Origin of the sequence: Streptomyces sp. NPDC048565 (assembly GCF_040650935.1) — a bacterium.
Lineage (GTDB): Bacteria > Actinomycetota > Actinomycetes > Streptomycetales > Streptomycetaceae > Streptomyces.
On sequence record NZ_JBEZIH010000006.1, the window covers coordinates 113962 to 229304 of the forward strand.

General features: G+C 70.3%; 92 protein-coding genes, 8 pseudogenes and 1 riboswitch (2 of these 101 only partly in view). Of the genes and pseudogenes, 65 read left to right on the forward strand and 35 right to left on the reverse strand.

Annotation, left to right across the window (positions count from 1 at the left end; all coding sequences use genetic code 11):
* The 7 genes from kdpB to AB0C75_RS09940 all read left to right on the forward strand — a co-directional run.
* A protein-coding gene (gene kdpB, locus AB0C75_RS09910; RefSeq protein ID WP_362889169.1) for a potassium-transporting ATPase subunit KdpB crosses the window boundary here: on the forward strand, positions 1-1142 show its 3' portion. The gene continues 1000 nt to the left of window position 1, outside the view; the window shows 1142 of its 2142 coding nt (coding positions 1001-2142); its start codon lies beyond the left edge, outside the window; its stop codon occupies positions 1140-1142.
* Between the two features lie 21 nt (positions 1143-1163).
* Positions 1164-1841: a potassium-transporting ATPase subunit C gene (locus tag AB0C75_RS09915; RefSeq protein ID WP_362888851.1), complete on the forward strand. Its 678-nt coding sequence runs from the start codon at positions 1164-1166 to the stop codon at positions 1839-1841.
* 175 nt (positions 1842-2016) lie between these two features.
* Entirely contained in the window at positions 2017-2751 is a 735-nt protein-coding gene (locus AB0C75_RS09920) for an ABC transporter ATP-binding protein (protein WP_362888853.1), read from the forward strand.
* 197 nt (positions 2752-2948) lie between these two features.
* Entirely contained in the window at positions 2949-5492 is a 2544-nt protein-coding gene (locus AB0C75_RS09925; protein ID WP_362888855.1) for a DUF4118 domain-containing protein, read from the forward strand.
* Positions 5493-5547: 55 nt separating this feature from the next.
* Positions 5548-6255 carry a response regulator gene (locus AB0C75_RS09930; RefSeq protein WP_362888857.1) on the forward strand — a complete coding sequence of 236 codons (708 nt, stop codon included), beginning with the start codon at positions 5548-5550 and terminating at the stop codon, positions 6253-6255.
* Positions 6256-6336: 81 nt separating this feature from the next.
* The gene (locus AB0C75_RS09935; protein WP_362888858.1) at positions 6337-6753 is read left to right on the forward strand and encodes an OB-fold nucleic acid binding domain-containing protein; all 417 of its coding nucleotides are present in this window, start codon (positions 6337-6339) and stop codon (positions 6751-6753) included.
* Positions 6754-6756: 3 nt separating this feature from the next.
* Positions 6757-7608 (forward strand): DUF3159 domain-containing protein, encoded by an 852-nt coding sequence (locus AB0C75_RS09940; RefSeq protein WP_362888861.1) that lies wholly within the window; start codon positions 6757-6759, stop codon positions 7606-7608.
* Positions 7609-7694: 86 nt separating this feature from the next.
* On the opposite strand, the gene AB0C75_RS09945 is transcribed toward AB0C75_RS09940, so the two are convergent.
* Positions 7695-8372, reverse strand: a complete 678-nt coding sequence (locus tag AB0C75_RS09945; protein WP_362888863.1) for a TrkA family potassium uptake protein — start codon at positions 8370-8372, stop codon at positions 7695-7697.
* On the reverse strand, positions 8372-9040 hold the full coding sequence (locus AB0C75_RS09950; RefSeq protein ID WP_362888865.1) for a TrkA family potassium uptake protein: 669 nt from the start codon (positions 9038-9040) through the stop codon (positions 8372-8374). The genes AB0C75_RS09945 and AB0C75_RS09950 overlap by 1 nt, the downstream gene beginning before the upstream one ends.
* A gap of 390 nt (positions 9041-9430) precedes the next feature.
* On the opposite strand from AB0C75_RS09950, the gene AB0C75_RS09955 reads away from it, so the two are divergent.
* Entirely contained in the window at positions 9431-11512 is a 2082-nt protein-coding gene (locus tag AB0C75_RS09955) for an APC family permease (RefSeq protein WP_362888867.1), read from the forward strand.
* A gap of 129 nt (positions 11513-11641) precedes the next feature.
* The gene (locus tag AB0C75_RS09960; protein ID WP_362888869.1) at positions 11642-12985 is read left to right on the forward strand and encodes a class I SAM-dependent RNA methyltransferase; all 1344 of its coding nucleotides are present in this window, start codon (positions 11642-11644) and stop codon (positions 12983-12985) included.
* A gap of 720 nt (positions 12986-13705) precedes the next feature.
* Here AB0C75_RS09960 and AB0C75_RS09965 read toward each other — a convergent pair.
* From AB0C75_RS09965 to AB0C75_RS09990, 6 genes are all read right to left on the reverse strand, one after another.
* Positions 13706-14785 (reverse strand): Rieske 2Fe-2S domain-containing protein, encoded by a 1080-nt coding sequence (locus tag AB0C75_RS09965; RefSeq protein WP_362888871.1) that lies wholly within the window; start codon positions 14783-14785, stop codon positions 13706-13708.
* The gene (locus tag AB0C75_RS09970; protein WP_362888873.1) at positions 14782-15837 is read right to left on the reverse strand and encodes an NADP-dependent oxidoreductase; all 1056 of its coding nucleotides are present in this window, start codon (positions 15835-15837) and stop codon (positions 14782-14784) included. The genes AB0C75_RS09965 and AB0C75_RS09970 overlap by 4 nt, the downstream gene beginning before the upstream one ends.
* Positions 15834-17477, reverse strand: a complete 1644-nt coding sequence (locus tag AB0C75_RS09975; RefSeq protein WP_362889171.1) for an NAD(P)/FAD-dependent oxidoreductase — start codon at positions 17475-17477, stop codon at positions 15834-15836. Before AB0C75_RS09975 ends, AB0C75_RS09970 begins: the two co-directional genes overlap by 4 nt.
* An 11-nt stretch (positions 17478-17488) precedes the next feature.
* Positions 17489-19174, reverse strand: a complete 1686-nt coding sequence (locus AB0C75_RS09980) for an NAD(P)/FAD-dependent oxidoreductase (protein ID WP_362888876.1) — start codon at positions 19172-19174, stop codon at positions 17489-17491.
* Positions 19161-28484: an amino acid adenylation domain-containing protein gene (locus tag AB0C75_RS09985; RefSeq protein ID WP_362888878.1), complete on the reverse strand. Its 9324-nt coding sequence runs from the start codon at positions 28482-28484 to the stop codon at positions 19161-19163. Before AB0C75_RS09985 ends, AB0C75_RS09980 begins: the two co-directional genes overlap by 14 nt.
* Positions 28485-28621: 137 nt before the next feature.
* The gene (locus tag AB0C75_RS09990) at positions 28622-29527 is read right to left on the reverse strand and encodes a sterol desaturase family protein (protein ID WP_362888880.1); all 906 of its coding nucleotides are present in this window, start codon (positions 29525-29527) and stop codon (positions 28622-28624) included.
* A 577-nt stretch (positions 29528-30104) separates the two neighbouring features.
* On the opposite strand from AB0C75_RS09990, the gene AB0C75_RS09995 reads away from it, so the two are divergent.
* From AB0C75_RS09995 to AB0C75_RS10005, 3 genes are all read left to right on the forward strand, one after another.
* Positions 30105-30311, forward strand: coding sequence for a hypothetical protein (locus AB0C75_RS09995; RefSeq protein WP_249626581.1), 207 nt, complete (start codon positions 30105-30107; stop codon positions 30309-30311).
* Positions 30298-31689, forward strand: coding sequence for an amidase (locus tag AB0C75_RS10000; protein WP_362888882.1), 1392 nt, complete (start codon positions 30298-30300; stop codon positions 31687-31689). The genes AB0C75_RS09995 and AB0C75_RS10000 overlap by 14 nt, the downstream gene beginning before the upstream one ends.
* A 142-nt stretch (positions 31690-31831) precedes the next feature.
* Positions 31832-32389 (forward strand): TetR/AcrR family transcriptional regulator, encoded by a 558-nt coding sequence (locus AB0C75_RS10005; protein ID WP_362888884.1) that lies wholly within the window; start codon positions 31832-31834, stop codon positions 32387-32389.
* A gap of 162 nt (positions 32390-32551) precedes the next feature.
* On the opposite strand, the pseudogene AB0C75_RS10010 reads toward AB0C75_RS10005, so the two are convergent.
* A pseudogene (locus AB0C75_RS10010) lies at positions 32552-33380 on the reverse strand (NAD(P)/FAD-dependent oxidoreductase); the annotation flags it as partial.
* 36 nt (positions 33381-33416) lie between these two features.
* On the opposite strand from AB0C75_RS10010, the gene AB0C75_RS10015 reads away from it, so the two are divergent.
* From AB0C75_RS10015 to AB0C75_RS10065, 11 genes and pseudogenes are all read left to right on the forward strand, one after another.
* A complete protein-coding gene (locus AB0C75_RS10015; protein ID WP_362888886.1) occupies positions 33417-33866 on the forward strand; it encodes a hypothetical protein in 450 nt (149 codons plus the stop codon).
* Between the two features lie 185 nt (positions 33867-34051).
* Positions 34052-34564, forward strand: a complete 513-nt coding sequence (locus AB0C75_RS10020; protein WP_362888888.1) for an SRPBCC family protein — start codon at positions 34052-34054, stop codon at positions 34562-34564.
* A 142-nt stretch (positions 34565-34706) separates the two neighbouring features.
* Entirely contained in the window at positions 34707-37055 is a 2349-nt protein-coding gene (locus tag AB0C75_RS10025; protein ID WP_362888891.1) for an FdhF/YdeP family oxidoreductase, read from the forward strand.
* A gap of 125 nt (positions 37056-37180) precedes the next feature.
* Entirely contained in the window at positions 37181-38362 is a 1182-nt protein-coding gene (locus tag AB0C75_RS10030) for a histidine kinase (protein ID WP_362889173.1), read from the forward strand.
* Positions 38363-38381: 19 nt separating this feature from the next.
* The gene (locus AB0C75_RS10035) at positions 38382-39050 is read left to right on the forward strand and encodes a response regulator transcription factor (protein WP_362889175.1); all 669 of its coding nucleotides are present in this window, start codon (positions 38382-38384) and stop codon (positions 39048-39050) included.
* Positions 39051-39319: 269 nt separating this feature from the next.
* Positions 39320-40564, forward strand: coding sequence for a serine hydrolase domain-containing protein (locus AB0C75_RS10040; protein ID WP_362888893.1), 1245 nt, complete (start codon positions 39320-39322; stop codon positions 40562-40564).
* A gap of 92 nt (positions 40565-40656) precedes the next feature.
* The gene (locus tag AB0C75_RS10045) at positions 40657-41172 is read left to right on the forward strand and encodes an MMPL family transporter (RefSeq protein WP_362888894.1); all 516 of its coding nucleotides are present in this window, start codon (positions 40657-40659) and stop codon (positions 41170-41172) included.
* Positions 41115-41438, forward strand: coding sequence for an MMPL family transporter (locus tag AB0C75_RS10050; RefSeq protein ID WP_362889178.1), 324 nt, complete (start codon positions 41115-41117; stop codon positions 41436-41438). The genes AB0C75_RS10045 and AB0C75_RS10050 overlap by 58 nt, the downstream gene beginning before the upstream one ends.
* Positions 41439-41820: 382 nt before the next feature.
* Positions 41821-42369, forward strand: coding sequence for a hypothetical protein (locus tag AB0C75_RS10055; protein ID WP_362888896.1), 549 nt, complete (start codon positions 41821-41823; stop codon positions 42367-42369).
* A gap of 1107 nt (positions 42370-43476) precedes the next feature.
* A pseudogene (locus AB0C75_RS10060) lies at positions 43477-44118 on the forward strand (DUF262 domain-containing protein); the annotation flags it as partial.
* Positions 44119-44239: 121 nt separating this feature from the next.
* A pseudogene (locus AB0C75_RS10065) lies at positions 44240-45045 on the forward strand (3'-5' exonuclease); the annotation flags it as partial.
* A 310-nt stretch (positions 45046-45355) separates the two neighbouring features.
* Here the strand turns inward: AB0C75_RS10065 and AB0C75_RS10070 are convergent.
* Positions 45356-46156 carry a GNAT family N-acetyltransferase gene (locus AB0C75_RS10070; protein ID WP_362888898.1) on the reverse strand — a complete coding sequence of 267 codons (801 nt, stop codon included), beginning with the start codon at positions 46154-46156 and terminating at the stop codon, positions 45356-45358.
* A gap of 358 nt (positions 46157-46514) precedes the next feature.
* On the opposite strand from AB0C75_RS10070, the gene AB0C75_RS10075 reads away from it, so the two are divergent.
* The gene (locus tag AB0C75_RS10075) at positions 46515-46949 is read left to right on the forward strand and encodes a peptidoglycan-binding domain-containing protein (RefSeq protein ID WP_362888900.1); all 435 of its coding nucleotides are present in this window, start codon (positions 46515-46517) and stop codon (positions 46947-46949) included.
* Positions 46950-47021: 72 nt separating this feature from the next.
* On the opposite strand, the gene pabB is transcribed toward AB0C75_RS10075, so the two are convergent.
* From pabB to AB0C75_RS10100, 5 genes are all read right to left on the reverse strand, one after another.
* Entirely contained in the window at positions 47022-49166 is a 2145-nt protein-coding gene (gene pabB, locus AB0C75_RS10080; RefSeq protein ID WP_362888901.1) for an aminodeoxychorismate synthase component I, read from the reverse strand.
* Between the two features lie 27 nt (positions 49167-49193).
* Entirely contained in the window at positions 49194-50216 is a 1023-nt protein-coding gene (locus AB0C75_RS10085) for a diiron oxygenase (protein ID WP_362888903.1), read from the reverse strand.
* A gap of 93 nt (positions 50217-50309) precedes the next feature.
* The gene (locus AB0C75_RS10090; RefSeq protein WP_362888905.1) at positions 50310-51146 is read right to left on the reverse strand and encodes an arylamine N-acetyltransferase; all 837 of its coding nucleotides are present in this window, start codon (positions 51144-51146) and stop codon (positions 50310-50312) included.
* 14 nt (positions 51147-51160) lie between these two features.
* The gene (locus tag AB0C75_RS10095) at positions 51161-51988 is read right to left on the reverse strand and encodes a UbiA family prenyltransferase (protein ID WP_362888907.1); all 828 of its coding nucleotides are present in this window, start codon (positions 51986-51988) and stop codon (positions 51161-51163) included.
* 79 nt (positions 51989-52067) lie between these two features.
* Positions 52068-53240 carry a cytochrome P450 gene (locus tag AB0C75_RS10100; RefSeq protein ID WP_362888909.1) on the reverse strand — a complete coding sequence of 391 codons (1173 nt, stop codon included), beginning with the start codon at positions 53238-53240 and terminating at the stop codon, positions 52068-52070.
* A gap of 512 nt (positions 53241-53752) precedes the next feature.
* On the opposite strand from AB0C75_RS10100, the gene AB0C75_RS10105 reads away from it, so the two are divergent.
* Complete coding sequence (locus AB0C75_RS10105; protein WP_362888911.1) at positions 53753-54997, forward strand: cytochrome P450; 1245 nt, start codon at positions 53753-53755, stop codon at positions 54995-54997.
* Between the two features lie 209 nt (positions 54998-55206).
* On the opposite strand, the gene AB0C75_RS10110 is transcribed toward AB0C75_RS10105, so the two are convergent.
* The 6 genes from AB0C75_RS10110 to AB0C75_RS10135 all read right to left on the reverse strand — a co-directional run bounded on the left by AB0C75_RS10110 (position 55207) and on the right by AB0C75_RS10135 (position 62501).
* Positions 55207-56037 carry a methyltransferase domain-containing protein gene (locus AB0C75_RS10110; RefSeq protein ID WP_362888913.1) on the reverse strand — a complete coding sequence of 277 codons (831 nt, stop codon included), beginning with the start codon at positions 56035-56037 and terminating at the stop codon, positions 55207-55209.
* Positions 56038-56238: 201 nt separating this feature from the next.
* Positions 56239-57150, reverse strand: coding sequence for a methyltransferase domain-containing protein (locus AB0C75_RS10115; RefSeq protein WP_362888915.1), 912 nt, complete (start codon positions 57148-57150; stop codon positions 56239-56241).
* A gap of 344 nt (positions 57151-57494) precedes the next feature.
* The gene (locus AB0C75_RS10120; RefSeq protein ID WP_362888917.1) at positions 57495-57779 is read right to left on the reverse strand and encodes a LuxR C-terminal-related transcriptional regulator; all 285 of its coding nucleotides are present in this window, start codon (positions 57777-57779) and stop codon (positions 57495-57497) included.
* Positions 57780-59486: 1707 nt separating this feature from the next.
* Entirely contained in the window at positions 59487-60632 is a 1146-nt protein-coding gene (locus tag AB0C75_RS10125) for a glycoside hydrolase family 3 N-terminal domain-containing protein (RefSeq protein ID WP_362888919.1), read from the reverse strand.
* 136 nt (positions 60633-60768) lie between these two features.
* Entirely contained in the window at positions 60769-61572 is an 804-nt protein-coding gene (locus AB0C75_RS10130; RefSeq protein ID WP_362889180.1) for a GH25 family lysozyme, read from the reverse strand.
* A gap of 518 nt (positions 61573-62090) precedes the next feature.
* Positions 62091-62501, reverse strand: a complete 411-nt coding sequence (locus tag AB0C75_RS10135) for an aldo/keto reductase (RefSeq protein ID WP_362888921.1) — start codon at positions 62499-62501, stop codon at positions 62091-62093.
* 152 nt (positions 62502-62653) lie between these two features.
* On the opposite strand from AB0C75_RS10135, the gene AB0C75_RS10140 reads away from it, so the two are divergent.
* Together AB0C75_RS10140 and AB0C75_RS10145 are read left to right on the forward strand one after the other, a co-directional pair.
* A complete protein-coding gene (locus AB0C75_RS10140; RefSeq protein WP_362888922.1) occupies positions 62654-62794 on the forward strand; it encodes a hypothetical protein in 141 nt (46 codons plus the stop codon).
* Positions 62775-63254 (forward strand): rhodanese-like domain-containing protein, encoded by a 480-nt coding sequence (locus AB0C75_RS10145; protein ID WP_362888923.1) that lies wholly within the window; start codon positions 62775-62777, stop codon positions 63252-63254. The genes AB0C75_RS10140 and AB0C75_RS10145 overlap by 20 nt, the downstream gene beginning before the upstream one ends.
* A 43-nt stretch (positions 63255-63297) precedes the next feature.
* On the opposite strand, the gene AB0C75_RS10150 is transcribed toward AB0C75_RS10145, so the two are convergent.
* Entirely contained in the window at positions 63298-65298 is a 2001-nt protein-coding gene (locus AB0C75_RS10150; RefSeq protein WP_362888924.1) for a beta-N-acetylglucosaminidase domain-containing protein, read from the reverse strand.
* An 82-nt stretch (positions 65299-65380) separates the two neighbouring features.
* Positions 65381-65998: a TetR/AcrR family transcriptional regulator gene (locus AB0C75_RS10155; RefSeq protein ID WP_362888925.1), complete on the reverse strand. Its 618-nt coding sequence runs from the start codon at positions 65996-65998 to the stop codon at positions 65381-65383.
* A gap of 144 nt (positions 65999-66142) precedes the next feature.
* Here AB0C75_RS10155 and AB0C75_RS10160 point away from each other — a divergent pair, with 144 nt between their 5' ends.
* Positions 66143-67189, forward strand: coding sequence for an aldo/keto reductase (locus AB0C75_RS10160; protein WP_362888926.1), 1047 nt, complete (start codon positions 66143-66145; stop codon positions 67187-67189).
* Positions 67190-67267: 78 nt separating this feature from the next.
* Here AB0C75_RS10160 and AB0C75_RS10165 read toward each other — a convergent pair whose 3' ends face one another.
* Positions 67268-68170 (reverse strand): NADP-dependent oxidoreductase, encoded by a 903-nt coding sequence (locus AB0C75_RS10165; RefSeq protein WP_362888928.1) that lies wholly within the window; start codon positions 68168-68170, stop codon positions 67268-67270.
* A gap of 188 nt (positions 68171-68358) precedes the next feature.
* On the opposite strand from AB0C75_RS10165, the gene AB0C75_RS10170 reads away from it, so the two are divergent.
* The 4 genes from AB0C75_RS10170 (at position 68359) to AB0C75_RS10185 (ending at position 72651) form a co-directional block, all read left to right on the forward strand.
* Positions 68359-69018 (forward strand): TetR family transcriptional regulator, encoded by a 660-nt coding sequence (locus AB0C75_RS10170; protein WP_362888930.1) that lies wholly within the window; start codon positions 68359-68361, stop codon positions 69016-69018.
* A gap of 226 nt (positions 69019-69244) precedes the next feature.
* Positions 69245-71152, forward strand: a complete 1908-nt coding sequence (locus AB0C75_RS10175) for a S9 family peptidase (RefSeq protein ID WP_362888932.1) — start codon at positions 69245-69247, stop codon at positions 71150-71152.
* Between the two features lie 117 nt (positions 71153-71269).
* A complete protein-coding gene (locus AB0C75_RS10180) occupies positions 71270-72007 on the forward strand; it encodes a DUF3159 domain-containing protein (protein ID WP_362888934.1) in 738 nt (245 codons plus the stop codon).
* Positions 71998-72651 (forward strand): GPP34 family phosphoprotein, encoded by a 654-nt coding sequence (locus AB0C75_RS10185; RefSeq protein ID WP_362888936.1) that lies wholly within the window; start codon positions 71998-72000, stop codon positions 72649-72651. Before AB0C75_RS10180 ends, AB0C75_RS10185 begins: the two co-directional genes overlap by 10 nt.
* Before the next feature lie 45 nt (positions 72652-72696).
* On the opposite strand, the gene AB0C75_RS10190 is transcribed toward AB0C75_RS10185, so the two are convergent.
* On the reverse strand, positions 72697-73590 hold the full coding sequence (locus AB0C75_RS10190; RefSeq protein WP_362888938.1) for an alpha/beta hydrolase: 894 nt from the start codon (positions 73588-73590) through the stop codon (positions 72697-72699).
* 91 nt (positions 73591-73681) lie between these two features.
* On the reverse strand, positions 73682-74344 hold the full coding sequence (locus AB0C75_RS10195; protein WP_362888940.1) for a TetR/AcrR family transcriptional regulator: 663 nt from the start codon (positions 74342-74344) through the stop codon (positions 73682-73684).
* A gap of 124 nt (positions 74345-74468) precedes the next feature.
* Between AB0C75_RS10195 and AB0C75_RS10200 the strand changes: the two genes are divergently transcribed.
* A complete protein-coding gene (locus AB0C75_RS10200) occupies positions 74469-75158 on the forward strand; it encodes a TetR/AcrR family transcriptional regulator (protein ID WP_362888941.1) in 690 nt (229 codons plus the stop codon).
* Between the two features lie 73 nt (positions 75159-75231).
* Entirely contained in the window at positions 75232-76173 is a 942-nt protein-coding gene (locus AB0C75_RS10205; protein WP_362888943.1) for an SDR family oxidoreductase, read from the forward strand.
* A 63-nt stretch (positions 76174-76236) separates the two neighbouring features.
* On the opposite strand, the pseudogene AB0C75_RS10210 reads toward AB0C75_RS10205, so the two are convergent.
* Positions 76237-76724, reverse strand: a pseudogene (locus AB0C75_RS10210) (DinB family protein); the annotation flags it as partial.
* Between the two features lie 85 nt (positions 76725-76809).
* On the opposite strand from AB0C75_RS10210, the pseudogene AB0C75_RS10215 reads away from it, so the two are divergent.
* The 5 genes and pseudogenes from AB0C75_RS10215 to AB0C75_RS10235 all read left to right on the forward strand — a co-directional run.
* Positions 76810-76997, forward strand: a pseudogene (locus AB0C75_RS10215) (transposase domain-containing protein); the annotation flags it as partial.
* A 110-nt stretch (positions 76998-77107) separates the two neighbouring features.
* Positions 77108-77385, forward strand: a pseudogene (locus tag AB0C75_RS10220) (transposase); the annotation flags it as partial.
* A gap of 465 nt (positions 77386-77850) precedes the next feature.
* Positions 77851-78783 (forward strand): oxidoreductase, encoded by a 933-nt coding sequence (locus AB0C75_RS10225; RefSeq protein WP_362888945.1) that lies wholly within the window; start codon positions 77851-77853, stop codon positions 78781-78783.
* Positions 78780-79370, forward strand: a complete 591-nt coding sequence (locus tag AB0C75_RS10230; RefSeq protein WP_362888947.1) for a TetR/AcrR family transcriptional regulator — start codon at positions 78780-78782, stop codon at positions 79368-79370. The genes AB0C75_RS10225 and AB0C75_RS10230 overlap by 4 nt, the downstream gene beginning before the upstream one ends.
* Positions 79367-79567, forward strand: a complete 201-nt coding sequence (locus tag AB0C75_RS10235) for a hypothetical protein (RefSeq protein WP_362888949.1) — start codon at positions 79367-79369, stop codon at positions 79565-79567. The genes AB0C75_RS10230 and AB0C75_RS10235 overlap by 4 nt, the downstream gene beginning before the upstream one ends.
* Positions 79568-79582: 15 nt before the next feature.
* Here AB0C75_RS10235 and AB0C75_RS10240 read toward each other — a convergent pair whose 3' ends face one another.
* The 3 genes from AB0C75_RS10240 to AB0C75_RS10250 all read right to left on the reverse strand — a co-directional run bounded on the left by AB0C75_RS10240 (position 79583) and on the right by AB0C75_RS10250 (position 83661).
* On the reverse strand, positions 79583-80860 hold the full coding sequence (locus AB0C75_RS10240) for a VWA-like domain-containing protein (protein WP_362888951.1): 1278 nt from the start codon (positions 80858-80860) through the stop codon (positions 79583-79585).
* Complete coding sequence (locus AB0C75_RS10245; RefSeq protein ID WP_362888953.1) at positions 80857-82149, reverse strand: MoxR family ATPase; 1293 nt, start codon at positions 82147-82149, stop codon at positions 80857-80859. Before AB0C75_RS10245 ends, AB0C75_RS10240 begins: the two co-directional genes overlap by 4 nt.
* An 87-nt stretch (positions 82150-82236) precedes the next feature.
* Entirely contained in the window at positions 82237-83661 is a 1425-nt protein-coding gene (locus tag AB0C75_RS10250; RefSeq protein ID WP_362888955.1) for a hypothetical protein, read from the reverse strand.
* Between the two features lie 457 nt (positions 83662-84118).
* Here AB0C75_RS10250 and AB0C75_RS10255 point away from each other — a divergent pair.
* The 4 genes and pseudogenes from AB0C75_RS10255 to AB0C75_RS10270 form a co-directional block, all read left to right on the forward strand.
* Positions 84119-85219 (forward strand): annotated as a pseudogene (locus AB0C75_RS10255) (pectate lyase); the annotation flags it as partial.
* A gap of 190 nt (positions 85220-85409) precedes the next feature.
* Positions 85410-85540 (forward strand): annotated as a pseudogene (locus tag AB0C75_RS10260) (aldehyde dehydrogenase family protein); the annotation flags it as partial.
* Positions 85541-85618: 78 nt separating this feature from the next.
* Positions 85619-86419 carry an aldehyde dehydrogenase family protein gene (locus AB0C75_RS10265; RefSeq protein ID WP_362888957.1) on the forward strand — a complete coding sequence of 267 codons (801 nt, stop codon included), beginning with the start codon at positions 85619-85621 and terminating at the stop codon, positions 86417-86419.
* Positions 86420-86464: 45 nt separating this feature from the next.
* A complete protein-coding gene (locus AB0C75_RS10270; RefSeq protein ID WP_362888959.1) occupies positions 86465-87793 on the forward strand; it encodes an enolase C-terminal domain-like protein in 1329 nt (442 codons plus the stop codon).
* A gap of 7 nt (positions 87794-87800) precedes the next feature.
* Here the strand turns inward: AB0C75_RS10270 and AB0C75_RS10275 are convergent, their stop codons facing one another.
* Together AB0C75_RS10275 and leuA are read right to left on the reverse strand one after the other, a co-directional pair.
* Positions 87801-88601, reverse strand: coding sequence for an ATP-binding cassette domain-containing protein (locus AB0C75_RS10275; RefSeq protein ID WP_362888961.1), 801 nt, complete (start codon positions 88599-88601; stop codon positions 87801-87803).
* Complete coding sequence (gene leuA / locus AB0C75_RS10280; RefSeq protein WP_362888963.1) at positions 88601-90418, reverse strand: 2-isopropylmalate synthase; 1818 nt, start codon at positions 90416-90418, stop codon at positions 88601-88603. The genes AB0C75_RS10275 and leuA overlap by 1 nt, the downstream gene beginning before the upstream one ends.
* Positions 90419-90606: 188 nt before the next feature.
* Here leuA and AB0C75_RS10285 point away from each other — a divergent pair, with 188 nt between their 5' ends.
* From AB0C75_RS10285 to AB0C75_RS10295, 3 genes are all read left to right on the forward strand, one after another.
* Positions 90607-91296, forward strand: coding sequence for an FCD domain-containing protein (locus AB0C75_RS10285; RefSeq protein WP_362888965.1), 690 nt, complete (start codon positions 90607-90609; stop codon positions 91294-91296).
* 589 nt (positions 91297-91885) lie between these two features.
* Complete coding sequence (locus AB0C75_RS10290; protein ID WP_362888966.1) at positions 91886-94159, forward strand: heavy metal translocating P-type ATPase; 2274 nt, start codon at positions 91886-91888, stop codon at positions 94157-94159.
* A 32-nt stretch (positions 94160-94191) separates the two neighbouring features.
* On the forward strand, positions 94192-94644 hold the full coding sequence (locus AB0C75_RS10295) for an NAD(P)H-dependent oxidoreductase (protein ID WP_362888968.1): 453 nt from the start codon (positions 94192-94194) through the stop codon (positions 94642-94644).
* Between the two features lie 43 nt (positions 94645-94687).
* On the opposite strand, the gene AB0C75_RS10300 is transcribed toward AB0C75_RS10295, so the two are convergent.
* Positions 94688-95083 (reverse strand): helix-turn-helix transcriptional regulator, encoded by a 396-nt coding sequence (locus AB0C75_RS10300; protein ID WP_362888970.1) that lies wholly within the window; start codon positions 95081-95083, stop codon positions 94688-94690.
* Positions 95084-95424: 341 nt separating this feature from the next.
* Between AB0C75_RS10300 and AB0C75_RS10305 the strand changes: the two genes are divergently transcribed.
* The 3 genes from AB0C75_RS10305 to AB0C75_RS10315 all read left to right on the forward strand — a co-directional run bounded on the left by AB0C75_RS10305 (position 95425) and on the right by AB0C75_RS10315 (position 97611).
* Positions 95425-96072, forward strand: coding sequence for a TetR family transcriptional regulator (locus AB0C75_RS10305; RefSeq protein ID WP_362888972.1), 648 nt, complete (start codon positions 95425-95427; stop codon positions 96070-96072).
* A 56-nt stretch (positions 96073-96128) separates the two neighbouring features.
* Positions 96129-97358 (forward strand): cytochrome P450, encoded by a 1230-nt coding sequence (locus AB0C75_RS10310; RefSeq protein ID WP_362888974.1) that lies wholly within the window; start codon positions 96129-96131, stop codon positions 97356-97358.
* 61 nt (positions 97359-97419) lie between these two features.
* Positions 97420-97611 carry a ferredoxin gene (locus AB0C75_RS10315; RefSeq protein ID WP_362888978.1) on the forward strand — a complete coding sequence of 64 codons (192 nt, stop codon included), beginning with the start codon at positions 97420-97422 and terminating at the stop codon, positions 97609-97611.
* Between the two features lie 149 nt (positions 97612-97760).
* Here AB0C75_RS10315 and AB0C75_RS10320 read toward each other — a convergent pair whose 3' ends face one another.
* Positions 97761-97991: a hypothetical protein gene (locus AB0C75_RS10320; RefSeq protein ID WP_362888980.1), complete on the reverse strand. Its 231-nt coding sequence runs from the start codon at positions 97989-97991 to the stop codon at positions 97761-97763.
* 356 nt (positions 97992-98347) lie between these two features.
* Positions 98348-98533, forward strand: a riboswitch (cyclic di-AMP (ydaO/yuaA leader).
* 4 nt (positions 98534-98537) lie between these two features.
* Between AB0C75_RS10320 and AB0C75_RS10325 the strand changes: the two genes are divergently transcribed.
* Positions 98538-99395 carry a LysM peptidoglycan-binding domain-containing protein gene (locus AB0C75_RS10325; RefSeq protein WP_362888982.1) on the forward strand — a complete coding sequence of 286 codons (858 nt, stop codon included), beginning with the start codon at positions 98538-98540 and terminating at the stop codon, positions 99393-99395.
* A 227-nt stretch (positions 99396-99622) separates the two neighbouring features.
* Complete coding sequence (locus AB0C75_RS10330; protein ID WP_362888984.1) at positions 99623-100327, forward strand: hypothetical protein; 705 nt, start codon at positions 99623-99625, stop codon at positions 100325-100327.
* A 68-nt stretch (positions 100328-100395) separates the two neighbouring features.
* On the opposite strand, the gene AB0C75_RS10335 is transcribed toward AB0C75_RS10330, so the two are convergent.
* The gene (locus tag AB0C75_RS10335; protein ID WP_362888986.1) at positions 100396-101289 is read right to left on the reverse strand and encodes a sugar isomerase; all 894 of its coding nucleotides are present in this window, start codon (positions 101287-101289) and stop codon (positions 100396-100398) included.
* 406 nt (positions 101290-101695) lie between these two features.
* On the opposite strand from AB0C75_RS10335, the gene AB0C75_RS10340 reads away from it, so the two are divergent.
* The 14 genes from AB0C75_RS10340 to AB0C75_RS10405 form a co-directional block, all read left to right on the forward strand.
* Positions 101696-102676: an MBL fold metallo-hydrolase gene (locus tag AB0C75_RS10340; protein ID WP_362888988.1), complete on the forward strand. Its 981-nt coding sequence runs from the start codon at positions 101696-101698 to the stop codon at positions 102674-102676.
* Between the two features lie 81 nt (positions 102677-102757).
* Positions 102758-104224, forward strand: coding sequence for an ATP-binding protein (locus tag AB0C75_RS10345; protein WP_362888990.1), 1467 nt, complete (start codon positions 102758-102760; stop codon positions 104222-104224).
* Positions 104221-104643 (forward strand): roadblock/LC7 domain-containing protein, encoded by a 423-nt coding sequence (locus AB0C75_RS10350; protein WP_362888992.1) that lies wholly within the window; start codon positions 104221-104223, stop codon positions 104641-104643. The genes AB0C75_RS10345 and AB0C75_RS10350 overlap by 4 nt, the downstream gene beginning before the upstream one ends.
* Complete coding sequence (locus tag AB0C75_RS10355; RefSeq protein ID WP_362888993.1) at positions 104640-104993, forward strand: DUF742 domain-containing protein; 354 nt, start codon at positions 104640-104642, stop codon at positions 104991-104993. The genes AB0C75_RS10350 and AB0C75_RS10355 overlap by 4 nt, the downstream gene beginning before the upstream one ends.
* On the forward strand, positions 104971-105585 hold the full coding sequence (locus AB0C75_RS10360; protein ID WP_362888995.1) for an ATP/GTP-binding protein: 615 nt from the start codon (positions 104971-104973) through the stop codon (positions 105583-105585). Before AB0C75_RS10355 ends, AB0C75_RS10360 begins: the two co-directional genes overlap by 23 nt.
* Complete coding sequence (locus tag AB0C75_RS10365) at positions 105582-106889, forward strand: cytochrome P450 (RefSeq protein WP_362888996.1); 1308 nt, start codon at positions 105582-105584, stop codon at positions 106887-106889. The genes AB0C75_RS10360 and AB0C75_RS10365 overlap by 4 nt, the downstream gene beginning before the upstream one ends.
* Positions 106890-106964: 75 nt before the next feature.
* Positions 106965-107372, forward strand: a complete 408-nt coding sequence (locus AB0C75_RS10370; RefSeq protein WP_362888998.1) for a cell division protein SepF — start codon at positions 106965-106967, stop codon at positions 107370-107372.
* 55 nt (positions 107373-107427) lie between these two features.
* Entirely contained in the window at positions 107428-108627 is a 1200-nt protein-coding gene (locus AB0C75_RS10375) for an ATP-binding protein (RefSeq protein WP_362889000.1), read from the forward strand.
* Entirely contained in the window at positions 108624-108983 is a 360-nt protein-coding gene (locus tag AB0C75_RS10380) for a nucleotide pyrophosphohydrolase (protein ID WP_362889002.1), read from the forward strand. Before AB0C75_RS10375 ends, AB0C75_RS10380 begins: the two co-directional genes overlap by 4 nt.
* Positions 108984-109120: 137 nt before the next feature.
* Positions 109121-109651 carry a DUF6099 family protein gene (locus tag AB0C75_RS10385; RefSeq protein ID WP_362889004.1) on the forward strand — a complete coding sequence of 177 codons (531 nt, stop codon included), beginning with the start codon at positions 109121-109123 and terminating at the stop codon, positions 109649-109651.
* Positions 109652-109788: 137 nt separating this feature from the next.
* Positions 109789-110712, forward strand: coding sequence for an LLM class F420-dependent oxidoreductase (locus AB0C75_RS10390; RefSeq protein ID WP_362889006.1), 924 nt, complete (start codon positions 109789-109791; stop codon positions 110710-110712).
* 58 nt (positions 110713-110770) lie between these two features.
* Positions 110771-111712, forward strand: a complete 942-nt coding sequence (gene mmuM / locus AB0C75_RS10395; protein WP_362889008.1) for a homocysteine S-methyltransferase — start codon at positions 110771-110773, stop codon at positions 111710-111712.
* Positions 111713-111756: 44 nt separating this feature from the next.
* Positions 111757-113232 (forward strand): 3' terminal RNA ribose 2'-O-methyltransferase Hen1, encoded by a 1476-nt coding sequence (locus AB0C75_RS10400; protein WP_362889010.1) that lies wholly within the window; start codon positions 111757-111759, stop codon positions 113230-113232.
* Positions 113229-115343: the 5' portion of a polynucleotide kinase-phosphatase gene (locus tag AB0C75_RS10405; RefSeq protein ID WP_362889012.1), read on the forward strand. The gene runs 444 nt beyond the window's last position; 2115 of the gene's 2559 nt are visible here — the first part of the coding sequence; it begins with the start codon at positions 113229-113231; the stop codon falls past the right edge of the window. The genes AB0C75_RS10400 and AB0C75_RS10405 overlap by 4 nt, the downstream gene beginning before the upstream one ends.

The window sequence follows — 115343 nt, forward strand, 5'->3', positions numbered from 1 at the left end:
CCGAGGCCGAGCTCGCCGATGCCGCCCGGCTCTCGTCACTGGCTGACGAGACACCCGAGGGCCGCTCGGTCGTTGCGCTGGCCGACGGCATCCACGGTCCGCGCGCCCGCGACGAAGGGACATCTACGCTCCTGGCGCACGGGTCCCCGTCCCACGGTCCGCGAGCACGCGACGAAGGAGCGCTGTCCGGCGCCACATGGGTGGAGTTCACCGCGCAGACCCGGATGTCCGGCGTGGACCTCTCCGGCCGCCGGGTGCGCAAGGGAGCGGCCGGTTCCGTCCTCGCCTGGGTCACCGGGCAGGGCGGCGCCGTGCCCGGTGACGCCGGGGTGCTGACCGGCCTGATCGCCGAGGAGGGCGGCACACCCCTGCTGGTGGCCGTCCAGGAGGGCACGGGCGCCCGGGTCCTGGGGGCGATCCACCTCAAGGACGTCGTCAAACCCGGGATGCGCGAACGGTTCGCGGAGCTGCGGCGCATGGGCATCCGTACGGTCATGATCACCGGGGACAACCCGCTGACCGCGAAAGCGATCGCCGACGAGGCCGGGGTCGACGACTTCCTCGCCGAGGCGACGCCCGAGGACAAGATGGCCCTCATCAGGCGGGAGCAGGCCGGCGGCAGGCTCGTCGCCATGACCGGGGACGGCACCAACGACGCCCCCGCCCTCGCCCAGGCGGACGTCGGGGTCGCCATGAACACCGGCACCTCGGCCGCCAAGGAGGCCGGGAACATGGTGGACCTGGACTCCGACCCCACCAAGCTCATCGAGATCGTCGCCATCGGCAAGCAGCTGCTGATCACCCGGGGCGCCCTCACCACGTTCTCGGTCGCCAACGACGTCGCGAAGTACTTCGCGATCATCCCCGCGATGTTCGCCGCCGTGTATCCGGGCCTGGACAAGCTCAACATCATGGACCTGTCCTCGCCCCGGACCGCGATCCTCTCGGCGGTGATCTTCAACGCGCTGATCATCGTCGCGCTGGTCCCGCTCGCGCTGCGAGGGGTGCGCTACCGGCCGGCCGGCGCCGACCGGATGCTCCGGCGCAACCTCACCGTCTACGGGCTCGGCGGACTCGTCGCCCCGTTCGTCGGGATCAAGCTCATCGACCTTGCCCTCTCCCTCGTCCCCGGACTGCGCTGAAACCGGAGCGTGCACACAGCCATGAACACTTCCGCGGGCACCACCGCCCGACTCCTCGGAGCGGGGCTCCGCGCCCTGCTCGTCCTCACCGCCCTGTGCGGCGTGCTCTACCCGCTCACCGTCACAGGCGTCGCCCAGGCGGTCCTCCCCGGCAAGGCCAACGGCTCCGAGGTCACCGTCGACGGCGAGGTCGTCGGCTCACGTCTCATCGGCCAGCGCTACGACCTGCCGGAGAAGAAGGGCCAGGAGTCCCCGGAGCCGGACCTCACCTGGTTCCAGCCACGACCCTCGAACGGCCTCGGCACCAACAGCGTCAACACCCGGTACGCCTTGATCCTCTCCGGAGCGACCAACCGGTCCGGGGACAACGAGGAGCTGATCCGCCGGGTCACCGACGCCAAGGCGGCCGTCGTCGCGGACAACTCCGTACCCGGCCACCCGGTGGACCCCGCCGACGTGCCGCCCGACGCCGTCACCTCCTCCGGTTCCGGCCTCGACCCCCACATCTCACCGGCGTACGCCGCACTCCAGGTCCGCCGCGTCGCCGAGCGCGACGGACTGCCGGTCCAGCGGGTCGCGGAGCTGGTCCGGGACCACACGGAAGGCCGGATCCTCGGCTTCGTGGGGGAGCCCCGGGTCAACGTCCTCGCCCTCAACACCGCGCTGAGGGAGCTGATGGGGGAGGACGCGGCACCCTGATCCCGCCCGGACCGGGGCCCGTCGGAACAGGCGGGCCCCCGCCCGGATCCTCCGCCCCTGGGGGCATTGCCCCTCCGGCCCCGGCATGCACATACTGGCCGCGGCCGAGGAGCGGTACGTGCGCCGGCGCACGTAGGGACCAGTACGCGCGACGCGTACGCACGGGGGAGAGCGGATGACACAGCACACCGGTGGGCAGAGCGGCACGGCCCTGGCCGAGGGCCCTCTCGACGGGCCCATGATCCTGGTCGAGGACCTGCACCGGTCGTACGGCACCGGGGCGGCGGCCGTGCACGCCCTGCGCGGGGTGTCCTTCGAGGTCCCGCGCGGCGAGCTCGTCGCGCTCAAGGGCCGCTCCGGCTCAGGCAAGACCACGCTGCTCAATCTCGTAGGCGGGCTCGACACACAGGACAGCGGCCGGATCACCGTCGGCGGCACCGACCTCTCCGGGCTCGGTGAGGAGGGGCTGCTGGAGCTGCGCAGGGACCGGATCGGCTTCATCTTCCAGTCGTTCGGCCTGATCCCGATCCTGACCGCGGCGGAGAACGTCGGCGTACCCATGCGGCTGTCCAGGACCGACCCGCACGAGCGCGAGGAGCGGGTGGCACTGCTGCTCTCCCTGGTGGGCCTCGGTGACCACGCCCAGCAGCGCCCCGGGGAGCTCTCGGGCGGCCAGCAGCAGCGCGTCGCCATCGCCCGCGCCCTCGCCAACCGGCCCGCCCTCCTGATCGCCGACGAGCCCACCGGGCAGCTCGACGCGGAGACGGGGCTCGCGGTCATGCAGCTGTTGCGCGCCGTCGTACGCAGCGAGGGCGTCACCGTGCTGGTCGCCACCCACGACCCCCAGCTGCTCGGCTTCGCCGACCGGGTGCTGGAACTCAGCGACGGGCACATCGTCGAACACGGGTGAGCGGGCGCGGCTGACCCGGGCCGAGCGTGCCCGGCATCCGGGCGCAGTCGTCCGTGCCCGGCCGCCCGCCCGCGTCAGAATCCCGTCAATACGGACCCCGCGGACACCACCCAGGGCCGTGCCCCGCACCTCGCCGGGGTAGCTTCGACCAGGACCGCCGCATCGGCGACGGCCGCCCGGAAGAAGACAATGGGGCCATGGCACGCGGCAAGCTACGGATCTACCTGGGTGCGGCACCCGGCGTCGGCAAGACCTACGCGATGCTGTCCGAGGCCCACCGCCGGGTGGAGCGGGGCACGGACTGCGTCGTCGCGTTCGTCGAGCACCACGACCGGCCGCGCACCGAGGCGTTCCTGCACGGCCTGGAGCAGATAAGCCGACGCGACATCGAGTACCGCTCACGGGTCTTCGCCGAGATGGACGTCGACGCGGTCCTGGAGAGGGCGCCGGCCGTCGCACTCGTCGACGAGCTCGCCCACACCAATGTGCCCGGCTCACGCAACGCCAAGCGCTGGCAGGACGTCGAGGAGCTCCTCAAGGCCGGTATCGACGTGGTCTCCACGGTCAACATCCAGCACCTGGAGTCCCTCGGCGACGTCGTGGAGTCGATCACCGGGGTGCGGCAGCAGGAGACCCTCCCCGACGAGGTCGCCCGGCGGGCCGACCAGATCGAGCTTGTCGACATGTCGCCCCAGGCGCTGCGTCGGCGTATGGCCCACGGCAACATCTACCAGTCCGACAAGGTCGACGCGGCCCTGTCCAACTACTTCCGCCCCGGTAACCTCACCGCCCTGCGCGAGCTGGCACTCCTCTGGGTCGCCGACCGGGTCGACGAGTACCTCCAGCAGTACCGCGGCGAACACGACATCAGCGCCCCCTGGCAGGCCCGCGAACGCATCGTCGTCGGGCTGACCGGCGGGCCCGAGGGCCGTACGCTCATCCGCCGGGCGTCCCGGATGGCCGCCAAGGGATCAGGCAGCGAGATCCTCGCCGTGTACATCGCCCGCAGCGACGGGCTGACCTCTGCCTCGCCCAAGGAGCTCGCCGTCCAGCGCACCCTCGTGGAGGACCTCGGGGGCACCTTCCACCACGTCATCGGCGACGACATACCCTCCGCGCTCCTGGCGTTCGCCCGAGGTGTCAACGCCACCCAGATCGTGCTCGGCTCCAGCCGCCGGAAGACCTGGCAGTACATCTACGGCCCCGGGGTGGGCGCCACCGTCGCCCGGGAGTCCGGCCCCGACCTGGACGTGCACATCGTCACGCACGAGGAGATCGCCAAGGGCCGCGGGCTGCCCATCGCGCGTGGTGCGAGGCTCAGCACCACGCGGATCATCTCGGGGTGGCTCGCCGGCGTCGGCGGACCGGCCCTTCTGACCCTGCTCCTGCACGGCCTGGAGAACGGGCCCGGGCTCGCCAACGACGTCCTGCTCTTCCTCTTCCTGACCGTCACCGCCGCGCTCCTCGGAGGGCTGGCCCCGGCGCTGGCGTCCGCGGCTGCGGGCTCGTTCTTCCTGAACTACTGGTTCACGCCGCCCACCCACACGCTGACCGTCCAGGACCCCGAGAACTTCGTCGCCATCGTGATCTTCTTCGCGGTCGCGGTGGCGGTCGCCTCCGTGGTCGATCTGGCCGCCCGGCGCACCCATCAGGCGGCGCGGCTGCGCGCGGAGTCGGAGATCCTCTCCACCCTCGCCGGCAGCGTCCTGCGGGGCGAGACGGCCCTGGACGCCCTGCTGGGCAGGGTCCGCGAGACCTTCGGCATGGAGTCCGTCGCCCTCCTGGAGCGCCAGAGCGATGTCGAGCCCTGGACCTGCGCCGGATCCGTCGGCCCCGCCCCGGTGGCCCGGCCCGACGACGCGGACGTGGACATGCCCGTCGGCGACCACATGGCGCTGGCCCTCTCCGGCCGTGTGCTCCCCGCGGAGGACCGCCGGGTCCTCGGTGCCTTTGCCGCACAGGCTGCCGTGGTGCTCGACCGGCAGCGCCTGGTGGGGGAGGCGGAGGAGGCCCGGCGGCTGGCCGAGGGCAACCGGATCAGGACCGCGCTGCTCGCCGCCGTCAGCCACGACCTGCGTACCCCTCTGGCCGCCATCAAGGCCGCGGCGAGCTCCCTGCGCTCCGACGACGTGTCCTGGTCCGACGCCGACGAGGCGGAGCTCCTCGCGGCCATCGAGGACGGCGCCGACCGCCTGGACCACCTGGTCGGCAATCTGCTCGACATGTCACGCCTGCAGACCGGCACCGTCACCCCGCTGATCCGTGAGCTGGACCTCGACGAGGTCGTCCCGATGGCACTCGGCGGCGTACCGGAGGGCAGCGTCGACCTGGACATCCCCGAGACGCTGCCCATGGTCGCCGTCGACCCCGGGCTGCTGGAGCGTGCCGTCGCCAACATCGTCGAGAACGCCGTCAAGTACAGCCCCGGGCGTGAACGCGTCACCGTCGCCGCCAGTGCCCTGGGCGCACGCGTCGAGCTACGGGTGGCCGACCGAGGCCGGGGCGTGCCCGACGAGGGCAAGGAGACGATATTCGAGCCGTTCCAGCGGTACGGTGACGCGCCGCGCGGCGCCGGGGTCGGGCTCGGACTCGCCGTCGCCCGTGGCTTCGTCGAGTCCATGGGCGGCACGCTGGACGCCGAGGACACCCCCGGCGGCGGCCTCACCATGGTCCTCCGGCTCACCGCCGCCCCGGGACAGGTGCGAGCCGGCCCCCTGCCGCCCGCACAGGTCACCCCATGAGATCCCCGGGGCGCACAGCCGCCCCCTACACGTACTCCGGAAAGGCAGGCCCGCGATGACCCGGGTGCTCGTGGTCGACGACGAGCCGCAGATCGTGCGCGCCCTCGTGATCAACCTGAAGGCGCGCAGATACGAGGTGGACGCGGCACCCGACGGGGCGACCGCCCTGCGGCTCGCGGCGGCCCGCCAACCGGATGTCGTCGTCCTCGACCTCGGGCTGCCGGACATGGACGGCGTCGAGGTGATCAGAGGACTCCGCGGCTGGACCCGGGTGCCGATCCTGGTGCTCTCCGCCCGCCACACCTCCGACGAGAAGGTCGAGGCCCTGGACGCGGGGGCCGACGACTACGTCACCAAGCCGTTCGGCATGGACGAGCTCCTGGCCCGGCTGCGCGCCGCCGTACGCCGGGCGGAACCGGTCGGCCAGGACGCGGGCGACGACCTGGTGACCGTCGAGACCGAGGGGTTCACCGTCGACCTGGCGGCGAAGAAGGTCCACCGTGAGGGCCGTGACGTACGGCTCACCCCCACCGAGTGGCACCTCCTGGAGGTTCTCGTGCGCAACGCCGGGCGGCTCGTCAGCCAGAAGCAGCTGCTGCAGGAGGTCTGGGGTCCCTCGTACGGCACCGAGACGAACTATCTGCGGGTCTACATGGCGCAGCTGCGCCGCAAGCTGGAGGCGGATCCCTCGCACCCCAGGCACTTCGTGACCGAGCCCGGCATGGGCTACCGCTTCGAGCGGGGACGGCCCCTTCCCGAGTGATCCCGGGCCCCCGTGGATCACTCGTCCGGGTGGCACCCGTCCGGGACCGCCTCCAGTACCGGAGACCGGTACCCTTCGGGTATGAGCGCTGTTCCCCGACCCGAGAAGTCAGGCAGGACTTCGAGGCCGTCCGGCCGCTTCCGCCGCATACTCGACCGGCTGTCCAGCTCCCAGGAGGACCTCGAGTCCGAGGAGCTGCGGGAGGACGCCCAGGCATCGGGCTGTACGCGCATCTCCGAGTGCTCGGACCGCCAGATCGTCAAGGTCACTGGTACCTTGCGGACGGTCACCCTGCGTCCGCGCGCCGGAGTGCCCGCCCTGGAGGCGGAGCTCTTCGACGGCACCGCGCCGCTCGACGTGGTCTGGCTGGGCCGGCGTTCCATCGTCGGTATCGAGCCGGGCCGCAAGCTCATCGCGTCGGGCCGTGTAGCCATGAGTCACGGGCGCCGGGTGCTGTTCAACCCCAAATACGAACTCCGACCGCTCGGCAAGGAGTAGCCGGTGACGTCTCTCGACAAGCCGACGTCCGAAACGGACCAGCCCCACCGCACCGACCAGCAGGACGCCGACGCGAAGGCGGTCACGGAAGCCGCGCTCTTCGAGGCCTTCGGCGGCGTGCGCGGCATGGTGGAGACAGTCCTGCCCGGGCTGCTCTTCGTCACGATCTTCACCATCAACAAGGACCTGAAGGCCTCGGCCATCGCCGCCCTGGCGATCTCGCTGGTCCTCGTCGTCGTACGACTGATCCGCAGGGACACCGTCAAGCACGCCTTCAGCGGCGTCTTCGGGGTGGGCTTCGGTGTGGTCTTCGCGATGATGACGGGCAACGCCAAGGACTTCTATCTGCCGGGCATGCTCTACACGCTCGGACTCGCCCTCGCGTACCTCGTCACGACGCTGGCCGGGGTGCCGCTGATCGGGCTGATCCTCGGCCCGGTCTTCAAGGAGAACCTCTCCTGGCGCACCAGGAACCCCGGGCGCAAGAAGGCGTACGCCAAGGCCAGTTACGCCTGGGGACTGATCCTGCTCGCCAAGTGCGCGGTCCTCTTCCCGCTGTACTGGTGGGCCGACACCGCCCAGCTCGGCTGGGTCCTGGTCTCGCTCAAGATCCCGCCGTTCCTGCTCGCGGTGTATCTGACCTGGGTCTTCCTCGCCAAGGCGCCGCCGCCCATCGATGTCTTCGCCGAGATGGAGGCGGAGGAGGAGGCCGAGAAGGCCCGCAAGGCTGCCGAGAGCACCCTGGCCCCCGGGCTCGCTCAGGCCGAACAGGACCTCCAGGCACCGGGTCCCGCCGACACCGAGCGCGACACCGGCGGCGGGGGACGCGGAGGACAACACCGCCGACTGTCCTGACCTCGGCCTCTTCGCCCGTGCCGTACATGTGAAGGGCGCGGACCGTACGAACGGTCCGCGCCCTTCACCATGTCGCTCGGCCGGTCTCAGTCCCCGGCCGCCTCCCGGCGCACCGACAACAGGTCCTCCAACTGCTCCTCGCGCGCCTGGGCTGCCACGAACAGCAACTCGTCACCGGCCTCCAGGGCCTCGTCGGGGCTCGGCGTCAGCACACGTGTGCCGCGGATGATCGTGACGAGTGAGGTGTCGTCGGGCCAGGCCACCTCGCTCACCCTCGTGCCGGCCAGCGCCGACTCCGGGGGCAGCGTCAGCTCGACCAGGTTGGCGTCGCCATGGCTGAAGCGCAGCAGCCGGACGAGATCACCGACGCTCACCGCCTCCTCGACCAGGGCGGACATCAGACGCGGGGTGGAGACGGCGACATCGACGCCCCAGGACTCGTTGAACAGCCACTCGTTCTTCGGGTTGTTCACCCGGGCCACCACCCTCGGCACCCCGTACTCGGTCTTCGCGAGCAGCGAGACGACCAGGTTGACCTTGTCGTCACCCGTCGCGGCGATCACGACGTTGCACCGCTGGAGCGCCGCCTCGTCGAGCGAGGTGATCTCGCAGGCGTCCGCGAGGAGCCACTCGGCCATCGGGACGCGCTCCACCGAGATGGCGGTCGGCGCCTTGTCGATCAGCAGCACCTCGTGCCCGTTCTCCAGGAGCTCGGCCGCGATGGAACGGCCCACCGCACCGGCCCCGGCAATCGCGACGCGCATCAGTGACCGCCCTCCTCGGGACCTTCGGCAAAGGCCTCCTCGACCTTTGCGATCTCGTCCGTACGCATCATCACGTGGACCAGGTCGCCCTCCTGCAGAACCGTCTGCGACGTGGGCAGTATGGCCTCACCCAGCCGGGTGAGGAAGGCGACACGGACGCCCGTCTCCTCCTGCAGAGTGCTGATCTTGTGCCCGATCCAGGACGGTGTGGTGTGCACCTCGGCGAGCTGCACACCGCCGCTCGGGTCGCGCCACAACGGCTCCGCACCGGCCGGCAGCAGCCGCCGCAGCATCTGGTCCGCCGTCCAGCGGACCGTGGCGACCGTGGGGATGCCCAGGCGCTGGTAGACCTCGGCACGCCGCGGGTCGTAGATGCGCGCGGCGACGTTCTCGATGCCGAACATCTCGCGGGCCACCCGGGCGGCGATGATGTTGGAGTTGTCGCCGCTGCTGACGGCCGCGAACGCTCCGGCCTCCTCGATCCCCGCCTCACGCAGCGTGTCCTGGTCGAAGCCGACCCCGCTGACCCGCCTGCCGCCGAATCCGGAACCGAGGCGACGGAACGCCGTGGGGTCCTGATCGATCACGGCGACCGTGTGCCCCTGCTGCTCAAGGGTCTGCGCGAGAGCGGCTCCGACACGCCCGCAGCCCATGATGACGATGTGCACCTCGCGCCTACCTCGCCGTCCTGGTCGTCCGGATGACCTGCGAAAACACCCTGCTCACACTTCTCTCTCAGCTTGCGGGGCAAAACGATGGGGCAACCACCTTCGGCGTTGCCCGTGGATGAGCTTATGCGGCGACGCCCGCACTGCCTCATCCGAGTGTGCGTATCCCACGGGCCGGAGAGCAAAAGGGAGCGTCCGAGCCGCCGTGGCGAGCCGGCGTCCGAGCCGTCGAAGGAGGAGGACGGAGGGTCGCGGCCCGTCCGCGCCGCAAGGATTTCGTCAAGGATTCCATGGACTTTTCCGGTGAGGGCGGGTAATTATGAAGGTTTTCGGCCCGCCGAGGGGGTGGTGCTTCGGCGGCGTGTCCCGGCAGCGCTTACGATCCTCACCGTGTCCAAACTGACCGACGTGCCCAAACGGATCCTGATCGGCCGGGCGCTGCGCAGCGACAAGCTCGGGGAGACGCTTCTCCCCAAGCGCATCGCGCTTCCCGTCTTCGCGTCCGACCCGCTGTCCTCCGTCGCGTACGCACCCGGCGAAGTGCTCCTCGTGCTGTCCATCGCGGGCGTGTCGGCGTACCACTTCAGCCCGTGGATCGCGGTCGCGGTCGTGGTCCTCATGTTCACCGTCGTCGCCTCGTACCGGCAGAACGTGCGTGCCTACCCGAGCGGGGGCGGCGACTACGAGGTCGCCACCACCAACCTCGGCCCGAAGGCCGGTCTGACCGTCGCCAGTGCCCTCCTCGTCGACTACGTCCTCACCGTGGCCGTGTCGATCTCCTCGGGCGTGGAGAACCTCGGCTCCGCCATCCCCTTCGTCATCGAGCACAAGACGGCCTGCGCCATCGGGGCCATCGTGCTGCTGACCCTGATGAACCTGCGCGGCGTCAAGGAGTCCGGGAAACTCTTCGCCATCCCGACCTATCTGTTCGTGGCCGGGGTCTTCCTGATGATCCTCTGGGGTGCGTTCCGGGGGCTGGCACTCGGCGACACCATGCACGCGCCCACCTCCGACTACGAGATCAGGCCCGAGCACCAGGGGCTCGCCGGCTTCGCCCTCGTCTTCCTGCTGCTGCGCGCCTTCTCCTCCGGCTGCGCTGCCCTCACCGGCGTCGAGGCGATCAGCAACGGCGTCCCGGCCTTCCGCAAGCCGAAGAGCAAGAACGCCGCGAACACCCTCGCGGCGATGGGGCTGCTGGCCGTCACCATGTTCTGCGGCATCGTCGGACTGGCCATGGCCACCGAGGTGAAGATGGCCGAGAACCCCGCGCAGGACCTGATCCACAACGGCGCCGCGGTCGGTGCGGGCTTCACTCAGGACCCGGTCATCTCCCAGGTCGCAGCCGCGGTCTTCGGAGAGGGGACGTTCCTCTTCGTCTTCCTGGCGGCAGCCACCGCCCTCGTCCTCTTCCTCGCCGCGAACACCGCGTACAACGGCTTCCCGCTGCTCGGCTCGATCCTCGCCCAGGACCGCTATCTGCCCCGCCAGCTGCACACCCGCGGCGACCGGCTCGCGTTCTCCAACGGCATCGTGCTGCTCGCGGGGGCCGCGATCCTGCTCGTCTGGATCTACGGGGCCGACACGACCCGGCTCATCCAGCTCTACATCGTCGGCGTCTTCGTCTCCTTCACGCTCAGCCAGACCGGCATGGTGCGGCACTGGAACCGCCATCTGCGTGCCGAGAGGGACCCGGGCGTACGCCGGCACATGATCCGCTCCCGGGCGATCAACACCTTCGGCGCCTTCTTCACCGGCCTGGTCCTGGTCGTCGTCCTGGCCACCAAATTCACCCACGGCGCCTGGGTCGCGCTGCTCGGCATGGTGATCTTCTTCGGCACGATGACCGCGATCCGCAAGCACTACGACCGGATCACCGAGGAGATCGCCGCCCCCGACGTCCTCCCGTCCGACGAGCTCCTGCGGCCCTCACGGGTCCACTCGATCGTCCTGGTCTCCAAGCTCCACCGGCCCACGCTGCGCGCACTGGCGTACGCCAAGCTGGTGCGCTCGGACCAGCTGGAGGCGCTGTCCATCAGCGTCGACGCGGAGGAGACCAAGGCGCTCAGGGAGGACTGGGAGCGGCGGGGCATCGACATCCCGCTGAAGATCCTCGACTCGCCCTACCGCGAGGTGACCCGGCCGGTCATCGAGTACGTCAAGGGCCTGCGCAAGGACCGCCCGCGCGATGTGATCAGCGTGTATATCCCCGAGTACGTGGTCGGCCACTGGTACGAGCACGTACTGCACAACCAGAGCGCGCTGCGGCTCAAGGGCCGGCTCCTGTTCACCCCGGGCGTGATGGTGACCTCGGTGCCGTACCAGCTGGAATCCTCCGAGGCCGCGAAGGTGCGGGCCAGGAGGCGCGCGAACTGGCACGCGCCAGGAACGGTACGCCGCGGGCCCGTGGAGCGGCGGCACAAGGACGCCGGCCACAAGGACGCCGGCCACAAGGACGCCGGCCACAAGGGCTGACTGGGGGCTCCGCCTGTGGTAAGCGTCCGGCTTTCGCCCACGTAGACTGGTGGGCTGGCAGCGGCCCGGCCGCAGACCTTCCCTCTTTCTCTCTTTCCCTCTTTTCCTGATCTCTGGAGCCACCCCCTCATGCAGAACGAATCCACGTCGTCGCAGACCGGGGAGTCCCTGATCGGTCAGGAGTACGAGGTCGAGGTCGGCCCCGTCGCCCACGGCGGCCACTGCATCGCCCGCACGTCCGAGGGCCAGGTGCTCTTCGTGCGCCACACCCTCCCCGGCGAGAAGGTCGTCGCCCGGGTCACCGAGGGCGAGAGCGACTCGCGCTTCCTGCGGGCCGACGCGGTCACGATCGTCGAGGCCTCCAAGGACCGGGTCCAGGCCCCGTGTCCGTACGCCGGCCCCGGCAAGTGCGGCGGCTGCGACTGGCAGCACGCCAAGCCCGGCGCCCAGCGCCGCCTCAAGGGCGAAGTGATCACCGAGCAGCTCCAGCGTCTCGCGGGCCTCACGCCCGAGGAGGCCGGCTGGGACGGCACGGTCATGCCCGCCGAGGGCGACAAGCTCCCGCCGGGCGAGGTCCCGGCCTGGCGCACCCGCGTCCAGTACGCGATCGACGCCGACGGCCTGCCCGGACTGCGCAAGCACCGCTCGCACGAGGTCCAGCCGATCGACCACTGCCTCATCGCGGCCCCCGGTGTCTCCGAGCTCGGCATCGAGAAGCAGGACTGGCCGCAGATGGCCACGGTCGAGGCGATCTCCGCCACCGGCTCCCACGACCGCCAGGTCATCCTGACCCCGCGCGAGGGCGGCCGCCTCCCGCTCGTCGAGCTGGACAAGCCGGTCTCGGTGCTCCGCGTCGACGAGAAGGACGGTGGGGTCCACCGCGTCCACGGCCGCGCCTTCGTCCGCGAGCGCGCCGACGACCGCACATACCGCGTGGGCTCGGGCGGCTTCTGGCAGGTCCACCCGCAGGCGGCCGACACTCTGGTCCGCGCGGTCATGCAGGGCCTGCTGCCCCGCAAGAACGACATGGCGCTCGACCTCTACTGCGGCGTCGGCCTCTTCGCCGGCGCCATCGGCCAGCGCATCGGCGAGAAGGGCGCGGTCCTCGGCATCGAGTCCGGCAAGCGCGCGGTCGAGGACGCCCGGCACAACCTGAAGGACCTGGACCGGGTCCGCATCGAACACGGCAAGGTCGACCAGGTCCTGCCGCGCACGGGCATCACGGAGTGCGACCTGATCGTCCTGGACCCGCCCCGCGCGGGCGCCGGCAAGGCAACGGTCAAGCACCTCGCCTCGCTGGGGGCCCGCAAGATCGCGTACGTTGCCTGCGACCCGGCGGCGCTGGCGCGGGACATCGCGTACTTCGCGGACGGCGGCTACAAGGTGCGGACGCTGCGGGCGTTCGACCTGTTCCCGATGACCCACCATGTGGAGTGCGTCGCGATCCTTGAGCCTGCGACAAAGGGCGTCTGACCTGCGGTTTCTCTGGTGTGCATGATGTGTGGTGTGGGAGTTACCGGCGATATCCTGACGCTGAAATGACGCTCGTGACGCTCGTCCTGATGGCGTGTCAGGCGACTTGCCGGGCAGGTCGGGGCCCGTCGAGGTGGCGAGTATCAGTAGGGCGCCCAGGTCGGGTGACGCTGAACGCAGCGCTCCTGGCTGCTGGTGGTCATGTGTCGCGGAAGAGACCAGTCGCTCAGCTGACCTGCAGGAACGATCGATATCAGCCTCTGACCTGGGGAAATGGCCTTTCGGTTGTTTCACACTTGTGCCCCTTGATGCGGCCGAAAGTCCCAGGAAAGTCCCAGGGGGCTCCCGAGAAGACCAGGCGTTCTTTCCAGGTCATGCGGGCTGTGCCGCGCGGCGTCTGTCGGCGTGGCGGCCGCGGGGTACTTCCTGGGGCGGCCATGGCTGATGTTCCTCTCATGAGAACCATCTGACCTCTGGTCGTCGGCCCATTCCAGGGCTCAGGTGCGAAGCGCGGTGATGGTGGAGTCATCGAGCCCGTAGGCGGCGAAGGCTTCGTCGTCGGTCCACTCCGCGCCGGTGAGATGTGCCTGCAGGTCCTCGCGCTCGAAGAGCACCAGGCGCGGCGGAGCGCCTGACGCCCCGCCGTCATCCGAACCGCCCCGTCCTCCCGTCCGGCGAAGCCCCCGCCCCCCCCGGGCTTCTCGGAGCGGCCAGGCTGCGTCACCCTGCTCTCCGCTTCCCCCGCATCACCGACGACGGCACCCGCGCCCGCAGCCGGTCCGGCGGGTAGAACTGCCGGGCCCAGTGGCGGAACGGGCCGATCGGGCCGTCGCCGCGGGCCAGCCGGGGCGGAGACACGTACCGCTTCGTCGCCCAGACCGGGAAGTCCTGGGACACGAAAGCGCAGTTGCCCCGGAACATCACACCCGCCAGCAGCCGGTGTACCGAGCCGCTCACCCAGCGGGCCAGCGGGGCCGGGAGGGCGGCCGGCTCGGCCACCTCGAAGCGGCTCGTCTGGCGCAGCTGGAAAGCCGCGGGCGCGATCATCGTGGTCGTGTACACGGCACAGGTGCGCACCCCGAACCGAGGGAGGGCCGTGCACACGTGCACCCGGCTGATCCCGTTGCCCTCCAGCGTCACCTCCAGCGGACTCGCGCCCAGCAGCGGCACCCGCTCCTCGGAGCGCACCGAGATCCGGAAGGACCGCCCCTCGAAGACCGCCGGCTCGGCTACCTCCGACGCGCCCCAGCCGTGCAGCGGCGTGAAGTGCCCGATGTCCACCGTGTTCTCGACCACGTCCTGGCTGTGCCCCGCCATCTCCCACGCGGCAAACCGCGGCGCCCGCGTCCCGAGCGTGTGCCAGGGCGTGAGCTCCCAGTCCGGCGCCCGCCCGTCGTGGTGCCGCCACACGAAGACGGCGCCGTCGACCTCGCGCACCGGCAGCAGGGTCAGGTCCGAGGACGGCGGCGGGGGCGTGCCGTACCCCGTCCGCGTGCAGGCGCCGTCCGGGCCGAAGGCGAAGCGGTGGAAGGGGCACAGCAGTTCGTCGCCCTCCAGCGCGCCGAGCCCGAGGTGCGCCCCCAGGTGCGGGCAGTACGGGCGGACCGCCCGCACCTCGCCGTCGCGGAGCCGGTAGAGCACCACGTCCTCGCCCTGGAGCGGCCGGGTCAGCAGCGCCCCCCGCACCACCTCCGAGGAGAACGCCACCGAGAACCAGCCGTCGGGGTACGGCAGGACCGGCTCGTGCGCGTCGGCCGGGCTCGGGCCCTCCGTGAGCGCCCGGGTGTGGCCGCGCCTCACAGCTCGACCAGCACCTTGCCGAAGGACGCCGCGCGGGCGGTGTACAGGCTGCGGTAGGCGGCGGGAATGGAGTCGAAGCCGCGGTGCACGGTCTGCTGGTAGCGGATCTCGCCGGCGCGCACCAGCGGCCCCAGCTCGGCGTGCAGCGCCGCCCAGTTGTCCTCGGTGAACCACTCCAGCGCGAAGATCCCGCGGATCGTCGTGCGCGGGAACATGATGTACGGCAGCAGCCGGGGCCCGGTCCACTCGCCGCCGACCTGGCTCGCCCACTGCCAGCACACCGCGACCCGGCTGTCCACGGTGAGCATCGTGAAGACGGTGTCGGTCATGACCCCGCCGAGGTTGTCGAAGTACCGGTCGACGCCGCCAGGAGCCGCCTTCGCCAGGTCCTCCCGGAGCTGCGCCGGGTCCCCGCCGTGCCGGAAGACGACGACGGCGTCGAAGCCGAGCGCCGTCAGCCGCGCCGCCTTCTCCGGCGAACCGGTCGTGCCCACCACCCGCGCGCCCGCCCGCTTCGCCAGCTGCCCGGCCAGCGTGCCGATCGCGCCGGACGCGCCGCTGATCAGGACCGTGTCGCCGGGCCGTACGGCCAGGAAGGTGGTGAGGGCGCCCCACGCGGTCATCCCGGCGCCGCCGAGGACGCCGAGCGCGGTGCTCAGCGGCAGCGCCTCGTCGTAGTGGGCCGGGTCCAGCTTCCGGTACGCGGGGAAGACCATCGGGAACGTGCCGGTCTGCCACAGCGCCCCCGCGCCGTTACTGACCAGGTGGGTGCGCCAGCCGCCGAAGCCCTGCACGAGGTCCCCGACGCCGAACATCGCCCGCGGTCCGGCCGCCAGCACCTCCATGATCGAGTCGGCGCCCATGTGGTCGCCCACCGGGGTGTCCAGGGCGATCCCGTGGAGGTACGGGTCGACGGAGACGTACCGCGTGTGCAGCAGCATCTCGTCCTCGGCCAGGTCGGTGTCGAGCTCCTCCACCACCTTCACGTACATCCGGTCCACGTCCGGCACGCCGTCGTTGTGCTCGCTGACGATCCACTTCTCGGTCTTCACGGGGTCGCTCCTGCGGGTTCGATGAGTTGTACGGGGAGAGGGGCGCTGTCGTCGACGGAGGCGGTGAACGGCCGCCCGTCGTCGCGGCAGACGAAGTGCATGACGTGCCGTCCCGAGGCCGCGGCCCGGATCAGGCCGCCGGTGGTGGCCCAGACGCCGGACAGATAGAAGTCCGCGAGCCCCGGCAGTCCCGGACCGTGTCGCTTGACCTCCTGCTCCACGGTCTCGCCGCTGTCCACGAACGGCTGCCAGCCGAGCACCGTGCCGTCGTAGTTGCCGGTGTAGCGGACCTGGGTGAGCGGGGTGGACACGTCCCGCACCACGATCGCGTCCCGCAGCCCGGGGTGCCGCTCGTCGAGGAAGTCCACGATCGTGTCCCGCACCTGCCGCTTGGCCCGCTGGTAGTCGCGCCCGCGTCCGACCGGCAGCGTGTGCAGGTCCGCGCCGCGGCGGATCCGGGTGAACCGCTCGGGACCGGTGCTCAGCTCCCGCCACGGCGCGATGTCGCAGAAGTACGTGGCGTACACCACGGAGGTGCCAGGCGGCGACAGCTCCGGGTAGTGGCGGCTGCGGAACTGCACGTTGACGCTGGGGTGCCGGATGCCTGTGAGCCGTTCCGCGACCGCGTCCTCCAGGAGGTACGTGGTGCAGGGCTCGCCGTCCGGGAAGGGCCGGCGCAGCCCCAGGAAGACCGTGAGGTAGCCGGGGAAGACCATGTCGGGTTCCGTGATGGTCCGGGTGTACAGCTCCCGATACGTGTCGGTGAGGTAGCGGCCCTTCAGCAGGTCCAGGAGCGTGGTGCGCCCGTCGCAGGCGGAGACCACGATGTCCGCCCGCAGCTCCGTGCCGTCGCTCAGCCGGACCCCGGCCGCCCGGTCGTTCTCCACCAGGATCTCCACGACCCTGGCGTTGTACATGACCTCGCCGCCGAGCCCCCGGTAGCGCTCCTCGACCGAGCGGGCCAGGCCCAGCGAGCCGCCCTCGGGGACACCGGCCGAGGCGTCGGCGTGCGCCGCGAGCTGGAAGTAGAAAGGCAGCACGGGGAAGTTGGGATGCTTCTCGTACAGGATGAAGTTGAACGCCTCGCGCAGCAGCGGGTCCCGGAAGCGCTGCGAGTAGTCCCGCATCAGCGTGCCGATGGAGCGCCGGATCACGTTGAAGTAGGGGACCAAGGACGCCAGCATCCGCCAGCGCTCCAGGCGGCCCATGAGCCCGACCGGGGTGAGGAACGGGTAGCGGGCCAGTGCCTTGCGGAAGGTCCGCAGCCCGGCGCAGAAGTCGCGGATCACCCGGGCGTCGCCGGGGGAGAGGGCGAGCAGGTGTGCTTCGAGGCGGTCCGGATCGGAGTAGAAGTGGACCGCCCGCCCGTCCCGGCCGCGCACCGTGTTGAACACGTCGAAGTTGCGCATCCGCTTGCCCTGGAGCGCGCCGAGCTCCAGCCAGATCTGATGCATCTCGTTGCCAGGTCCGCTGCCGAGCAGCCAGCTCACACAGCAGTCGAGGGTGAAGTCGCCCCGGTCCCAGGCCGTGCAGGAGCCGCCCGGGATCTCGTGCATCTCCAGCACCCTGCTGCGATAGCCGTTCATCTGGGCGTAGCAGCCGGTGGAGAGCCCGCCGAGCCCTCCGCCGACGATCAGCATGGTCCTTCTGGTCATTCGGCCACCGCCGCCTTCCCGGCGTCGCCCTGCTGTTCGAGTCGTGGCAGCCGGCCCAGCTTCCCGGGATGCCACGGCCCGGCACCCTCGCTCGGCCAGGCCCGGAACTCCCGGCCCAGCTCGTCGCAGAGGAACTGGACCGCGTACCGGCCGCTGGTCGCGGCCCGGATCAGGCCGCCCATCCCGGTCCACTGCCCGGCCATCGAGAAGCCGCTCAGCCCCGGCAGCCGCATCCGGTCCCGGTCCACCAGCGCGGTCGACACGTCGTCGGCCTCGGAGAACGCCTTCCAGGCCAGGATGCTGCCGTGGGTGTTGCCGGTGTACCGCTCCGTCGTCGCCGGCGTCGCCACGTCCACCAGCTCGATCCGCTCCTCGAGGCCCGGATGACGCTCGGCCAGGAAGCCCCGCAGGAAGTCGACGACCTCCTGCTTGCGCTCCCGGTACGCCCGCCGGTCCGCCTTCCGCAGATCCTGCCAGGACCGGTGGTCGGTGAAGTACGTGCAGTGCAGCACCGACTTCCCGGCCGGCGCGAAGCCGTCGGCGTAGTCGGACCGCCGCTGCACCACCAGACTGTGCTGGAGGCTCCCCGGCAGCGCCGCGCCCCGCTCCGGACCGAGGAGGTACGTGGTGCTGTGCGGCTCACCGGCGGGCAGCGGGCCGTCGATCCCGACGAACGCGGAGACCACCGCCGGGTACAGGTTGTCCGGCCGGTCCAGCAGCTCCGTGTACAGCCGCTCGGTGCGCGGGCTGCTCCACCGCCCCTCCAGCAGCCGGTCCAGCACCGTCGGCCCGTCGCAGGCGGCGATCACATGGTCGGCGAAGTGCTCCTGCCCGTCCCGCAGCCGTACGCCGACCGCCCGCCCGTCCTCGACGAGGATCCGCTCCACCCGGGCGCGGTAGCCGATGTGCCCGCCGAGCCCCGTGTACCGCTCCTCCACCGACCGGGCCAGACCCAGCGAACCACCCTCCGGGAAGCCCGCGTTGCCGTTGAAGGCGCAGGACATCGTGAAGAGGAAGGGGAGCAGCGGGAAGCCGGTCAGCTCCTGGAGGAACATGTTCGGGAACGCCTGGCGCAGCAGCGGGTCCTCGAAGCGGTCCGCGAACCGGCGCATCGGCGTGGCCGCGGTGCGCCAGTACAGCCGGAACGCCGGCAGGATCGCGAGCAGCGTTCGCGCCTTCTCCGTCAGGGACTTCAGCGGCGGCGGCTTCAGCTCCCAGTGCGGGGCGAGCCCCGCGAAGCGCCTGAGGTCCCGGCAGAACGCCCGGATCAGGCGCGCGTCGCCGGGCGAGAGCTCCAGCAGGTGCTTCTGGAGCCGGTCCGGGTCGTTGTAGAACGTGACGGACCGGCCGTCCTCCGTCACCACCCGGTTGAACTGGTCGAAATGGGTGATCCGCTTCCCGTCCAGCGCCCCGAGCTCGCGCCACACGTCGTTCGCCCCGGTCCCGGGTGCCGTGCCGATCAGCCAGTCGATGCAGTAGTCGAAGAGGTAGCCCTGCCGAGCCCAGGCGGTGCAGCAGCCCCCTGGCAGCACGTGCTTCTCGAAGATCCGGCTCTCCAGCCCACTCATCTGCGCGTAGCAGCCGGCGGCCAGACCCGACATGCCCGCGCCGATGATGATCACCCGGGGCCGTCCGCCGGGAGGCCGGGCCTCCCAACGGGGCCCGCCGTCACGCACGCCCATCCGCGGCACCTCCCGCCAGCAGCGCCCGGACCAGCTCCGCGTTCCCGTCGAGGAACGAGCCGTCGAGCATCTCGGCGTGCCGTCCGTGCCCCTCGCGTACGGTGCACCCGGCGGCGGTGACCCCGTGCCAGCCGCCGGGCTCGTCCGCCGCGAAGCGGAGCAGCTTGTCCTGGTCGGAGATCACCGCGATCGGCGCGCCGAGCACACCGAGCGACGGGTGAGCACCGCAGTGCGCCAGGTACTCGCGGGCCTGCTCCACGGTCTCCCGGGCGACGATCTCGGAACCGGTGTGCCGCCGCAGGTGCTCCGCGAGCTCCGCCTCGAACTCGGCCAGGTGCTCCTCGCCGAGGGCGACGGCCTCGGCGATCCGGTACGAGTCCATGATCAGCACGAGGTCCACCGCGCGGCCCCGCCGCTCCAGCTCTCCGGCGATCTCGAACGCGAGGTTGCCGCCGAGGGAGTAACCGAACAGCGTGTACGGCCCACCCGGGTGCAGCTCCTCGGCCAGATCCGCGTACCGGGCCGCCATGTCCGGACCCGACAGGTAGTTGAACGCGGCGAAGCGGTGCTCGGGCAGCCGCGCCGCGAGCTGCCGGTACACCAGCCCGTGCCCGCCCGCGGGCGGCAGGCAGAACACCGTCGCCGCAGGGTCCGCGCCCGGGTTGAACCACAGGTACGGCTCGGCGCCCGGCAGCCGCCCGGTGACGACGTCCTCCAGGGTGCGGGCCATGCCGTGCAGGGTGCTGGTCCGGAACAGCCGCCCGACCGGCACGGACGCGTTGAACTCGGTCCGCAGGTGGTGGATCAGCTCGATCAGCTTGATCGAACTGCCGCCCGCCTCGAAGAAGTCGTCCCGCAGCCCCGGCCGCTCCAGCCCGAGCAGCGACCGCCAGTGCGCCACCATCCGCGTCTCGTACAGCGTCACCGGCGGTTCGTACCTCTCCGGTCCCGCCTCCGCGCGCGGCTCCGGCAGCGCGCCGGGATCGACCTTGCCGTTCGCGGTCAGCGGCAGCGCGGACAGCTCCGTGAAGTGCGCCGGGATCAGATACGTCGGCAGCTGCTCCGCGAGGTGGCGGCGCAGCTCCCGGGCGTCGGCCACCGCGCCCGGCGCTGGCACGCAGTAGGCGCACAGCACGTTCTCGCCCGTCTCGTCCCGCCGTACCGTCACGCACACCTGCGCCAGCTCGGGCCGGGCGGCCAGCCGCGCCTCGATCTCCCCGGTCTCCACCCGGTGGCCGCGCACCTTCACCTGCCCGTCGGCCCGCCCGAGGAGGTGCAGCACCCCCTCCGCGTCCCAGTGCCCGAGGTCCCCCGTCCGGTACAGCGGTACGGGTTCGCCGCCCGGTTCGAGGGTCACGAACCGCTCGGCCGTCCGCTCCGGATCGCCCAGGTAGCGGTCGGCGACGCCGGCGCCGCCGATCCACAGCTCACCGGCCACCCCCGGCGGCACCGGCTCGCCGTGCCGGTCGAGGACGTACAGCTCGCTGTTGGGCAGCGGCCGGCCGACCGGCACCATCCGGCCCGGCTCCAGCCCCTCCGCCGGCCCCTCGTAGTAGGCGCTGTCGATGGTGGCCTCGGTCAGCCCGTACGAGTTGACCACCCGGGTCCCCGGCCCGCACAGCGCGACGAGCCTCCGGTGCTCGCCCGCCCGCCAGGCGTCCGAGCCGACGATCACCAGGCGCATGAACTCCAGGCCCAGCCCCTCCCGCTCGCAGTGCGCCAGCAGCCCGCGCGCCACCGACGGCACGAACTCGCCACAGTCCACGCCCTCCGCGCGCATGGTCCGGTAGAGCCGCGCGGTGTCGAAGAGGAGGTCCCGGTCGACGACGACCAGCGTCCCGCCCGAACACAGCGCCCGGACCAGGTCCCCGGTGAACACGTCGAAGGAGACGCCCGCCATCTGCAGGTGCACCCGGACGTCGGTGTCCAGCCGGTACTCCTGCTGCCAGGCGACGAACACCGAGGCCAGGTTGCGGTGGCTGACCCGCACCGCCTTGGGGCGGCCGGTGGAACCCGAGGTGTGGATCACGTATGCCGTCTGGTCGAGGCCCACGGCCGGCTCCGGCCGCTCCTCGGTCCCCGGCCGGTCCAGCTCGTCGAGGATGACCGGCCGTCCCGGCAGCCGGGCCGCCTGGCCCCGCCGCCCGTCGGTCAGAACCAGCGTGGCCCCGGCGTTCTCCATCAGCTCGGCCAGCCGCTCCGCCGGGTGGTCCGGGTCCAGCGGCAGATACGCGCCCCCGGCCCGCCACACCGCGAGCAGCGCGATCACCAGCTCCGGCGACTTCGCAAGACGCACCGCCACCACTGTCCCGGCGCCGACGCCGCGTTCGCGCAGCGAGGCCGCCACGCGCCGCGAGCGCTGGTCCAGCTCCCGGTAGCCGAGCCGCCGCCCGCCCGGCACGGACACCGCGACCGCCTCCGGGAACTGCGCGGCGATCTTCCCGATCAGCTCGTGCACCGGCACGTCGTGGTCGATCCGTCGGCCGACGCCGCCGAACCCGGTGACGATCCGCTCCCGTTCCCCGGCCCCCAGCATCGGCAGCCGTCCCGCCGGGCGCTCGCCCTCCGCGCGGGTCAGGCCGTCGAGGAGGTTCCGGTAGTGCGCGGCCATCCGACGCACCGTCGCCGCGTCGAACAGGTCGGTGTTGTACTTCAGCACGCAGTGGAAGCGCCCGTCGGACCGGTCCTCGTACGCGGACAGCGTGACATCGAACTGCCCCTCTTCCTCGGGAAGTTCGATGTACTCCAGCGTGTACCCGAAGCGCTCCACGGCCACCTTGTGGGTGAGCAGGATGAACATCGCCTGGAAGACCGCCGAGCGGCTCGGGTCGTGCTGGAGGCCCAACTGCTCCACGAGCAGCACGAACGGGTACTCCTGATTGTCGAGGCCCCCGAGGACCGTGTCCCGCACCCGGCCCAGCAGCTCGGCCACCGACGGCTCCCCGGCCAGGCTCACGTGCAGCGGCAGCGGATTGACGAAGTAGCCGTAGACGGAGGCGAACTCCTCCTCGGTGCGCCCGGTGACGGGGCTGCCGACCACGATCTCGTCCTGCCCCGACCAGCGGTGCAGCAGCAGGTAGTACGCGGTGAGCAGCACCGTGAACACGGTGACGTTGTGCTCCCGGGCCAGCGTCCGCACCCGGGCGCTGAGCTCGTCGTCGAGCTGGAAGAACTCGGAGGCGCCGTTGTCGCTCTGCACCGGCGGACGCGGCCGGTCGGTGGGCAGTTCGAGCGCCGGGACCTCCCGCGGCAGGTGCTCCCGCCAGTACTCCAGCATCCGCCGCGCCTCGGGCCCGGCCAGGAAGCGGTTCCGCCGGTTGAGGAAGTCCAGGTAGCGGGCCCGGACCGGGGCCAGCTCCGCCGGCCGGCCGGTGCGCAGCCCGCGGTAGACCTCGAACAGCTCCTCGATGAAGGTGAAGGTGGAGATCGCGTCCGAGACGATGTGGTGGACCGCCTTCATCAGCACCCAGCGGTCCGGGGCCCGCCGGAACAGCCGCAGCCGCACCAGAGGATCCCGCTCCAGGTCGTACGGCCTGCGGTACTCCGCTACCAGCCGGGCGCGGACCTCTTCCCAGGGCAGCCCGGACACATCGAGAAGACCGGTGTCGGCGATGGCCTCGGGCCGCACCCGCTGCACCGGACGCCCGTCCTCGGTGGTGATGTTGACGCGCAGGCTCGGATGCCGGGCGATCAGCGTCCGGAAGGCATCGAACAGCAGCTCCGGGTCGAGCTCCGCGCGCACCTCCACCGCGCCGCCGATGTTGTACGCGAAGCCGTCCGGGTTGAGCTGCCGGAGGAACCACAGGGCCTGCTGGTTGTGGGTGAGTGGGTAGCACGCCTCGTCGGTGAACAACTCCACCGCCGTCTCCGCCACCGGACCCCCGGCCGCCGCGAGCTCGGTCAGCCCCGCGTGCAGCCGCTCGGTCAGCTCGCTCACCGGCCCATTGCTGAGCAGCGCCACCACCGGCAGCGAGACCCCCAGCTCGGTGTGGGTCCGGGCCCGCAGCTCCATGGCGAGCAGCGAGTCCAGACCGAGCGAGCCGAGCCGGGCGTCCGCGTCGACCAGCTTCGGCCGCACCCGCAGCACACCCGCCGCGAGGGCCGCGAACCGCTCGGCCACCAACGCCGTACGCGCCGCCTCGTCGGCGGTGCGGAACGCGTCGAGCAGACTGCCGCCCTGCCCCGCCGGGACCTCCCGCGCCGCCGCGGCGGCGAGCGCCGACACCAGCGGCGGCGGGGTGGGATACCAGGACAGGAACACCGGCCAGTCCACCACCGCGGCCACCAGCAACTGGGCCCGGTCCTGCCCGATCACCCGCTCCAGGACCGCCATGCCCGCCTCCGGCGCCAGCGAGCTCATCCCGCGCGCGTCCCGGTAGTGGGCGACCAGCCCGAGCTCCTCGATCATGCCGGTGGCCCACGGCCCCCAGTCCAGGCTGAGCGCGGGCAGACCGAGCGCCCGGCGGTGATGGGCGAGCGCGTCCAGGAACGCGTTCCCGGCCGCGTAGTTGACCTGACCGGCCGTGGTCAGCAGCGAGGCGACCGACGCGAACAGGACGAAGTGCTCGACCGGCTCGTCGCGCAGCAGCCGGTGCAGCAGGTACCCGCCGTGCACCTTCGGCCCGTAGCCCGCGTCGAACGCTTCGCGGTCCAACGACGGCAGCAGGACGTCCCGCACCTGTCCCGCGAGGTGGAACACGCCCCGCACCGGCGGCAGACCGGCGGCCCGACGCCCGGCCAGCCAGCCCTCCATGGCCACCGCGTCGGTCACGTCCACCGCGGCGACCAGCACCTCTGCGCCGAGCGCTTCGAGCTCGCGCAGGAACGCGACCCGCCGCCCCTCGGGGCCGCCCGGATCGAGCCCCCGCCACGCGCCGCGCTCCGGCACGCCGGTGCGGCCGAGCAGGACCAGGCGCCGGGCCCCGCGCCGTACCAGGGTGCGGCAGAGCAGCCGTCCCAGCGCCCCGAACGCGCCCGTGACCAGATAGGCGCCGTCCGCGCGCAGCCGTAGCGGCAGCGGACGGGTCAGCCCCGCGGGCGGACGCAGCCGGCTGAGGTGCCGCCGCCCGGACCGCAGCGCGATCTCGCCCTCGCCGTCGTCCGCCGTGAGCGCGCGCAGCAGCACCTCGGCCTCGCCGGGACCCCCGGCCGGGTCGAGATCGATCAGTTTGCCGCTGTGACCGGTGAGCTCCTGCTGCCACAGCACCCGGCCGATGCCCCAGGCGGGCGCGCCGAACGGCTCCACCGGCTCGCCCGGCACCACCGCTTGGGCGCCCCGGGTGACGATGTGCAGGCGCCCCTCCGGGCACGCCTCGGGCAGCACCTGGGCGAGCAGGACGAGCGAGTAGCCGCCGACTGTGCCGATCCCGCCGAGGTCCGCCGCGCCGACCGTGTCCAGCGGGGGCAGATCGAGGTTCCACAGATGTACCACGGCTCCGAACCCCGGCCCGAGTTCGTCGAACAGCCTGCGCAGATCGGCCGCCGAATCGGGTCGCACGGTCATGTGCCGGGCCCCGCTTCGGTATCGGCTGCCCGGGCGGACCAGCCGGCACCGCCCGCCGCGCGCCACGACCGCCTCGGCCATCCGCGCGCCGAGCCCGCCCTCGTCGGCGAAGACCACCAGGTCGGGCGCGGGGGAGCCGTCGGGACCGTCCCCGGTCCCCTCGGCGGTCCCGCCGTCCTCCGGCGCCTCGGTGGGCGTCTCCTCCCAGACCACCTCGGCCAGCCAGCCGTCGATGGTGCCGAGCTTCACCGAGGAGGCCACCCGGTCCACCGCCGTCGCGCGGAAGCCGCTGATCCGGCCGAGCGGCGTCCCGTCCTCGGCGTACAGGGCGAGGTCGCCGACCAGTTCCTCGTCGCTCTCCGCGGTCACCGTCGCGTGCGCCCACAGGGCCCGGTCGCCGACCGCGTCCAGCCGCAGCTCCGCGATGCCGACGGGCAGCCGGATCCCGGCGGACCGGCCGTCGTCGGGCGTCATCGCGGTGAGCATGGTCTGGAAGCAGGCGTCCAGGAGCACGGGGTGCACATGGCAGTCCGCGGCCCCGTCGCCCATGCCCGGGGTGGGCCGGATCAGCGACAGCGCCTCGCCGGGCGCCGTCCACACCTCGTCGATCGCCCGGAACGCCGGGCCGTAGTGGTAGCCGAGCGCCGCCAGCTCGCCGTAGCACGCCTCCCGGTCGAGCCGACGCCCCGCCCGCGCCCGTACCGCAGTGTCCAGCGGTTCCGCGAGCCGGCGTGGCTGCCCGGTGCGGACGACCCCGCTCGCGTGGACCGTACGGTCCGGAGCCCCGGTCCCGGAACCGGCGAGGGAGGCGATGGTGAACCCGGCCTCCTCCGGCGCGAAGGCCAGCTGGACGGTCGTCGCCTCGCCGTCGGGCAGGAACAGGGCCCGGGAGAACTCGACGTCGGCCATGGTCGCCGTGTCGCCGCCGGTCAGCGCCCGGACCGCCTGCGCGGCCATCTCCAGGTACCCGGCGGCCGGGAAGACCGTGCTGTCCTCGATCCGGTGGTCGGCCAGATACGGCAGCCGCTCGGTGTCCAGGCGGCTCTCCCAGGTCGGCTGCAGCGCGGAGGTCCGCCGGCCGAGCAGCGGGTGGTCCAGCCGGCCGAGCCGGATCTGCTCCACCGGCGCGGGCTCCACCCAGTACCGCTCCCGCTGCCACGGATAGCCCGGCAGCGGCACCGGGCGCCCCACGGGCTGGAGCACCGACCAGTCCACGTCGACGCCCAGCGTGTACAGCTCCGCGAGGGAGCGGGCGAACCGCTCGGGCTCGTCCTCCCGGCGCCGGATCGACGGCAGCGTCACCCCCTCGACGGCCCGGCCCTCCAGGCACTCCCGGATCGAGTGGCCGAGCACCGGGTGCGGACCGATCTCCAGGAACAGCGTGTACCCGTCGTCGACCAGCCGGTCGACCGCGGCACGGAACCGGACGGGCCGCCGGACGTTCTCCCACCAGTACGCGGCGTCCAGCTCCGGCCCCCGCGCACGTCCCTGGCGGGCGGTCAGATACAGCGGGAGACCGGCGGCGCGCGGCGCGATCCCGGCCAGCGCCTCGTGCAGCTCGGCCTCGATCGGGTCCATCCGCACGCTGTGGTACGGCACTTCGACGTCGAGGAACCGGGCGAAGACCTGCTCCCGCTCCAGCCGCCCGGCGAGCTCCCCGAGGGTGTCCCGGTCCCCGGACAGCGTCACCGACGCCGGGCTGTTCACGGCGGCGACCGACACGTGGTCCCGGTACGGGCGGACCAGCCGCTCGGCCTCCTCCTCGGACAGGTTCGCCGCCAGCATCACGCCGGTGCCCGCGAGCCGGTGCTGGAGGGTGCTGCGCGCCAGCGCGATCCGGACGGCGTCCTCCAGGCCGTACACCCCGGCCTGGTGGAAGGCCGCGATCTCGCCGGTGCTGTGCCCGACGACGGCGTCCGGCCGCACCCCGTGGTGTTCCCACAGCGCCGCGAGCCCCGCCTGGACGGCGAAGTTGGCGGGCTGGGCGAGCCAGGTCTCGGCCATCCGGGACTCCGCCTCGGGCCGGGACAGCTCGTCGAGCAGCGACCAGCCCGCCTGGCGCCGGACCTCCCGGTCGCAGCGCTCGACCGCCTCCCGGAACACGGGCTCGGCGTCCAGGAGCTCGCGCCCCATGCCCCACCACTGCGGGCCCATGCCGGTGAACACCCACACCAGCCGCTGCGCCCCGGGCTCCCGGAGGCGGCCCCGCACGGCCCGGGGGTGCTGCTCCCCGCGCTCGCAGGCGGCCAGTACCTCGTCGAGGGAGCCGGGCGGGCCGAGGGGGGAGTGGACGACGGCGAGGCGCTCCTCGAAGTGCTGGCGGCGGTGGGCCAGGGTGTGCCCGAGATCCGCGAGGGGCACTCCGGCGGCAAGTTCGCGGCGGACGCCCGCGGCCAGTTCGGCCGGGCCCGACGCGTGCCGGGCGCTCAGCGGGAGGACCGAGCGGGCGGGCGTCCGGGCCGTCGCGCGCGGCTCTTCCGGCGGGCGGGGCGGTGCCTCCTCCAGCAGGACGTGGGCGTTGGTGCCGCCGAAGCCGAAGGAGTTGACGCCTGCCCGCGCGGGTCCCTCGTGCTCCGGCCAGTCGACCGGTGTGGTCGGGATCTCGAAGGGCAGCGCGGCGAAGTCGATGGCGGGGTTGGGCTGTTCGAGGTTCAGGTGCGGTGGGATGCGGCGGTGCCGGAGGGCCAGCGCCGTCTTGATCAGGCCCGCGACGCCGGCGGCGGCCTCCGTGTGCCCGATGTTGGTCTTGACCGAGCCGACGTAGCACCGCGCCCCGGGCGCCCGGCCCTGCGCCAGCACCCGGCCCAGCGCCCGCGCTTCGATCGGGTCGCCGACGGGGGTGGAGGTGCCGTGCGCCTCGACGTACTGGAGGCTGCCCGGTGTCACTCCCGCCTCGGCGCAGACCCGCTCGATCAGCGTGGCCTGGGCGTCGGCGCTGGGCACGGTGATGCCGTTGGTGCGTCCGTCCTGGTTCACCCCGCTGCCGATCACCACGGCGTGCACCGGGTCGCCGTCGCGCAGCGCGTCCGAGAGGCGCTTGAGCGCCACGACGCCGACGCCCTCGGCCCGTACGTAGCCGTCGGCGGAGGCGTCGAAGGCGCGGGAGCGTCCGTCGGGGGAGAGGAAGCCGCCCTTGGTCTCGGAGATGGTGTACTGCGGCGCGAGGTGCAGCAGGGTACCTCCGGCCAGGGCGAGTTCGCTCTCGCCGCGCTGCAGGCTCTGGCAGGCCAGGTGGACCGCGACCAGGGAGGAGCTGCACGCCGTGTCGATCGAGATGCTGGGGCCGCGGAAGTCGAGGCAGTGCGAGATGCGGTTCGAGACCATCGTCATCATCGTGCCGGTCGCGGTGTGCGCGGCCAGCGTCTCGAAGCCGAGGTCGGCGAACTGCAGGATCTTGTAGTCCAGGGTGAAGGCGCCGATGAAGACGCCGACGTCCCGCCCGGCCAGTTCGGCGGGCCGCTGCCCGCCGTCCTCCAGCGCCTCCCAGGACACCTCCAGGAGCTTGCGCTGCTGCGGGTCCATGTGCTCGGCCTCGCGCGGGCTGATCCCGAAGAAGTGGGGGTCGAACTCGTCGAAGCCGTCGATGTAGCCGCCCCGGCCGCCGGTCAGCCGGCCCGGCTTGGCCCGGTCGCGGCTGCCGAGGGTCGTGGTGTCGTACCGGTCCGCCGGGGTGGGGACGAGACAGTCCCGGCCTTCGATCAGATTGCGCCAGAAGGACCGGTGGTCACCCGCGTGTCCGGGGAGCCGGCAGCCGATGCCGATGATGGCGACCTTGTCGCGGTGGGCGGCGCTGGGTGAGTCCGTCATGGTCCAATCCGGTGGAGACGACGCCTCGGTACGGGCCGGGCGGGGGCGTATGGGGGCACGACGCCGGTACGGTGCGGGGCTGCGCGGTACGGGGCGGGGAGGTCGCGGTACGGAGCGGGTGTGCGTGGTACGGGGGACTACGCGGTGTGGGGCGGGCGGCGCACGGGGTGGAGCAGGCTGGCGACGATCGAGCCGGTCTCCGGGAACGTGGCGGGGTCCTTGACACCGACGTTCGCCGGGCGGCGGTCCGGTCGCCAGGTGAAACTGCCGAAGAGGCGGTCCCAGACCGAGAGGTCCACGCCGAAGTGACCGGCCTCGGCCAGGTCGGCGCTGTGGTGCAGCCGGTGTTGCTCGGGGCTGGCCAGGACGTGGTGGAGCGGACCGAGTCGGACGTCCACGTTCGCGTGCACGAAATAGCCTTGGACAAGGGTGAAGAGCGCTACCGCGAAAAGGCAGTCGGCGGAGAATCCGAGAAATCCCAGTGTCAATTGGACCGCGCCCTGTTTGAAGGCGACATCCAGGAGGTGGTTGACGCCGTTATTGGCGACGTTCACTTTTCCCGGGACGTGATGAATTCCGTGTACCTTCCACAGCCACCGATTGGAATGCGCCCAGCGGTGGGCGAGGTAGCCGGTCAGTGAGGAGGCCAGTAGCGCGAGGGGCACCTCGGCCCCGAGCGCGAGCCCCGGTCCCGTGACGGGGGTCGCGGCCAGAACGGCCGCGATGACCGACTGGCCGAGCACGGCGCCGACCATGGTGAACCCGAAATAGGCTGCGTACCAGCACAGTTCCCGGCCGCTCGGGTGCCAGTCGGTCCGGTGCGGGATCAGCCGCTCCAGTGCCGCGAGATAGACGATGGTGCCGACCAGGAAGAGCTGGACGGCCCGGCCCCGGTCCCAGTCGAAGCGCATAACCGAGGTGAAGAGCCAGACTGCCGACAGGAGCAGAATCGGGTACGCGGCATAGCGGAGACACTCGCGGGCGGACGCGCCGGTGGTCCACGCATTCGCCGGCAGCGACCCCGTATCGGGTCGATCTTCCATGCGGAGAATCTCCATCATATCCGAATAGGGAGTCCGCAGAGTAGCAGCGGACGTGAGGGGTCGTGAATGAGTGAACGGCGTTTTTTGGCCAGCGGGGTAAGGGGGCGCGCGAGGGTAATTTATAAGAAGAAATTCTTTTCATTGTTCGGTGTCCGTGGGGCGGGGTGGAGGGCGCGGGGTGCCGGTGACCGGAAGTAACGATTCCGCACTCGCGTGGGCGGCGCCGGTCATGCCGGTCGCCCCTCGCGTAGAGAGCGGATACCGCGGGGCCCGGGCCCGGCGGATATGCCCGAAACCATCGCCCCGTGGGGGCGCGTGTGGGGCCACGGGCGGAACACGAGCCGTACAACTCGGGCGGCCGGACCGACCTGGGCCGCGAGCGCGCCCAGGAGTACGGGGCGGCGCGAGGCCCGCGGGGGCGCTCTGCACGAGGGTCCCTCTCGCGCTAAAAGCGATTGGTTTGCTTTAAGTCGTCGTAGGCCCTACGGTCATCTAAAGCAAACGATTCGCTTTTGCGGTGGTCGGAGGTCCTGCACCAGCCCCGGCCCGTCGCGCCGTACAGATCCGGAAGGAAGCCATGACCAGCGAACTCACCCCACAAGAGGCAGCCCGAGGGGCGCTGCGGGCGGGGCTTCCCCTCGGGGACGGCCGACACGAAGGAGTGGCCATGACGGCCAACTACATCCACTCCGTGATCAGCACGTTGCGCGAGCTCGATTTCGGCGAGACCCCTCCCGCGTCCTCCTACCGAGCCGGACAGGGGAACGCCGATGCAACCGTTTGAGCTGTCGCTGACCGAAGCCTCCCGTGCGGTTCGCGCACGGGAGCTGTCCCCCGTCGAACTCACCGAATCGGTGCTCGCCCGTATTGCCGTCGTCGAAGGACGGCTGGGCGCCTACGTCACCGTCGCCGCCGACGCGGCCCAGGCCGCAGCGGTCCGCGCCGAACGGGAGATCTCCGGAAGCGGACCGCGCGGGCCGCTGCACGGGATCCCCATGGCGCTCAAGGACCTGATCGACGCGGAGGGGATACCCACCACCGCGAGCTCGAACGTCCGGGCAGGGCACGTGGCGGAACGCGACAGTCGGGTGGCCGAACGGCTCGGCGCCGCCGGGACCGTCCTCCTGGGCAAGACGCACACGCACGAGTTCGCCTACGGCCTGACCACTCCGCAGACGAACAACGCGTGGGACCACAGCCGGGTCGCGGGCGGGTCGAGCGGCGGCTCGGCGGTAGCTGTCGCCGCCGGCGGGGCGACGTTCGCCATGGGCACGGACACGGGCGGTTCCATCCGGGTCCCCGCTGCCCTGAACGGCGTGGTGGGCCTCAAGCCGACCTACGGCCTGGTCCCACGCACAGGCGTGACCTCGCTGTCCTGGTCCCTGGACCACGTGGGCCCTCTCACCCGCACCGTCCAGGACGCCGCGCTGGTGCTGTCGGCGACCGCCGGCCACGACCCGCGCGACCCGGCGAGCGTGTCCGGCCCGATGCTGGACCGCTTCCCGGGAGGCGACCTTCGAGGACTGAAGATCGGCATACCGCGGAACCACTACTTCGACCGGGTCACGCCCGAGGTCGAGGAGTCCGTACGCGGCGCGATCGAGCGGCTGGCCGAGCTGGGGGCGGAGCTCGTCGACGTCGAGATCCCGATGGCGCGTCACATCCAGGCCGTTCAGTGGGGGCTGATGGTTCCCGAGGCCACCGCCTACCACGAGCGGTCGCTGCGGACCACCCCCGACCTGTACGCGGCGGACGTTCGTATCCTGCTGGAGGCCGGCGAACTCACCTCCGCGGGCGACTACCTTCGCGCCCAGCGGGCGCGCACCATGATGCGAGACGCCTGGGCTCGCATGTTCGACGGAATCGACGTCCTCGCCGCGCCGACGGTGCCGATGACCGCCGCCGAGGCGGGGCAGGAAGCCGTCGAGTGGGCCGATGGCACGACCGAGGCCGTGTCGGACAGCTACGTCCGCCTCTGTGCCCCCGCCAACATCACCGGCGTCCCGGCCCTCAGTCTGCCGGTCGGTCACGACCGCGCCGGACTGCCGGTCGGTATGCAGCTGATGGCGCGCCCCTTCCATGACGCGACGGTGCTCCGCGTGGGCCGGGTCTACGAGGAGTCGGTGGCCGGCGCGGGGCGGCTTGCTCCCCTCGCTGTCTGAGAGAAGGCGGACGTTCCAGCCGGCATGCGGTTGCATCGCCGCTGGGACGTCCGCCGTGCTCGGGCACCCGGATACGCGGCCCTGCGGGTCGCCGACGCCGGCCGCCGCCTAGAAGCAACGGATTCGCATTAAGGTGGATCGTATGAGTCCTAAGCCCATGGCCCGTCCCGGCGGGCGCAGCGCACGCGTGCAGGAGTCCGTCCACGCGGCGGCACGTGAACTCGTGGGGGAGGTGGGCCGAGACGCGCTCACGGTCCCGATGGTGGCCACTCGGGCGGGCGTGACCCCCTCCACGATCTACCGTCGTTGGGGCGACCTGCAAGAACTCCTGTCCGACGTGGCCGTCGAACGGCTGCGCCCGGAAACGGATCCGGCAGATCTCGGAAGCCTGCGGGCCGATCTCGACGCGTGGGCGGAACAGTTCGTCGACGAGATGGCCTCGCCGCCCGGGCGCGCCTATATTCGGGACGCCCTGCTCGGCGACCCCGACGGAACGAATGCCGGTCAGTGTTCGGCGTATGCCGCAGAGCAGATCGACGTCGTGTTGGCCCGTGCGGCGCAGCGGGGGGAGACGGTGCCCGAGACGGAACTGCTGATCGACCGTGTCGTGGCGCCGATCATGTACCGCATCCTCTTCCGCCCTGGCCGACTGGATGCCGCATACGCGCGCGAGCTCGTGACGAACGCCGCGTACGCCTAGCAGATCGAGGCCGGCGCTCGCCCCATCCAGACAGCCGCCCCTGACGCTCGAAGAAGAAGCCCGACAACTGACCACTTCGCTCGTCGGGCGGTCCGGCCGCTTGGCAGTGGAGGCCAAGCGGCCGGCTGTACTGGCAGGGGTCCCTGAAATCCCCAGTGGGCGCTAGGTTTTCCTGCCCTTGCGGTCGCGTTGATTCAATCGCTGCTGGAAGTGAGGCAGGAGATCGGTGTGCTGTCGGCGTAGAGCGGCTCGCGCTGCGTTGGCTCCGGGGGCGCCGTGGACACCGCCTCCGGGGTGCGCGGAGGCAGAGGCGAGATAGAGGCCCGGAAGGGGTGTCTCCGGGCGCCCTGTGCCGGGGGAGGGGCGGAAGATCAGCTGCTGGTGCATGGCGGTGGTTCCGCCGTTGACGGCGCCGCCGTGGAGGTTGGCGTCCATGCTCTCCAGAGTGGGCGGGGCGAGGATGCGCCGGGCCCTGATGAGGCCGCGGAAACCCGGGGCATAGGCGCTCGACCTGCGCTTCGACCCGGTCCGCCATGATCTCCTGATCGCGGATGTTCCAGGACCCGGTCAGCCCGGCCTCCCCGGCATCTCCTCGTACCCGGTGCGGCACATGCGTGTATGCCCACGCGGATTCGGTGCCGAGGGGCGAGCGGCTGGGGTCGGCGGTGGTCATCTGGCCGAAGAGGGCGAAGGGCTCGTCGGGGATGCGGCCCATGGCGATGTGCGAAGCGAAGCGGGTGAGACTGTCCATGCCATCCGCGAGGTGGACGGTCCCTGCCTGAGCGGCCTCCGGGCAGGTCCAGGGCACCGGGCCATTCAGCGCCCAGTCGACCTTGAAGGTGGCGAAGTCCCACTGGAAACGCTTCAGATCGGCGAGCAAATGTCCGGGAAGGTGCTCCTCGGCCACCAGGGAGCCGTAGAGCGCGGGCGCGGATACATCGGCCAGGACCGCCCTACGGGCCGGGACTGCCTCGCCGCTGGCCGTGCGTACGAGGTCGAGTTCAACGGATACGACGCCGCCGACTGGATGCGCCGACACCGCCACATCAACCTCCACACCTCCGACCACCGGCGCATCAACGCCCAGCTCACCCACGCCGACGACGAAACGACGACCGCACCACTCCTCGATGGCCTACGCGACCTTGTCGCCCACGCCGACGAGCTGCCACGTGCCCCGTACATCCGCATCCCGGACCCCGGCGACCTCCGCCTTCAGCAGGTGGCCCTACCGCGCGACGCCTTCTTCGGCCAGGTCGAACAGATCCCCGCCGATCAGGCAGCCGGCAGGACCTGCGCCGAGATGCTCACGCCCTACCCCCCAGGCATCCCGGCGGCCCTCCCCGGCGAACGACTCGACCAGGCCGTGGTGGACTACCTGCGGACCGGCGTCGAGGCGGGCATGCTCATCCCCGACGCCGCCGACAGCACGCTCGCCACCATCCGTGTGTCCGTGCATGACGCGGACGCCGACTGACCGGCATCGACGGTGATCACAGGCCTCCACGCTGATCAGGGCGGTCATCCACCGAGCCCACGTGGGCGACGGAGGCCGACGACGACCCATCTCCGCGTGAGCGGCGAACCGTCCGAAGGTTGGCTAGCGTTGGAGAGGGTACGCGGCACGCGTCCACCCGACTGGTGCGGAGAGGCGGAGCGCCCATGAGCGTGATCGAAGGCTCGGTCGACGTGGACGTGCAGGTCAGGGCGGCATACAACCAGTGGACCCAGTTCGACAGTTTCCCCCAGTTCATGGGTGGGGTGGAGCGGGTCGACAAGCCCCAGGCCACCCTGTCGCACTGGGTGACCCGCTTCGGTGGTGTGACCCGGGAGTTCGACGCGAAGGTTGTCGAGCAGCGCCCCGACGAGCAGGTGAGCTGGCGCAGCCTGGAGGAGCCCTACCACATGGGGTTCGTGCTGTTCGAGCCGTTGGGCGACACTGCTTGCCGAGTGACGTATCGCGTCGAGTTCACTCCGCAGGGCCTGGTCGAGCGGGCCGGTGATGCGTTTGGCGTGGTCCGTCGGCAGGTCCACAGCAGTCTGCGGGGCTTCAAGGAGTACATCGAAGGCCAGGGCAGGGAGACCGGCGCGTGGCGCGGAACCATCAACGGTGGCCATGTGCAGCCGCATGCCAAGCCGGAGCCCCGGCCGGTGCCGCACTGGCCCACGGGTTGAACGCCGGCCAGCCCACTGGTGGGACCCGCCGACGTCGACGAAACCGTCGGGTAAGGGACCGCGAGCAGGTGATATGGCCGTCGTTCACCCGTCCGGGCGCACTGCTCGCACGAAACGGCGGTACTGAGCGAAAGGCTGATACATGCGAGAGTCATCGACCGGAGACCCTGGTGGAGAACGGGCGAAAATCACGCCGCCGAAGACCTGGGCGGCCGGTGTACCGGCGGTTGCCCACGCGGTTCAGTACTCCCTGGCCGAGACGTCGCCGCGGCGTACGGCCCTGAACCTGCTCGACCTGAACCAGACCAAGGGGTTCGACTGCCCGGGCTGCGCCTGGCCGGACCCTGACCCGGGCAACCGGCACCTCAATGAGTACTGCGAAAACGGTGCGAAGCACACCAACGACGAGGCCACCACTCGGCGCATCACTCCCGAGTTCTTCGCGCGCCACTCTGTCGCCGACCTGGCGCGGGCCTCGGACCGGTGGCTGAACCAACAGGGCCGACTGACCCACCCGATGGTGAAGTGGCCGGGCTCCGACCACTACGAGCCGATCAACTGGCACGAGGCACTCGGGCTGCTGGCCGAGGAACTGCGGAGCCTCGACACTCCCGACGAGGCGGTCTTCTACACCTCGGGCCGCGCCGGCAACGAGCCCGCGTTCGTCCTCCAGCTCTTCGCCCGCGCCCTGGGCACCAACAACCTGCCGGACTGCTCCAACATGTGCCACGAGTCCAGCGGCACCGCTCTCCACGAGACGCTGGGCATCGGCAAGGGCGATGTAAGTCTGGCGGACATCCATCACGCCGACCTCATCATCACTCTGGGCCAGAACCCCGGCAGCAACCACCCCCGCATGCTCTCGGCGCTGGAGGAGACCAAGCGCAGGGGCGGCAAGATCGTCGCCGTCAACCCTCTGCCCGAGGCGGGTCTGATGCGCTTCAAGAATCCGCAGAAGGCGAGCGGGGTGATCGGCAGAGGCACCAACATCGCCGACCAGTTCCTCCAGATCCGCCTGGGCGGCGACCTCGCTCTGTTCCAAGCCCTGAACCTCCTGCTGCTCGAAGCCGAGGAGGCCGCGCCAGGTACGGTGCTGGACCGCTCGTTCATCGACGCCCACACCAACGGCTTCGACAAGCTCGCCGACAGCCTGCGCCGCACCGTCTCCTGGCCCGATGTCCTGGCCGCCACAGGGCTGGGCCGGTCACAGATCGAGGAACTGCGAGACCGGGTCCTGGCCAGCGAGCGGGTCGTCGTCTGTTGGGCGATGGGCCTCACCCAACAGAAACACGCGGTGCCCACCATCCGCGAGGTGGTGAACTTCCTCCTCCTGCGGGGCAACATCGGCAAGCCGGGCACGGGAGTCTGCCCGGTGCGCGGACACAGCAACGTGCAGGGCGACCGGACCATGGGTATCTGGGAGCAGATGCCGCAGGACTTCCTCGACGCGCTGGGACGTGAGTTCTCCTTCTCCCCTCCGACAGCGCACGGCCTGGACACGGTGAATTCGATCCGGGCCATGTCGGAGGGCCGGATCAAGGTCTTCCTGGGGCTCGCGGGCAATTTTGTACGGGCTGCTCCCGACAGTGACTTCACCGCGGACGCGATGCGCCGTTGCCGTCTCACGGCGCACATCTCCACAAAGCTCAACCGTTCCCACGCGGTGTGTGGCGACACCGCGCTGATCCTTCCCACGCTGGGCCGCAGCGAGCGGGATCGCCAGAGCGGCGGCGAGCAGTTCATCACCGTCGAGGACTCCATGAGCCAGGTGCACGCTTCGGCAGGGCGTCGGGAACCGGCTTCGAAGCACCTGCTCAGCGAGGTGGCGATCCTGAGCAGACTCGCCCGCCGCACACTCGGGGACCGAGTGCCTGTTCCGTGGGAGGACTTCGAGGCGGACTACGGGCACATCCGGGAGCGCGTCGCCCGGATCGTTCCGGGCTTTCACAACTTCAACGCCCGGGCGGCGAAGCCGGGTGGCTTCGGCTTGCCGAACCCGGTCAACGACGGCGTCTTTCCCACGCCCAGCGGCAAGGCGCTGTTCACCTGTAACGACTTCGAGATGCTGCGCGCCCCGGCGGGGCACCTGCTGCTCCAGACGCTGCGCTCGCACGACCAGTGGAACACGGTGCCCTACACGACGAACGACCGCTATCGGGGCATTCACGGCTCGCGCCGCATTGTCATGGTCAACCCGGTCGACCTGCGTGCCCTCGGCCTGGACGACGGCGCGCGCGTCGACGTGGTGGGCGTCTGGGGGGACGGTATCGAGCGCCGGGCGGAGGACTTCCGGTTGGTTTCATACTCCACACCTCCGGGCTGCGCCGCCGCGTACTACCCGGAAGCCAACGTCCTCGTACCGCTGGACAGCGTGGCCGATCAGAGCAACACCCCGACGTCCAAAGGGATCCTGGTCCGCTTGGAGCCGCGTCACGATGCCGCGCCCGGCAGCACGGAGCCGCTCGGCGCGTCGCGGGAAGGTGCACGGTAGGGATCACAGCCGGGCCGTCGGCAGTCCTGGGAGTGGTGGTACGGAGCACGAGCGGTCGCGGGGCGTGGCTCTTTGGAGTGACGAAGGGCGGCGTGCGAGGTCCTAGTGTCGGATGGATGAGAGTGATGGAGGACAGGTGGCCCCGGTGGGGCGCCGACGCCGGGCTGGTCGTGCTGACGTTCCTGCCGCCGCTGCTGTCGCAGCCGTACGTGGACACATCCGGGCCGGCCTGGGCGTCGCTCACGGCGTACGAGGCGGTGGGCGTGGCGGCCCTGCTGCTCAGGCGGCGGCTGCCGGCCACCGCCTTCGTCGTGGGTTTCGCGGCCCTTCTGGCGGCGCTGGTGGGGAGCGCGGGCGCGGGGGCCAAGCTGTCGCCACTGGTCTTCCTGCCGCTGGCGGTGCTGCTCTACAACCTGGGCAACCGCTGCGGGAGCTGGCGGCGGGCGGTGTCGGCGGTCCTCGCCGGCGTCGTGCTGGGCTTGGCCGGTCTGTGGCTGAACCGGATGACGACCGACTCCGGTGACTTCCAGGGCGGCCTGGACGTCCTCGCCGCGCTGGCCCCGATGCCGCTTGCGTGGGCGATGGGGTTCGCCGCGCGGACCCGGCAGGCGCTGCTGGCCGCCGCCGAGCAACGGGCGGCCGACGCGAGCCGGGCACAGGTTCTGGAGGCGGCGCAAGCCACGCAACGCGAGCGGGCACGGATCGCCGGTGAGATGCACGACGTGGTCGCCCACTCGCTGACCCTGCTGGTAGTACACGCGGAGACCCTGCGGGCCCGCGGCGGCGAGCTGCCCGACTGGGCTCGCACCCAGGTCGACGGGCTGGCGGCGGCGGGCCGACAGAGCAGCGGCGAATTGCGTGACCTGCTGCGGATGTTGCGAGACCCCGCGGACGCCGTCCCCCTCCAGCCGGTGCCGGGCCTCGGCGAGCTGAAGGCGTTGCTGGACAGCCACCGGGCCGCGGGTGGGACGGTGGAGTTGACGACGGGTGGCGCGCTGGAGTCCGTGCCGGGTCCGGTGCAGCTGGCGGGATACCGCACCGTGCAGGAGGCGCTGGTCAACGCGCGTCGGCACGCGCCCGGGGCACCGGTCCTGGTGAGTGTCGACGGCGACTTGGGAGAATTGCGGTGCGAGATCGTGAACGGGTGTGCCTCAAGGCGCGGCACGCCCGGCGCGGGTGTCGGACTCGGACTGGTCAGCATGGAGGAACGGGTGGGTGCGCTGGGCGGCGAACTCGTCGCGGGGCCGACCGAGGCCGGCGGATTCCGCGTCGTGGCCACGATGCCGTGGGAGTCCGCGGGTGTCTGAGCAGATCAGCGGGTCAGCCATGGGCGAAGGGCCGGTCAGTGTCCTCGTGGTGGACGACGAGCCCATCATCCGCGCCGGGCTGAGCGCCATCCTGGACAGCCAGGCTGACATCACCGTGGCGGGCACCGCGGACGACGGTGAGCAGGCCGTCGAGGCGTGCGCGCGGCTGCGGCCGGACGTGCTGCTGATGGACATCCGCATGCCGCGTCGCGACGGCCTGTGGGCACTGGCCGAGCTGGGCCGGCGGGGACTGCTCGGGCCGGGGCGCAGCCGGGTGCTCATGCTGACGACGTTCGACCTGGACGAGTACGTCGACGACGCGCTGACGTCCGGGGCGTCCGGATTCCTGCTGAAGAACAGTTCGTACGAACAGCTCACCGAGGCCGTCCGTGCTGCGGCGGCCGGGCACAGCGCGCTGAGCCCTGCGGTGACCCAGCGGATCATCGAGGGCCATCTGAGCGGCCGGCGCCGGCCCGACGACCAGGAGCTGGCCCGGCTGCGGGACCTCACCGAGCGGGAGGTCGACGTGCTGCGTCTGGTCCGGGACGGGCTGAGCAATGCCGAGATCGCCGGGCAGCTGGTGGTGAGCCTGCACACCGTGAAGACACACGTCAGCCGTGTGCTCATGAAGACCGGCTGCCAGAGCAGGGCGCAGGCCGCGGTGCTGGCCAGGAACACCCTGTCCTGACCTGGGTGCCTATGAGTCATTCCTTGGAGTGACCCCGAGCCGACGGGAAGCCCGCCATCGAGCGATGTACCGGCGGCGCGGCGCTGACTGAATGGTTGTTGTGCGTGGGACCCGCCGAAAGGCCGCTCAACGGGCGCCTGCCCGGTCCCTCGACGCACACAGCACATCGTCACGCGCCGAAGGGAACCGCCATGTCCGCATACACGCCAGACACGTTGTCTCGATACACGTCGTCTCGCCGTCACCGAGTTTTCCGGGGAGCGCTGACCATGGCGCTGGCGACCTGCATGGGCGCGGCGCTCGTGAGCTGCTCGGACGCGGGTGCGAAGGAGGGCGGGCCTGCGGCCGGGCGAAGTACGGCGAGCCCGGCGGCCGGCGAAGAGCTGGCCGGCCTCGCGCAGCAGGCGGCGGACACGGGCTCCCTCGGCATCATCGTCCGCGTCGACTCCGGCGACGGCAAGCCCGTCGAGGTCGCCCGGCAGGCCGCCTGGACGGAGGACGATCACCGACTGGCCGCCGATGACCTGTTTCGGGTCGGGTCGAACACCAAGACGGTGACCGCCACTCTCGTCCTCCAGCAGGTCGCCGAGGGCCGGATCGGCCTGGACGACCCGGTGGAGAAGTGGCTTCCGGGACAGCTGGAGGACGGCGCGGACATCACCGTACGGATGCTGCTCAACCACACCAGCGGGCTCGGCGACTTCCTGCTGACCTCCGAGTTCCTGCCCTCTCTCACCGGCCAGGAGCAGCGCAGGTGGACGCCGGAGCAGCTCCTCACCATCACGCCCCAACGGGTGTCCGCGCCCGGTGAGACGTACTCCTACAGCAATGCCAACTACAAGGCGCTCGGGCTCATCCTGGAGAAGGCCACCGGCACAGGCCTGGCCGAGCTGATCGAGAAGAGGATCACCGAGCCGCTCGGTATGAAGGATTCGTTCCTGGCGACGAACGCCGACTGGGAAACGGACGAGACCACCGGGAAGCAGCACGTAACCGGCTACGAGCCGGCCGCCGAGCGGCTGAAGACCATCCTCTCCAGGACCGTGGACCTGCCCGATGGCGTCGGATTCGCCGGTCCCGGGCGTCCCGGGGACAACATCGACACCTCCGCCATCGACCCGAGCTGGTCCTGGGCGGCGGGCGGTATGGTCTCCACCGCACAGGACTGGCAGCGCTTCCTGACCGCGCTGGTGTCGGGTGAGCTGCTGCCGGAGGCGCACCTGAAGCAGATGCGCACCACCGTCGACGCTCCTGAGGAGGGCGGAGGCTACGGACTGGGTCTGATGCGGGTGGACACCTCCTGCGGCACGGTATGGGGACACACCGGTGGCCTGCCGGGCTACTCCAGCGAGATCTACACCGACGTGAGCGGACGGCGCAGCGTCGCCGTCCTGACGAGCACGAACTTCGGCATCAAGGACGAGAAGGCCGCCATCGCGAACAAGACCCTCGTCGACGCGGCCACGTGTCAGATGCTCGGCGAGCCGCAGCCATCGGACCGCCCGACGGCATGACGGCATGACGGCATGACGGCATGACGGCCGCGGAGACAGGCCGTCACTGCCGCCCACGCCGTCCACGGAGCCTCAAGCCTTCCGCGGCGCTCATGTCGCCGCGCGGCTCACGGTCCTGCGCCGGCTGGACGCGGTCATGTGAAGCAACGCTCTACGCCCCACGACCGAACACCACGGGCCTCACGCTGCCCGGCACGGAGTCCCGGCGCGCCATCGATCTGCTGGACGAGAGGTTCCCCGCAGCCAACGTGGAGGGCGCCACGGCCACGATCGTCCTGCGGGCTCCGGACGGGCAGAGCATCGGTGACGCCGATGCCAGGAAGGCCCGTGACCGTGGTCTTGCGGTCGAGGGCACCGGCGACGCCCTCCCCGTGGCCGGCGAGAGCAGCACCCTGGAGATCATCGGGTTCGCGCTCGCCGGGATCGTCCTGGTCATCACCTTCGGCTCGCTGTCCGCCGCGGGACTGCCTCTGGTCACCGCGCTGCTCGGGGTCGGCGTGAGCCTGGCCGCCATCACGGCGCTGGGTTCCGCGCCGACGCCCGTGCGGCGATCGAATCCGGCTCCCGGTCGAGCGCCACGGTCGTCACCGCCGCGACCCTCATCATGATCATGGTTTTCGCGGGCTTCGTGGGTTCTCACGACCCCACGATCAAGTCCATCGGATTCGGTCTTGCGGTCGCGGTCGCCTTCGGCGCCTTCGGCGTTCGGATGACCATCGTCCCCGCCGTACTCGTGCTGCTCGGTGACTGGGCCTGGTGGCTACCGCGCCGGCTCGTAACCCGACATCGACATCGAGGGCGGGAAGCTGACCGTGTTGTGCCGCCACCGGAACGGACGATGACTCGTTCCCGTTCCGAGAGCGCACAGCGCTGACGTATCAGCCGGACCCTGGACGGCGATGCCGTTTGCCACGGTCATGAGGTAGCGGCCGAGCGCTCCGGGATCAGTGTCCGGATCGTGGCTGGAAAGGCGACGTTGCCGGTGTCGGGAGTCGCTCGTGACACTTGTGAGCATGGCTTACAGATGCCGGGCCGCGACCGACGACGGAACTCTCTGCAGGAATCCGGTCAAAGGGCCGGGCTTGCGTTGCCATCATCACCTCGGTCGCCCTGAAGGGGGTGCGGGCCGACGAACGGCCAAGCGGGCGTCGACCCCACGGCGAGCTCCGGCCTCGCGACGCACAGAGCCCGCTCCCCGACGTACGCAGGTCGTGCGGCGGTCAACGGCACCGCCCCGCCGTACACTCCCAGCAGCGGTGGCAGCCCAGAAACCCTCCGCACGGACGCAGGAGAGACAACAAGCCGAAGCTGTCGCAGCGTTTTGCCTGGATGTTCTGAAGGACGGCGGAGCTGCGGCGATTGCTGACCGAGCCGCCGCGTACGTCTCCGACGAAACCTGGAAGGCGCTGGTCAAGAGGCACCAGAGGCGCGGCTGTGACGACCTTGCCGAGCTGGCCAGGAACATCCTCAAGGGTAAGGAACTGCTGCACGCAGCCGTTGGACGCGCGGCAGGAGGTCTCCTCGGATTGTTCGGACGTCCACCGATAGCGCGAGAGTTTGCCCGGGAGGTCTCCGCCAGAATTCCGCTCCCGGGGGATGAGCAACTGGTCGCTGCTGCACGCGGTTTGCAGGTGGCCGGAATCTACGTCTGCCTGACCGGCAAAGGTGATCTCGCAGGCTGCACGTGCCTGAAAGACGTCCTGGGACTGGAGGGGGTGGGACAGGTCAAGAAGCTTGTCGAGGGATCGGTAGCGGATTGGTTGGAGTTGCCCGGCCGGGTGCCCATCCTTGGATCAGGGGGGTGATGCAGGTTCCGGTGCAGGTGGTGAGGAGCGGCAGGACATCGGCATGCGCACCAATTCATCGACGTAAGCGTACGACTTCGAGGAAGGAATACTCCTCAGAAGGATGGCGCCAGCAGGAGACTCGTGGTGAGGCTGCCAGGAGGCCGTGAAGCATACGGCGTCGAGCTGCCTGTAGTCGACGGGCGTCAGCGAATCGAGCGACGGACGTGGCCCAGGCATAAGCGTCCGACACAGGGAAGCGAGCTTCTCGGACCACAGCGCCTCGGCGAACAGCGCTGTGCGAGGGACACCACCACATTTCAGGGTGAGCCCTGCCTGCCGGATATCGTGGTCCTCCTGCGTCGTCGAGGGAGGCCGTGCCTCCCACTGCGCTGCGTTTGCTTCGTGCACGTCTCTCAGTACGTCGGCAACGGTCGCTCCCCAAGCGAGGCAATCGCCGGGTCGTCGATTTCCCACGCCGTGCACGAACAGGCACCCGACGTGCCAAGGTGCTGGCGGAGTCGCTGCACCGTGGCTCCTGCTGCACGAAGCGCCCCTGCGATGCCTTCTGGATGTACTCAAAACACGCATCCTGTGTGTTTGTCGGCCAAGGCGGAGGTCGCCTCCCGGTAGCGCATGAACAGATTGCAACTGATCGATGGCAACACGTGACCGAGCCTTCTTCTGGAAGCTGGCCGTTGCGCGCTGCACCGGCAAGGCCGCGCCTGCGGGCTGTGGCGACGCGGGTGGACGGACGCCACTCGTTCGCCAGGCCTTAGGGTTTTCCTGGACGCAGAAAGCACTGCTGTTCGACGAGCTCCCTTCGCGGAGGAGCCACTGGATCAGTGAAAGTCGTCGATCCCGATGACGGCGCGAATATGCTGGTGTTACCGGTGAGGGGTGAACCCTGAGCGGCTTCAGAGGCTGAAGGCGAGGTCGGTCACATCCTCGGTCTGCTCTTCGCCATGTGCCCCTGACGTGCCCTTTATTGTCTGCTTCGAACGAGGATGCGGCCGTCGCATGAAGCGCGCTGCCCTGTCGTCGTATGTTGAATCCGGTCCCTTCCGGATCGCCCACCCTCCGAGGAGAACATCCGTGCAGGCCAAAGAGACCGTCTTCGCCGATCTGATGCAGGGCCGGACCCAGCAGTTTCAGGTACCGCTCTATCAGCGCACTTACTCCTGGTCGGAAAGGCAGTTGGCCCAACTGTGGAACGACATCCTCGAACAGGCTGGACTCCTGGGCTCCGGTACGCCGGCCAGTACACACTTCCTGGGATCGGTAGTGCTCGCCCCGTCCCCGCAGAATGAGGCAACCTTTCCCCGCTGGCTCGTTGTCGACGGTCAGCAGCGGCTGACCACGTTGTCCCTGGCGTTGGTGGCGATTCGTGACCACATCGCCGATGGGAATGCGGATGACGCCGAGCGCATCGACGAGGAATACCTCATCAACAAGCGAAAGCAGGGTGACGAGTACTTCCGCCTGTTGCCCACGCAAGCGGACCGGCCGCAGTTCGCAGCCCACATCCGGAGTCTTCCTGCGGAGCAGGCCGCGGGGGACAGGGTGGCCTCCGCCTACGGATTCTTCCGCCGCAAGTTGGTCGAGGCCGATGATTCGGCGAACTCCGGGAAGGTTCTGCGCATCGAGCAGGCGCTCACCTCGCGCCTCACGCTGGTCGTGGTGAGCGCGGAACGCGGTGACAACGTGCACCGCATCTTCGAGTCCCTCAACAACACAGGGCTGAAACTCAGCCAGGCGGATCTGCTGCGCAACTACTTGTTCATGCGTCTACCCAAACACGGCGAGCGTGTCTATGAGACGTATTGGCTGCCTCTGCAAGCCAGCCTCACCAACGATGAACTCGAACAGCTGATGTGGCTGCAGTCAGTCCGGGACCGGCGCCTGGATGCGCTACCGCTACCGGCACATCGTCGTGGACGAGGCCCAGGACCTCGGAGCCGCGCACTGGAAGATGCTGCGTGCCATGGCGCCCAGCGAGTCCGACGACATCTTCCTCGTCGGTGACACACATCAGCGGATCTATGACAACCAGGTCACGCTGGGCAGCCCGGGCGTCAACATCCGGGGCCGCTCGGCGAAGCTGACGCTGAGCTACCGCACCACCCGCGAGATCCTGGGCGCCGCGATCGGCATCCTGGAAGGGACGGACTTCGACGACCTCGACGGCGGCGACGACGACCTGGCCGGATATCGCTCGGTGCTGCACGGCGGACGTCCCTCCCTGCGGAGTGCGGACAGCTGGGACAAGGAACTCGATCTCGTCGTGGAGCAGGTGCAGGCATGGCACGACGTCCCGCGCGAGTCCGTCGCGGTGTGCGTACCGACGAACGACATGGCCGACGAGGTGGTGACGCGGCTCGCTCGCCGCGGCATCATGGCCGCGAAGATTACGGGTGACGGGGCGCGAGGGTCGAGGGGGTGCACGTCGGCACCATGTACCGGTTCAAGGGACTCGAGTACCGCTGCATGATCATCGCCGGCGTCTCGGAGGGCCTGGTTCCCCGCTCGGCCGTGGATACCTGGGAGCGGACCGACCGCCTTCGTCACCGGCGCGAACTGCAGCGAGCGCGCTCGCTGCTGTTCGTCGCGGCCACCAGGGCACGGGACGCCCTCACCATTTCCTGGAACGGTGAGCCCAGCCGATTCCTTCGCGCCTTGGGTGCGGGAGGTAACTGAGCTTGCTCCCTGCATCTGGGGCATAACCATGCCAGGCCTGCGTGCCGAGCAGTCGAAGAGGCTCGATGCTCTGGGGGCAAGTGACCATTCAGAGGGAGGGTGCCGTGGACCCGTGCTGCTGACCGGAGGCCATGATGTCCCCCGCGCCAGGGCACGTCCTTTCGGTCCTCAGTGGCTCGCGGCCGACGAGCGTTGACCGCGGGCGCGGGGGCGGCGTAGAAGCTAGCAGCGCTACTAGTAACTGGCCGTGCCGTGAGCGGCCAGGGACAGCGGCTGGGCCCTGCGTACCGGTCTCCCCTCCGGCCGAGGTTCAGTCCCGCAGCCCGTAGAAGCGGATCGGGGAGTTCGGTCGGAAGCCGATGCGCGGATACACGGGTGCCCCGGCCTCCGTCGCGTGCAGGGTGGCACGGGTCAACCCTGTGGCCCGCGCACCCTCGTGCAGGGCCTTCCTCGTCACGGCTTCGCCGTAGCCCCGGCGCTGCCACGCGGGGTCCGTGGCGACGAGCGCGACGAAGAGGCGGCCCTCGGCCGCCACCGCTCCGGCGCACGCCACGGGGACACCGTCGCGCAGGCCGAGGTAGGCGTGTACGTCCTGCTTCCAGAGTGTGGAGCCGGCGAGCCCGTCGCGGCCGTCGGCCAGGTCGAAGCCGTAGGCACGTGAGTTGAGGTCCGCGTAGGCGGTCAGCTGGTCGTCGGAGCGGACGCGCACGAACGTCAGGTCGGGGTGGACCGGGTCGGGGACCGGAAGCAGATCCCCGGCCATGCCGGTGCCGGGGAAGGCGAGTTGGAGACCTGCCCGTCCGGCCGCCTCGTCCAGTACCGCCCGTGCGCCGTCGTCCAGCAGGTCTTCGAAGAGCCAGAGGAAACCGGGGCGCCGCTTGGTGCGCATGATGTCCGCGGCCTGGGCCAGACGCCGTTCCGCGAGCGGCGCGTCGGCCTTCACGTCGGTCAGCGTGACGCAGTTCCAGAAAGCGAAACGGGAGTCCGCCCAGCGGACGCCGATGCCCGGAAGGTCACGTACGTCTGCCCCCGGGTCGCGGTCGAGGACCAGTGCCCGCCAGACCGTGGCGAGCTGCTCCATCGATTCCGTCGAGTCCGCGAGATCCTTCATCGAAATTCCTCAAACAGTCGCCTGCACGGAATGCTGTCGGAGAGGTCAACGAGCCGAGGTGGCGGAAGTATCCGCGTGTCTGCGTGCCGTCGACGCAGAGGCAGTGGCTGATCAGTCCCCGTGTTCGTCCGTGGCCCGGGGTGTGCGGGTCCTCGCCCGTACCTTGCCGACGGCGCACTCGGAGTCGGGGGCGTCGAAGCGTCCCCGCTCCGGGCATCGGTCACCTTGTTCGAGGGTGTCGGGCGCAGCGGTGCGCGGGCGGAGCATAGACACGCCAAGAGACACCAAGCATCATGGCTACTGGTCAAAATCCTTTGCCTGCTTGTTACTTCACCTCAGGAGAACGATGTCCTTCCGCATGTCCCGCAGCAGACCCCGCGCCCTTGCTGCCCTGGGCACCCTGGCAGCCGTACTCGCCACCGGTGTCGCCGTCTCCCCCTCCGCGAGCGGGGCCGCCATCCACCCGACCTGCAACACCACCAAGGCTGTCTCCATTACCTCGGGTCACTACGTCACGGTGCCCGCCTACGGCAGCTCCAAGAGCCTGACCTGCAAGCTGGTACTCAACCAGACCAAGGTGAACCCGGCCGTGAAGGCGCTCCAGAAAAGCCTGGCGAAGTGCGAGGGCTACTCCTACCTCGGCACCCCCGACGGCTACTACGGCCCGCAGACGTTCCTCGCCGTTGAGGCCCTCCAGGGGTCGTACGGGCTCTCCAAGGACGGCATCTACGGCCCGAACACCCGTGACGCGATGAAGCACTACAGTTCCACGCTGGGCTGCGCCCGCATCTGACGCCGGGATTCGGCGCCTGACGGCACCGGCCGTCCTTCGCCGCTTCTCGGCACCGCGTCATGGCCGTGTGTGTCATCGCCCTTCGGTCTCCCCGTGTGTGTACGCCTCCTCCTTCGGCAGTGCGCGCAGGGTGGTCCGGGCCTTGAGGAGCATTTCCTCGTACTCGGCCTCCGGGTCGGAGTCCAGGACGATGGCGCCGCCCGCGCCGATGGTCAGTTCGCCGTCGTGGCGGACGGCGGTGCGGATGGTGATGCTAAGGTCGGCCGTGCCCGTGTAGCCGACGAAGCCGATGGCGCCGGAGTAGACGCCTCGGGCCTCGCCCTCCAGGTCGTCGATGATCTCCATGGTGCGCAGTTTCGGCGCCCCCGTCATGGACCCGCCGGGGAAGCAGGCCCGGACCGCGTCCACGGCGGAACTGCCCTCGCGCAGGGTGCCGGTGACGGTGGAGACGAGCTGGTGCACGGTGGCGTAGGACTCCACCGCCATGAGCGAGGGGACGGTGACGGTGCCGATCTCGCAGATCTGCCCGAGGTCGTTGCGGAGCAGGTCCACGATCATCAGGTTCTCGGCGCGCGTCTTGGGGTCCGTGCGCAGCGCGCGGCGCGTGGCCGCGTCGGTGTCCGGGTCCGGGTGCCTGGGCGCGGTGCCCTTGATCGGCTTCGCCTCCACGGTACGGGCGGCGTCCACCTTGAGGAACCGCTCGGGCGAGGAGCCGAACACCGCTAGGCCGTCGAGGCGCAGCAGCGCCGCGTAGGGGGCGGGGTTGAGCCGCCGCAGGCGCCGGTAGTAGGCGAGGTCGTCGGCCGGTGCGGGCAGGTGCAGGTTGGTGGTGAGGCAGATCTCGTAGCTCACGCCCTCGCGCAGCCTCCGGTCGCACTCCTGGATGTCCGCCAGGTACTGCGCGCGCGGGCGGGCCAGCCATGCCGAGGCGTCGTGCTGCTCGGGGGGTGGCGGGGCCGAGGTGTCCGTGTCCGCGACGGGGAGTCCGGCAAGGACGGGGACGACCGTTCTGATCCACTTCTGCGCGGCGTCGGAGTCCTGCCGCTCGCAGACGGCGACGACGTACGTGCGGTTCTCGGCATGGTCCACGGCGACGAAGCGGTCCGCCTGGAGCCACACCGCGTCCGGGGTCCGCGACCGGTGGGCGCGCCGTCCGCCGAGGTCGGCCTTCAGTTCGTAGCCGAAGTAGCCGACGTAACCGCCGGTGAAGTCGAAGGGCAGCTCCCCGGCCCCCTCGACCACACGGCCGGTGCGGCGGTCGAGTGCGTCGAAGATGCTGCCGTTCTCCCGGCGCGAGGTGCCGTCGGGGTGGTTCACGGTGGTGTGCGCGTCCTCGACACGGTAGGTCAGCATCTCCGCGTCCGGCTCCTCGGCGGCGCCGAAGAACGAGAAGCGGGCCAGACCCGGTTCCACGTGTGAGCTGTCGAGCCAGAAGGCGCGGGTGCTCGTCCCGTACAGGGCCAGGTACGCGGCCTCCGCGTCCACGGCCCGGTCCAGGATGTCGTACTCCGCGCGCAGCCGCGGCGGTGACGCGTCCGACGCCGTATCAGGCACGATGCCCGACGCCGCGTCAGGTACTGCGTCCGGTACGGGCATGGCGGCGGACCTGCCCTCGTACGGACCCGTGCCGTTGTCGCGCCCCGTCAGTGCCAGGTCCCGGAAGTTGGCCACGAGGCGGGCGCCGTGCTCCGTGCAGATCGACTCCGGGTGGAACTGCACGCCCCACCATGGCCGTTCGCGGTGGGCCAGGCCCATGAGCACGCCGTCCTCGGCGCGCGCGGTGACCTCCAGGTGGGCGGGCACGGGTTCGGCGACACTCAGCGAGTGGTAGCGCACGGCGGTGAAGTCCTGCGGGATGCCGGCGAAGAGGCCCGTACCGCTGTGGCGGATCGTGGACAGATGGCCGTGCCGGGGCTCCGGCGCGGGTGTGACCGGCGCGCCGGCCAGCAGACCCACGCCCTGGTGGCCCAGGCACACCCCCAGGACCGGCAGCCCGGAGTTCTCCAGGACATCGCGGGAACGGCCGAAGTCACGGGGGAGGGCCGGGTGGCCGGGGCCTGGGGAGATGACCGCGGCGTCGAAGCCCTGCGGGTCGAACCGGTCCCGGTCATCGGCGTCGTTGCGTACGACGACGGGGGCGACGCCGTACACCTTCGCCAGCAACTGGTACAGGTTGTACGTGTAGGAGTCGTAGTTGTCGATGAGCAGGACGCGCATGGGTCAGCACCTTGGGTGGGGTGGTGGTCAGGGGGTTCGGGTCGACACCGTTGACCAGTCGAAGGGAAGGGTGTCCAGGACGTCCAGCTCTTGGCAGAGCTGCCGCAACCCACTGAAGTCCTGGAGGAGCCGCTTGCCGCCGGAGGCGCTGCTGACGTCCCGCAGCATCTCCTCGCTCCCCTCCACCCCGAGCAGGTCCAGGATCCTTGCCCAGGTCGTGAAGTCGTGTGCGGCGAAGGCCTCCATCCCGTCGGCCAGAGCGGCGAGGAAGTAGTCGCGCTGCCCGGGGGAGAAGTGCTTCCACGCCTCCTGAGCGAGGGTGTCCGCGATCGAGGCGTGACAGTACTCGTCGCGGTTGTGCAGGACGGCCGTCATACGGTTCACGGGCTGGATCTCGTGGTTCTCGGCGACGAGGTCCAGGTGGGCGTTGACCGAGATCTCCGCGACCGTGGTGAAGGCGAGCGACACCAGGGCCCGCTCCTCGTCCGTCCCGGCCGTGGCGATCCGGTGCGCCTGCCTGCGTGCCTTGTAGGCGAGAGGCAGCGCCGTCTCCGGCATCCGCCAGCCGCGCTTGCGGCGCGTCACGGCACTCGCGTTGAGGTGCATCAGTGTGTGGTATTGCTCGTCGACCATGGCCTGGGTGACCGCGAGCGTCATGGACTCGCCGCCGACGCCGGTGTCGAAGACATCCTGCGTGACCAGGGCGAAGCCCGGGTTCACCACATGCTGTTCGATGTCCATGATGTTCTTGTTGAAAGAGATCCACCCCCACGCGAGAATCCGCGCCCGCGTCGCGTCGTCGAGAGCGAGGTAGGTGGGGTGCTCGCGGAAGGGCAGCAGGGCCTCGGGGAAGTCCGGCCGGTCCAGTTCGAAGACGTCGTCCAGGTTCGGCTCCTCCTGCTTGACCGTGGCGCGCCGGTGCCAGTTGCCCGCGAGCCTGCTGAGGACGGCGTTCTCCACCGCGTCGTGCGGGTCGTGATCCGGGAGCGACCGCAACCGTCGCGCCACGGTGGACGCTCCGGGATCCGCCTCATCGGGTATGTCGTTCATGGTGACCTCGGTCCAGGTCAGAGCAGGCTCGGGCAGAGGTGGTCGAGGAGTTCGGAGTCCGCGGGACAGCGGTCGTCCAGCAGCGCGGTGTGCCTACGCATCACGGCCGTCCAGGAATTTCCGGAGCGTCTGGACGTCGCCAGGGTCCAGGGTGATCCCGAAGATCTCCTCGGGAGCTGAGAGCAGCTCGTCCTTGTCGAGTTCCCGGAACGTGGCCGGCCCCGAGGGACGTATCTCCGTGAGCGTGCTGCCGGCGAGGAGGTGCCTCACTCCGGGCTGTGTGCGCTGGAGGACCATCTGGTGGTTGAACGGCGAGCGCGGATGCGTGAGGCAGAAGTGGTTGAGGATCTCGAAGTCCGAGGGATGGCGCACGTCCGTGGTGAAGCCGTAGAGCTCGGCCGGTCCCTCCGGCCCCAGGAACCGCAGCACGTGTTCACCGGAGGGCTCCCGTACGAGATCGAACGAGCCGTTGCCGTCCAGCCGTGCGTTCTCCGCGAGCCGGATCGGTTCGTGCGGTCCGTAGGCACCGAAACTCACGTCGTGGAGCCAGCGTTCGCCGTCGAGCTCGACACACAGGGCCACGTGCAGGGCCGGCCCGAACTTGTTCCCGGTGCGGATCCGTGTCCGGCCGGCGAACGCCGTGAACGTGAACCCGATGCGGTCGAGTACGGCCGCCATCAGCACGACCTGTTCCAGACACCAGCCACCGCGGCCCTGTCGCACGATCTTGTCCTGGACGCTGTCCAGGTCGAGCGGTACAGAGGTGCGGCCGAACAGCGCGTCGAGGTTGTCGAAGGCGATCGCGTCGACGTGGGCGGTGTGAAGGCCCCGCAGTGTGGAGAGATCGCCCGCCACCTCGCCCCGGTAGCCCACGCGGGCCAGATAGGCGTCCAGGTCGACGCCGGGGCCCTGCCACATCGAATCCGTCATGCGTAGCTCACCCTTCATGTGAACTGCCCGGCGACCATGGCCGCGAGAATGAGCCAGCCGAAGCTGGTGTTGGACACGAAGGCGTCCCAGCACGATTTCGGGTCGTCCAGATCCACCCGGACGATCAGAGAACACAGAAAGACTCCCGCGAGCGCGACGATCAGGTAGAACGCCCACCCCATCGACGTCCGGGAACCGGCCAGCAGCACGCCGCCGACACTGATCGCGGCGAAGACCGTCAGCCACACCTTGGTGGCCCCGCCGAACAGCAGAGCGGAGGACTTGACACCGATCTGGCGGTCGTACTCCTTGTCCTGATGGGAGTAGATCGCGTCGTGGATCAGGGTCCAGAAGGCTCCACCGGCGTACAGGCCGTACACCGCGAGCGAGTAGTCGGCGCTTCCGGTCGCCGCTGTCCAGCCGATCAGCGCGTAGACGCTCATCACCAGCGCCAGGAACGCCGAGGGCCAGAAGAAGATGCGCTTCATGTAGGGGTACGCGACGATCAGCGGGTAGGAGGCCGCCGCGACCAGGGACGTCTCCACGTTCACCAGCGCCAGGACCAGGAGTGCGACCACGGCCTGTGCGGCGGCGAACAGGAGAGCGTTCCCGACGCCGACCGTCCCCGATGCGACAGGACGCGACACGGTGCGGGCGACCCGGGCGTCGACTTCCCTGTCGATCACGTCGTTGACCGCGCAGGCGGCGCCGCGCACCAGCACCGCGGCGATGGCGAGAAGCACCACCGTCAGCGGGTCCGGTCGTTGCCCGGATGCGAGGGCGACAGCCCACAGCCCCGGGAGCAGGTAAAGCACGTACCCCGTGGGCCTGTCCAGCCGCATCAACAGGAGATACGCGCGGACCGAAGTGGGGCTCCTCGTGACTACGCCACTGGATATTTCGTGCAGCATCAGGATCCAATCACCATGTCACCGGAAGTTGGACCAACCCGCCGATCAGCGTGTTGAGGCGTAGCCCCAGCTCGTCCGCACCGACAGCCAGACGCAGGGTCGGGAATCGCGCGACGAGCTGGGTGAGCACCGCCTGCAGCTGCATCCGGGCCAGCGTCGCGCCCACGCAGTGGTGCGCACCATGGCCGAACGCGAGACTGCCCGTGGTGTCGCGAGTGACATCGATGCGGTGGGGGCAGGCGAAGGCCTTCTCGTCGTGGTTGGCCGCGATGATGTTCAACAGCACGAAGTCGCCGGTCCGGATCGTGACCCCGTCGATCTCGAAGTCCGTCAGCGCGTATCGCGGCATGCCGCCGTTGTGCGGATTCGGCATCGACATCCGCAGGGTTTCCTCAACCGCGCCTGGGATGAGACCCGGGTCGCGCAACAATGCCTGCCACTGGTCGGGGTTGGCCAGCAACAGCGACACACAGGTGCCGATCCGGGCCACGGTGGTCTCGTAACCACCGAACAGCAACAGCGCTGTCAGCCCGATGACCTCGTTGTCGTTGATCCCCTCGGTCGCGCAGATCCTGGAGATCGCGTCGTCGCCCGGGTTCCGCCGTTTGTCGGCGACGAGTTGCTTGCAGTAGGCGAACAACTCACCCAGCCCCTGCTTGGACCTGGCCGGGTCCCCCACGTTGGCGGCATCCTGGGTCCAGCCGCCGAACCGGTCCTTGTCCTCCTGGGGCACGCCCAGCCACTCGCACATCACCTGGATCGGCAGCGACAGCGCCAACGCCTCGCGCAGGTCCACCGGTTGCTGCCGGCCGGCCACTTCGTCCAGGAGACGCCCGGTCACTTCTTCGACGTAGGGCCGCAGCGCCTGCATCCGCTCGGGTGAGAAGTGCGGCTCCAGCAGTGCCCGCAACCGGCCATGGTCGGTTGCGAAGTCGCCCAGCAGACCGGCGAGAACGGCGGAACCGCTGTCCTTCGCCGCAGCCTGCGGATCCGGGTTCGAGCGGCTGAGCCGGTCGTCGTCGAGCAACTGCCTCACCCAGGCATGACCGGTGACCAGCCACGCTTCGTGGCCCTCGGCAGTACGAACCCGGTGGACCGTGCCCCGGGACTGGAGCGTGCGCAGCTCCGGTGCGAGCTGCAGAACATTTGTCTGCTCGAAGGGTAATTGGGCTGGGGTACTCACTGATGGCCTCCGCCGGAATCGAGGGTTCGGACCACTGTGCCGAAGACCGTCACGACGTCAGTTCGGTGTATGCGGCCGAAGTCGCTGTGCTGGATATGTTGCGCAGATATCCTCGCAATGTGAGCCCGGGGAGTAGCGCCGGAATTTACGTGATCGTTCTGATTGCCATCCTGGTGGGCAGGCCCGGGCGTGTCAACGATTGGGTGTGCGCATCTTCGGGTTTAGGAAAAACCCCAAAGAATGCGGTGCGGGACTGGATTTGGACTACTCTGTGGATTGGTGGCCGCTGGGCTGCAGCCAAGGCTGTACAGGGGGTCCGGCAGTTGAGCCGCCGAGCGGCGTGTGTCTTCTCCGCGCACGGCAACTCCCCTGCGGGCGCGGCGGAACAGGGGCGCACGCGGACGCATGCGGTCGGCCACGCCGAGGCCGCTGAACAGCCTCCGGGTCTTTCGCTCAACGCCACTGATCATTGCCGGGAATGGCTCACGGAAAGCTTGAGAGGCGGAATGGCGATGTCCATTGATTCGGGGCAATTGCGTGAGGACAGGTCTTTCGATCCGTATGGCGCGCATCGGGACGACCCGTATTCATTTCTGGCCGGCATCGGAGAGACGGAACCGATGTTCTACGCCCCACTGCTCGAGGCATGGTGCGTCACCCGGCGCGAGGACATGGTTGCCGTGCTGCGGGACGACCAGAACTTCTCGGCGCGCGACCACAATCCCCGCCCCGCGGTCGCGTTGCCCGATGACGTGAGCCACATGCTGCGCACATGGCGCGGTGCTGATGCGCTGGCCGTCGGCTCGCTCGACCCTCCCGAGCACACCAGGATCAGGGAAGTGCTCAATGTCGGGTTCACGCCTGCCCGGGTCAGAGCGTTCGAACCCACGATCCGCTCGATCGCCACCGGTCTCGTCGAACGGGTCGCGGTCGCGGAGGAGTTCGACTTCATCACGGAGTTCGCGGTGCCGTACTCCCTGGAGGTGATCGGCCGGCGCCTCGGGATACCGGAGGAGTACCTCGACCGCTGCCGCACCTGGTCCGAGCAACGCATCGAACTCATGATGGTGCGGGGCCAGGCCGATGTGGAGGGACTGCGTGAATACGCCCGCGGGCTCATGGAATTCGGAGCGTTCGCCCGGTCACTCGTGCAGGAGCGGCTCGCCTCGCCGCAGGACGACCTGATCAGTGAACTGCTCCACGAGGGCAAGGCGGGCCGCACGCTCACCGCCGACGAGGCCTCCGTCATGATCCCCACGCTGATCTTCGCGGGACACATGACCTGTGCGGAGGCGCTCGGCACCATCCTCTTCCAGCAGTTTCAGGCGCCCGGCGGCTGGGCCGAGGTGGCTGACGGGACGATCGCCACACGGGACCTCGTCGAGGAGGGGCTGCGGTTCGACAGTCCGCTCGCGGGCATGTACCGGACCGCGGTCAATGACGTCGTGGTCGGCGACGTCCGGCTGGCCGCGGGGAGCCGACTGCTTCTGCTGTACGGAGCGGCCGGCCGGGACAGCCACTCCTCCGCCTGTCCGGCCGCGTTCAGTCCGGGCAGCGGGTCCGCCTCGCATCTCGCGTTCGGGCACGGCATCCACTTCTGCCTCGGAGCCGGATTCGCCCGCGCGGAACTGGAGATCGCGATACAGGCCCTCGCCACCAGGATGCCAGGTCTGACTCCGGCGCCTGGGCCGCTGCCGCGTCACCGGCCGGTGTTTCCGCTCCGGGCGCTGACCGAGTTGCGGGTGCGGCAGGAGTGACACGCGCTCCACGGATCAGGACGGGATGGATCAGGACGCGATGAAACCAGCGAGGCCCCCGAGCAGTTTGATGGAGACGTCGGACATCTCGATCAACAGCTCGGGGGCCTCGCTGGTGGTGGTGGTGCTTTGCGGGCCGTCCAACGTCATGAGACGCCCGGGGGACGGCGCCCGCGCTCAAGCGGACCGGGGGCAGGCGGGGACCGCGCTCAGGCGCGGACCGCGGTCAGGAAGAGGTAGCCGCTCTCCGGGACGGACCCGAACTTACGCATGAACTCAAGGAGGGATGTGGCCTGTTGCTCGCCGACCAGTTCGGCCAGCTTGTCGCGGACGGTCTCCACGGCGTCGGCCATGAGCCCAAGGGTGCGGATGACGTTGTCGGTGATGTCGGTGATCTCCACGTCGACGAAACCGTTGTCGGCCAGCGCCGTCCGGTATTCGTCCACAGTGCCCAAGGAGCGCACCCCGTAGTGCTCGACGACGTGGTCCAGGACCACGCGTCCCTCAGGACTGATCGGGTCGCGCTGGATGACGTCGGCGACGGCGAAGCGGCCGCCGGGGCGCAGGACGCGGGCGGCCTCGGAGATCACCTGACCGCGGTCGGGCATGTGCCACATCGATTCGAACGCCCAGGCCGCGTCGAACGATCCGTCCGGGAAGGGCATGTCCATCGCGTCCCCGAACTGGAACGTGGCCCGGTCGGTGAGCCCGGCCTCGGCCGCGAGTTTCGTGGCATCCGCCACCTGGATCCGGCTGATGGTGATGCCCACCACGTCCACGTCGGACGTGCGGATGAGCCGCTGCGCGGGGTATCCGATGCCGCAGCCGATGTCCAGGACCCGCTGGCCGGGCTGTGCGGCGAGACCCGAGATCATCAGGTCGGTCAGGCGGTCCGTGGCCTTTTCCACGGAGCTGTCGTCCGCGTCGTTCTCCCAGTAGCCGTAGTGGATGTTGGGACCCCACGCCGAACCGTAGATCCGGCCGAACCCGTCGTACACGTTGAGGACTTCGCTGTGAGCGGGAGACTGTTCGAGCGTCATGAAGAACTCCGTATCCTTGTGAAGGTGGCAGGACGTGGCGGCAGGCCGGCGGCGGTTCAGCTCCACCGGCGGTGAGCCCGCGCATGATCCGTCCGGTACGCCACCGCGGGCCCTGCCCGTCGTCTCCAGGGCTCTCCTGGTGCGGCGCGACTCGCAGCCCGGCTTGCGAGCCGGCTTCCGGCGTATTTCCTCGTTCCTCGGCTACTTCAGTTCGAAGCGCAAGAAACCCAGCCGCACGCCCCCGGCCTGCCATTCGGTGCCAAGTGCCTGGTTCGCCAGGAGGGATATCCTCAGCTGCCTGCGGTCAACCGGTGAGAGGCTGCTGTCACTGTCCAGTGCCGCCTTCGTCCAGGCGGCACTCTCCTCCCAGAACGGCGCGGTCTCCGATGTGGCGTCCACGTCATCGACCAGTTCGAAACCCGCGGCCTCCGCGGCCTTGACGTAGTCGAGCACCGTAGCCGGTTTCGTGTAGAAGTATTCGGCCCATACATCGGCCCCATGAGGGCGTGTGATGAATACTTCCTCGATGCACACACTCGCGCCAGGACGAAGCACACGCGCCAGACGCTCGAACCACAGAGGGCGGTCGAAGTATCCACTGCTCTCGATTGCTACCGCCGCGTCATAGGGAGCGCCGTCCAGGGGCAGGCGCTTCGCATCACTGACCAGCGTGCGGACCCTCGCGTCCACACCGCATTCCCGTGCGAACCCTTCGACCACCGGCGCGTGTTCCGGCGCGTTGGTGACCGCCGTGACGTCGGCGCCGTATTCCTGCGCCCAGAAGAGCGAGCCGCCGCCGAGACCACAGCCGACGTCCAGGATCCTGCCCGAAAGCCGCTGTTCAGCGCCCCAGATCTTGGCCGCGTACCGCAGCAGACCCTCTTGATGAAGCCGGATACTGCCGCGAATGTCATCCGGTGTCACATCATCGGCGCGCAGCGGCGCTTCGGAGGAAGGGTAGTGACCCACATGATAGTGAATCCTGGGGCCCGGCCCGTATTTGCGAATGAGTCGGGCTGTTTTGTCGTCGTAGTATTGGCCAACTATTTTCACTTCATCCTGAGGGTCCAGCGCTGTTTGAGGTGAGCTTGTAAGCTCATCCAGATTCGACACGGGTCACTCCTCCAGAGCTGGGATGCCGACGACGTTGGCGAATGGCCTGTTTGAATGTCACGCTGCGCTCGCCAGGATTTCCGCGAAGGTGCCTGGTCCGGAATCCTGAGTGATACCGAAATCGAGTGGCAGCTATTGGTTTCCATCCTGGAGGGCACCCCTGGTCGTGTCAACGATGTGGCGTGCGCATATCCCGGGTTTAGGAGAAACCCTAAAGAAGGCTGCGCAGGGCCGGGTTCAGGCTATTCTGCGGATTGGTCGGCAGCTGCTGGGTGGCATCCAAATCGGTCCCGTGCGTAGACCCGCGCTCTCGTCGAGCGAGTCAAGGCCACGGAGACCAGACGTTAATCCACGGCTTCCCAGGCGATGCGCGGAGGCCAGGCATCTGTTCGCAGAATCTGGAGGACGAACGCCCTCGAAACCAACGCGACGCGATTCGGTGCCTGAAGTTTGTCGGACATGACGTGGATGTGGTAATCGATGGTCTTCGAGCTCAGGTACAGCTCTCTCGAGAGGCGCCCGCTGGTGAAGCCGGCCGCAACACCCTCCAGGATTCTGACCTGGATCGAGCTGGGAACCCAGCCACCGACCGGCTGGGACACTTCGCAGCCATTCTGATCAATATCCATGGCACCCATCCATTCCGTACAGCCCGGCTGTGCTGTGTCCTTCGGATGATCTGGTGTGCACCAGGGGGAGTCCTGGTGAAGAGCTGAGCGATTTCCTTGTTCCGGGTGTGGAGTCGTCCACGACCGCCCCGGGGAGATCCCTGGGGTGCGTTTCCGGTGCGAATCGGCGGACTCAGGCCGATTGTCTCCAGTCGAGTGAGTGGACCGACCGCAGGGAATTCGCCGGCGGAAGTGTCAAACAGTTGTCAACATGGTGAACATTCTGCAAGTGTGTCATGACACCTCTTCGCCTTCTGCCCCGCTTCGCCGTGCGGTGGAATTCTGATGCGGAGGCGTGGTCGGTATCTGGGCGCCCGGCATCATCGCAGGTCATCCGGGTTCCTTTCCGAAATTCGGCTAGCTGCCGGAATCGGCCCTACCGGATGTGAGTCTCTGTGAGCTGTCCTAGCCATGTCAACGACGTGCGGCCAGCCTGGCGGGATTTATGCCCAGCAATCGGGCATGCGGCCGTGGGTGCGAATCGCCGTGAATTCCTGCCCGATGATCATGCTTTCGCCTGGCTTGGGCGTTTTAGGGGGCATGTAATTTTCCAGCCAGGATTCGCTGGTATGCGTCTGCGGGGTGGTGCGGATAGGCGGCCTGTGCGGCGTCAGGCTCACACCTGAGCGGCCGGCCGCCTTCCGTCGCCATGTCGTGTACGTATGAGGTACGGGACGTTCAGGCGGAAAGCAGACTGACAGAGACCGTGTTCGGGCATCCCTGTGCCCGAACAGGGGGTCTCTCCGACAGGGGTGGCCGGAATTGTGTGCCCGGCCTCGCTTCCGCGCGAAACCGCCGTCGACGGTCACTCGCCCCTGCCCACGTCGTCCAGAAGCGCGACAGCCGTCGGCATGGTCGCACTGCCACGGTGCGCCGAAGGGCCCCTGTATCAGCCGGCGGACGACCGGCTGGGGGCAGCTGTTCGAGCGTTCGGTGAGGCCGCCCACGAATCCCGACATCGCGTACCCCAGCGGCCAGTGGGGGAGCACGATCAGGGCGCGGTGAGGATGATCTTGCGTGGGTCTGATGGAAGCGGAGCCGTTCGGCGGTCTCGGCGGTGGTGTCGAAGGACAGGGCCATGCCGGTCAGCGGCCGCACGCGTCAGTCGGCGACAGCTGTGAGCAGGTGGTGCCCCGCGGCAGCGATGACGGCGCCGAGTACGGCGGGCCGGGTGAAGCCGAAGGAGACGCCCGCGACGCGCAGACGGCGCTGAGGGCCCCGAGGCCAATGGTGGGCCGGGCCGTGTCGAGGCGTCCGATGTTCACCACGGCACAGTCGACGCCGGTGGCGGGCAGGGGTCTCGCGCGAGCGGAACCTGGAGCGGTTCGTGACCGGGCGGCCGCCGTACTCGATCCCGGTCCGCCACCGGCGTCGAGGCGGAGGTGCGGCCCTCCGCACGCCGCCATGGCATGGGCACCCTCACCTACAGGCTGCTCTCCGGCAGCTTCCGCAAGAACGCCACCGGGGCCACGTCTCCGCGGCGGTCGCCTTCGTCATCAACCACGCCGGCGGCATCTCGGCGATCATCGGGCCCGCACCATGGAACAACTGGAGGCCTTTCTGCCTGCCGCCGATGTCACGGTGGGCCGACCCCTTGCACTGTCGCGTCGGGCCGGTAACGGCACGGTGGCATCGGCGGGCGCGGCCGATGCCACCGTGCCGTGGGCGTCAGGCCAGGCTGCTGCGGAGGGCTTTGACGCGTTGCGCCCCCGCGTCGAAGGCGGCTCCGTCGAGAGTGCCGGCCGTCAGGGCGTCGCGCAGTGCGGCCACCGCGTCGTTCCCCTGGCCGAAGTCGCGGGCCGAGCACAGGATCAGGTCCATGCCGGCCTCGGCGGCCATCACGGCTCGCTCCGCCACGCTGCCGTAGTCCTCGAGTGCCCCGGCCTCCAAGGCGTCGGTGATGGTCACGCCCTTGAAGCCGAGCCGGTCGCGCAACTCGCCGACCACGGTCGGAGACAGGCCGGCGGGCAGAGCGGCGTCCAGCGCCGGGTAGACGGCCCAGGAGAGCATGACCAGCTTCGCCCCGGCGGAGATCGCCGCCCGGTACGGCACCTCGTCGACGCCGCGCAGGGTGGCCGCGGACGTGGTGAGGGTGACGGGCCCCAGGTCGGTGTTCTGGCTTGCCGAGGCGGGACCGAGGCCGGGGAAGTGCTTCGCGGTGGCCGCCACCCCGGCGTCCTGCTGCCCGGTGATGAACGCCGAGCCGCAGGCGCTGACCGAGCTCGGGTCCTTGCTGTACGACCGCTCGTACTGGTCGGTGAAGTCACCGGCGGTGCGGTAGACGTCGAGCACCGGCGCCAGGTTGACGTTCATGCCGACGCCGGCGAGGTTCAGGCCCGCGCCGGTGCCGGTGTACGTGGCCTGGCCCTCCGGGTCGGACGAGGCGCCGACGTCCTTGGCGGACACCACCGGCTCACCGGGCAGCCGGCGCACCATGCCGCCCTCCTGGTCGGTCATCAGGAGCAGCGGGGCCTTGACCGGCGCGGACGCGTTCGCCTCGTTCATCTCCTGGACCACGCCCTCGATCTGGCTCAGGCTCTCGATGTTCTCCCCGAAGAAGATCACCCCGGCCGCGTGGCCCTCTCTGATCGCGTCCAGCAGCTTGGCCGGGGGCGTGAGCCCCGGGTAGGAGTAGACGACGCGCTGTCCTGCGCGCTGCGTCGGGGTCAGGTCGGCCGACGGGGACAGGCCGGTTTCGGGACGCCGCACGGCAGCGGCCGTCCGGTCCGCCATTCCGAGGCCGCCGACCAGGACCGCGGTTCCGGCGAGCAGAGCGCCGCGTCTGCTGAGGGGTTGCTTTGCTGCCGAGCTCATACTTCTCTCTCCTTCGCGAACTGCCGGTGTGCCGGACCTGGGTTGCCGGAGGGCGAGCGGGGCGCGCCCCTGGCGGAGCGGGTCCGGACGGCCCGCTCCGCCAGGGGCGCCGATCACCAGGTGCTCAAGGCCGTCATCAGGGGGTGTTGTTGGCCAGGGCGAGCAGACGCGAGCGGTCGCCGTTGAAGCGGTCACGGTCAACGTTTCCGGATACGCCGCTCACGGAGCCCGTGGAGGAGTACTGCCAGACGGTCCAGGACGGGAACCCGCTCGGGATGGTCGGGCTGCCCGCGGAGGTCCAGTGGGCGACCCACAGCGGGCTCTTGGCGGACATGCCGCTCCAGCCGCCGGTGCAGGAGTTCCACCAGCTCGGGCTGGTGTAGATCACTACGTCACGGCCGGTCCGGGCCTTGTACGTGTTGTAGAAGTCGAGGATCCACGACTGCATCGCCGCAGCCGACTTGCCGTAGCAGCTGCCCTCGATGTCCAGCACGCCGGGCAGTGTCAGATTGTCGCGGGACCAGGCGCCGCCGCTGTCGGCGAAGAAGTTCGCCTGCGCCGCACCGGTCGAGGCGTCGGGACGCGCGAAGTGGTACGCGCCCCGGATCACGCCGGCGTTGTAGGCGTTGACGTAGTTGGTGCTGAAGGTCGGGTCCTTGTACGTGGTGCCCTCGGTCGCCTTCATCCAGGCGAACTCGATACCGGCGTTCCGGACCGAGCTCCAGTTGATCGAGCCCTGGTAGTGGGAGATGTCGACACCCTCGGGGTTCGCTCTGAGGCTCGGGCCTGCCGAGTCGTCGAGGTGTAACTCCCGCGTGTCCGGCACGAAGTCCTTGCTGTCCTGGACGTAGCCGACGCCCATGTAACCCTGGCCCACGGGCACGGGGTTGTCGGACGGCAGCGGCGCCGATGACGCGGTGCCTGCCGTCATGCCCAGCATCAGCGCCGCACTCGCGCCGACGGCGCCGATCACAGTGAGTCCCCGCCTGGGGGCCTTCGCTGAAAGAATTCGGGAGAACAAGTTTTCCTCCTATTAATCTGAGGGTGAGACGGAGTTGTGCTGGTGATGCTTCGGTGCGGTTGCTCCACCCGCGCCCGAATTGGGATGTGCGCGACGAGCGGAAAGGATCAAGGGCTTGTCGGCGGAACTCCTGGGCCATCCGGCAGACACGAACAGCAACTCTGCGAGCCGCACCGGCCGGTGGAGATCACCACGTCACCGTCCGTCCTGGACTCGCTGATCACGCACGTATCCTCGTGACGGACCTGGTGGCGGTGGCTGCGCCCGAAGGGCACCCGCCGCGCTCGGTGTTTCCGCTGTCGGCAACATCACCTCCTCGACGTGTCTCATCATGGGAACTCAGGTACCGCTTTCCCATTTCGATCTACGCGCGTCGCTTGATGCGGACACGTCATGGTGCATGAAAATGCGCGCGCGGTAAAGAGGGTCCCGATCCGTTAGAGGTCCAGACCAATGTTCACTTCGGTGAGCTGCAGAAACCGAAATGGCTCTGCCGGAAGTTTTAGAAATGGAAACAATGGCACCCTTGGATTCCCGAAGACCGCTGATGTCCGCGTATGCGTACGACGGGCCCGCCTCGGGGAGGGTCGGAGAGCCGTCCCGTGCACGCCGTGCTTGTCGATGAGGATGAGTTCCAAGGCGCTGGCGCGAGCTCGGGCGCCTTCGGGGATGGAGCCGCTCAGGTACTTGTCGGTGAGCAGACCCTGCGCGAGCGGGCTGTGCACCACGATCCCGAAACCGTCCTGTGCGGCCAGGTCGATGAGGCCGTTCAGCTCGGGTCCCCGGTCGAAGAGGGAATACCTCGGCTGGGGCACCACGAGCGGCACGCCCGCGGAGCGCGGCAGCACGGCAGCACGGCCGCCCGTGGGCCTGTTGGGGCAGGTAATTGGAGAGGCCGGCGTAGAGCGCCTGGCCCGAGAGCGGGCAGCCGGAGCGGCAGGTCGAGATCTTCGCCCGGATCGATCGCGGGACCACAGGGGACTACCTGGGCACTCTCATCATGGAGTGCTTCATCGACGGCGTCGACAACGTCACCGCGGACATGCTCGTCACCGAGCACAAGAAGCGGTGCCGCGGCTGCGACGCCCTCAAGGACAGCCTTCCGGTGGTGTTCGTCCCGCATGCCTCGGGATCGCCGTGACGACGCCGGCCGTGAGGGACCGGGTCGTCGACGCCCCGACGGCGGCCGCCGTGTCCTCGGGATCGCGGATGTCCTGGAGATCTCGCGCTACGGCGCACTGCTCGACTCCCGGCCGGCCGCTTCGTACAACGGCGTGGTGGACGAACCGAGGACCGGACACGTTCCGCACGCGGTCCACGCTCACTCGAGCGAACTCGTCGCTCCCGACGGCCTGCTCCGATCGCCGACGGAACTGCGCAAGTGGTTCCTGTTCCGTCGGGCGATCGGCGGCCATGACGTCGGTGCCTACTGTGGTGGTGGGGTGTCCAGTTCCCTGCTGGTCTTCGTCGGGGCCCTGCTGGGCCGGCGGGTGGGCCTGTTCGACGGTTCCTGGTCCGTGTGGGAGCGCGATTCCTCTCTGCCCGTCCAACAGGGCACCGCCCTGAGCCGGTCCGCCGCGGTCGACCCCGACTGCGTGTGAATGGTTCGCGAAGCGTCGCCCGGGGCGCTGCCCGGGACGAGCGTCACAGCTCCGGTGCGTGTTCGATGAATGTGTCCAGCACCCCGTCGGCCACCTTGACCGGGCCCTGCGGCCTGGTCGTGTCCGGGATGGTGGTGAACGCGGCGGCCTGCTCGGCCAGGTCGGCGGCCCTGGCGAAGTCCGCATCCCCGCTGCCCGAATGCAGTTGGGCCCGCAGTCCGTCCAGGGTGGCGTTCAGGGCGTCGCCCCATACGTCGAGGGCGTCAAGCCAGGGCTTCGTCTGTGCCAGGAAGGCCGGGTCGCGCACACCGGCGCGTATCTGCTCGGGCGCTCCGGCCAGTACGTCGGCGTAGGCGGCGAGCTTGCGCAGTGCGGCCTTGCGATGGGCGGGGGAGCCGCTGTTCCAGGCCTCGGTGAAGTCCGCCAGCCGCGCGTTCAGTTCGGGTGCCTGCGGCTGCCAGTTCGTGTCGCCGAAGGTCGGCGCGAGATGTTCGGTGTCGAAGAAGGCCAGCAGAGCCCGCGCGGTGGCCGGGTCACCGTCGGCCAGGTAGGCGGCGGCCGCGCGCCAGGTGCGGTCGGGGTCGTAGTCCTCGTCGTTCCAGGCGAACGACGCCCCGCCGAACAGTGCGACCTTGCTCGCCGCGGCCTGGTTCATCGGGTTGAGCACGATGCCGCTCAGCGCCTGGTGCAGCCCGGCCTCGCGCTTGTCGTACGGGGCCATCAGCAGCCGGCCCGTCGTCTGTCCGTAGTCGTTGACCGGGTAGTTGTCCCAGAGGAACACTTTGCGTCCCCACACCGCGGAGGCGGCCCGGGCGTCCTCCAGGCTGATCGAAGGCGGTACGACGTCGGTGCCCGTCCACTGTACGACCACCTTCGGGTCCAGTTGCTCGCGCAGCACGGACTTGTAGGCGGAGTCGGCCGTGTCGGAGTACTCCGTGGGCACGAACTGGAGCGGCTCGGCGTCCGCGTGGGCGTCGATGAAGTCGTGCTGTACGGCGTTGAGCAGGTCGGCCTGCGCCTGTCCCGCGCCGGCCTTGCCGGGGGCGCCGTATTTCTCCTGGTCGGCGTCGCAGTTCCACTCGGTGTAGCTGATGTCGTCCAGCGCCACGTAGAAGCTGCGGGCGCCCTGCTCGTAGAGGGTGCCCAGCTTTTCCTCGAGAGCGTTCACATCATCGGGGTCGCTGTAGCAGACGGACAGGCCGGGGGAGAGCGCGTAGGTGAAGTCGACGTGGTGGGCGGTGGCTTGATCGATCAGTTCACGCAGGTCCGCGAGCTTGTCGGCCGGGTAGGGTTCCCGCCACTCCTCCCGCAGATACGTGTCGTCCTTCGGCGTGTAGATGTAGGTGTTGGCCTTGATGTCGCCGTAGAAGGCGAGTTGGTCGAGCCGGTCGCTGTGCGACCAGGGTGCGCCGTAGAAGCCTTCGATGCTGCCGCGAAGAGGCATCGCCGGGTGGTCGGTGACCGACACGGACGCCAGGCTGTGTTTTCCGGTCACCAGCTGCCGCAGTGTCTGGGCGGCGTAGTAGATGCCGTCCCCGTCGTTGCCCGCGAGCACGACGCTGTCGCCCCGGGAGGCGAGTGAATAGCCCTCCGTGGCCAGGGTGTCGGGGACGGTGCCGCCTGCGGCGCGCAGGGCGTCGGTCACCGGCCGGTCCTTGATGGAACCGGCCACGACGGTCAGCGTCGCTCCATGGCCGCGCGAGGCCGATGCCCCGTCCCCGGCCGTGCTCGTGGTGATGTGGCGGGCCCCGGCCGAGGCCAGTGCCCGCTGGATGACATCGGTGCTCGAGGCATCGACGTCGTCGCCGAGAACGAGGTGCACGCGTTTCGGGACACGGAGGTCGGGCCCGGCCGACGTCATGTGCTGCGGGGTGGGGGTGACGACGGGCAGAGCCGTCGAGGCGGAGGCGCCCGGGGAGGGCGACGGCGCGGTGGCGGCAGGCTCCCCGGCCGCCTGGGCGGGAACGGAGAGCGTGCCGAGGGCCAACAGGACGACGGCGCCGAGAAGCGGGAGCCGGGGGACGCGGGGACGACTTCTGGGCATACGGATCACTGCACCTCCACGGAAGTGGACCACCACGTACAGGTGGTGGAGTGGTCTAAACCACCACTCGTCGGCGTCGGTGTCAAGATCGCGCCCCGGAAATGTGCGGCGGCGACCCGCCGCCGTGCCGGTCGGGTCGGGTGATGCCGTCCATCAGCAGATCGAGCAGGCGCTCGGCCTGTGCTCGTTGCCCGGGGGCTCCGCCGGCGAGCGTGACGCCCGCCAGGGCCATGAGGATGTCGGGGGACGGCACATCCGCGCGGACCACGCCCTGGGCGACTCCGGCCAGGCGGAACTCCTCGATGGCGCCGGTCAGTTGGTCGCGTGTCCGCGAGCCCAGCCGCTCGTCGCCCCGCAGGAGGATGCTGAGCGTGTCGGCCATGCCGTGCTTGGTGGCGATGTAGTCGAGGACGTGGGACATCCAGGCCCGGAGCGCCAGGTGGGCGGGCAGCTCGTGCAGGAGGCCAGGGGCCTCGGCGGCGAGGCGGGAGGTCTCGTAGCGGTAGGTGGCGTCGACGAGTTGTTCACGGGTCGGGAAGCGCCGGTACAGCGTGCCGATCCCGACGCCCGCGTCCTTGGCGATCTGCTTGAGGGTCGCGTCGGCGCCGTCCCGGGCGAAGGCCGCTGCGGCCGCGACGAGCAGCTTGTCCTCGTTGGCCCGGGCGTCGGCGCGGGCCGGCCTGTCGGGCGTATCGGTCATGGGTGTTCCCTTCGGCTTGCCATCCGGAGTCGGCTCCGCTTACCGTTGCAGACAAGCGGAGCTGACTCCGCTTACCGGAACGGTAGCAGGCGCTCGCCACCCGTTCCGGCACACAGCCGCGTCCATGGAAGGGCGGTCCACGCCATGCGATACCGCACGCTGGGAAGTACTGGAGTCCAGGTCAGCACGCTGTGCCTGGGGTCGATGATGTTCGGGGCGTGGGGGAACCGCGACCACGACGACTCGATCGGCATCATCCGCACCGCGCTCGACGCCGGCGTCAACATCATCGACACGGCCGACGTGTACGCGGGTGGTGAGTCCGAACGCATCGTCGGGAAGGCCGTCGCAGGGCGGCGCGACGACATCGTCCTGGCCACCAAGGTGTCGAGCCCCATGGGCCCGGGACCCAACGAGCGTGGCGCCTCACGGCGTTGGATCATCCGTGCCTGCGAGGCGAGCCTGCGCCGTCTGGGGACCGATCACATCGACCTCTACCAGGTGCACCGGCCCGATCCCGACACCGATATCGACGAGACGCTGGGGGCGCTCTCCGATCTCGTCCGTGCGGGCAAGATCCGCTACGCGGGATCCTCGGCCTTCGCCCCATCCTCGATCGTGCAGGCGCAGTGGACCGCGGAGCGACGGCAGCGCGAGCGGATCGTCTGCGAGCAGCCGCCCTACTCGCTCCTCGTCCGGGGGATCGAGGCCGATGTGCTGCCCACCTGTGAGGCGTACCGGATGGGTGTGCTCGCGTGGAGCCCGCTGGCCGGTGGCTGGCTGTCGGGCCGCTGGCGCCGCGACGCGAAGGGCCCGTCCAGCCACCGCACGCGGACCATGCCCTTCCGCACCACGCTCTCGCACTACGACCTGGACGTGCCGGGCAACCAGGCCAAGCTCGATGCCGCCACCGAACTCGCCCGTATCGCCGACGAGGCCGGGCTGACGCTGGTCCAGCTGGCGCTGGCCTTCGTCACGACGCACCCCGCGGTATCCGCGGCGATCATCGGCCCCCGCACCGCCGAGCACCTGCGCGGCCAGCTGAGCGCCGCTGATGTCGTCCTGGAGCCCGAGGTGCTGGACCGTATCGACCGCGTCGTGGCACCCGGCACCGACCTCAATCCCGATGACGCCGGTTATGGCGCGGCCGTCCTCGCCGACCCGGCGCGCCGTCGCATCGCCGTCCGGTGAACCCCGCGCGCGGCCCCTGGTTCCGCTTGCTCCGTGCGGTCGGTGGCCGTCGCGGAAGCCTGTCCGGTGTCCACCCGCTCAGCCGACCAGCAGCACGAGCTTCCCGCGCACGCGGCCTTCCTCGCCGAGGCGGTGCGCCTCTGCGATGTCGGCGAGCGGGAACGTCCGGACGGCGGGGGGTATGAAGCGTCCGGCCTCGATCAGCGGGCCGATCTCGTCGAGCACGTACAGCGCGCGGCCGGTGTCGCCGCGACTGAATCTCACTCCGTGCTCCTGCGCGCCCGTGAAGTCGGCGATCGTCAGGACGTTCGCGGGGGTGCCCGCGAGCCCGATGAGTTCGGGCAGTACGCCGCTGCCGGCGGCATCCAGCGCCAGGTCGGTGCCGCCGGGAGTCAGTGCGCGGACTCGCTCGGTCATGCCATCGCCGTAGCTGACGGGTTCCGCTCCGAGCGAGCGGAGGTACGCATGGTTGGCCGGCCCTGCGGTGCCGATCACCCGTGCCCCGCGTGCCACAGCGAGCTGGACCGCGGCGCTGCCGATGCTGCCCGAGGCGCCGTTGACCAGGAGCGTGTGGCCTGCCCCCGCACCGAGCTGGTCCAGAGCGCGCGCGGCCGTCTCCACTGCGGATGGAAGCGCCGCGGCGGTCGCGAAGTCGAGCGAGGGCGGGATGGGTGCGTAGTGGTCCAGCACCGCTGATTCGGCCTGGGCGGCGCCCTCGCCGGAGAGGCCGAACACGCGGTCGCCGACGGCGACGCCCGACACGCCGTCGCCGAGTTCGTCGACGACGCCCGACGCCTCGTGGCCGAGGGTCTGCGGAAGCTCCTGGTCCATCAGACCCTGGCGCTTCTTCCAGTCACTGGCGTTGACACCGGCCGCGCGCACCGCGATCCGGACCTGACCGGGTCCGGGGCGCGGATCCGGGAGATCTGCGATGTCCAGGACATCGGGGCTTCCGAACCTGCTGAATCGCGCTGCTTTCATCGTTCGCTCCGGTCTCCGACCTGGGGTTCAGGTGTCACAGGCCCGGCGCCGCCGGGTTCGTCTTCATCGCTTCGTGCCTCCATCACAGCAGAGGGCACTGACAACCGGGACCGCTGCCATCCTTGCGGCGTGTCACTAAGTGACATACTGTCGTTTGAGGACGTACGAAGGAGGGGTGGCACCGGCGCATGACGACGACCAAGCGAAGCGCAGGGGGAATGAGCGAGCAGCGCCGTCTGCGGTTGCGGCTGGAGATCTCCCGGGAGGCGGCGCGCCTGTTCTGGGAGCAGGGCGTGGCTGCCACGAGCGGTGACCAGATCGCCGAGGCCGTGGGGCTCTCGACGCGGACCATCTGGCGGCACTTCCGCAGCAAGGAGAGCTGTGCCGAGCCGATCGTCATGCAGGGCGTCGTCACGCTGATGACGGTGCTGCGCGACTGGCCCCTGGGGCGTTCCCTCGAGGAACACCTGGCCACGGAACTGGTCGAGCTCCGTCACCGGACGCCGCCCGTCGATCTGGCCGACGAGATGCTCGCGATGAAGATGATCCGGCTCGCCGACACCGAGCCGGCGCTCCGTACGGCGTGGTTGATGGCCTGCGACCAGGTCGAACGACAGATGTGCGGGATCATCGGCGACCGCATCGGCCGTCCGGCGGACGACATCGAGGTCCGCGTGCACGCGGCGGCCACCGCGTCGGTCGTGCGCGTGCTGGACGAGCACATCGGCAGGGCTCTCCTCGCCGACGCCGACCTCACGGAGCTCACCGACGTGGCTGCACTCGCCCGGCGCTACGCCCACGCGATCCGTACGGCCACCGGCGGAGTCATCGGCGACCCCGTCGCCTGAGGACACCGAGGCCACACGGTCCCCGCCGGAGGACACCGAGGCCACAGGGTCCCGTCCGCCCGCACGGCCGACGCGGTCGAACATCCGCGGACCGACATCCCGGCACCCATCCGCGAACCCGACAACCGGGCACCCGACATCCGCGCACAGGCACGCGCGCACAGGCGTCGGCGCACCGACATCAGCCCACCGGCCGAACCGCGGCACACGACAGAGGAGTGTCCCCATGGCAGCCGTTCCGCACGAGATCCCGCACCTGGCCGTCGAAGACTTCTTCGGCCCGCCCGTCCGCGCCGGCGCATCGATCTCGCCCGACGGCTCCAGGATCGCCTACCTGGCGCCGTGGCGGGACCGGCTCAACGTATGGGTGGAGGACATCGACCCGCCGGGCGAGGCGCGTTGCGTCACGTCCGACGCCAGCCGCAGCGTGCACGTCTACCACTGGACGGACGATCCGCGGTGGCTGCTCTACGAGCAGGACGGTGACGGCGACGAGAGGTGGCACATCTACCGGGTCGACCTCGAGGACCCGGAGGCCGAAGCGGTCGATCTCACCCCCTTCCCGGGGGCCACGGCCATGGGCTTCGAGATGGTGGCCTTCCGCCCGGGCAAGGCACTCGTGCATCTGAACCACAGGAACCCGGTCGAGTTCGACCTCTACGAAGTCGACATCGCCACGGGCGAGCTGACGATCCTGGCGCGGAACCCCGGCGACGTCGCCGGACTGATGCACACGCCCGACGGGGACCTGTACGCCCAGATCTGGACCTCCCGCGGGGACATCGAGTTGGTGCAGTGGCACATCGGGACGGGGGAGCGGCGCCCGGTCGCGACCTTCGCCGGCGCCGACCATCCGCTGGGCGTCAACCCGTTCCAGCTCACCCCGGACGGCACCGGGGTGTGGGCCGGCTCCAACCGGGGCAGCGACCGTACCCGCCTGGTCCGCCTCGATCTGGCCACCGGTGAGGAGTCCGAGGTCGACAGCCATCCGGATGCCGACATCGACACCCGGACCACCGTCTTCCCCACACTGCCCCCAGCCCTGATCCTCGACCGGCGCACCGGAGAGCTGCTCGGGGTGCGCTATCTCGGCGAGCGGCAGGAGATCCACGCGCTGGACGCGGACTTCGCCGACGTGCTGAGGAACCTGGAGGAACTGTCGGAGGGGGACCTCGGAGCTGTGTCGTCCGACAGGAGCGGCCGGCGCTGGGTCGTCACCTTCACCCACGACAGGGACCCCGGTGTCACCTACTTCTACGACCACGCCACAGGAGCGAGTCGCCTGCTCTTCCGGCCCTACCCGCACCTGGGCCCCCACGTCCTCGCCCCGATGACGCCGGTCACGATCACCTCGCGCGACGGCCTGGCACTTCCCTCGTACCTGACGCTGCCCGTCGGGGTGGAGCCGGTCGGTCTTCCGATGGTGCTGCTGGTCCACGGCGGCCCCTGGCACCGCGACAGCTGGAGATTCGACCCCACGGCCCAACTGCTGGCCAACCGCGGATACGCGGTGCTTCAGGTCAACTTCCGGGGCTCGACGGGGTACGGCAAGACCTTCCTCAAGGCAGGTATCGGGGAGCTGGCCGGGAAGATGCACGACGACCTCATCGACGCCGTCGACTGGGCCGTCGACGCGGGGTACGCGGACCGGGACCGCGTGGCCATCTTCGGCGGCTCCTACGGCGGTTACGCCACTCTGGTCGGCGTCACCTTCACTCCCGATGTCTTCGCCGCCGCCATCGACGTCTGCGGCGTCTCCAACCTCGTCACCTTCCTGCGGACCGTGCCTGAGTTCGCGAAGCCGCAGCTGTTCAACAACTGGTACCTCTTCGCCGGGAACCCCGAGGACCCCGCGCAGGAGGCGGACCTCAGGTCCCGTTCGCCCATCAGCCGGGTGGACCACATCCGCACCCCCCTCATGGTGGTCCAGGGCGGCAACGACGTCCGCGTGGTCAAGGCCGAGTCCGACCAGATCGTCGACGCCCTGCGCGCTCGTGGCGTCGAGGTCGAGTACATGGTCAAGGACAACGAGGGCCATGGCTTCGTGAACGCCGACAACAACATCGACATGTACCGCACGGCCGACCGGTTCCTCGCCCGCCACCTGAACCGCCGGCCGGCCGGAACGCCGTAGCAGCCGCACCCGAGGCACGAACTCAACGACAGAGCCGTCGCATCCCGTGCCGACAGCGGGGCGTGACCGTCAGCACATGCCGTACAGACCACACCACTTACCGGATTGATCTGAATCATGACTGAACCTGTCCGTCCCACCCACTCGACCACCGGCTCCCACGAGCAGCCGGAGGAGAGCACGAACCGTAAGGCGAAGCAGACGCCCCTGGAGCAGATGGGCGGCGCGTCGGGGCTGGTCTACACGATGCTGCCGATCGTCGCCTTCGTGCTCGCCAACGCCTCCCTCGGGCTGACGTCCGCCATAGGAACCGCCATCGGGGTCGCACTGGCGCTGTCCGTACTGCGGCTGGTGCGCAAGGAACCGGTCCAGCCCGCCCTCTCCGGCCTGTTCGGCGTCGCGGTCGCCTCGTTCGTCGCCTGGAAGACCGGATCGGCCAAGGGCTTCTTCCTGCTGGGCATCTGGTCGAACCTGCTCTTCGGCGGGCTCTTCCTCCTCTCGGTCCTCGTACGACGGCCCCTGGCGGGCATCGTCTGGGGCGCGCTCAACGGCACCGGAACTGCCTGGCTGAGGGACAAGCCCTCGCGGCGCTACTACGACATCGCCACGCTCACCCTCACGGGGGTCTTCGCGGCCAGGTTCCTCGTCCAGCAGTGGTTGTACGAGGAGGACGCCACGGGCTGGCTCGCCTTCGCGAAGATCGCGATGGGTTACCCGCTGCTCGCCCTGGCCCTCCTGGTGGTCCTGTGGGCAGCACGGAGCTCGGGCAAGCGGCTGAAGGCCCAGGGCGTTTCCGCGCCCTCCGTGCCTACGGCCGCCCTCACCACGATCCCGGAGAACACGTCATGCGACTGACCCTGCCCCAGCGTCTGTACCTGCTCTGCTACACCGTGGACAAAGAGAAGTTCGAGCTCTCCAACCTCCAGGGGCGCGGTCAGCTGCTGCGTGCCGGCACACTGACCGAGCTGGCCGTCGCCGGGTTGATCGGCACCGAGGGCGGGAAGGTCGTACGCCGTGCCGCCGTCGCGCCGCAGGGCGATCCCTTCCTCGCCGAGGTGTGGCGCGATCTGCCCGAGAGGCCGAAGGGCTGGCTCTCGTACGTGCACAACAAGGCACACCGGGCCGAAAAGCCCATCCGTGACCAGCTTGCCGACGTGGGTGCGATCACCGTGCGGCACGAGAAGAAGCTGGGAATACTCGGCGTGGACCGGGCCGTCGTCAACGATCCCCAGCAGGTGCTCGCCCTGCAGCGGACGGTACGCGACGCCGTGCTCGGCGGCTCCCGTCCGGACGCGGTCCCCATGGACGAGCTGGCCATGGCGGTGCTGGCGGCCGAAGTCGAGACGAGTAGCGTGTTCACGGGCAAGGAACGCCGCGCGCACAAGCAGGAGTTCAAGGCGCTCGCCGAGCGGTACGACGCCACCGTGCCCGGCCTGCGCAAGGCGTTGCGCGACTCGTACCTGTCCAGCAGGGCGGTCGGCGGTGGTTGGGGTGCGTGAGCCCTCGCCGGGCCACGACCGGGGGCCCATGGAGTGCCCTGTGCCTCAGGAGCGCAGGAGCTCGGCCATGGCCGCTCGTGCGGCGCGGCCTTCCGGGATGGGCAGCAGTGGATAGACGTGCACCATCCCCCGGGCTTCGTGGAATTCGACCTCGACGCCGGCCGCACGCGCCTTGCCGACCAGCAGGCGGACATCGGGATACGTGATGTCGGTGGTGCCGCTGAACACCGCGAGCGGGCCGAGGCCCCTGAGGTCCGTGAGCAGCGGGCTGACCCGCAGATCCTCCAACGGCAGATCCGCGCGCCACAGCTCGATGGCTTCTCTGAGTCCCGGCCGTGCCAGCCAGGGGTCCCGCGGCTCCACGTCATCGATCTCCGGGTTGGTGAGGCGGAGATCGAGAGCGGGGGAGATCAGAACGGTGCGGCGCAGTGCGATGTCTTCCTGGCGCAGCAGCAGGCCGGCGGAGAGCGCGATCTGCCCGCCCGCGGAGTCTCCGATCACCGAGATCTGTCCGGGACCGTGTTCGGCGGAGAGGGCGCGCAGGAGGCCGGCCGCCCGGGGGACGACTGCTGCGGCTGTCCCAAGGGGTGCCAGGGGATAGATGGGGACGATGATCCGGGTACCCGCCGTCGCGGCGAGATGGGCGATGAGTCTCCAGTGGTGGCCCGTGATCTCGTTGATCCAGGCGCCGCCATGCAGGTAGACGGCGTGGCGCTCCGGGCGTTGATCCTGGCCCACCACCTCGTAGACCGGCCAGCCGTGGTCGTCGCGCAGGCTGATGTGTACGTCGCGCCGAAGGCGCCGCGGAGGTCCGTACGGCTTCGGGCGCAGGCGGTCATCGGCGATCCGGGCCAGGGTTGCCCGCGGGTCCGCGTAACGGCGTTTGCGCCCCTGGACCGCGAGCACGGGCGGCACCAGACGGCTGGCGAAGCTGGCCACAGGGCTTCTCCTCGGTTCGATACGGTCGGTACGGTCGGTACAACCCTTTCGGTCCGCTCAGCGGCAGCCGGCTTTCCCCCTTCGTGGGGGCTCAGGCGTCGGCGGTGTCCAGGCGGGCGAGCGTGGTGATGATGCGCTCGTCGATGTCTTCCGGCCAGGGGAAGGCCCGGGTCACGGCGCGCTGGTGCGCGAGCCCGTGCATACCCAGCCAGAGTGCGACCGCGTCGGTGGAGGGGTCGGTGCTGGCGGAGTATCCGGCGGCCGCGCAGTCGCCGAGTGTGTCGACGAGGATCTGCATGGTCTCCGTGCCGAGTGTCGCCAGGTCCTCCTTGGTCACGGAGCTTTCGCCCAGGTCCGGCATCCAGAGTCCGCCGAACATCGTGCGGTAGCGCTCGGGGTGCAGCCGGGCGAAGTCGAGGTAGGCGTGGCACACGGCGTACAGGCGTTGCCGTGGGTCGGCGCCGGTCCTGTTCATGACGGAGCGCAGGTCGTTCTCCAGCCCGGTGAACTCCTGGCGCACGACCGCGAGCATGATGGCCGGCTGGTCGGGGAAGTGCGGGTAGATCGACGGGGCGGCGATCCCGACCCGGCGGGCGACCGACCGCAGGGTGATGGCGCGCTCGTCGCCGGCCTCGTCGAGCAGCTCCACCGCGGCGGCGACGATGTCGTCGCGCAGACGGCCGCCCTCGCCCCGGCGGTTACGCGCGCGCGTGCGTCCGGGTGTGGCCGACGCGGCTGTTCCAGTGTGTTCCATGCTGTCACCTTACATGCGAAAGGTTATTGAGGCATCCCCTTGCGTGCTTTGATTGACGCACGTAGCCTTACGAGCGTAAGTGAACGAGTGGAGTGTGAGGTTCGGATGCCCGAGGAGTGGTCAGGTGTCTGAGGCTGTGGGCGCCACTCGTGACCCGGCGGCTTCCCGGCGGGTCGCCCGTCCGCGCAACCGTCGAGGGGAGGGTGTCCGGCTGCGCGCCGAGATCCTGGCCGCCGCGACCGGTCTGCTCGATCACGACGACGGGCGGGATGTGACCCTGCGCGCCGTGGCCCGCGCGGTGGGGATCGCCGCACCCTCCATCTATCCGCACTTCCCCGACCGGTCGGCACTCGTGCTCGCCGTCGTTCGTGAAGCCTTCGCCGAGCTGTCCGGCAGGCTCGTGGTCGCCGTGGAGGATGCCGACGGCGCCGAACGGGGCCTGTACGCCGCCTGTTACGCGTATCTCGACTTCGCCGCCGCCCACCCCGGTCGCTACCGCGCCATGTGCGGCGCGCTGCGGAACCCCGTCGTCGCCGGTGACCTGGCCCGCCTCGGTGCGCAGACCCCGCGCCTCTTCGCCGGGGTCCTCGCCGAATGTGTCGCCGCCGGACGCTCGACCAGTACGGACCCCTCCGCCGACGCGGTCGCCCTCTGGTTGGGTCTGCACGGACTCGCGCATCAGCTCACCGTCTCCCATGCCTATCCCTGGCCCGACGACTTCGTGCGGCGCTTCGTGGCCCCGCTGTCCCGTACCTCCCCGCCGCTGGTTCCCGACGTGTCCGATGACAGTCACTGTCGTCAGCTGGTGCCCTGATGGCAGTGGCTGACATCAATCGGGTTTTCGTACCGCGTGTCAAAAACCCGTCGGTACAAGGAGGTCGTTTCACATGCGTGTTTTCGTCACAGGAGCATCCGGCTGGATCGGCTCCGCCGTCGTCCCCGACCTCATCGGAGCAGGACATCAGGTGGTCGGGCTGGCCCGTTCGGACGCCTCCGCGGACGCCCTGGCCGCCGCCGGGGCCGCGGTGGTCCGAGGCAGCCTCGATGATCTCGACGTCCTGCGCAGTGCGTCCGCCGCGGCGGACGGCGTGATCCACCTCGCGTTCAATCACGAGCTCGCGTTCGCGGGCGGGGATTTCAAGGGCGCAGCCGATGCGGACCGTCGCGCCGTCGAGGCGATGGGCGAGGCGCTGACCGGTTCGGACAAGCCGTTCGCGGTCGCCTCGGGGACGCCCGCCGAGCCCGGGCGCGTGGCGACCGAGCGTGACGGACACGAGATCCCTCCGGGCGCGGCCGACGATCCGGCGCTCGCCGGTCCCGCGGCCCGGATCGCCACCGCGGAGTGGGCGCTCGCGCTCGCCTCCCGGGGTGTGCGTTCGTCGGTGGTGCGCCTGCCGCGGACGAATCACGGGGAGGGGGACAAGGGCTTCGTCGCCAATCTGGTCAGCACTGCCAGGGACAAGGGCGTGGCGGGTTACTACGGCGACGGGACCAACCGCTGGCCCGCCGTCCACCGCCTGGATTCCGCGCACATGTTCCGCGTCGCACTGGAGAAGGCCCCGGCAGGGTCGACCCTGCACGCCGTCGCCGATGAGGGCGTGACCCTCCGCGACATCGCCGAGGTCATCGGCCGGAATCTGGACGTGCCCACTGTCTCCGTGTCGCCGGAGGACGCCCCCGAGCACTTCGGCTGGCTGGCCATGGTGCTCTCCGCCGATCAGCCGGCCTCCGGTGTGGTGACCCGCGAGCTGACGGGGTGGCAGCCCACACAGCCTGGGCTCATCGACGATCTCGGCAAGGGTCACTACTTCCGCACCCCGTCCGTCTGAGCCGAACGCCGAACGCCGAACGCCCGACGCCGGACAGCCAGGGCGGGACGTCAACCGAGTCCCGAGTCCCGTCCGGCCGTCGAGCAGCTCGCGGACGATGTCGAGATGGCCCGCGTGGCGCGCGGTCTCCTCGATCATGTGCAGGACGATCCACCGCAGGTCGGTGACCTCGTCCTCGCCCGGAAGGACAGGGCGATGTCCACGCGGAGGCGCGGAGGCGCGGAGAGCGGCGTGGTGGCAAGAACGGCGTCGGACCGCCGACACTGGTCACGGTAGAAGGCGCAGACCACATCCGGTGGCCGGGGCGTCGTCAACGAAGGGTGACTGTCGGGCCGGTCCAGCAGCTCGGCCGCCCCGGTGGCGACCTCCTGGAACCAGTGCCGCTCCGCGTACCCCTGGTGCTCCACGAGCCCCAGGGGGGTCCATCCGGAGGGCAGAACGGATGCGGTCAGGGCCTCGGTGTCGAGACCGTCGACAATCGCGAGCACACTGCCCCGCTGGGCCGTGAGGAACCCCGACAGCGGTCCCTTTTCGTCGTCTTCGTCGGTCATGGCGCGGATGATGCCAGCAGCCACTGACAGTGGGGCCCCAGCCGCAATTACCGGTGTCTTGTTGGTGCCGGCTCGTTGAGTTGGCGTGCCAAGGCCCGGGCAGTTGAAGGTGGTTGAGGGTGATCGGTTTTCGGATCGGATCGCTCTCGGAGTGCTCACGCGTGAGTTTCCGCCGGAGCTGGTGGATGAGGTGGTGGCGGAGTGCGGACGCACTGAGGAAGTCGACGTCTGCTTCCCGCACGGGTGGTGATGTATTTCGTGCTGGCGATGTGTTGTTCGCCCGTGTCTGCCGGCCCGTGGCCCTCCCGGCGACGCCGGAGCGTGGTTTCGGGGCCTGCGGCTGGTGTCGGTGGACGGGACGACCAGACCCGGTCACCGCGCCGGCCACAGAGCTGGCCGCGCTCTACGCCGAGCGTTGGGAGATCGGGACGGCCCTGGATGAGATCAAGATCCGGTCGGGGTCGAGCAGGAGATCTTCGCGTTCCTCCTGGTGCACCACGCCCTGCGCGACCTCATGCACCGGGCCGCCCAGCAGGAGAGAGAGGATCCGGACCGGCTGTCCTTCATCCCCACCTTGCGCGTCGTCCGCCGGCAGACCACCGGCCAGGCGGGCTTTTCCCCCGCCCGGCTCACCCGGGCGCTAACACAGAACCCTGCGTGAATTCACCGAACGCCTCCTGGAACCACGACGGTTACGGTCCAACCCGCGAGTCATCAAACGCAAAATGTCCAACTGGGCACTCAAGGCACTGTTCGACCTGGTCAAAGGCCCCGTAGCGGTGACCGCGACACAGGTGACACGGTTCGCGGGCAGGTTGGTGGTCGCGATCGACGGCACCCGGATCGCGCTGCCAGACGCGCCCGCGAACCTGTTGGTGTTCCCCAAGGTGAAGGCCGGACCGAACGGGCCCGCCGGTTACCCGATGCTGCGTTTGGTCCCGTTGATGGCCTGCGGGGCCCGAACCCTCATGAACGCTAGCAGGACGTACGTAGCGGTGGCGGTGCCAGCTTCGCCCGATGGCGCGAGGCGCCTCCCTCCGACAGGCTTCGGGCATTCGACTTGTCTAACTGGACAACGTTGGCCTATTACGTCAAGCTTGATATTCAACGTGGGAGTGTGATGACGATGGAGCACTGGACAGAACGCCAGATCCCCGACCTGGTGGGCCGGACAGCGGTGGTGACCGGGGCGAACTCGGGACTCGGCTTTGAGGTGGCGCGGGAATTGTCTGCGCATGGTGCGCATGTCGTGATGGCCTGCCGCAGCCAGGAGCGGGGCGCGTCTGCGGCTGAGAAGGTGGAGGCGGCCGGTCCGCGCGGGAGTGTGGAGGTCGCCGCACTTGACCTGGCGGACCTGGGCTCGGTGGCCGCGTTCGCCGCCGGCTTCCAGGCCCGTCATGGGCGCCTGGATGTGCTGGTGAACAACGCGGGCATCATGACGCCGCCCTTCTCGCGTACGAAGCAGGGCTTCGAGATGCAGTTCGGCGTCAACCATCTGGGGCACTTCGCTCTCACCGGCCAGCTACTGCCCACCCTGCTGGCTACGCCTGACTCGCGGGTGACCACGGTCACCAGCACCGGTCAGCACATCGGCCGGATCGAGTTGGATGACCTCAACTGGGAGAGGCGCAAGTACCGGCCGCTGGCCGCGTACGGGCAGAGCAAGCTCGCCAACGTGCTGTTCACCCTGGAGTTGCAGAACCTTCTTGCCGCCGCGGGCGCCCACGTGCGTGCCACGACCGCCCACCCCGGCTGGTCCAGGAGCAACCTCTCGCGCACGCAGGGCTGGTTGATGGACAAGGTCCTCGACCCGTATCTGGGGACGCCCACGCTGCACGGGGCCCGTCCGATCCTCCGAGCTGCCACCGACCCGTATGCGGCGGGCGGCAGCCTGTGGTCTCCCACGTACATGTATGAGCACCGCGGCCCGGTCGGTGCCGGGCGCATTGCCAAGCGCGCCCAGGACGCCGACCTGGCCCGCCGACTGTGGGAGGTCAGCGTGGGTTTGACCAACGTGGACTACGCCCCGCTCGCACAGGGAAAGCGGGTGCGTGCATGAGGGGCGGGGGCGAGCGGGAGCTGTCCCGAAGCGAGGAGATCGCCGACGCGGCGGTTCCGGTCTTCCTGCGCTTCGGTCTGCGCAAGACGTCCATGGACGACATTGCCGTAGCGGCCGGACTCTCGCGCCAGGGGCTGTACCTGCACTTCAAGAACAAGCAGGAGCTCTTCCACGCCTGCCTGCAACGTGTCGTCGCCCAAACCCGGACCGCCGTCACCCAGGAACTCCGCCGGACGGAACTGCCCCCGCACGAACGGCTGCTGGGCGCATTGACGGCAGTGCACGGACCCGCGGCCACCGCCACCAGCGAAGCGGTGAATGAACTACTCGCCGCGGCGAGCGCGCTTGGCGAAGCGCTCCTGCAGGACCTGGAGCGCTTCGTCGTCGACGCGCTCGCTGCCGTCCTGAGCGATGAGGGAGCGCCAGGGCGCACCCCGGGTGTGACCGCCGAAGAGCTGGCCTACCAGTTGTTCGCCGTCGCCGCGGGCGTCAAGCACCTCGCCGTCCCGCCCGAGGACCGCCCTCGGCACATCGAGGTCGCGATCGCCCTCGTCCTCAGTCCCCGCCCCCAAATGGAGGCGCCATGACCGTTCTCGCCTGCACCATCGACCACGCCGCAGGGCCCATCCAGCCCCGGGGGCACGAGCCGGCGCCGCTGGGACCACTGGAAGTGGACGTGGCCCTCACCCACACCGGCATCTGCCAGACCGGCCTCGGGATGATCGACGACCACTACGGCCAGTCCCGATTCCCCTTCGTCCCCGGCCCACGGAAGAAACGCTGAGCACCGGTATCGGCCTTAGCCGATCGTCACCACCCGCGCCCACGCCGGTGGCCCGCCCGGGACGTACTCGGGGTCGGACTCGTCGTAGGACGAGCGCCCCGAGTGGCGGCCGAACAGGCCCACCACCGTCCGGCAGGGCGGACGCCGGGACGGCCACGGTGTCTGGCCGTCGGTCAGCATCACCACGACGTCCGGGCGCGGGCGGGATTCCAGGGCGCGGGCGAAGCCCGTACGCAGGTCGGTTCCGCCGCCGCCCACCAGCTCGACGCCCTCCGTACCGCCGCACAGGGAGCGGACCCGGCCGGCCGCCGCGTCGCACGGCAGTACGCCGACGAGGTCGCGGCGGCCGCCCACGGCCCGTGAGATCGCCGCCACCTCGAGCAGCGCGCTGCCCAGCTCCGCGTCGCTGACCGAGCCCGACGTGTCGATCACCACGACGACCCGTGTCGGCCTGTGCCGCAGGCTCGGCAGCACGGCGCCGGGGACCGCCGCCGAACGGCGCGCCGGCCTGCCGTACACGTAGTCCTCGCCCGTGCCCGGCGCGGATGTCGCCGCTCGCACCGCCGCTCCGAGCAACTCCCGCCAGGGCTGGGGCGGGTGGAACGCCTCCTCGGCCCAGCGCCGCCAGCCGGCCGGCGCGTTCCCCGGGCGGCCGACGATGCCCCGAGCCACCCGGAAGCGGACCGCGTCCCGTTCCTGTGTGCTGAGGCCGTGCGCCCCGTCAGGGCCCAGGTCCCACGCGCGCGGGAGGCCGTCCGCGCCGCTGCCGCACTCCAGCCACGCCAGGTGGGCGGTGTGCGGCCCGAGCCGGAACTGCCGGAGGTAGTCCTCCATCAACTCGCCGTCCCGCAGACCCAGAAGCCCCGGGCGGACGCCCCCCTCGGGTGTCACCAGGCCATCGCCGAAGATGTCGTCGTTGATCTCGCAGTCGGCCGCGATGTTCAACCGCAGCCGCTCCGCAGGCCCGGTCAGCGCATGCTGGTGCGCGTACCGGTCGCTGCGTCCGTGATGGTCGCGCAGCAGGTGCGACACCTCGTGGACCCAGACGCCGGCCAACTCCTCGACGGACGTGCGGTCCACGAAGGCGGGTGACACGTAGCACCGCCAGTACGGATCGACGGCCATCGTCGGTACGCCGCGGGACTCCACGGGGTGCAGGGCGAACAGGGCCGTCGCCAGGTACGGGCGTACGCGCACCGCCTGAAGACGGGCCGCGAACAGCTTCCCGGTGTCCAGGGTGCTCTCGGCGACCTCGCGGGGGAGCGGCGTCCTGCCGCGGGTGGGCTCGTTCACCGGCCCGCCCGTGTGACGCCGATGGCCCGGACCTTCGCGCGGTCGGCCCGCTGGGAGACGGCCACGGCCCCGCTGAGCCCTTCGATGGACGCCGGAACCTCCCAGTCGTCGCGGCGCAGGCTCGCCAGCGTCGTCGCCGGGACGACCAGCAGGTCCGGGGCCCCGGTCTCCGCCGCTCTCGCCAGAAGCGCCCAGGCCGCGTCCCACCGGTCCTTCCCCGGGCGTGAGCGGACCGCGGCGACCACCGCGTCCAGCGCCGCCTGGCGCAGGTCGCCGCGCTCCGGCAGTTCCGCACTCCCGGGGTCGGCCAGCAGGACCTCAGGATCGGGCAGGTCCATCCTGTCGAGGTGGGCCAGGAACTCCAGCCCGGGGCCGTCCCCCACGGTCCCCCTGACCAGCATGGACAGGACGTCGCGTGACGCACCGGCCGCAGTCGCGAAGGCGGTCAGACACAGCGCCATGTCCCAGCTGCGCGGTGACGGCCACGCTCCGCCGCGTCCGGCCTCGCCCGAGGGCAGCCGGTGCACGAGGGCGGGCCGTGCGCCCAGCAGCCCGCACACCGCGCGACGCGCGAACGCCACGGCCTGGGGCAGCCGTTCGGCGTCGAGCACCGGCAGCGTGGCCCGCGGCCAGACTCCGGCCAGGCCCCGCACCACGACATCGGGGTCGTGGGTCCACTGCAGGTGCACGAAGCGGTTGGCGAGCGGCGGACTCAGCTCCCAGCCATCGGCCGCCGAGGACCGGGGGTTGGCGGCGGCCACGATCCGTACTCCCGGCGGCAGCCGCAGGGAGCCGACCCGGCGTTCGAGCACGAGGCGCAGCAGCGCCGCCTGCACGGCAGGCGGGGCGGTGGACAGTTCGTCGAGGAAGAGCAGCCCGCGGCCCGCCCGCACCAGTCGGACCGCCCAGTCCGGCGGTGCCATAGGGACACCGTTCGACGCCGGGTCGTCCCCGATGACCGGAAGGCCGGAGAAGTCCGACGGTTCGTGCACGCTGGCGATCACCGTGGTCAGCGGCAGGTCCAGGGTGCCGGCGAGCTGGGTGAGCGCGGCCGTCTTGCCGATGCCGGGCTCGCCCCACAGCAGCACCGGCAGATCCGCCGCCACGGCCAGGGTCAGCGCCTCCAGTTGCGGGTCCGGGCGTGGGGCGGTGGTGGTGTCGCGCAGCAGGGCGAGCAGTGCGCCGGACACATCGATCCGGGAGGCCCGGGGAGTGGAGGCAGGGGTGGGATCCCCCGGCTGGGGGGCCGCCGCGAGCGGGGTTTCGTCGAGCGGGGCGTACGTGGACATGAGGCATCACCTGTGGGGTCGTCGAAGGCGGTCGGGCGCCCGGTGGCGCGGGCGCGCGGGGGGGTGCGTGCGGGAAGGGGCCCGAGGTCAGCGGGCGGCCGCGTGCCGGCGCCTGGTGCGGTGGGTCGCGGGCCGGGAGGGTGGTACGGGCGGCTCCCGGCCTGGGCCAGGCCCGGTCAGCCCCGCCCTGAACAGGCCGTGTCCGACCCGCTGTCGGGCGGCTTCGAGCAGTGCGTCGCGCAGATCGCCGTCCCGGAGCCGTGCCCCGGCACCGAGCATGCTCTCGACCCTGGCCAGCGCACCTGCCGAATCCCCGTGGGCCAGCTGTTCACGGACATCGGTGATCCAGTCCGGCCTGCGATGCGTCGCGTCGATGACCTGGAGGCAGGGGAGAGGCGTGCCGGTGAGCGCGGCGAGCAGTTCCTCCCGCCGGAGCTCGGCGGGATCGTGGTCCAGCGCCACCAACACCCCGTCCATCGGGGCGATCCGATGCCGGGCGCCCCGGCAGTCGACGACGCGCGGCGCGGCAGGGCTGCCGGCGTCCGCCCCGGGGGCGACGGACGTGGTCCGTGGTCCTGTGGGCTCCAGAGCAGCCGCGACCAGAGGGTGCAGCCCGTCGGATGCGATCCAACCGTCACGCAGCAGCTCCAGGTCGGGCAGAACCCAGGTGGCGGCATCGGGCAGTACAGGAAGTCCGGCACAGGAACCCGCGCGTACGACCTCGGCCGACAGCACCTCGGTGGATCGGTCTGTGTCCACGGAAGCACCCGGGAACGCTCGCACGCGCAGGAGGAGACGGCGTCGGGCCCCGAGCCGCACCGCGACACGGCCCCCATCGTCGTGCCCCTGCGCTCCCAGCAGCAGCGCCGCCTCGGCGGCCCACCGGTCGACTGCGTACGGTCCCGCGTCCGGCAGGGACGAGGCCCACTGCGGTCCGGACGGTCCGGACGGTCCGGAGGGGCCTCCAGGTCCGCCTGCCCCGGCACGCACGAGGAGTTCGCCGCTGCGGCTCGCGTCCCACAGATGGCGGTGCAGATCGAGACGGAAACGACGGTCAGGTGTCCGGTAGCCGGGTGGCCATGTCTCACGCCCGTACCCGTCCCACAGCGCGAGGCTGATCCGCTGTCCGCCCTCAGCCCACGCGGGAGCGGTGCGCGCGACCAGATGCACCGGGCGGGTGCGCCCGGGCTCGTCGTACCGGACGAGCGTCACGGACGTGCCGGGCCGCAGAAAGCCGTCGGGTGCGGTCCTGGGCATGTGCCATCGCAGCAGGTCGGGCGCGAGCCGGCGCAGGTCGGCCCGGAGGCGGGAGGCCAGGTCCTTGCCGTACAGCCGCCCGACGGTACGCAGGTCGAGATCGACGTCGAATCCGGCGGCGGCACACGCGCCCGCCCAGTCGCCGGCGGTACGCCGGGCCGTCGCGGTCTCGATCATGAGGGGCGGCACGGCGATCTCGCGCACGCGCAGCCAGAAGGAAAGGCGGGAATCCTCGAACGCGGTTCCGGTGAGCATCAGCACTCACCTTGCGCGGACGGGACCCCCAATCTGTCAACACATCGAAGAGTCATCGGCGGGAGCGTAGCCCGGGCCCCGTACGGATAGCCACACCTTTTTTCGGAACGGGGTCCTTCGGCCCACGTCCACCCCAACTGCCTGCGGATATAGGGCGGTTGGGATGGGGGCCTGGTCGGTCCCGAACGGATCCAGTAAATGTCATGAACCTTGTCAACTTGCCGGTGGGCGCTCTAGGGTCACCGGCAGAAAGCGCTTTCCCCTCCTGGGTCCCGTCCGGTGGAGGCGTGTGTGGCGACGGCTGTCGCGACGCATGCGCACGAGCCGCCACCGGTCCGGCGCAGGCACCCGCACAACTGGCCGACGAGGGCTGCCCGGTGACGACCGGCAGTCTCCGGAGGTCCGCCGTTGCGACCGCGGCGACACCCAGCACGTGAAGACGAATGGGGACACGAACATGAGACGACCAGTCGCACTGCGACTCAACGCCGCGCTGGCCACTCTGGCCCTGGCGGCCGCGACCGGTGTGGTGCTGTCGATGCCCGAGGCGTCGGCCGCGACCGGCAGTGCCACCGGCTTCGCGACTCAGAACGGCGGAACCACCGGCGGGGCCGGAGGAGAGACGGTGAGGGCCACCACAGGCACCGAGATCCACGAGGCCCTGTGCGGTCGCGCCGACAGCAGTACCCCGATCACCATCGAGGTCGAGGGCACCATCAACCACGGCAACACCTCGAAGGTGTCGGGCGACAGCTGCAACACCGCGGACAGTGTGATCGAGCTCAAGCAGATCAGCAACGTCACACTCGTCGGCGTCGGCAGTGGCGCTGTCTTCGATCAACTGGGCATCCACGTCCGCGAGTCCAGCAACATCATCATCCAGAACGTGACCGTCAAGAACGTCAAGAAGTCCGGCTCGCCCACGTCCAACGGCGGCGACGCCATCGGCATGGAGAAGGACGTCCGCAACATCTGGGTCGACCACACCACCCTGGAGGCGTCGGGCGGTGAGTCGGAGGGGTTCGACGGGCTCTTCGACATGAAGAACAACACCCAGTACGTCACGCTGTCGTACAGCACCCTGCGCAACTCGGGCCGTGGTGGCCTCATCGGATCCAGCGAGTCCGACGTCTCGAACGGCTACGTCACCTTCCATCACAACCTGTACGAGAACATCGACTCGCGCGCACCCCTGCTGCGCGGTGGCATCGCGCACATCTACAACAACCACTACGTCAACCTCACCAAGTCCGGTATCAACTCCCGGGCCGGCGCGAGTGCCAAGGTGGACAACAACTACTTCGAGGACTCGAAGGACGTCCTGGGCACGTTCTACACCGACGAGGCCGGATACTGGCAGGTCAGCGGCAACACCTTCGACAACGTGACCTGGTCAACGCCCGGCAGCGACAACAACCCCGCCGGACCTGACCCGGAGTCCAACACCACCGTCAGCATCCCTTACTCCTACAGCCTCGACGACGCGAGCTGCGTACCGAGCATCGTGGAGGAGACGGCCGGCGCCGACAAGGGCCTGAAGGTGTCGGACGGCAGCTGCTAGGACCTCTCGTCCGCATCATGCCGGGCTCACGATCGCCCGGGAGCGGGGGCCGTCGCATCCGACGGCCCCCGCTCTCCGTGCACCCCGGGGTGGGGCAGGTCGGCCCGTCCCGGCCCCGGAGCCGGCAGGTCGCCCGCCCCGGCCCTGGAGGGGACGGTCCCCCGCGACGGGTGAGGTCGTCGTGACCGTGGGCGCGGCCACGGCCGAGGACGTCGACACCTCGGTCGCCGCGGCGAGGACGGCGCAGCGCTCCTGGGCGAAGCTCGGCTACGCCGAGCGGGCCCAGGTCTTCATCGACGCGTCCGCCCTGCTCACCAGGGATCCGGACCGCATCGTGCGGTGGCTCGTCCCGGAAGCCGGTTCCGGACAGGGCAAGGCGCGGTCGCGGGTAACGCTGTGGTCCTCAAGCCCGATCCGCGTACCCCGGTGTCAGGCGGGCTCGCCCGTGCCGAGCTGCTGGCCGAGGCCGGACTGCCCGCCGGGCTGCTGCATGTCCTGCCGGGCGGAGCCGACGTCGGCGAGGCCCTGGTCGCACATCCGGACGTGCCCTGCATCTCGTTCACCGGTTCCACCCCGGCGGGCCGCGCCATCGGTACGGCCGCCGCCCCTCTGCTGAAGAAGGTCCATCTGGAGCTGGGCGGCAACAACGCCCTCCTGGTCCTGCCGCGCACGGTCGAGCAGGGTGCCGAACTCGCCGCAGGCGGCACCTATGACGGCCTGTTCTACCGGCCCACCGTCCTGACCGGCGTCCCCCTGGATTCCCCGGCGTTCGCCGAGGAGGTGTTCGGCCCGGTCGCTCCTGTCGTCGCGTACGAGACCGTCGACGAGGCGATCGACCTCATCAACGCCTCCGAGTACGGACTGTCCGTGTCGATCCTCACGGGCGACGCCTTCGCCGCGTGGGAGCTCGCCGACCGGATCGACTCGGGTGCGGTGCACATCAACGACCAGACCGTGGACGACGAGGCGGTCGCCCCCTTCGGTGGCACCAAGGCATCCGGGACAGGGGCCGCTTCGGGGGCAGGGCGAGTGCGGACACCTTCTCCGAGATGCAGTGGATCACCGCGCAGGCCGACATCGAGCGCTATCCGTTCTGAGCCGCCCCGGCGTGGCCGCCACCGCCCGTACCGTTCACGGCCCGGCCACGTACTGGCCGGGCCGGCACGCCCATTGACCGCATCGCGTTCACACGTCTAATCTCCGTTCTCATACATGTACATCATCTGCGTATGGAGATGAGACTTGAGTCAGCCCGCCATCACCCATTTCGCCGTCTATCCCGTCGCGGGCCGCGACTGCATGGAACTGAACCTCTCGGGCGCCCACGGCCCCTTCTTCACCCGCAACATCGTCGTCCTCAAGGACTCCGAAGGCCGTACGGGACTGGGGGAGGTGCCCGGAGGCGAGGCGATCACCCGGACACTGCGGGATGCCGAGCCGCTGGTCGTCGGTGCGAAGGTGGGCGACCACAAGCGTGTGCTGCGCGAGATCGGGAGCCGGTTCTCGGACCGCGACTCGGGCGGGCGCGGTGCCCAGACCTTCGACCTGCGGACCACCGTGCACGCGGTCACCGCCGTCGAGTCGGCGCTGCTCGACCTGCTGGGCCAGCACCTCGACGTACCGGTCGCGGCGCTGCTCGGCGACGGGCAGCAGCGGGACTCCGTGCGGGTGCTGGGCTATCTCTTCTACGTCGGCGATCCCGGCCGTACCGACCTGGAGTACGTCCGCGAACCGGGCGCCGACGTCGAGTGGCACCGCATCCGGCACGAGGAGGCACTCACTCCCGGGGCGATCGTCCGCCAGGCCGAGGCCGCCCACGACCTCTACGGCTTCCAGGACTTCAAGCTCAAGGGCGGGGTCCTGCCCGGTGCCGAGGAGGTCCGGGCCGTGCGCGCGCTGAAGGAACGCTTTCCCGAGGCCCGGATCACCCTCGACCCGAACGGCGCGTGGTCCCTGCACGAGGCGGTCGAGCTGTGCGCCCCGCTGGTGGACACCCTCGCGTACGCCGAGGACCCCTGCGGGGCCGAGGACGGCTACTCGGGGCGCGAGATCCTCGCCGAGTTCCGCCGCGCCACGGGCCTGCCGACCGCGACCAACATGATCGCCACCGACTGGCGCCAGCTGACCCACGCACTGGCCCTCCAGTCGGTGTCCATACCGCTGGCCGACCCGCACTTCTGGACCATGCAGGGGTCCGTGCGCGTGGCGCAGCTGTGCGATGCGATGGGTCTGACCTGGGGCTGCCACTCCAACAACCACTTCGACATCTCACTGGCGATGATCACGCACTGTGGTGCCGCGGCTCCGGGCGCGTACAACGCCCTGGACACGCACTGGATCTGGCAGGAGGGCCTGGAGCGGCTCACCGTCGACCCGCCGCGCATCGCCGACGGTGAGATCGTCGTGCCCGACGCCCCCGGCCTGGGCGTCGAGCTCGACATGGACCGCCTCCTCGCGGCCCATGAGCTCTACCGGAAGCAGGCCCTGGGGGCGCGGGACGACGCCGAGGCCATGCGGTACCTCGTACCGGGCTGGACGTTCGACGCCAAGCGGCCCTGCCTGGTGCGGTAGGGCTCCCTCAGCGGGGCCGGCGGCTCGTCCGTACGCTCCACCGGCCATCGAAGCGGCTGAGGTGGACCGGGTGGTCGAAGCACTTGCTGATCTGATCGCTGGTCAGCACCTCGTCGACGGGGCCCGCTGCCAGGCACCGGCCGTCACGCAGCAGCATCACATGCGTCGTACCCGGAGGGAGCTCCTCCAGATGGTGCGTGACCAGGACCGAGGCGAGCTCCGGTGAGCTCTGCTGAAGCGTATCTATCCGCTCGATCAGCTGCTCACGTCCTGCGACGTCCAGCCCTGTCGCCGGTTCGTCCAGGAGCAGCAGCTGTGGCCGCGGCATGAGTGCCCGCGCGATCAGGGCGCGCCCCCGCTCACCCTGTGACAGGGTCGGCCAACGTGCCTCGCGACGCCCGGCGAGGCCGAGCAGACCGGTGAGAGTGTCGGCCAGCTCCACCTGCTCCGGCGTGGGCCTCCAACGCGGCAGGGGCTCGATGCTGTTGGTCAGGCCCGTCAGGACGACGTCTCGGACCTTCAGCGGCGAGCGCAGCGCATGGCGCGGGTCGACATGGCCGACGTACGTACGCAGCTGACGCAGATCGACCCGGCCCAGCTCGTGTCCCAGGACCTCCACCGTGCCGCGGGTGGGGTGCGCGAGCGCTCCGAGGAGGCTGAGCAGCGTGCTCTTGCCGGCGCCGTTCGAGCCGAGCAGCGCCCAGTGCTCGCCGGCCCGTACGGTCAGGGACACCTCGCTCAGGATGTGGCTTCCGTCGCGCACGAGGTCGACGTCGCGGACGCGGAGTACCGGGGGTGTGTCGGTCATCATCGGGATTGTGCTCCTGCACGGTTGACTGCGGCCATGACGGCGTGGACGGAGGCGGCCAGGACCGAGGTGTCCCAGCCGGATCCCCAGCGGGTGACCCCGTCCGTACGGCACTGTGCGTAGGCGACGGCGGGGCTGCCGGGGCCGGTGGTGGTGGAGTGTTCGGCGTAGCCCAGGACGTCGACCGTGACACCCGCCGAACGCAATGCGTCCGTGAGGGCGGACAGCGGGCCGTTTCCGGTGCCGCGGCAGGAGCGGACGTGCCCGGCGGTGCGCAGTTCGCAGGTGAACGCGTGCTCGCCGGGGCCGGTTTCCGAAGTGCTCCAGGACTCCAGCGTCAGGGTGCCGTCGTGGGCGGGGGCGAGGTAGGTGGCGCGGAAGAGGTCCCACAGCTCCTTGTGGGACAGCTCGCGCCCGGTGCTGTCCGTGACGTGCTGCACCGTGCGCGAGAAGTCCGGGCGCATCGCCTGCGGCAGGTCAAGGCCGTGGTGGGTGCGGAGCAGATGGGCGATGCCTCCCTTGCCGGACTGGGAGTTGATGCGGATGACCTCCTCGTACGTACGGCCGATGTCGCCCGGGTCGATCGGCAGGTACGGCACCTCCCAGGGGGCTTCCCCGGCGCTCGTCCCGGACTCGGCGGCCCGCCGCGCGTGGTGGGCCATGCCCTTGGCGATGGCGTCCTGGTGGGTGCCCGAGAAGGCGGTGTGGACGAGCTCGCCCCCGTAGGGGTGCCGGGGGTGGACCGGCAGCCGGTTGCAGTGCTCCACGACGTCGCGGACCGTGTCGATGTCGGAGAAGTCGATCATCGGATCGATGCCCTGCGCGTACAGGTTGAGGGCCAGCGTCACGAGGTCGACGTTACCCGTGCGCTCGCCGTTGCCGAACAGGCAGCCCTCCACCCGCTGGGCGCCCGCCAGTACGGCGAGCTCGGCGCAGGCGACGCCGGTGCCCCGGTCGTTGTGGGGGTGTACGGAGAGGATCACGGAATCGCGGCGCGCCAGATGGCGGTGCATGTACTCGATCTGGTCGGCGTACACGGTAGGGGTGGCGATCTCCACGGTGGCCGGCAGGTTGTGGATCACCGGGCGGTCCGGACCCGCCTCCCACAGCTCGGTGAGACCGTCGCAGATCTCCAGGACGAAGTCCGGTTCGGTGAGGTTGAAGACCTCGGGTGAGAACTCGAACCGGATGTCCGCACCCGGTCGTTCCTCCGCCCGCCGCAACAGATGCGTCGCCGCCTCATGGATCATCGCGTGCACCTGGGCGCGGGAGCGCCCCAGGACGACGTCCCGCCACACGGGTGCGGTGGCGGTGTAGAGGTGCACGAGGGTGCGGGGGAGGCCTGCCACGGAGTCGATGGTCCGGTCGATCAGGTCCTGACGGGCCGGGGTGAACACCGAGATCGTCACGTCGTCGGGCACCGCACCACTCTCGGCGAGGTGGCGGACGAAGTCGAAGTCGGTCCGGCTGGCGGACGGGTAACCGACCTCGATCTCCTTGAAGCCCATGGTGACCAGCAGATCGAACAGGCGGCGCTTGCGCTCGGTGTCCATGGGCTCGGCCAGTGCCTGATTGCCGTCCCGGAGGTCGACCGGCACCCACAGGGGGGCTCGTTCGAGCCGGCGTGAGGGCCAGGTGCGGCCCGTCAGGGGCAGTGCCACCCGGTCGTGGGCGGAGCGGTAGCGGTGGTACGGCATCGCGCTCGGGCGCTGGGGGTTCCACGGCGGTGCGTCCGCCGGGAGGACGCCGGACGGCGTGCGCAGGGTGGGAAACGCCGGGGGCCCGGAGGAGGCGGGGGCGCCTGGGGAGGAAGTCATCGCGGAGAACGCTTTCGGTCGGCCGTGGAGCGACCGGCGCAGCCCGACACCCGCTGCGGGGGGCCGGTCGGTCGTGTCAGGCCCCGCAGCGGCGGACGAGGAGAAGGAGCTCGTGCAGCGGCATGCCGGGTACAGTAGCTTCAACAAACTCCTCAGACAACCTGAGGTGTGATCGGGAAGTGACTCATATGCCGCTGGGACCCCTGAGACCATCGCCCCTGGTCGAGCAGGCCACCGAGTATCTGCGCGAGCAGATCACCGGAGGCGCCTGGCCCGTGGGGACGAAACTCCCCGGCGAGACGACGCTCGCCGCGGACCTCGGAGTCGGGCGTTCCACGGTCCGTGAGGCGCTGCGCGCACTCGCCGGGGCGGGGCTGGTGCAGGCGCGACAGGGGGCGGGTGTCTTCGTCATCGCGGCCGAGCCCGAGGAGGACTGGGCCACGCGGTTGCGCCGTGCGGCCGTCACCGACGTCTACGAGGTCCGGATCAGCATCGAGGTCGAAGCCGCGCGACTGGCCGCGCGGCGGCGGACGGAGGGTGACCTCGTCGGCCTCGCCAGGGCTCTGGCCGGACGCCGTGCCGCCGCGAACGCGGGCGACGCGGAGTTCGTCGACGCGGACATCGCCCTGCACGCCGCCGTGGTGGCAGCCGCACACAACCCGGTGCTCTCCGCGCTGTTCACCGAATTCGTCCCCACGCTGCGCAAGGGGCTGATCGACATGCTCGAACTACTCGGCCTGCGCTCCGGGGATCCGAACCACGGTGACGAGGGCCATGCCGCGCTGGTGGACGCCGTCGTACGGGGGGACGGTGAGGCGGCCGGTCGTGTGCTGCGCGAGGAACTGGAGCAGACGCTGGCCCGCCTCACCTCGCTGTAGCCGGGGACACGACGGTCGGGGACACGACGGTCGGGGACACGACGGTCGGGGACGCGACGGCGGGACGCGACGGCCGGGGATCCGACGGCCGGGGGCCGGTCGCCGCTCACGGCACGCGGAGCACCCCGGTCGAGCTGCCCGCAGCGGGCGACCACCGCATCTTCGCCGGCTTCAGGCCCGCCGCCACCGGCGCCCCTGACCTTCCCCTGGGCGCGGACCTGCCCGTGTCCGGTCCGTACGAGGCGGCGGAGCTCCCGAAACCCGCCCCGACGGCCACGGTCGACGGATACGCGATCTCCCTGCGGCAGCCCGGGTGGGATGCGGATGACGGTAGGTGACGAGGTCCCATGAGGCGATTCGGTGTGCGACGGGGCGCTCTCCGCGTGGCCGGGGTGAAGGCGGGGATCTTCGTGGCGGGATTCATGGTGCTCCCGACGTTTCTCGAATCAATACCCCGCAGGGGTATCTGTGACCACATGCTGCCGAGACTTGCCACTCATACGGGAGGGGGGTATACCTGGGCATAGGAAGAGATACCCTTGAGGGGTATACGGATATGCGAGGTCCTATACGGACGAGGAGCGGGGAAATGACTCCAGCCACTCCCGGTGCCACCCGGGTCGAGCTCGCGATCGGCGGCATGACCTGCGCGTCGTGCGCGGCGCGGGTAGAGAAGAAGCTCAACCGTATGGACGGCGTGGAGGCCACGGTCAACTACGCGACGGAGAAGGCCAGGGTCGACTTCGCCGAGGACGTCTCCGTCGACGAACTGATCGCCACGGTCGAGGCCACGGGCTACACCGCGCAGCCGCCGGCGCCACCCCGGCCCGAGCCCGGTACCACCGGCGCATCCACCCGTGACCGCAGCGAGGACGAGCGTGCCGACGACGAGCTGCGGCCCTTGCGCCAGCGGCTCGTCACCGCTGTCCTGCTCGCCGCGCCGGTCATCGCGATGGCGATGATCCCGGCCCTCCAGTTCGAGTACTGGCAGTGGCTCTCCCTCACGCTGGCCGCCCCCGTCGTCACCTACGCGGCCTGGCCCTTCCACCGCGCCGCCTGGACCAATGTCCGGCACGGCGCGGCCACCATGGACACCCTGATCTCGGTCGGCACGTCGGCCGCGTTCCTGTGGTCGCTGTGGGCGCTCTTCTTCGGAACGGCGGGGATGCCGGGCATGACGCATCCCTTCGAATTCACGATCTCCCGCAGTGACGGGGCGGGGAACATCTATCTGGAGGCCGCAGCCGGTGTCACGGCCTTCATCCTGGCCGGCCGGTATTTCGAGGCCCGCTCGAAGCGGAAGGCGGGCGCGGCCCTCAGGGCGCTCATGGAGCTGGGCGCCAAGCAAGTCACCGTGCTGCGTGACGGCCGCGAGATCACTCTGCCTACGGCCGATCTGAGCGTGGGGGACCGCTTCCTGGTCCGCCCCGGCGAGAAGATCGCCACGGACGGGACAGTGGTCGAGGGCTCCTCCGCGGTCGACGTCTCGATGCTCACCGGCGAATCGGTGCCCGTCGAGGTCTCCGTCGGAGACTCCGTCACCGGGGCGACCCTCAACGCGGGCGGCCGCCTGGTCGTCGAGGCCACCCGGGTCGGCGCCGACACCCAGCTGGCCCGGATGGCCACGCTCGTCGAGGAGGCCCAGAACGGCAAGGCCGCCGCACAGCGCCTGGCCGACAGGATCTCCGCGGTGTTCGTACCGGTCGTCATCGGGCTCGCGCTCGCGACACTCGGCTTCTGGCTCGGTTCGGGCGCCGGACTCACCGCGGCCTTCACCGCGGCAGTCGCCGTACTGATCATCGCCTGCCCCTGTGCCCTGGGCCTGGCCACGCCCACCGCGCTGATGGTCGGCACCGGGCGGGGTGCCCAGCTCGGCATCCTGATCAAGGGGCCGGAGGTCCTGGAGACCACCCGCCGGGTCGACACGATCCTCCTCGACAAGACCGGTACCGTCACCACAGGCCGTATGGCGCTGCTGAAGGTCCACGCCGCAGGGTCCACGGACGAGGCCGAGGTGCTGCGCCTCGCGGGCGCACTGGAGCACTCCTCCGAACATCCGATCGCCCGGGCCGTAGCCGAAGGCGCCGCCGTGAAGGTCGGCGCGCTGCCCGCCCCCGAGGACTTCGCCAACGTCCCGGGGCTCGGTGTCCAGGGCGTCGTCGAGGGCCACGCGGTCCTCGCCGGCCGCGAGAAGCTGCTGGCCGAGTGGTCCATCGAACTTCCCGAAGAGCTCAGGTACGCCAAGGAGTCGGCGGAGAAGGAGGGGCGGACCGTGATCGCGGTGGCCTGGGACGGCGAGGCGCGCGCGGTCCTGGAGGTCGCCGACGCGGTCAAGGAGACCAGTGCGGAAGCGGTCCGGCGGCTGCGCGCCCTCGGTCTGACCCCCGTCCTGCTGACCGGCGACAACAAGGCGGTCGCCACATCGGTCGCGTCCGAGGTCGGTATCGAAGAGGTCATCGCCGAGGTCATGCCGCAGGACAAGGCCGAGGTCGTACGGAAGCTCCAGGCGGAAGGGCGCAGCGTCGCCATGGTCGGCGACGGGGTCAACGACGCCGCGGCGCTCGCCCAGGCCGACCTGGGCCTGTCCATGGGGACGGGCACGGATGCCGCCATCGAGGCCGGCGACCTGACGCTCGTACGCGGGGACCTTCGGGTGGCCGCCGACGCGATCCGCCTCTCCCGCAGGACGCTGGGCACGATCCGCTCGAATCTGTTCTGGGCCTTCGCCTACAACGTGGCGGCCATCCCGCTCGCCGCGGCCGGTCTGCTCAGCCCCATGATCGCCGGAGCGGCCATGGCCTTCTCCTCGGTCTTCGTCGTCGGCAACAGCCTCCGCCTGCGGGGCTTCCGCGCCGCCGGCTGAGGCGGGGACGGCGAGCGGGTAGGTTCGAAGGCGTGGCCACTTTGCTGATCGTCCATCACACCCCCTCGCCCAACTGCCAGGCGCTGTTCGAAGCGGTGGTCTCCGGTGCGACGACGGAGGGCATCGAAGGTGTCCGGGTCGTGCGGCGGGCGGCACTCTCCGCCACGGCGTCCGATGTGCTGGCGGCCGACGGCTATCTGCTCGGCACGCCGGCGAACCTCGGGTACATGTCCGGCGCTCTGAAGCACTTCTTCGACCAGGTCTACTATCCGTGCCTGGACGAGACGTCGGGCCGTCCCTTCGGTTACTACGTGCACGGCGGCAGCGACGTCACCGGCGCCGTACGGGGCATCGAGACGATCACGACGGGCCTGGGATGGCGCCGCGCGGCCGACGCGGTGACCGTCACCGGGGAGCCGGGCAAGGCCGACACCGAGGCGTGCTGGGAACTGGGGGCCGCCGTCGCCGCCGGGCTGATGGACTGACGGGTGAGTGTGGCCTGTCGGCGAGCCGCGGGCGGGCGCCGCGTCAGGTGCGGTCGATGTGGACGCTGGTCGACTTCACGCGGGCCGTGGCCTGCGTGCCGACCTCGAGTCCCAGCTCCTCCACGGCTTCCCGGGTCAGCAGCGAGACGAGTCGGTGCGGGCCGGCCTGGATCTCGACCTGGGCGGCCACATCACCCAGCTTCACCGCGGTGACGATGCCAGGGAAAGCGTTGCGCGCCGAGGTGTAGGGGGTCGGTTCCTCGCCCGGTCCTGCCTGGGCGAGCTCGGTGGAGAACGCGGCCAGATCGCGGCCGTCGATGAGGCGGCGTCCGCTCTCGTCGCGATGGGTCCTGACCCGCCCGGCATCGGCCCAGCGGCGGGCGGTGTCCGGGCTCACGCCGAGAAGGCGCGCCGCCTGCCCGATGGTGTAGGTCTGCATGTGCCGCATGATAGTCATTTCTGGCTCGCAGTTGCAAGCTTTATTGCCCTTTCAGCTCGCAGATGCTGGGTGCTGGTCGACTCTTCTGGATACCTCGGGTGAGGCTGTCTGCCCCGGTGCCTTTGCGCCAATTCCAGGCAGGCGCCGGAGTGGTACCGCCCGGCTCCCGGGGGCCTCAGGCCATGCGGGGCGGCTGGGAGCGGAGGCGAATCTTCCGCCGCAGGCCACCCTGCGGTCGCCCTGCACCCATCTCGGCCATCTTTAAAGCAGTCGCTTGACCGACTCAGCGGTGCTGGATTCTCCTGGACGCTCCAGGACGCGCTCTACCGGGGAGAAGCCGGATGGAACCGATGGTGCGGACCGAACAGGCCGGCGGGACCAGGGAACTGATCCTGAACGCGGCGGAGCGGCTGTTCGCCGAGCGAGGCGTCTACGCGGTGTCCAACCGCCGGGTCAGCGAGGCCGCACAGCAGGGCAACAACGCGGCGGTCGGCTATCACTTCGGTACGAAGGCCGACCTGGTGCGCGCCATCGCCCGTAAGCACAGCCGGCAGATCGAGGAGGCCCGCGCCCGTCTGCTGGCCGGAGTCGAAGACCCCACGGACATAGGGGAGTGGGTGGGCTGCCTGGTGCGGCCCACCACCGAACATCTGGCCGGACTCGGCAGCCCTACCTGGTTCGCACGGTTCTGCGCCCAAGCCATGACCGATCCGGCGCTGCGGGACATCATGGCCGAGGAGTCGCTCGCCTGTCCGCCCACGCTGCAGGTGCTCGAAGGGCTGAACCGGTGCCTCCCCGACCTGCCGGCCGACGTTCACGTCGAGCGGGCCGTCATGTCGCGCAACCTGATCATCCACACCTGTGCGGAGCGTGAACGCGCACTCGCCGACAACTCCTCGACGCCTCGCGCGAACTGGCATGACACCGCCACCGGTCTGATAGACGCCGTCGTCGGGCTCTGGACGGCACCCGTCACGGCCTGCCGCTGACGGCCCCTCCCTGTCCGCCTGGTTCGTCCCCCACCGCACGACGAAGTGAGGAACCGATGACCACCACCAGTACCGCACGCACGGACGGGGCGCCCGTGCCCTCTGCTGTGGAATTCCCGATGGACAGGGCGGCGGGCTGTCCCTTCGACCCGCCGCCCGGCCTGAAGGCCGAGCAGGAACAGGGGCCGCTCAGGAAGGTCCGCCTGTGGGACGGGAGCACGCCCTGGCTGGTGACCCGTTACGCGGATCAGCGCACCCTCCTCTCCGACCCGAGGGTCAGCGCCGACATCACCCGGCCCGGTTATCCCAGTCAGGCGCCGGTGAGAGGGGCGAGCTTCAGCTTCATCCTCATGGATGACCCTGAACACGCGCGTCAGCGGCGGATGGTGACAGCTCCTTTCACGATCAAGCGGGTCGAGGCGATGCGCCCCGCCGTTCAGAAGATCGTGGACGGGCTGATCGACACCATGCTGGCCGGGCCCCCGAGGGCCGACCTCGTCCAGGCGTTCGCCCTACCGGTCCCTTCACTCGTCATCTGCGAACTGCTCGGAGTGCCCTACTCCGACCACGACTTCTTCCAGCAGAACAGCGGCACTCTCATCCGCCGCACAGCGGACCCCGAGGTGCGGGCCGCGGCCCACGACAATCTGATCGGCTATCTGGACGAGCTGATGGGGCACAAGATCGCCCGGCCCGCGGACGACCTCCTGTCGGGGCTCGGTACCCGGGTCGGGGCCGGAGAGCTGTCCCGCCGGGAAGCGGCGGAGATGGGCGTACTCCTGCTGCTCGCCGGTCACGAGACCACGGCGAACATGATCGCTCTGGGTACCCTCGCCCTGCTCGAACACCCCGATCAGCTCGCCCTGCTGCGCGAGACCGAGGACCCCAAGGTGGTCGCCGGCGCCGTCGAGGAGCTGTTGCGCTATCTCAACATCACCCACACGGGGCGCCGCCGCGTGGCTCTGGAGGACATCGAGATCGCCGGCGAGGTTATCCGGGCAGGTGAGGGGATCGTTGTGCCGAACGACATCGGCAACCGTGACCCCGAGGTCTTCGCCGATCCTGACCGGCTGGACGTCAGGCGCGACGCACGGCGTCATGTGGCCTTCGGCTTCGGCGTCCATCAGTGCGTCGGCCAGCCGCTGGCCCGTCTGGAGCTCCAGGTCGTCTACAGCACCCTCTACCGCCGTATCCCCACCCTGCGGCTGGACGCCCGCATCGAGGACCTGCCCTTCAAGCACGACGGGTCGGTCTACGGCGTCCACGAACTGCCCGTGGCCTGGTGACCTCTCACCGCCGCACCCCCCGCCCCCGCCACGCAGCGACACCGACGACGAAGGAGTGCTCATGAAAGTGACCCTGGACCAGGACAAGTGCGTGGCGTCCGGGCAGTGCGTGGTCGCCGCCGATGACGTGTTCGACCAGGACGACGACGGGATAGCCGTCCTGCTGAACCCCGCACCGTCCTCGGCCCGGGCCGAGGACGTCCAGCAGGCCGCGGCCGTCTGTCCGGCGTTGGCCATCCGGATCGAGGGCTGACACCGGGCGGACAACCGAGGCGGTCCGGCGCGTTCTCGCGCCGGACCGCTTTTCGTCGTGGCCGCTTCGTCCGGTGGCTGTACTTCGTGGTGGCCGGCTTCTCGTGCCGGCCGACGGCCCGCAAGCCCCAGGCCCGCCGCCGCCTCCTCTCAGTGCGGCTTCCAGCTGAGCTTGCCCCCACCCACCCATCGGACGGTCGCAGGGTCGTCGAGGTCATGGACCGTGATGCCGGCCGCGGCGGCTGCGATGAGCACGTCCGTCATGGCCGTGGCGCTTCCGATCACCTCGCCGTCGATCTCCACGACCCGGAAGGGCGGGTCCCCGGGCTGGACGGGCAGAACGGTGATCCGAGGGGCCGAGGGGCGAGGGTTTTGCGTCATGGGCGGATCGGTTCCACGCGAACGCTCTCGGTATGCCCGAAGGCGTCATTCATGAGTCGTATGCCCGTTTTGAGTTAGTTTTAGAAATTGATCCCGTAATCCATAAAAGGCCATTTCGTGTGACCTGGGGCCTTCGCTCGGGAGCAAATCGCCCGAATCGGACTCCGTGACCAGCGTCACCTCATGCGCTCCGGACGCAGCAGCTCGGCGGTCGGTTCCCTTCTGCGCCAAGAGGAATGGGTGGCGCCGTGTGGGGTGGATTACATGAATTCCCGAGAATTGATCTTGCGGATGAATTGTGATCACCGCGCCAGGCTTGTTCCTTTCCCTATTTCTCGCCTACGGTCGCCATCACTCCGGGCGGAACGCCGAATCCTGCCGCCGTCCGGTTACCCGACTACTTCTCGTACGGCAGGAGCGGGGGACCCAAGTAAGCGCCGATCCGGTTACCGGAGCGGCTCGGGGTGAAGTCGCATTCGTATGCGGCCGGGCATCTCCAGCTCGAACCCGACAGCTCACTTCGTAGGCGACGGAGAGGAATTCAGCATGCCCGAAATCGCTAAGCACCGTCGTTCCAGGGCCAGTTCGCTCACCCGCGGCATCATCGCCGTGAGCACGGGCGGAGCCGCCCTGGCCCTCCCTGTGATCGGTGCGACCGGCGCCTTCGCAGCCCCGGCCCAGCCGGCCGCCGTGGAAAAGGCGGCGACGTCGACTGCCGCGACCGGCAAGGGAATTGCCGCGCAGAAGTCCGAGTCCGGTACGTATTCCGTGATCTTGGGTGACACTCTTGCAAAGATCGCCCGCGAGCATTCCGTGAGCGGTGGCTGGAAGGCCCTGTACGAGGACAACCAGAAGGCTGTCGGCGGAAACCCCGACCTGATTCACCCCGGTCTGAAGCTGACCATTGGTGCCAAGGCCGAGAGCAAGTCCGCCGACAAGGCGGACAAGGCCCCCAAGGCCGAATCCAAGGCCTCTGCTTCGTCGGACCGTGCCGAGCAGAGCGCTGACCGCGCCGACCGCTCGGAGCGTACGAGCACCAACCTCGCCGCGGAGGGCACGCCCGCCGCCGAGCCGGTCTCGTACACCGACGACCTCGACGGCTGGATCCAGGAGTCGCTCGCCGTCATGGCCGAGCACGGCATCCCCGGTAGCTACGAGGGCATCCACCGCAACATCATCCGCGAGTCGGCGGGCGACCCCCAGGCCATCAACAACTGGGACTCGAACGCCGCCGCGGGCATCCCGTCCAAGGGCCTGCTGCAGGTCATCGACCCGACCTTCCAGGCGTACCACGTGGACGGTACGTCGACGGACAGCTACGACCCGGTCGCCAACATCACTGCCGCGTGCAACTACGCCGCGGACAAGTACGGCTCCATCGACAACGTCTTCGGGGCCTACTGAGTCCTGCCCGAGGCGGGACCGCTGGCGCACGGGTGTGTGACAGAGGGACAGAAGTGACGGGTGGTGCGGGTTCGGCGGAACCCGCACCACCCGTCGTCCGTTTTCCGGTGCCTGCCGGGTCCGGATGCACCGTACGGCGGTGTCACGGCCGGGCCCCGACCCGCCGACAGGCCGGTCGGGGCCCGGTTGACTGGTCTCGTACAGGTTCGTCGTCCATACTGCCCGCCGTGGAGCAGCGCATAGATTCGAACACCAAGCCAGAGTTCGCCGCGGGCACAGATCCGGCGTACATCCCCGGCCTGACGGCCCCTGCCCCCGCGCGGACGGAGGCGGAACCGGAAGCGGAGGAGGAGACGTCCCAGCGGCCCGAGGAGACGACAGGGGAGGCTGAGGAGGCCGGGGAGGTCACGGTCTCGGAGGCGCTCGCCACGGAGGCGGCTGACGGGGTCGTGGACGGTTCCAGGCCGGACGGCGACAACAGCGGGGACGGCGACACGAGCCAGCACGGCGACACGAGCCAGGACGGCGACGCGAGCCAGGACGGCGACGCGGCCACGGAGAGTTCCGGTACCTCGGACGACGCGGCCGCCTCCGAAGTCACCCCCGAGGCCGAGGCCGAGGCGGCGAGCGGAAGTGGCGATGGCGAGGACGGCCCCGTCTTCGAGGTCAGCGACCGGCGCGGGTCCATCAGAGTGGACGCCGAAGGTGTCCGCTTCCGGCTCGACGACCAGGAGGCGGAGTTCGACTGGGTCGAGATCGGCGCGGTCGAGGTCAGGACCGGCCGCTTCGGACGCCGGTTCACCGTGACGGTCCACCTGTCGAACCGCCGCTGGTTCAACGCCGAGGTCGAGGCCGGGGCCCGGAGCGACCTCAAGGTGTGGACGGCCGAGCTCGACGCGGCGCTGGACGCCCACTTCGAAGAGGAGGCCTGACCTCCACGCTCACCCCGCCGCGCACCGGACCGCTCGTCGGCCCGGTGCGCGGCGTGCCATGACGGCCTTCAGGCTCCGTCGGCCGCGTCCAGCACCACCGACCGGGTCAGATGGCGCGGCAGGTCGGGGTCGAGGCCACGGGCCGCCGCGCGGGCGATCGCCAGCCGCTGCACCCGGACCAGGTCGGCCAGCGGGTCCAGTCCGCTCTCCACCCAGCGGGCCCCGGTCGCAAGCACCTGTTCCCGCAGCCCCTCCGGAGCGGTGCCGAACATCCAGGTCGCCGTCCCGGCCGTGGCGATGCTGATGGGCCCGTGCCGGTACTCCATCGCCGGATACGACTCGGTCCAGGACAGGGACGCCTCCTTCATCTTCAGCGCCGCCTCGTTGGCGAGCCCGACCGTCCAGCCGCGCCCCAGGAAGCTGAACTGGCCGCACTCCAGAAGCCCTTCGGGCAGCGGCTCGGCCAGAGCGGTCTCCGCGTCCCGTACGACGTCCTCGGTGTGCAGCCCCAGATGGGCGCGGAACAGGGTCAGCGCGGTGGTCGCGAACCTCGTCTGGACCACGGACCGCTCGTCGGCGAAGTCGAGGACGACCACATCGTCCGCGGCGGCCATCACCGGGGTCTTCGGGTCGGCGGTCACCGCGACGGTCCGGGTGGTGCCACGCAGCCGCGTCAGCAGACCGAGCACCTCCGTCGTCGTACCCGAGCGCGTCAGCGCGACGACCCGGTCGTACGCGCGCCCCGTGGGGAACTCCGAGGCGGCGTACGCGTCCGACTCGCCCTGCCCGGATTCCTCGCGGAGCGAGGCGTACGCCTGGGCCATGTAATACGACGTCCCGCAGCCGACGACGGCGATGCGCTCACCGGGGGCGGGCAGAGCCGCCTTCCGGTCGGCAGCGACCTCCGCGGCGCGGCGCCAGCACTCGGGCTGGCCGGCTGTCTCGGTCTCGACATGCGACATGTCCGCACTCCGCTTCCGCTGCTACGCGCATCTGGTGGGGCGGGGCTGGGTGAAACCGACGCCCGCTTGTTCAATTCTGCATGTTAGCCGGGCCTATCGAGCAAAAACAAGCAAAGTGTTTACACGGCCGACACGCAAGCGTCGTCGATTTTCAGCCATGCTCGGTGGGTAGCCGACCCGATCCGGTTCTGCCGCGCCTGTGTGGGTATCCGCGGCGTGGCCCGTTTCTGACGGTTGATATCCTGTACATCAGGTGGAAAATCCCCCGTGGGCCCGATGTGCGGCAACCTCGGACGGTCACCGACCGGTGAGGGGCGGCCCGAGCCAGGGGTGATTTTGCGTCACCGGGCCCGCATATTGGCCGAGTTCGAACGCGCGGCCGGATCGTGGTCGGCATAATCGCCCCATGTCGATCACGGGTGGGGACATCGCCGACCTCGGCAGGGGCCTGTATGCCTGGCTGCCGCCGAAGCGGGGCTGGGGCCTGGCCAACTGCGGCCTTCTCGTGTCACCGCGCGGCGCGCTGTGGATCGACACCCCCTACGACACGCTGCTGGCCGGGCAGTTCCTGGTGGAGAGCCAGAAGCGGCTGCCCGACGGGGTGAGTATCGACCGTGTGGTCGTCACCCACGCCAACGGTGACCACTTCTGGGGTGCCGGAGTGCTCCCCGACGCGGAGATCATCGCGACCCGCGAGGCGCTGGAGCACATCCACTACGACCCCACCCCGCAGCAACAGCACGCGCTGGTGGCCGGAAGTGATCCCTCCACCCCTCTCGGTGCGTACCTCGGCCGTCACTTCGGTGGCTTCGACTGGTCGGGCACCGAGGCCGTGCGGCCGACGACCTACTTCACCGGGGAGCTCGAACTGACCCTGGGGGAGTACGCGGTCCAGCTGTCGTCCCTGCCGCCCGCGCACACGGCGGGTGACCTGATCGTGTATCTGCCCACGCAGCGCACCGTGTTCAGCGGAGACGTCATCTTCTCCTCGTCCCCGCGACAGCCCGGGGACCACCCCGTGCACTGGGCGGGACCCCTGAGCAATGTGATCGACGCCTGCGAGCGCGTCCTTGCCACCGGCGCCGAGATGATCGTGCCGGGCCACGGACCGGTGCTCGACCCCGCCGGGGTGCGGGAGCACATGGCCTACCTCGCATACGTACGGGAGCGCGCCCACGCCTTCCACGCGGCAGGGGTGCCCTCGGCCGAGGCGGCCCGCCGGGTGATCGCCGAGGGCCGCTACCAGGCGCTCGGCCTGCCCGAACGGCTCGTGGTGACCATCGGGAGCGAGTACCGCCGCCTGGACGGCGGCTCGGAACTCCCCGGCGTTCTCCAGGTGATGGCCGACGTGGCCGAGGTCGCCCATGAGGTCGGGGAGCCGGCGTGAGGGCCCTCAGGCACGACAGCCGGACACCCCGCGGCCGCACGGGCCGCAGGCCGTCCCCGACAACAGAGACGCGGTGACACCGTGGTGGCATGGATCGTGGCCCTGATCGCCGTAGGGGTGGCGATATGGTCGGTCACACGCGCGTTTCAGGCCGGGCGGGACGCGTACGGGGCGTCGGCGCACGCCGAGCTGGCCGAGCGTCAGGCCAGGGCGGCGGAGGCCCGCACCCTCGCCCTCACCGAGGAGATCCGCCAGCTGGCCCGGAGACGGATACCCGCCGCGGCCGCCGCACTCTCGCACCGGGCAGCACCGGTCCCGGGACTGCGGGAGGCCGCCGAGATCGAGGGTGATGCCGCCCGGCTGCTGACCGAGGCCGTACAGGCCGCGCGCACCGCGGTCCTGGAGGAGCGCGGACGCGTCGACGCGGCAGCGCGGTCGGCCATGCGCGGCACATCGGCCAAGATCCAGTCACTGCTCAACCAGTCGCAGCACCTGCTGCACGAGCTCCAGCACGAGTACGACGACCCGCGGATCCTCCAGCTCGACTTCCGTAACGAACTGGCGCTGCGCCGCACCCAGGCCACGGCTGTGCTCTGCGACGCCTGGCCCGGGCTCGCCCGGCAGAACTCCTCGCTCGTCGAGGTCGTGCTCGGAGCCCAGTCCCGGGTCGCGGGGTACGAGCGGATCAAGGTCGCCAACCATCTGCGCCAGGAACGGCTCGCGCTGGTCGCCCGGGCCGCCGAACCCCTCGCCATCGCGCTCGCCGAGCTGCTGGCCAACGCGACGGCGTACTCGCACCCGGACACCGAGGTTCCGGTGACGGTCCAGCAGACCGCGGGGCGTGGCGCCCTGATCCTCGTCGACGACGCCGGGATCGGCATGGACGACGACGCGCTGAAGCGGGCCCACGCACTCCTGTCGGGTCCCTCCGAGGTGCTTCTCACCGAGCTGGGGGACCCGCCGCAGACCGGCTTCGCGGTGGTCGGTCGGCTCATCGCGCGCTACGGCTTCAGCTGCCACATCGAGCCATCGCCGTACGGGGGGATGCGCACGATGCTGCGGATTCCGGCGCATCTGCTGACCGTGATCGACGACGACCGCACCCTGTCCGTGCTCGCGCCGAAGCCGGTGCTCGCGCGGCCGGCCGGAGCCGCCGCAGCCGAAAGCCCGTCGTCCGCCGGAGTGGAACCCGCGGGGCGGGCCGCACCGGCAACGCCCGCGCCCGCGCCCGCCGCAACGCCTGAGCCCGCCGCAACGCCTGAGCCCGCCGCAACGCCCGCGCCCGCCGCAACGCCCGAGCCCGCCGCCGCGGAAACGGCGCTTCCGGCGGGGCTGCCCACCCGGCGGCGTCGAGCCCGCAGGGCGGCCTCCCCCCAGAGCCCGGCGGCAGGACCGCAGCCGGCGCAGGAGCCGGTGACCCGTACGCCCGAACAGGCCGGGGCGGCCTGGACCGCCCTCCAGCAAGGCACCCTCAGCGGCAGGGAGGCGCTCGCGCCCCCGGCGCCCCCAGTACCCCCATCGGACGACCAAGGAGACGACGAGACGTGAGCACCACCCCCACCGCTGGTGATCTCGCCTGGGTGCTGACTCCCCTGCTGGAGCTGCCCGGCGTACAGCACGCAGTGGTCGCCACCGGCGACGGTCTCGTCGAGGGCGCCTCGCCCGGACTGGACCGCGCGTCGGCCGAGCGTGTCGCCGCGATGACGGCCACCCTGCACGCCGCCGCCCGCGCCTTCACCACCGCCTTCACCGAGGCCGATTCACCGCGCCTGGCCCAGACGGTCGTGGAGTCCGATCTGGGTTTCGCGGTCGTCGTCCCGGCGGGCAGGAACACCACTCTGGCCCTGTTCGCGGCGCCCGACGCGCATCTGGGGAACATCGCCTACCAGATGCAGGTGCAGGTCACCGCGCTGACCAGGGCCATGCACGCCCCCACCCGCCAACCGGACGCTGCCACCCGGCCATGACCCCAGGCCCAGGCCGCCGCCTGATTCCCGCCTACCTGGTCACCGGTGGCCGCTCCACGCCCACCGGTCCCGCGCTCGACCGGCTCGCCGTGCTCATCCGTACGGACTCCGAGCTGCCGCCGGACACCGGCTCGGAACAGCGCAGGCTGTGTGAGCTCCTGAAGCCGGGAGCCCTCACCGTCGTCGAGTGCGCCGCCCATCTGGACCTTCCGGTCAGTGCCACGGTCTTCCTGGTCACGGACCTCGTGGCCGCAGGACATCTGCACGCTCGACCACCGATCCCCAGTGCCGGTGAGATCGACCGGTCGCTCGTCGAGAGGCTGCTCGTTGGACTCCGTTCCCTCCACTGACCGGGGCGGCATCGGCTATCTGCCGAGTGCCGCCGAGACCCTGATGAAACTCGTCGTCACGGGTCCCTTCGGCGTGGGCAAGACGACCCTGATCCGTACGCTGTCGGAAATCCCGACCCTGCACACGGAAGAGGCGATGACGCAGTCCAGTACGGGACTCGACGACACCGCCGGACTTCCGGAGAAGAGCACCACCACGGTCGCCATCGACTTCGGGCGGCTGACCGTCCAGGACGACCTGGTGCTCTACATGTTCGGCACGCCGGGACAGGAGCGCTTCTTCCCTCTGTGGGAGGACATCGCGCGCGGTGCGCTCGGCGCCCTGATCATGGTGGACACCCGCCGGCTCGAGGACTCCTTCGCCGTCATGGACATGGTGGAGGAACAGGGGCTTCCGTACGCCGTCGCCGTGAACCGCTTCCCCGATGCCCCCGCCCACGCGGACGAGGTCCTGCGCAAGCACCTGGACCTCGATCCCCGCACCCCGCTGGTGCAGTGCGACGCCCGCGAACGCCGGGGCAGCATCGACGCCCTGATCGCCCTCGCCGAGCACGCGCTGACCTGCCTGCCCGCGCCCCAGGAATCGTCATGACCCCTCCCGTGACCGGCACGTCCCCCGGTACCGCCCCCTCGCTCCTCGAACCCCTCGCGTTGTACGGCGCCGACTTCGCCGCCGATCCGCACGGCCACTACCGCAGGCTGCGGGCCCAGGGGCCGCTGGCCAGGGTGCGCATCGCCCCGGACGTGGACGCGCTGCTGGTCACCGACTACCACGCGGCCGTCGACCTGCTGCGGGACACCGAGACCTTCACCAAGGACCCGCGCGCCTGGCAGGAGGGCGTCCCCGCCGACTCGTCGGTCCTGCCCATGCTCGGATACCGTCCCACCGCGCTCTTCACCGACGGCGCGGTCCACGCCCGCTACCGCGACGCCATCAACGACACCCTGGCCCGGATCGAACCCCACCTGCTGCGTGCGGAGGTCGCCCGGGTCGCGCAGCGGCTCATCGCGGAGTTCTCGGCCACCGGCACCGGTGACCTCATCTCCCAGTACGCCCGCAGGCTCCCGTTGCACGTCTTCACCTCCGCGTTCGGTGTGGCCCCGCAGGACACCGAGCGAGTGGTCCGCGGTACCGGCGCGATGATGGACTCGGCCCAGGACGCGGCAACGGCGTACGAGGACCTGGTCGGCGTCGTCACCGAGCTCGTCTCCGTACGGCGGCGGAGCCCGGGCCGCGACCTCACCACGTACCTGCTGGCCCATCCGGCGGGGCTCGACGACAACGAGGTCGTGCGTCAGATCACGCTCATCATGAGCTCGGGCCACGAGCCCACGACCAATCTGATCGGCAACGCCCTGCTGCGCATGCTCAGCGACACCGGGTACGGGGGCTCCCTGCACGGCGGCGCGACGACCGCGCACGAGGCGGTCGACGACGTGCTCTGGCACGATCCGCCGCTGGCCAACATGGGGGCGCACTTCCCGCGCCACGACACGGAGTTCCACGGGGTCCCGTTGCGCGCCGGGCAACTGGTTCTGGTCTCCTTCGCCGCCGCCAACACCCAGTCGCCGCCCTCCGGCTCGGACCCCGCCGCACGCTCCGGCGACGGTGCCCACCTGGCGTGGTCGGCGGGGCCGCACCGCTGTCCCGCGAAGCAGCCCGCGCTGCTGATGGCGATGACCGCGATCGAACAGCTCACCAGTCAGCTCTGCGATCTGGAACTCGCCGTCGAACCCGGCGCGTTGGTCTGGCGGCCGGGCCCCTTCCACCGTGCCCCGGCCCATCTCCCGGTCCGTTTCACTCCGCTCGGCACATTCCCGGAACAGGGCGGCGCGGACGCCCCGGACGCCGCCGATCACGTTCCGAACCGTGTCGGTGGTACGCCGAACGGGTGAGGGGCGAGAGAATTGCCCGATGAACAGCGAGCGCAGCCGGCGCACAGCCAACCGGCATACGGACGGGGTGGTTCTGTGAGCAGGTACGACAGGTACGACAGGTACGACGCCACCGACGAACAGTGGGAAGGGCTCGCCCAGGTCGTACCCCTGAGGGGCCGTGACGAATGGCCGTCCCGGGTCGATCACAGGACCGTCCCGGAACAGCGGGAGTCGGCCGAGCAGCGGCGCATGGTCGTGCTGAGGGTGCAGGTGTTCGCGGACGCACGGGAGGTGGCCGAGTATCTGGTGGCCCAGATCCCCGTTCTGCTGGATCTGACCGGCGCGGAGACCGATGTGGCCAAGCGGATCCTGGACTTCAGCAGTGGCGTGGTCTTCGGTCTCGGCAGCGGGATGCACCGGGTGGACCGCAATGTCTTCCTGCTCGCGCCGGTGGGCATGGAGGTCGAGGGGGTCACCCCCGCGGGCGTACCTCAATCGTAGGAAGGTCGTCCGGGCGGAACGGTTCGCCGCTTCAGGGCGTGCGTACCGTCCGCTCATGACTGTGACCTCCACGATCTCCACCACCTCCCCGGGGGCGTCGGCCCCCGCGCCGTCCGGCGCGGACCACCCCGCCCGCCCCGTCCGCCCGTTCGTCAGTGAGCTCCGGCTCGACGCCTTCGCCTCGCACCGCCGCACCGTCATCCCGCTCGGGCCGCTCACGCTGCTCGCGGGAGGCAGCGGCAGCGGAAAGTCGGCCGCCCTGCGCGGGTACGAGGCGCTCGCGCGGCTGGCCGCCGGTGATCGGCTGGAGGACGTGTTCCCCGACCCGGCGGCGCTGGTTCCCGAAGGAGCCGGCGCCGACGGGCAGGGGCGACGCGGCTTCAGGCTCGGCTGCACGGTGGAGGGCCCGGTCGGCCCGGTGCGGCTGGATCTCGCCGTGCAGGCCGAGCCCGCGCTCCGTATCGTCGGCGAGCGGCTGACCGACTGCGGCGAGACCCTGCTCAGTACGGCGCTGCGGGATCCGCGGCGTTCCTCCGTGCAGGCCGGCTGGTACACCGCGGGGGCGGTGCCGGTGACGCGCGCTCCCTTCCCCGACGACCGGCTCGGTACGGCGCTGCTGCCGTTACGGGTCGCCGGGACGACGGACGGGCAGCTCAGGGTGCTGGCCGCCGCCGAGCAGGTGGTGGTCGCCCTGCGGTCGGCGTTCGTCTGCGATCCCCAGCCGCGGCTGATGAGGGCGCCGGTGCCGGCCGGGGAGGGGCTGCTGACCTGGTGCTGCGACAACATCGCCGATGTTCTGCACCGCACCCGGGGCCGGTGCGCGCAGCGGTACGCCCGGCTGGTCGCCGTCGCGGACGCCGGATGCGCGCGACGGGTGACGGGTCTGACCGTGGAGCGGCTGAAGAACGGGAACGTGCGGGCGCTGGTCGGTCGGGGTCCGGGTCGCAGCACACCCGTCGGCAGTCTCGGTGACGGTGAACTTCGCTATCTCGCCCACGCGTTCGTGCTGCTGACCGGCCCTGATGTGCTGGTGGCGGACCCGGCGGCGGAGGTGCCGTCGGCCATGCAGGGCTTCACCGTCCTGGCCGACGGGTTCGACCTGAGCCTGGACGCGCGGCAGACCGCGGAGCTGCTGTCGCTGGCGTCCGCGGTCTGCGCGAACGGGCATGTGCGTCTGCTGGGAACGGCTGGTGAGGCGGCCGCGTCGGTGGCCCGGGAGACGGCCGGCGTGGGAGTGGTAGACCTGGCACCGTGACGGAACTGGATGTAGCACAACTGCAGCGACGACTGGCCGACTTCGCGGAGGCACGGGCCTGGGGGCCGTACCACACCCCCAAGAATCTGAGCGCCGCGCTGAGCGTGGAGGCCTCCGAACTCCTGGAGATCTTCCAGTGGCTGACGCCGGAACAGTCGGCGCGGGTGATGGAGGACCCCGATTCGGCGTTCCGTGTCACCGACGAGGTCGCCGACGTCCTGGCGTATCTGCTGCAGTTCTGCGAGGTCCTGGGCATCGACGCTCTGGGGGCCCTGGCGGCCAAGATCGACCGCAACGAGACACGTTTTCCGGCGTCGGGTAGCGAGAAAGTGACAGAGCGTCACTCTTCGGAGTGATCGACTTGTTCACAATCGACTTCCTGTCCACAGATTTCCGATTTCCTCTGGCTTTCGTGTGCCGCGACCCTCACTGTGGGTAATGAACAGATGAGCGGGTTCTTCGACACGGGTGGTCTCGGCGACGGGGGAGAGGCATGGAAGCGGAGCGACTGATCGCGGCGGGCCGGAGCGCACTGGCGGGCAGTACGGGGGCGCCGGCGGTCATGGCAGAGGCGTGGCAGGCCCAAGCGCTCGCCAGGGCGGTCGGCGGGCAGCTCGCGAGGTCCGGACCGCCGGAGTTACGGACGGAGGCGCGTGGGCTCAGCGAGACCTGCGCCCTGGGCAGCGCGGTGCTCGACCATCCGCTGGTTCCGGCCGGAGGCGCGCGGGCGTCGCAGCTCACCGAAGTGGAGCATGTACCGAGGGCGTTGGCCGCTCTCCTGCTGCTCCTCGGGGAGGCGGGCATCGCGCTGGTGGGTGTCGCGTGCGGCACGGAGGAGGAAGGGCTCTACTGGCAGTGCATCGAGGCGATAGACGCCGTCGACGAGTCCGTGGACCGGGTGCAGGGGATGCTGAGGCTGCTTGCCGAACAGGAGCGTGAGCACGAACATGAGTTGGAGCGGGAGCGTGACGGCCCCTTCGGGGTGATACACGGCCCGGCAGGCTTCGTCGCGGGCCAGCCGTGAGCCGTGGGCCGTGAGCCATGGGGTGCGCGCCGTGAGTCGTGGGCCGTGAGTGTGCGTCGTGCGTAGTGTCCTGGGTGTCCGGCGGAGAGGGCGGGGAGAGGAGCGGCGCAGGGGCCTCGAAGGTGCAGGATGGAGGCATGGATCTTCGAATCTTCACCGAGCCCCAGCAAGGGGCCGGCTACGACACCCTGCTCACCGTCGCCAAGGCCACCGAGGACCTCGGCTTCGACGCCTTCTACCGATCCGACCACTATCTGCGTATGGGCTCCGGGGACGGTCTGCCCGGCCCGACCGACGCCTGGATCACTCTGGCCGGACTGGCCCGCGAGACCAAGCGGATCCGCCTCGGCACGCTGATGACGGCGGGCACCTTCCGTCTGCCCGGGGTGCTGGCCATCCAGGTCGCCCAGGTCGACCAGATGTCCGGCGGCCGGGTCGAGCTGGGCCTCGGCGCCGGCTGGTTCGAGGAGGAGCACAAGGCATACGGCATCCCGTTCCCGAAGGAGAAGTTCGGCCGACTGGAGGAGCAGCTGGCGATCGTCACGGGGCTCTGGGAGACGGAGACCGGCAAGACGTTCAGCTACGACGGGACGTACTACCAGCTCACCGACTCGCCGGCGCTGCCGAAGCCCGCACAGGCGAAGGTGCCGGTCCTGATCGGCGGCCATGGAGCGGTCCGTACCCCGCGGCTGGCCGCACGGTACGCGGACGAGTTCAACATCCCCTTCGCGTCGATCGAGGACAGCGAGCGGCAGTTCGGCCGGGTCAGGGACGCCGCTGTGGTGGCCGGGCGGGCCCCGGACGACCTGGTGTATTCCAACGCCCTCGTGGTGTGTGTAGGCAAGGACGACGCGGAGGTGGCGCGGCGTGCCTCCGTCATCGGCAGGGAGGTCGAGGAGATCAAGGCGAACGGGCTGGCGGGCTCACCCGACGAGGTGGTCGACAAGATCGGCCGGTACGCCGCGATCGGCTCGTCGCGCATCTATCTCCAGGTGCTTGACCTGCACGACCTGGACCATCTGGAACTGATCGCGTCGCAGGTCCAGTCCCAGTTGGGCTGACAGCCCGCGGGCCGCTGACAGCAAGGCGGCTGCGGGAGCCGACGGGAAGGAAGCAGCTGTGCACTCTGCCCGGACACCGGACGAGGACGCCCCGACCGGCCGTACGCTCGGTGAAGCGCTCGCCGAGGGGACCGTTCTGCTGGACGGAGGTCTCTCCAACCAGCTGGAGGCGCAGGGCTGCGACCTGTCCGACGCGCTGTGGTCGGCCCGGCTGCTGAGCGACGCGCCCCAGCAGATCGAGACCGCTCACACGGCCTATGCGCGGGCAGGTGCGCAGGTGCTCATCACCGCCAGCTACCAGGCCACGTTCGAAGGGTTCGCCAGGCGCGGGACGGGGCGGGCCCGGGCGGCGGAACTGATGGCCGCGAGCGTGGAGTCGGCGCGCAGGGCGGGTGCGGTGACGGGCCGGGAGCTGTGGGTCGCCGCCTCGGTCGGACCGTACGGGGCGATGCTCGCGGACGGCAGCGAGTACCGGGGCAGGTACGGACTCACCGTCCGGGAGCTGGAGCGCTTCCACCGGCCCCGGGCGGAGACGCTGGCCGGGGCCGGGCCCGATGTGATGGCCCTGGAGACGGTGCCGGACATCGACGAGGCCGAGGCCCTGCTGCGGGTGGTCGAGGGTCTCGGGGTGCCGGTCTGGCTCTCGTACGGCGTGGCGGGTGACCGGACCAGGGCCGGGCAGCCTCTGGCAGAGGCGTTCGCGCTCGCCGCGGGCATCGATCAGGTGGTGGCCGTCGGGGTCAACTGCTGTGATCCCGCCGACGCCGGCCGGGCGGTGGAGGTCGCGGCGGCGGTCACCGGCAAACCGGTGGTCGTCTACCCGAACAGTGGGGAGGAGTGGGACGCGGACGGCCGGGCCTGGACGGGGCGAGGCACCTTCGCACCGGGCAGGGTGCGGGACTGGCAGCGGGCGGGCGCGCGGCTGGTCGGTGGCTGCTGCCGGGTCGGCCCATCCGAGATCGCGGCACTGGCGGACCAGCTGGAGGCGGCCGGGGCGTGAAAATGCCTGGTGAGGGGACAGGCCACCGGCCCATACTCGGACGCGTGTTCATGACTATCAGCACGACCGGCACCCCTGAGCGTCCCGCCACCGATCTCGGTTATCTGCTGCACAAGCATCCCGACAACGCGCAGACGTTCTCCACCTCGCACGGCACCGCGCATGTCTTCTACCCGGAGGCGTCCGTGGAGCGCTGTACCGCGGCGCTGTTGCTCGAGGTGGATCCGGTGGCACTGGTGAGGCGCGGCAAGGGCAAGGGCCGGGGCGGAGCCCCCGACGCGGCACTCGCGCAGTACGTCAACGACCGGCCGTACGCGGCATCGTCCCTGCTCTCGGTCGCGATGACGACGGTGTTCAAATCCGCACTGAACGGGGCGTGCAGGGCGATGCCCGATCGGGCCGCGGAACCGCTGCCGCTGCGGATCGAGGTACCCGCGCTGCCCGCGCGCGGCGGGGCGGAGCTGGTGCACAAGCTCTTCGCGCCGCTCGGCTGGACACGGGTGGACGCCGTGGCCGTACCGCTGGACGAGCAGTTCCCGGAGTGGGGCGACTCGCGCTACGTACGGCTGGTGCTGGAGGGGGAGTTGCGGCTCGCGGACGCTCTGCGGCAGCTGTATGTGCTGCTCCCGGTGCTCGACGACGCCAAGCACTACTGGGTCGCACCCGACGAGGTGGACAAGCTGCTCCGGGCCGGTGAGGGCTGGCTCGCCGGCCACCCGGAGCAGAAGCTGATCACCAGCCGGTATCTCTCCCGACGCTGGGGTCTCACCCGGCAGGCGATGGAGCGGCTGGAGCTGGTCAGGCTGGCGGAGTCGGACGACCTGGAGGTGGAGAGCGTGGACAACGCGGTCGACGAGACCACCGACACGGAGGAGAAGCCGGTGCCGCTCGCCGAGCAGCGCCGCGAAGCGATCCTGGAGGCGCTGCGCTCGGCAGGCGCGGCCCGGGTGCTCGACCTCGGCTGCGGGCAGGGTCAGTTGGTACAGGCGCTGCTCAAGGACGTGCGCTACACGGAGATCGTCGGCGTCGATGTGTCGATGCGCGCCCTGACCGTGGCCGCACGCCGGCTGAAACTGGACCGGATGGGCGAGCGGCAGGCCGGCCGGGTCGCCCTCCGCCAGGGCGCGCTCACCTACACCGACAAGCAGCTCAAGGGATACGACGCCGCCGTGCTCAGCGAGGTGATCGAGCACCTCGACCTGGAGCGGCTGCCCGCCCTGGAGTACGCGGTGTTCGGCTCCGCGCGACCGCGCACCGTGCTGGTGACGACGCCCAACGTCGAGTACAACGTCCGCTGGGAGACGCTTCCCGCCGGGCACGCACGCCACGGCGACCACCGCTTCGAGTGGACCAGGGAGGAATTCCGGGACTGGGCGGGGCAGGTGGCAGGGCGCCACGGTTACAGGGTGGCGTTCGAGCCCGTGGGCCCCGAGGACCCCGAGGTGGGGCCTCCCACACAGATGGCCGTGTTCACGATGACCACGGCCCAGGAGACGACGAAGGAGGCGATGGCCGCATGACCAGTAGTCCCACGACCGGTACGCCTCGCACGCTGCCGGTGACCGACCTGTCCCTCGTCGTCCTCGTCGGCGCCACCGGGTCGGGCAAGTCCACCTTCGCCCGCAAGCACTTCAAGCCCACCGAGATCGTCTCCTCGGACTTCTGCCGGGGCCTCGTCGCCGACGACGAGAACGACCAGGGCGCCAGCGGTGACGCCTTCGACGTGCTCCACTACATCGCCGGCAAGCGCCTCGCCGCCGGCCGGCTCACCGTCGTCGACGCCACCAATGTGCAGCAGGAGAGCCGCAAGCAGCTCGTCCAGCTGGCCCGGCAGTACGACGTGCTGCCCATCGCCGTCGTGCTCGACCTGCCGGAAGAGGTCTGCCAGGCTCGCAACGCCACCCGCCCCGACCGCGCGGGCATGCCCCGCCACGTCGTGCAGCGCCACCGCCGTGAGCTGCGCCGCTCGCTGCGCGGTCTGGAGCGCGAGGGCTTCCGCAAGGTGCACATCCTGCGCACCGAGGAGGAGGCCGAGACCGCCGAAGTCGTCCTGGAGCGCCGTTACAACGACCTCCGGCACCTGACAGGGCCCTTCGACATCATCGGCGACATCCACGGCTGCCGCTCCGAGCTGGACACCCTGCTCGGCAAGCTGGGCTACGAGGACGGTGCCCACCCCGAGGGCAGGACCGCCGTGTTCGTGGGCGACCTCGTCGACCGGGGCCCTGACAGCCCCGGGGTGCTGCGTCGCGTCATGTCCATGGTCGAGTCGGGCGACGCACTGTGCGTGCCCGGCAACCACGAGAACAAGCTGGGCCGCTATCTCAAGGGGCGAAAGGTCCAGCACAGCCACGGTCTCGCCGAGACCGTCGAGCAGCTGGAGCGGGAGGACGCCGAGCACCCCGAGTTCCGCAAGCAGGTCGCCGAGTTCATCGACGGACTGGTCAGCCACTACGTCCTGGACGGGGGCAGGCTCGTCGTCTGTCACGCGGGACTCCCCGAGAAGTACCACGGGCGCACATCGGGCCGCGTCCGTTCGCACGCGCTGTACGGGGACACGACCGGCGAGACCGATGAGTTCGGACTGCCCGTGCGCTACCCGTGGGCCGAGGACTACCGGGGCAGTGCCGCGGTGGTCTACGGCCACACACCGGTGCCCGTCACCTCCTGGGTGAACAACACCCTCTGCCTGGACACCGGGGCGGTCTTCGGCGGGAAGATGACCGCGCTGCGCTGGCCGGAGCGCGAGATCGTCGACGTACCGGCCGAGCGTGTCTGGTACGAGCCGGTGAAGCCGCTGACCACCGAGGCCCCCGGCGGCCGGGAGGGCCGGCCGCTCGACCTCGCCGATGTGCAGGGCCGCCGCATCGTGGAGACCCGGCACATGGGCAGGGTCGCGGTGCGCGAGGAGAACGCGGCGGCGGCGCTCGAAGTCATGAGCCGCTTCGCGGTCGACCCGAGGCTCCTGACCTACCTGCCGCCGACCATGGCCCCGACCGCGACCTCGCAGGTGGAAGGCTTTCTCGAGCACCCCACCGAGGCCTTCGCGCAGTACCGCGCTGACGGTGTCACCAGGGTCGTCTGCGAGGAGAAGCACATGGGGTCGCGGGCCGTGGCGCTGGTCTGCCGCGACGCCGACGCCGCCCGCGAACGATTCGGTACCGACCACGTCACCGGCGCCCTGCACACCCGCACCGGGCGGCCGTTCCTGGACGACACGGCGCTCACCGAGGCCGTCATCGGCCGTCTTCGGGCCGCCGTCACCGCCGCCGGACTCTGGGAGGAGTGGGACACCGACTGGGTGGTGCTCGACACCGAGCTGATGCCCTGGTCCCTGAAGGCGGCGGGGCTGCTGCGCTCGCAGTACGCGGCGGTGGGTGCGGCCGCCGGCGCGGTCCTGCCCGTGGCGGGCGACGCCCTGGCCGCGGCGGCTGCCCGCGGTGTCGACGTCGGCGCCCTGGCAGGCCGCAGCCGGGAGCGCGCCGAGGACGCCGCCGCCTTCACGGAGGCGTACCGCCGCTACTGCTGGAGCACCGAGGGACTCGACGGCGTCCGGATCGCGCCGTTCCAGATCCTCGCGGTGCAGGGCCGCTCGCTCGCGGCCGTGCCGCACGACGAGCAGCTGGCATGG

Coding starts and splice junctions, on each gene's coding strand:
- AB0C75_RS09915 (WP_362888851.1), top strand. CDS start 1,164: ATGAACACTTCCGCGGGCACCACCGCCCGACTCCTCGGAGCGGGGCTC.
- AB0C75_RS09920 (WP_362888853.1), top strand. CDS start 2,017: ATGACACAGCACACCGGTGGGCAGAGCGGCACGGCCCTGGCCGAGGGC.
- AB0C75_RS09925 (WP_362888855.1), top strand. CDS start 2,949: ATGGCACGCGGCAAGCTACGGATCTACCTGGGTGCGGCACCCGGCGTC.
- AB0C75_RS09930 (WP_362888857.1), top strand. CDS start 5,548: ATGACCCGGGTGCTCGTGGTCGACGACGAGCCGCAGATCGTGCGCGCC.
- AB0C75_RS09935 (WP_362888858.1), top strand. CDS start 6,337: ATGAGCGCTGTTCCCCGACCCGAGAAGTCAGGCAGGACTTCGAGGCCG.
- AB0C75_RS09945 (WP_362888863.1), bottom strand. CDS start 8,372: ATGCGCGTCGCGATTGCCGGGGCCGGTGCGGTGGGCCGTTCCATCGCG.
- AB0C75_RS09960 (WP_362888869.1), top strand. CDS start 11,642: ATGCAGAACGAATCCACGTCGTCGCAGACCGGGGAGTCCCTGATCGGT.
- AB0C75_RS09975 (WP_362889171.1), bottom strand. CDS start 17,477: ATGCTGATCGTCGGCGGAGGGCTCGGCGGGCTCTCCACCGGCTGCTAC.
- AB0C75_RS09980 (WP_362888876.1), bottom strand. CDS start 19,174: ATGGGCGTGCGTGACGGCGGGCCCCGTTGGGAGGCCCGGCCTCCCGGC.
- AB0C75_RS09985 (WP_362888878.1), bottom strand. CDS start 28,484: ATGACGGACTCACCCAGCGCCGCCCACCGCGACAAGGTCGCCATCATC.
- AB0C75_RS09990 (WP_362888880.1), bottom strand. CDS start 29,527: ATGGAAGATCGACCCGATACGGGGTCGCTGCCGGCGAATGCGTGGACC.
- AB0C75_RS09995 (WP_249626581.1), top strand. CDS start 30,105: ATGACCAGCGAACTCACCCCACAAGAGGCAGCCCGAGGGGCGCTGCGG.
- AB0C75_RS10000 (WP_362888882.1), top strand. CDS start 30,298: ATGCAACCGTTTGAGCTGTCGCTGACCGAAGCCTCCCGTGCGGTTCGC.
- AB0C75_RS10005 (WP_362888884.1), top strand. CDS start 31,832: ATGAGTCCTAAGCCCATGGCCCGTCCCGGCGGGCGCAGCGCACGCGTG.
- AB0C75_RS10015 (WP_362888886.1), top strand. CDS start 33,417: ATGCGCCGACACCGCCACATCAACCTCCACACCTCCGACCACCGGCGC.
- AB0C75_RS10020 (WP_362888888.1), top strand. CDS start 34,052: ATGAGCGTGATCGAAGGCTCGGTCGACGTGGACGTGCAGGTCAGGGCG.
- AB0C75_RS10025 (WP_362888891.1), top strand. CDS start 34,707: ATGCGAGAGTCATCGACCGGAGACCCTGGTGGAGAACGGGCGAAAATC.
- AB0C75_RS10030 (WP_362889173.1), top strand. CDS start 37,181: ATGGAGGACAGGTGGCCCCGGTGGGGCGCCGACGCCGGGCTGGTCGTG.
- AB0C75_RS10035 (WP_362889175.1), top strand. CDS start 38,382: ATGGGCGAAGGGCCGGTCAGTGTCCTCGTGGTGGACGACGAGCCCATC.
- AB0C75_RS10040 (WP_362888893.1), top strand. CDS start 39,320: ATGGCGCTGGCGACCTGCATGGGCGCGGCGCTCGTGAGCTGCTCGGAC.
- AB0C75_RS10045 (WP_362888894.1), top strand. CDS start 40,657: ATGTCGCCGCGCGGCTCACGGTCCTGCGCCGGCTGGACGCGGTCATGT.
- AB0C75_RS10070 (WP_362888898.1), bottom strand. CDS start 46,156: ATGAAGGATCTCGCGGACTCGACGGAATCGATGGAGCAGCTCGCCACG.
- AB0C75_RS10075 (WP_362888900.1), top strand. CDS start 46,515: ATGTCCCGCAGCAGACCCCGCGCCCTTGCTGCCCTGGGCACCCTGGCA.
- pabB (WP_362888901.1), bottom strand. CDS start 49,166: ATGCGCGTCCTGCTCATCGACAACTACGACTCCTACACGTACAACCTG.
- AB0C75_RS10085 (WP_362888903.1), bottom strand. CDS start 50,216: ATGAACGACATACCCGATGAGGCGGATCCCGGAGCGTCCACCGTGGCG.
- AB0C75_RS10090 (WP_362888905.1), bottom strand. CDS start 51,146: ATGACGGATTCGATGTGGCAGGGCCCCGGCGTCGACCTGGACGCCTAT.
- AB0C75_RS10095 (WP_362888907.1), bottom strand. CDS start 51,988: ATGCGGCTGGACAGGCCCACGGGGTACGTGCTTTACCTGCTCCCGGGG.
- AB0C75_RS10105 (WP_362888911.1), top strand. CDS start 53,753: ATGTCCATTGATTCGGGGCAATTGCGTGAGGACAGGTCTTTCGATCCG.
- AB0C75_RS10110 (WP_362888913.1), bottom strand. CDS start 56,037: ATGACGCTCGAACAGTCTCCCGCTCACAGCGAAGTCCTCAACGTGTAC.
- AB0C75_RS10120 (WP_362888917.1), bottom strand. CDS start 57,779: ATGGATATTGATCAGAATGGCTGCGAAGTGTCCCAGCCGGTCGGTGGC.
- AB0C75_RS10125 (WP_362888919.1), bottom strand. CDS start 60,632: ATGAGCTCGGCAGCAAAGCAACCCCTCAGCAGACGCGGCGCTCTGCTC.
- AB0C75_RS10130 (WP_362889180.1), bottom strand. CDS start 61,572: ATGCTGGGCATGACGGCAGGCACCGCGTCATCGGCGCCGCTGCCGTCC.
- AB0C75_RS10140 (WP_362888922.1), top strand. CDS start 62,654: ATGGAGTGCTTCATCGACGGCGTCGACAACGTCACCGCGGACATGCTC.
- AB0C75_RS10145 (WP_362888923.1), top strand. CDS start 62,775: ATGCCTCGGGATCGCCGTGACGACGCCGGCCGTGAGGGACCGGGTCGT.
- AB0C75_RS10150 (WP_362888924.1), bottom strand. CDS start 65,298: ATGCCCAGAAGTCGTCCCCGCGTCCCCCGGCTCCCGCTTCTCGGCGCC.
- AB0C75_RS10155 (WP_362888925.1), bottom strand. CDS start 65,998: ATGACCGATACGCCCGACAGGCCGGCCCGCGCCGACGCCCGGGCCAAC.
- AB0C75_RS10160 (WP_362888926.1), top strand. CDS start 66,143: ATGCGATACCGCACGCTGGGAAGTACTGGAGTCCAGGTCAGCACGCTG.
- AB0C75_RS10165 (WP_362888928.1), bottom strand. CDS start 68,170: ATGAAAGCAGCGCGATTCAGCAGGTTCGGAAGCCCCGATGTCCTGGAC.
- AB0C75_RS10170 (WP_362888930.1), top strand. CDS start 68,359: ATGACGACGACCAAGCGAAGCGCAGGGGGAATGAGCGAGCAGCGCCGT.
- AB0C75_RS10175 (WP_362888932.1), top strand. CDS start 69,245: ATGGCAGCCGTTCCGCACGAGATCCCGCACCTGGCCGTCGAAGACTTC.
- AB0C75_RS10180 (WP_362888934.1), top strand. CDS start 71,270: ATGACTGAACCTGTCCGTCCCACCCACTCGACCACCGGCTCCCACGAG.
- AB0C75_RS10185 (WP_362888936.1), top strand. CDS start 71,998: ATGCGACTGACCCTGCCCCAGCGTCTGTACCTGCTCTGCTACACCGTG.
- AB0C75_RS10195 (WP_362888940.1), bottom strand. CDS start 74,344: ATGGAACACACTGGAACAGCCGCGTCGGCCACACCCGGACGCACGCGC.
- AB0C75_RS10205 (WP_362888943.1), top strand. CDS start 75,232: ATGCGTGTTTTCGTCACAGGAGCATCCGGCTGGATCGGCTCCGCCGTC.
- AB0C75_RS10225 (WP_362888945.1), top strand. CDS start 77,851: ATGGAGCACTGGACAGAACGCCAGATCCCCGACCTGGTGGGCCGGACA.
- AB0C75_RS10230 (WP_362888947.1), top strand. CDS start 78,780: ATGAGGGGCGGGGGCGAGCGGGAGCTGTCCCGAAGCGAGGAGATCGCC.
- AB0C75_RS10235 (WP_362888949.1), top strand. CDS start 79,367: ATGACCGTTCTCGCCTGCACCATCGACCACGCCGCAGGGCCCATCCAG.
- AB0C75_RS10245 (WP_362888953.1), bottom strand. CDS start 82,149: ATGTCCACGTACGCCCCGCTCGACGAAACCCCGCTCGCGGCGGCCCCC.
- AB0C75_RS10250 (WP_362888955.1), bottom strand. CDS start 83,661: ATGCTCACCGGAACCGCGTTCGAGGATTCCCGCCTTTCCTTCTGGCTG.
- AB0C75_RS10275 (WP_362888961.1), bottom strand. CDS start 88,601: ATGACCGACACACCCCCGGTACTCCGCGTCCGCGACGTCGACCTCGTG.
- leuA (WP_362888963.1), bottom strand. CDS start 90,418: ATGACTTCCTCCCCAGGCGCCCCCGCCTCCTCCGGGCCCCCGGCGTTT.
- AB0C75_RS10285 (WP_362888965.1), top strand. CDS start 90,607: ATGCCGCTGGGACCCCTGAGACCATCGCCCCTGGTCGAGCAGGCCACC.
- AB0C75_RS10290 (WP_362888966.1), top strand. CDS start 91,886: ATGACTCCAGCCACTCCCGGTGCCACCCGGGTCGAGCTCGCGATCGGC.
- AB0C75_RS10300 (WP_362888970.1), bottom strand. CDS start 95,083: ATGCAGACCTACACCATCGGGCAGGCGGCGCGCCTTCTCGGCGTGAGC.
- AB0C75_RS10305 (WP_362888972.1), top strand. CDS start 95,425: ATGGAACCGATGGTGCGGACCGAACAGGCCGGCGGGACCAGGGAACTG.
- AB0C75_RS10310 (WP_362888974.1), top strand. CDS start 96,129: ATGACCACCACCAGTACCGCACGCACGGACGGGGCGCCCGTGCCCTCT.
- AB0C75_RS10315 (WP_362888978.1), top strand. CDS start 97,420: ATGAAAGTGACCCTGGACCAGGACAAGTGCGTGGCGTCCGGGCAGTGC.
- AB0C75_RS10320 (WP_362888980.1), bottom strand. CDS start 97,991: ATGACGCAAAACCCTCGCCCCTCGGCCCCTCGGATCACCGTTCTGCCC.
- AB0C75_RS10325 (WP_362888982.1), top strand. CDS start 98,538: ATGCCCGAAATCGCTAAGCACCGTCGTTCCAGGGCCAGTTCGCTCACC.
- AB0C75_RS10335 (WP_362888986.1), bottom strand. CDS start 101,289: ATGTCGCATGTCGAGACCGAGACAGCCGGCCAGCCCGAGTGCTGGCGC.
- AB0C75_RS10340 (WP_362888988.1), top strand. CDS start 101,696: ATGTCGATCACGGGTGGGGACATCGCCGACCTCGGCAGGGGCCTGTAT.
- AB0C75_RS10355 (WP_362888993.1), top strand. CDS start 104,640: ATGACCCCAGGCCCAGGCCGCCGCCTGATTCCCGCCTACCTGGTCACC.
- AB0C75_RS10365 (WP_362888996.1), top strand. CDS start 105,582: ATGACCCCTCCCGTGACCGGCACGTCCCCCGGTACCGCCCCCTCGCTC.
- AB0C75_RS10375 (WP_362889000.1), top strand. CDS start 107,428: ATGACTGTGACCTCCACGATCTCCACCACCTCCCCGGGGGCGTCGGCC.
- AB0C75_RS10385 (WP_362889004.1), top strand. CDS start 109,121: ATGGAAGCGGAGCGACTGATCGCGGCGGGCCGGAGCGCACTGGCGGGC.
- AB0C75_RS10390 (WP_362889006.1), top strand. CDS start 109,789: ATGGATCTTCGAATCTTCACCGAGCCCCAGCAAGGGGCCGGCTACGAC.